Raw genomic sequence first — 113691 nt, forward strand, 5'->3', positions numbered from 1 at the left:
AGAGCCAATCCCGAAGGGCTGAAAACTTCGCTTGCGGCGCCAGACTGCGCCGTGCGCTGTCAGAACACCCGTCGCGGCAAAAAGTCAATTCCCCCTCCCGCAGCGGAGGCTCGCCGTGCCGGGCCGTTAACCCTGCTTCTTGACGCCCGATTCATGCTGCGCGGCGATTCCCCCAGATTGGTAACGTCCGGGCCACTCCGCACGGGCAGGCTCGGCGACGGTGCAGGCGATGCGCGGCGGCAGGGCCGCGCGGGAGTGACGGGTTGCGTTCGGTATCGATCACGGTGTTGGAGAAGGCACGGGTCGGGGTTGCCCGCTTGTGGGCACGGCTTGGTCGCTTGCGCACCCTCGGGCAGCGCCTTGCCCGCATCGACCTCGTCCCCGAGCTGATCGTCGGCCTCGATCGGATGGAGCTTTGCTGCCGCTTGCTGAGCCGTAGCCTGGGCCGCTGGGTGCCGCGCCGCGGGCTCCGTCTGCCGGCTGCCCTGCTATGGCGGGCGCTCGCGGCGCTTGCCGGCCTGGGCCTGACATCCGCTCTCGTCACCGGCCTGTCGGCCAAGGACGAGGAGCCGCAACTTGCGAGCCTCGCCACCGTCGCGACTTCGGACATCGCGGCGCGCCCGGCTGCGACAGGCGACGCCCGGTCCGGTGGCCTGGGCATGTCGGATTGGAGCCCGATTCCCCGGCCGATCGCGATGTTCGATCTCGACTCTCCCGAACTCGGCCGGATCGCGCCGGCCTACGAAGCCCGGCGCGCGCCCAATGGGCAGCGGGAAGACGTGCTGGTCTTTTCCGGATTTGCCGACGCGGCGCCACATCTCCTGATGCGCCTGCGCACCGGACCGCTCGACCGCCCGGCGTCCGCGTCGTTTACCGTGGACCTTGTCCGCGAGGCCGCATCCCATGCGCTCTCGGTGATCCGCAGCAGCGCACCGGCCGCGATCCAAACGCGCTTCGGCCCGATAGAGACGGCCGATGTCGTACTCGGTGACGGCAACGGCAACCGCAGCTGCCTTGCCTTCCGATCCATCGCCGCGGCGCCGGGATTTGCGATGAGCGGCTGGTGGTGCGCTGCGACCAAGCCGAGCGACCGCCGCCAGCTCGCCTGCCTCATCGACCGTCTCGATCTGGTCAATGCTGCCGGCAGCGAGACATTGCGCACGACCTTCGCGAAGACCGAGCTCGCGCGTGATCCTTCTTGCACGAAGCCGCATCTTGCCGCCGCCGGGCGCAAGGCCTCCTGGCTGGATGCCGATGGCTCGGTTCCGGCACTGCGTGCCAAGACCGCCGCGGCGGAGCACCCCAAGATCACGCCCCCGGCCAGGCCCGTCCGGGCCAAAGCCATGCGCAGAAAGCGCTGAGCAGGCGGCCCCGCGCTAACAATCTTGTTAACGGGCCTGCGCTAGCTTTCGCTGCCCAGGCAGGATGCCTACATCATCTGGGCGCCCCAGCTCGGAGATGGCCGTCATGATGTCGTTCAAGCATGTTGCCACCGCACTCGTCGTCATGCTGACGGCATCGACCGTCACGGCAAGCCTCGCCGAGGCCCAGAGCCGCCGCGGCCCCCTGCGGATCACCGTCCAGAAGCGCAGCTATCTCGACGCCGGCAACGTCGTGCCGGTCGGCTCGATGAACCGCTATGCCAGCCAGCACTTCGCCGCGGCACCGATCTATGTGAACACCGGCTCGCTTTACGGCGAAGGCACCCTGCCCGGTCGCGTCGGCAGCGGCGACAACCCGTTCGCCGGCACCTTCTCGACCCCGCGATACTGAAGATCTTCAGTGCCGGCCCTCCAGCCGGCACCACCGCCTTGCCTGCCCTCGCCGCCAGCATCGGCCGGTCGGGACACGTCCCGGCGGTGGCGAAGATGCCTTACGGCAGCGCCTTGAGATAGCGCACCGGCCGTCCCGGCGCGGCCGCATTCGCCGCATGGACGATGGCGTTCGCGTCGATGCCGAAATGCCGGTAGAGATCGGCGACCGTGCCGGTCTGGCCGAAATGCTCGACGCCGAGCGCCTTCTGCCGGTGACCATGGACGCTGCCGAGCCAGGCCAGCGTCGCCGGATGCCCGTCCAGTACCGAGACGATGCCGCAATCGCGTGACAATTCCCCCAGCAGCCGCTCGACATGGCTCGTCGCCGCGTGGTTGCCGCGCTGGCGCGCCCGCTCCGCCGCCTGCCAGCCGGCGTTGAGCCGGTCCGCCGAGGTGATCGCGAGCAGGCCGACATCGCGCCGATCCTCGGAGAGCAAGCCGACCGCCTCGATCGCCTCGGGCGCCACCGCACCGGTATAGGCGATCACCACCGAAGCGTTCGGCCCGGGCTTCCTGAGCCAATAGGCACCGTCGATGATGTCGCGCTCCAGCTCTGGCGTCATCGCCCGGCCGGGTTGCTCGACCTGCCGGGTCGAGAGACGCAGATAGACCGAGCCGCCGGTCTCGTCGCGCAGCCAGGTGCGCTCGTCGGGATCGCCCTCGCCGTCGCGCTGCATGTAGTCGAAGGACCAGCGCATCATCACTGCCAGCTCGTCGACGAAGGCCGGCTCGAAGGAACAGAGCCCATCCTGGCTCATGCCGATCAATGGCGTCGCGATCGACTGATGCGCCCCGCCTTCCGGCGCCAGCGTCACGCCCGACGGCGTCGCCACCACCATGAAGCGCGCATCCTGGTAGCAGGCGTAGTTCAGCGCATCGAGCCCGCGCGAGATGAACGGGTCGTAGAGCGTGCCGATCGGGATCAGGCGCTCGCCGAAGATCGAATGCGACAGCCCCATCGCCGAGAGGTTGATGAACAGGTTCATCTCGGCGATGCCGAGCTCGACATGCTGTCCCTTCGGCGAGAACTCCCATTTCTGCATCGAGGGGATGCGCTCGTCCTTGAAAGTGTCGGCCATCGACGCCTTGGCGAAGAGCCCGCGCCGGTTGACCCACGGCCCGAGATTGGTCGAGACAGTGACGTCCGGCGCCGTCGTGACGATGCGGTCGGCGAGCGGCCCGCCGGTCTTGGCGAGATCGTCCAGCACCTTGCCGAAGCCCATCTGCGTCGACATCACCGGCTGGATGCCGGCCTCCAGCTTCTCAGGAACCGGCAGCTTGGCGGCGGAGAGGCGCCGGCGCCCCTCGGCGAAGAACGGCACCTTGTCGAGGAAGGCGCGAACCTCGCTCTCCGGCATCGCGAGGCCTTCGAACAGATCCCATTCATGCCCGGGCCGGATGCCGCTCGCCTTGCGGAAGCCGTCGAGCTGTTCCTTGGTCATCAGCCCCGCATGGTTGTCCTTGTGCCCGGCCAGCGGCAGGCCGAAGCCCTTCACCGTATAGGCGAGGAAGCAGACCGGCCGGTCATGGTCGATCGACTCGAATGCCTCGAGGATCGACGGCAGGTCATGACCGCCGAGATTGCACATCAGCTTCGAGAGCTCGGCGTCGGAACGCTTCTCGATCAGCTTCGTCACCGGCCCCTGGTCGCCGAGATCGTCCATCAGGCGCTTGCGCCAGGCCGCGCCGCCCTGGAAGGTCAGCGCCGAATAGAGCTGGTTCGGGCAGGAATCGATCCAGGCCTTCAGCCGCTCGCCGCCTTTCTCCTTGAAGGCGGCCTGCTGCAGCGAGCCGTATTTCAGCGTGACCACGTCCCAGCCGAAATTGCGGAACATCGTCTCGAACCGGTCGTAGAGCCCTTCGCGGATGACGGCGTCGAGCGACTGGCGGTTATAGTCGATGACCCACCAGGTGTTGCGCAGGCCGTGCTTCCAGCCCTCCATCAGGGCCTCGAAGATATTGCCCTCGTCGAGCTCGGCATCGCCGATCAGCGAGACCATCCGGCCTTCCGGACGGTCCTTCGCCCAGCCATGCGCCTTCACGTAATCCTGCGTCAGCGAGGAGAACAGCGTCTGCGCGACGCCGAGGCCGACCGAGCCGGTCGAGAAATCGACGTCGTCGATATCCTTGGTGCGCGAGGGGTAGCTCTGCGCACCCTTGTAACCGCGGAAGTTTTCAAGCTTCTCTCGCGTCTGCAGGCCCATCAGATAGTTGATGGCGTGGAAGATCGGCGAGGCATGCGGCTTCACCGCGACGCGATCCTGCGGCTTCAGCGCGGCCATGTAGAGCGCCGTCATGATCGTGGCGAGCGAGGCCGAGGAGGCCTGATGCCCGCCGACCTTCATCCCATCCTCGTTCGTGCGGATATGGTTGGCGTTATGGATCGTCCAGGAGGCGAGCCAGAGGATCTTCTTTTCCAGCTCGGCGAGAAACGGCAGGCGCGGATCTGTTGTCATGGATTTTCGGCTCGAACTCCCCAGTGCGCCGATCATGCACGGAAGCCCTGGCGACACGAACCAATTTTCAGCACCTCGACGAGGCCGCGTAGCGGATTCGCCTAAAAACCGCTCTGGTATCGCAAGCAATCACCAAAGAGCGCTGTCGTCGTCCTGGCCTATCTCTCGGCCGGACGACTGTGACCGACCGGCGCAGGCTCCTCCTCCTGCTGCTGCAGGATATGGGCACGGATCAAGGTCCGTAGCGCGCCGGCGTCCCGAGCGGCGAGCGCCTCGACCATGGCGAAATGCTCGCGGTTCGACTGCTCGATCCGGCTTCGCTTCTGCCATTGCCCAGCTCCGGCCGAGGGGATCCGGCCGCGAAGCTCTTCGACCAGCAGCACTAGCTCGGGATTGCCGCATAATCCGAGCAGCCGGCCATGGAAGGCGATGTTCGCGTCATGGAGGTCGATGATCGTGCCACCGGGCAGGAGCGCGTCGAAGCGTTGGGCCAGACGCTGCATTTGCGCGACATCCTCGTCCCGGACGCGAGCCACGATGGCATCGACGGCTCCCGTCTCGAGGATCACCCGCACGTCGCGGATCTCCTGCGCCAGACGCCCGTCGGGCTTGACGACGTGATAGCCGCGATTGGGCTGATGCATGACCAGCCGCTTCTGGACCAGCCGGTCGAGGGCCCGGCGCACGTCCATGCGTTTGGCCGCGTAGCGCTGTTCGATGTCGATCTGCTTCAGCCATTCTCCCGGAGCCAGCGCGCCGGCCTGGATCGCCCCCGCCAGCGCATTGGCCAGCGCGTCGTGGCGACCTTCGCCCGATTTCGTCCTCGTGCCGCGATTGGTCTCGCCGGTCCCGCCGCCAGACATCGTTTCTCCATGCATCGCTCGGCCGGCCGCCTTGCAGCCGGCCCTGCTTGTCCGGCCACAACCCTTATGTGAAAAATTGGCGCCAATACAGATGCCCGATGCGGAGCAGGAAGCCGATGAGCAGCCAGGAAGCGAGCAACAGCAAGGAGGTCTGGCGGCGCGTCGACGACAAGTCGGCGGACTATTTCGCGCTCTCGGATCGCATCTGGCACATGCCCGAGCTCAACTATCAGGAGATCCGCTCGGCCGCCGAGCACCGCGCCATGCTGGAGCACGAAGGCTTCCGCGTCACCGACAACGTCGCCGGATTGCCGACGGCGCTGATCGGGGAAGCAGGCGAGGACGGCCCGGTCATCGCGATCATGGGCGAGTACGACGCCCTGCCCGGCCTCAGCCAGCAGGCCGGCGTTGCCGCCGAGGCTCCGGTCGAAAAGGGCGGCAACGGCCATGGCTGCGGCCACAACATGCTGGGCTCCGCCTCGCTGCTCGCGGCAGCGGCGGTGAAGGACTATCTCGCCGCCAACGGGCTGAAGGGCCGGGTGCGCTACTATGGCTGCCCAGCCGAGGAAGGAGGCTCCGCCAAGGGCTTCATGGTCCGCGCCGGCGCCTTCGACGACGTCGACATCGCCCTGTGCTGGCATCCGGCCTCGTTCACCGGCGTCAACCGCCCGTTCTCTCTCGCCTGCGTCGAGATCGAATACACCTTCACCGGCCGCGCTTCACATGCCGCGGCGGCGCCGCATCTCGGCCGCTCCGCCCTCGACGCGGTCGAGCTGATGCATATCGGCGTCAACTACATGCGCGAGCACATGCCGTCGACGGCGCGCATTCACTACGCGATCATCAATCCCGGCGGCATCGCCCCCAATGTGGTTCAGGCCACGGCGACGACGCGCCAGCTCATCCGGGCCGCCACGCTGTCCGAGATGTGGGAACTCGTGGCGCGCGTGAGGAAGATCGCGGAAGGCGCCGCGCTGATGAGCGAGACCAGCGTCTCCGTCAGGCAGCTTTCGGGCGATGCCAATCTCGTCGGCAACCGTCCGCTCGAGGAAGCGATGCATGCCAATCTCGAAGCGCTCGGTGGTCCGGGCTTCGACGCGGCCGACCACGCTTTCGCCGCCGGCTTCCAGAAGACGCTGAGCGCCGAGGACATCGCCTCATCCTATGCCCGCCTTGGCCTGGCGCCGCGTGAGGGAGAGGCGCTGAGCGACGAGATCTACCCGCTGGGCGCCGGCAGCGACACATCGGTCGGCTCGACCGATGTCGGCACGGTGAGCTGGGTCGTGCCGACCGTCCAATGCCGCACCGCCTGCTATGCGGTCGGCACGCCCGGCCATTCCTGGCAGCTCGTTGCGCAGGGCCTGGCCCCGGCGGCTCACAAGGGGCTGGCTCTGGCCGCCAAGGCGATGGCGGGCGTTGCGGTCGATGTTCTCAACGACCCCACGCTGCTTGCCGCGGCGCAGGCGGAGTTCGTGGCCTTCCGTGCTGGAAACCCCTTTGCCAATCCGATCACCGACGATGTCGAGCCGCCGCTCGACATGGCGGCTCACTGAGGCGGCTTGCCCGCCGGGCTCTGGCCGGCATCGAGGCCGGCCGGGCGCGTGGCCTTGAATTCCTCCACCGCCGCAGCAGCGAGATCCGTGACAGACGCGGGGCGCTCGCCGATCAGGCGCAGCACGATCCGCCCGAGCCGCGCCTTTGCGTCGTCCTCGAGTTCCGGATCGAGGCGATCATCGTGATCGAGCGACGCCCAGGCACGGGCATGGACCGCCTCGGCGACGAGCAATTCCTTGGAGTTCAGCACTCCGGGAAAGCGGAACGGGCGGCTCGGCATCGAACTGTCAGGCATGAATCGGTCGGGCGTGGTCACGCCGCGGATATAGGGTCGGCACCGGCGAGGGCAACCCCGCCGATGCTCAGCTCGCTCCCGGCCGAGACGCCTCCTCCGCCCGCCTTGCTGCGCGCTCGCGCAAAATCGCGGTCAGGAGTTGGGCCGGCAGCGGCAGCGCAGCGTCGATGCGGGTGGTCAGCCCGACCGGTCCCACCGTGTCGGCGGTGTCGGCGGCCAACACGGACAGCCAGCCCGTCGCGACATCCTCGGCGACGACGCCTTCGGAGATGAACCAGATTGCGTCGGTGAGCCGCAGGTAGTTGCGCGCGAAGGCGTCGGAGACGGTCTCGATCACCCCGGCGGCCGGTCGCAGCGCGTGTGTGACGAGATAGCGCTCCACCGTCGAGCTGATCACCGATCCCGGCGGCGGCAGCAGCCACTGGTGCTGTACGACTCTGGTCATCTCCAGGGGCGAGGCGGCCAGCAGCGGATGATCCGGACCGACGACCAGCGCCAGCCGCTCGGAATAGAGGTGCTCGAAGGCAAAGCCCCGCATCGTCTCCGGATCGGGCATGCGGCCGATGACCAAGTCGAGATCCCCGAGTCTGAGCTGGGACATCAGCACGTCGTTCGGGCCGGTCACGACTCGCGGACGCATCGCCCCGTAGCGTCTCGTCACCTCCGCCAGCGCCCGCGGAAGCACATGGGCGGAAACGGTCGGCAGGGCCCCGACCGAGAAGGCGACGTCCGCATCGGCGCCTTCGTCCCCGACCATGCTGACACCCTGTTTGAGCGCCGTCAGGCTCGCGCCGGCATAGCGGAAGAATATCTCTCCGGGCCCGGTCAGGACCATGGGGCGCCGATTCGGCTCGAACAGCGTCGCGCCGAGAATGTCCTCGAGTTCCTGCACGGTCTTGGAGACTGCAGGCTGGCTCAGCCCGAGCAGCGCCGCTGTCTTCACCACGCTCTTCAGGCGCGCGACTTCGAGGAACGCCACCAGATGGCGCAGCTTGATGCGCCCGTTCAGGGGATACAGCCGCGGACCTGCCATGCTCAATATAACCCCAGCGTTAATCAACGGCGCCAAATGCTGCCACAGCATATCCATTTCCGTAACAGGAAGGGAGATCGCGCGGCTGCGCTTGCGGCCGAGCCGGCTCTGCCGGCCGATGCCTGCGGCAGGCCGTCTCCTGCGGCATCATGGGCCGTTCACCGAGTTGGCCGCGGGCCGCCGAACGGCTATGTTGCGCCATCTTGCGCGACGACATCCACACCACGGGCGTTCCCGCCCTCTGCGCCTCCTGCGAGGCACGACATCGCGGCATTTGCGGTGCGCTGACGGCCGAGCAGCTCACGCAGCTCGCCAAGACATCCTCGAAACGCAGAGCGGGGGAAGGCTCCGAGCTCATCGGCGAGGCACAGAACGTTGAAAGCTACTCGAACGTGCTGTCAGGCGTCGTTAAGCTGACGAAAATGCTCTCGGACGGCCGGCAGCAGATCGTCGGACTGCAATTCGCGCCGGACTTCGTCGGCCGCCCGTTCAGGAGCGAGAGCACCCTGGCTGCCGAGGCCGCGACCGATGTCGAGCTCTGCTCGTTCCCCCGCGCCACCATCGAGCGCATGATGGCTGAGCAGCCAGACATGGAGCATCGTCTCCTGCGGCAGACGCTGAAGGAACTCGACCAGGCGCGCGAATGGATGGTCACGCTCGGGCGCAAGACCGCGGCGGAGAAGGTCGCGAGCTTTCTCCTGATGATCGCGCGCAACATCGATCCGGCAAGGTCGCCGCAGCAGCGCGCGGTCACCTTCGATCTGCCGCTCTCACGGGCCGAGATCGCCGACTTCCTGGGCCTGACGATCGAAACCGTCAGCCGGCAGTTCACGCGCCTGCGCGCCGAGGGGGTCATCCGGATCGAGCACAACCGACGCGTCATGCTCGACGACATCCACAAGCTCGCCGCCTGCTCCGGCGATTGATCGGGCGGGCCGCTCACCCCTCGCCCGGCAGGGCCGACAGAATGCAGTCCTGCTCGAAGGCGATGTGCCGGCGCATCGAATCGAAGAGTGCCCGCAGCATGTAGCCGAACGCCTCGGGGTTGGCGATCGGCCGCCCTTCTCCATAGGCGAGCAGGGCTTCGCTCAGATCCTCGGCGGCACAGCGATCCTGCACATGCTCGGCCATGAGCCGGCTCACGATCGCTGCATTGCGCGACGAGACGGCGAAAGCCGGAAAGACGAATTGCTCCTCGAAGCGATGGCAGGCCTCGACCAGCGGCGGCAGGCTGTTCGCCAGCATCAGGCAGCGCAGTCTGTCGACACGCGCGGGCAGGTCGTCCGCCAGCTTCTCCAGCATGTCGCAAGCCTCCAGCATCCTGGCGTGGCCGCGCGCCATGTCGATGACCGGAACGAAACCAGGGGGCTTCCCACCCTCGCCCCATCCGCCACCGTTGGCCGCGGGCCTTGCCATCGCCAGCGCGCTCGTCAGGGCGTCGGCAGGGCGACGGCATCGTGCGCCGGCTCCTCGCGCACCGTGCGCAGCTCGTACCAGAGCGCGTTCAGGATACCGACGGAGGCGGCGAGGCCGAGGCCGAGAATCCAGGCGAAATACCACATGGCTCGTTCACTCCTGTCCGGTTCAGTAGGCCGAATGGCCGGCATCTTCGATGCCCTTCTCGGTGACTTTGCCCCAGAGCACCCGGTACACCCAGGCGGTGTAGGCCAGGATCAGGGGCATGAAGACCACCGTCGCCAGCAGCATGTTGCGCAGCGTGTCGCGGCTGGAGGACGCGTCGAAAACCGCCAGCGAATGCGCGGGGTTGCTGCTGGATGGCAGCAGGATCGGGAACATCGCCACCCCCACCGTCGCGACGATCATCGCGACGCCGAGCTTGGAGGCGAGGAAGGTGAACCCTTCCCAGCGCGCCCGGAAGCCGATCGCGGCCAGCAGCGGCGCTGCGATGCCGAGCCCCGGAATGGCCCAGAGGGCGGGATGCGCGCGGAAATTCGCGAGCCAGGCGGCAGGATCGGCCACGACGGTCTTCAGCAGCGGATTTGACGGCCCGTCCCAGACGATCGGAGAGGTGACGCGATAGCCGCCGAGCAAACCGAGCCAGACGAGGACACCGCCTCCGGCGAAGAGCAGAGCGGTCAGGAAGGCGGCCGTCGTGCCGAAGTCGCGTGCCCGGGCAGCCACTGCGCCGTCGGCCTTGAAACTCAGCCAGGCGGCTCCGTGCATGGTCAGCATCGCGAGCGACACGAGCCCGCAATACAGCGCCGCCGGATTCAGCAGGCCGAACAGGTTGCCCTCGTAGATCGGCCGCAGGTCCGCGGTGAAGTGGAACGGCACGCCCTGCAGGGTGTTGCCGACCGCGACGCCGAAGATCAGCGCGGGCACGGCCCCGCCGATGAAAAGCGCCCAGTCCCAGCGCGCGCGCCAGTCCGGATCGGGCTTCTTGGAGCGATACTTGAAGCCGACCGGGCGCAGGATCAGGGCGCTCAGCACGAGGAACATCGCCAGGTAGAAGCCCGAGAAGCTGAGCGCATAGAGGGCCGGCCAGGCGGCGAAGATCGCACCGCCTCCGAGAATGAACCAGACCTGATTGCCCTCCCAGACCGGGCCGACCGTATTGATCGCGACCCGGCGCTCGATGTCTTCCCTGGCGACGAAGGGCAGCAGCACGCCCACACCCATGTCGAAGCCGTCCGTGACGGCGAAACCGATGAGCAGGACGCCGAGCAGCACCCACCAGATCAGCCGCAGCATTTCATAGGAAAGAAGGAATTCGATCATCGTCGTGATCCTTGGCTGGGCAGGCGGTCATTCGGCCGGATAGGGAGCAACGGCGCGCGGACCCGGCCGGACCGGCCGCAACCCTTCGACCACCGAGGCGACATCCGGCCCCTTTTGGATCGCGGCCAGCATCAGCCTGACCTCGATCACGGCGAGCGTGCCGTAGAGCAGCGTGAAGCCGGCGATGGTCAGCAGCAGGTTGTAGACGCCGAGCTCGGATGTCGCCAGGAAGGTCGGCAGCACACCTTCGATGATCCAGGGCTGCCGGCCGAATTCGGCGACGAACCAGCCGATTTCGATCGCAAGCCAGGGCAAGGGCATCGCCAGCAGCGCCATGCGGAACAGCCAGCCAGGCGCCTCCGTCTCCCGGATCGTATGCCACAGCGAGATTGCGAAGACGGCGAGCAGGAGGAAGCCGCAAAGCACCATCAGGCGAAAGCCGAAGAACAGCCACGGCACCCCCGGCACGGTCGACCATGCCGCGTCCTTGATCTGCTGTTCGCTGGCCTGCCGCGGATCGGGAACGTACTGCTTCAGCAGCAGCGCATACCCCATGTCGGCGGCGTGCTGGCTGAAGGCGGCCCGTGCGACGCCGTCGTCGCGGTTCGCCTTCATCTTCTCCAGCGCGTCATAGGCCAGCACGCCGTTGCGGATGCGCTCTTCGGCCTTGGCGACGAGCTGGTCGATGCCGGGAATCTGCTTGTCGATCGAGCGGGTCCCGATCAGGCCCATCACCCAGGGAATCTGGATGGCGAAATGCGTCTTCCGCTCCTTGATGTCGGGGATGCCGATCGCCGTGAAGGGTGCGGGCGCCGGCTCCGTCTCCCACATCGCCTCGATGGCGGCGAGCTTCATCTTCTGGTTGTCGGTGAGCGCATAGCCGCTTTCGTCGCCGAGCACGATGACCGACAGGGCCGAGGCGAGGCCGAAGGCCGAGGCGATGACGAAGGAGCGCTTGGCGAGCTGGATGTGCCGGCCGCGCAGCATGTACCAGCCCGAAACGCCGAGCACGAAGGTCGCGGCGCAGACATAGCCGGCCGAGACCGTGTGGACGAACTTCGCCTGGGCGACGGGGTTGAAGATCACCGCCGTGAAATCGGTGACCTCCATCCGCATCGTGTCCGGATTGAAGGCCGCCCCGACCGGATTCTGCATCCAGCCATTGGCCACGAGAATCCACAGCGCCGAGAAATTGGTGCCGAGCGCCATCAGCCACGTCACGATCATATGGGCGCGGGGCGAGAGCCTGTCCCATCCGAAGAAGAACAGCCCGACGAAGGTCGCCTCCAGGAAGAAGGCCATCAGACCCTCGATCGCCAGCGGAGCTCCGAAGACGTCGCCGACGTAATGCGAGTAGTAGGCCCAGTTCATGCCGAACTGGAATTCCATGGTGATGCCGGTGGCGACGCCGAGCGCGAAGTTGATGCCGAACAGCACGCCCCAGAACTTGGTCATGTCACGCCAGATCGTCCGGCGGGTCATGACGTAGACCGTCTCCATCATCGCGATCAGGATGGAGAGGCCGAGCGTCAGGGGCACGAAGAGAAAATGATAGAGGGCTGTCAGCGCAAACTGGAGGCGCGACAAATCGACGAGAAGCGGATCGACCATGGCATCATCCTTCCGGAACGCTTCCTTATAGCGCTAGCATCGTCGAGGCTGTTGATTTGAATCAAGCCGGAGCCGTCCGCGACGTGTGAAGGAAAGGACATGGCGCAATCCACCAGCCCGGACGATCGGCACGACCCGCGCGCGGATGCGGGCGAAGCCTTTGCCGCGCTGGCGCGTTCGCGCGAATGGGGCGCCCGGGATCTCCGGCAGTTGCTCGGCTGGCAGGTGCTGCGCACGGCGGCCCGCCTTGTCGCCTCCGGCCTGATGGCGTGGCTGTTCGGCCGGCTCGTCATGGGACAGGATCTCGCGCCCTGGGCGGTGGCCGCCATCGCCGCCGCGGTTCTGGTTGCGGCCTTCATGGGCCTGATGGCCGACCGCGCACAGAGCACGGCCGAGCTGCGGGTTGCCACCGCTCTGCGGGCCGCAGCCGGCACCCGGCTCCAGTCCATGCCGGCGCGGCTGCTGCAATCCCTGCCGGCCGGCGGCCTCATCGTCGGGCTTCAACGCCATCCCGAGGCGGTGGCGAGCCTCGTCATCGGGCATCGAGCCGCCAGCCTGATGATGGCTGCGGGCCCGCTGATGGCCGCGGCGATGATCGCGATCGTGTCCTGGCCGGCTGCCTTGCTGGTTCTCGTGCTGACGCCGGTGATGATCCTGTTCTTCGCGCTGGTCGGCGACGTCATTCGCAGCCGGGCCGAAGCGCAGGAAGCGGCCTACAGCCATCTCGCAGGCCAGTTCGCCGACCGGATGCGCGCGCTCCCCACCATCGTCGGCAACGATGCGCTGGCAACCGAGGAGGCCAAGCTTGCCCGCCGTCTCGATGCCTATGTCGCCCGAACGATGGGCGTCCTGCGCATCGCCTTCCTCAATGCCGGGCTCATCGACTTCTTCGCCTCGCTCTCCATCGCGATGCTCGCCGTCTTCCTCGGGCTCGGACACCTCAAGCTCGCCACCATCCCGGGCTTTTCGAACCTGGAGCTGTGGCAGAGTCTCTTCATCCTGATGATCGCGCCGGAGTATTTCGCGCCGTTCCGCCGCTTTTCCGAGCAGTACCACGCCAAGGCCGAAGGGCTCGCCGCCGCGACCGCGCTCGACCGTCTGCTCGATATGGCACCCGTCCCCGCGCCGTCCCTCCACGCGGTCGAGCAGGCATTGGCCGGCCTCGCCTTGCCGGAGCACGGGCTCGTCGTCGTCTCGGGCCCGAGCGGCGCGGGCAAATCCACCTTCCTGCGCCGGCTCGCCGGGATCGAAGCCGGGGCAACGGCGCACCCTGCGACGTTTCCCCGCGAACGCATCTGGGTCGCGACGGACAGCTTCGTCCGCGGCGGCTCCCTTGCTGAGGCGGTCGCGCAGGGGCTCGAGGAGCCGTGTCCGACCCGCCTGAGCGAATCCGTCCGCCGCGTCGGCCTTCTCGACGACCGCCTGCTGCCCGGCGGGCTGTCGGCACGGATCGCCCATGGCGGCAGCAATCTCTCGGGCGGTCAGCGGCTGCGGGTGGCGCTGGCGCGCGCCCTTGCCAGCAGACACGACGTGCTCGCCGACGAGCCGACCGCCAAGCTCGATCCGGAAACGGCAGCGGCGATCCGCCAGGCCCTCCGCGAGATGGCTCGGACACGGCTGGTCGTGGTCGCGAGCCATGATCCCGAACTGATCGCGCTCGCCGACCGGCAGATCGCGCTGGACAGCCCTGTCCTGGCCGAGGCCGCGGCATGATGGACCGGGCAGCCGAGCGCCGCGCAACCTCCCGCAGGCTCTGGAGCCATGCCGGGGCCCTCGCGGTCGCGGCCTTGTCGTGCGGTGTGCTGCTCGGCGGGCTTTCCGCCTGGTTTCTCGGCTCGGTCGCCATCGCCGGCCTTGGCGCGGCCGCCTACAGCTTCAACTTTCACATCCCCGCAGCACTGGTCCGCCTTTTTGCGGTCGGTCGTACGGCGGCACGTTACGGCGAGCGGCTCGCCGGCCACCGGGCGGCCCTCACCGACCAGACGATTCGCCGCGTCGCCCTTTTCGGCGCGATGGCGGTGGCTCCCGCCGCCCGTAGCGCCGGCTGGCAGCTCGCCGACCAGGCCCGGCTGGCGGACTATCTGGACGATGTCGAGGATCTCGATTTCGCGCGATTGCGTGCCGATTTCCCCGCCTTGCTGCTCGCGATCGGCGTCACGGCTTGCCTGATCGCGACCGCTTTCGTGGCGCCGCTCGCCCTCGTCCCGATCGCGGCATTGCTGAGCGCGCTCGCCGCGGCGGCGGCCCGGTTCGCGCACACGGGCGCCGCCACATGGGACGAGACGCGCCGGCACCGGCGCGACGGCGCCCGGCGCCTCGGCGCCGCGCTCGCCTCCGTCGTTCCCCTGCAGGCCGAAGGCGCCTGGAAAGGGCGCTGTGCCGAAGCCGTCGGGCTGCTTTCGCAGGCGGACGCCGCCGTCGGCAGGCTCCGGCTGGCGCAAGCGCGGCTGGACGCGCTCGCCGCGCTGCTTGGCCCGGTCGCCGCGGTCAGCGTCTTCGCCGCCGCCTGGCATGCGGGTGCGCGAAACGAAGCCATGCTGGTGCCCGCCTTCCTCGCTTTCGCCTGGATCGCCCTCGCCGAGACGGCTCAGGCGATCTCGCGCCTCGTCCTGGCCGCGCTGCGCCGCCGCGCCGCGAAAGCGGAGATCGATCGCTGGAGCGGGACAGCGCCTCCCGCCGCGCCGGCGGCGGCCGCAGCTTCGCCGGTCTCCCTTCAAAGCCTGGAAAGCCCGGCGCTGGTGCGGCGCGCGCCGGACGCCCGCCCGCTCGGCGATGCGGTCGCGCTGTCGCTCGAGGCGGGACGGCCGACCATCCTCACCGGCACGAGCGGCGCGGGCAAGACGAGCCTGCTCAAGCAGATCGCCGGATGGACCGGCGACGACATCCTGCACGGTGACGGGGGAGCGCTGACCGCGGCCGACCGGCGCATGCTGGCCGCCTTCTGCCCGCATGATGCCGCGATACTGGCCGATACGGTCCGCGCCAACCTCTTCGCCCCGGCCGGGCCCGACCAGGCTTTATGGCAGGCGCTCGACGCCGTCGAGCTGACCGAGCGCATCATCGCCGCCGGGGGCCTCGACGGCTGGATCACCCAGGATTCGCTCTCGCTCGGCGAGGCGCAGCGGCTGAACCTCGCTCGCGCCTGGCTTTCGGCCAAGCCGCTCGTGCTGCTCGACGAGCCGACCGAGCATCTGCGAGCCGATCAGGGACATCGCATCCTCAAGCGCCTGCTCGAAAGACTGAACGACCGCATCGTGGTGATGTCGAGCCACGGCGTCGCCGCGTGGCCCGGAGCGGTCACCATCCACCTCTGACGCGGCCTGGTCTCAGCAGAAGTCGAAGTCGACGCCCTCGTCGGCCTGCAGGACATGGTCGTCATAGAGCTTGTCGTAGCCACGCCGCGAGGTTGCGGCCGGCGCCGCCAGGGCGGCCCGCCGCGCGGCCAATTCGTCAGCGTCCACCAGCAGGTCGAGCCGCCTTTCGGAAACGCTGAGTCTGATCCGGTCTCCGTCCCGCACCAGCGCCAGTGGTCCGCCGATCGCCGCCTCCGGCGCGACATGCAGGACGATGGCGCCATAGGCGGTGCCCGACATCCGTGCATCCGAAATGCGCACCATGTCCTTGACGCCGCGGGCCGCGAGCTTGCGCGGGATCGGCAGGTAGCCGGCTTCCGGCATCGCCGCATCGCTGCGCGGCCCGGCATTCTGAAGCACCAGCACGTCATCCGGGGCGACGTCGAGGTCCGGGTCGTCGATCCGCGCCGCCAGGTCCTCGAGCGACGAGAACACGACGGCACGTCCCTCGTGCTCAAGCAGACGCTTCTCGGCCGCCGCCCGCTTCACGATCGCACCACGCGGCGCCAGCGTGCCGAACACGGCGACGAGGCCGCCATCGGGGTCGACCGGCTCGGCCCGCGCCCTGACGATGCTACGGTCGACGGTATCGACCAGCGGTGCGTCGATCAGCTCGCCCAGCGTCCTGCCTGTCACGCTGAGCGCGTCGAGATGCAGGAGATCGCGCAACTCCTGCAGTACCGCCGGCACGCCGCCACCGGCAAAGAAGTCTTCCATGTAATTGGCGCCGACGGGCTTCAGGTTGACCAGCACCGGCGTCTCGTCCGACAGCCGGTTGAGACGGTCGAGATCGACCTTGACCCCGGCACGCCGCGCGATGGCGGTGAGATGGATAACGGCGTTGGTCGAGCCGGAGATCGCCAGCAGCACCCGCCAGGCGTTCTCGATCGCCTTCTCGGTGACGATCTGGCGCGGCAATAGCCTCTGCGTCCCGATGAGCTCGACCGCCCTCCGGCCGCTCTCTTCGGCGCAACGCAGGCGGTCGGCATGAACAGCCGGAATCGCCGCCGAGCGCGGCAGCGCCAGCCCCAGCGTCTCCGCGATGCAGGCCATCGTGCTCGCCGTCCCCATCACCGCGCAGGTGCCGGACGTGGTCGCCAGTCGCCCCTCGACGGCCTCGATCTCGGCCTCGTCGATCTCGCCGGCGCGGTAGCGCGCCCAGAAGCGTCGGCAGTCGGTGCAGGCGCCCAGCCGTTCGCCGCGATGACGCCCGGTCGACATCGGCCCGGCCACCAGTTGCACGGTCGGCACATTGGCCGAGAGCGCCGCCATCAGCTGCGCAGGCACGGTCTTGTCGCAGCCGCCCATCAGCACGACCGCGTCGATCGGCTGGGCCCGGATCATCTCCTCCGTATCCATCGCCATCAGGTTGCGGAATTTCAGGCTGGTCGGGTTGAGGAAGACTTCGCCCAGCGAGATCGTCGGGAATTCGAGCGGCAGCCCGCCCGCCATCAGCACGCCGCGTTTCACCGCCTCCAGCAATTCGGGGAAATGGCGGTGGCAGTTGTTGAAGCCGCTATAGGTGTTGGCGATGCCGACGATCGGCCGCGCCAGCGCTTCGTCGGAATAGCCCATCGAGCGCGCGAAGGAGCGGCGCAGATAGGCGGCGAAGGCGGGATCGCCGTAGTTGGTGAGGCCGCCGGCGATGCCGCGTCCCTTTGCTGGCCTGTCGCTCATGGCATTCCTCCCGATGACCGCCGCTGCCATTCAAAGCGTCAGGCCGCGCTCCCGCAGTGCCGAACGCAGGTCGATCGGTTCGATGAAATGCACGGTCTGCATGCCCAGCGCGCCTGCAGCCGCGACGTTCCGGGCGCTGTCGTCGACGAAGATGCAGTCTCCGGCAGCCAGATCGTAGCGCTGCATCAGCAGCTCGAAGATGGCCGGGTCCGGCTTGATCAACCGCTCATGCGCCGAGACGATCACACCGTCGAAGGATTGCAGGAACGGAAAGCGGATCAGGCACTCCGCCCACTTCTCCCGCGAGAAGTTCGTGATCGCGTAGACCTTGTCGCCGCGCCCCTTGAGCTCCGTCAGCACCGCGACGCTATCCTCCACGATCCCGGGGATGCTCTCGTGCCAGCGCTCGTCATAGGCCCTGATCTCGCGCTCCCATTCGGGATGCTGCGACACCAGCAGCGCGACGGCGTCTGCCCAGGAGCGGCCGCGATCCTGCTCGATGTTCCAGGCCGCCGTGCAGACATTCTGCATGAACCAGTCGAGCCGCTCCGGCTCGGGGATCAACTCCCGGTACACCAGCCGCGGGTCCCAGCGGAGCAGGACATTGCCGACATCGAAAACCACCGTCGGGGAAGCTGCAGCCATGATCTCCATCCGCTCGTCCAGGCGCGTGACATCCGCGATGTCAGCAGGCGAAACGCCGGTCCGAAAGGTGGAGCGGCACCGGCTCCCGCGTCAACCGAGAGCTTGCGCGCCCGTGCTATGCCGATCTGACGGGCTCGCGCCTTCAGGCTCAGCGCTCCAGCGCCAGGAAGACCCGGGCCACCTGCTCCAGCGCCTGTTCGGCATCGGCGCAGCGCAGGGCGCCCTCGACCGTCGGCGCACCGTTGAGCAGGAAGACCGGCCGCTTGAACTGGAGCGCGAAGGCGATCTCCGAAAGGGTGCCGTAGCCGCCGCCGACCGCGACGAGACACAGCGCCGCCCGCGCGATGAGAGCGTTGCGCGCGACACCGATTCCGGTCGCCAGCGGCACGGTGACATAGGGGTTGGCGGCCTCCGGCTCCTCGTCCGGCAGCAGCCCGATCGACAAGCCGCCAGCTTCGTTGACACCGCGACAGACGGCCTCCATGACACCGGAGCGACCTCCGCAGAGCACGGTGACGCCGTGCCCCGCGAGCAGCGCCCCCATCTGGGTGGCCATCGCGGATTGCGATGCCGTCGGCGTCCGCGTCCCGATCACCGCAGCCGGGATGCGAACGGCATGGCCGCTCTCCCGCTGCAGCCAGCGCAAGGCTCCCGGGAGGGAAACAGCCACTCCCTCCGGGACGCCGGCTGCGGCGCTCCATGCACGGGCGGCAGGGTCGAAGCAGCGCCCGGCCTCATCCAGCAAACGCCCTTCGGGGCTGAGGCGCAGGCGCGTTTCCACAGCGGTCAGGCCGACTTCTCCTGGCCGAACTCGGAGATGCCGCCATGCTTGGCAGACCAGCTCGCCGGATCGTTCAGGAAGCTCTCGACCTCGGCCAGCACCTTCGGCTCGAAATGCCCGCTTTCCTTGGCCACCGCGAGCACGTCCCACCAGGTCGTGAGATAGTGCAGGTTGACGCCGATCTCGGCCATCAGCTCGCGGCTCTTCGGGAAGATGTCGTAGTAGAACAGCACGAAGCAATGCTGCACGTCGGCGCCGGCATTGCGCAGGGCCTGGCAGAAATTGACCTTGCTGCGCCCGTCGGTGGCGAGGTCCTCGACCAGCAGCGTGCGCGCGCCCTCGACGACCGAACCCTCGATCTGGGCGTTGCGGCCGAAGCCCTTCGGCTTCTTGCGGACATACTGCATCGGCAGGGCCAACCTGTCGGAGATCCAGGCCGCGAAGGGGATGCCCGCCGTCTCCCCGCCCGCGATGGTGTCGAGCGATTCGTAGCCGATATCCCGGACGATGGTGGTGGCGGCGAAATCGATCAGCGTCGAGCGCAGGCGCGGATAGGAGATGATCTTGCGGCAGTCGATATAGACCGGGCTCGCCCAACCCGAAGTGAAGAAGAAAGGCTTATCCTGATAGAAATGGACCGCCTTGATTTCAAGGAACATCTTGGCGGCTTCGCGCGCGATGACCGTGCGGTCGGTCGGGGTGAACAGATTGGCCATGGCGTCAGTTTCTCCGGTCTGAGCGCCATCGTTCGCCGCGCGCGCGGCGTGGGGACGAGGCACCTGTCGAGTTCGCAAACGGCCCCTTCTGGTCCGTCCGGAGAAGCGGGTCAATCCCTCAAAAGGGTTTTCGACAGCAAGGCTTGAGGCGAGCCGCATCGGGCCATGTCGGCCGCTGAAATCGCCGACGGCGGCGGGGCCGCCGCATCGACATTCCTCTCTGGAAAGGTCGGCCCCGAACGCGCGCGAGGCCGCCTCAACCGCCGGAAGCCAGGCTGGAAAAGCCCTTGCCCTCGGCAGCGAGGCGCCGCAGCAGCGGTGCCGGCTCCAGCGCCTTGTCGCCACTCTCGGCGGCCTGCTCCTGCAGCCGCTTGACGATCACGTCGAGCCCGACGCTATCGGCCCAGAACATCGGGCCGCCACGCCAGGCCGGCCAGTTGTAGCCATTGATCCAGACGACATCGATGTCGCCCGGCCGCGCCGCGATGCCCTCTTCCAGGATGCGGGCGCCCTCGTTGACCATCGGGTCGAGCAGCCGCGCCAGGATCTCCTCCTGGCTGAAGGCGCGCCGCGTGACGCCCTGCTCTGTCGAGATGCGCCGGATCAGCGTCTCGACTTCGGGGCAACGCTGCCCCGCGCGCGCACCCTGCGGGTAGAGATAGTAGCCGCGCCCGGTCTTCTGCCCGAACCAGCCGGCCTCGCAGATCGCGTCTGCGACGGCAGCCTTGAGGCCGCGCGCCTTGCGCGAGCGCCAGCCGATGTCGTTGCCCGCGAGATCGGCCATGGCGAAGGGCCCCATCTTGAAGCCGAAATCGACCAGGGCCTGATCGACCTCGTACGGCAGCGCGCCGGCGACCAGCAGGCGCTCGGCAGCGCGCGTGCGCTGCTCCAGCATGCGGTTGCCGACGAAGCCGAAACCGTTCCCAACCACGACCGGCACCTTGCCGAGCTTGCGCCCGAGCACGACGGCCGTGACGACCGCATCCTCCGCCACGCCTTGCGGCCGGACCACCTCCAGCAGCTTCATGACGTTGGCCGGGCTGAAGAAATGCATGCCGAGCACGTCCCGGGGGCGTTTCGTCGCCGCGGCGATGGTCGGAATGTCGAGATAGGAGGTATTGCTGGCGAGGATCGCGCCCGGCTTCGCCACCTTGTCGAGCTCGCCGAAAATCTGCTGCTTGACGCCCATCTCCTCGAAGGCCGCCTCGATCACGATGTCCGCGCCGGCTGCCGCCGCGAGCCCGACCGCCGGCTTGATCAGTGCGAGCCGCGCGGCCCGCGCCTCCGGCGTAAGCGAGCCGCGCTGGACCGAAATGTCGTAGATCGCAGCGATGCGGTTCATGCCGTTGTCGAGCGGCGCCTGCGCCGTCTCGATCAGCGTCACCGGGATGCCGGCATTGGCGAAGCACATGGCGATGCCGCCGCCCATCGTGCCCGCGCCGATCACGGCCGCGCCGGCGATGGGGCGCGGTTTCACCTGCGGCCCGATGCCCGGTACCCTGGCGACCTCGCGCTCGGCGAAGAAGACATGGCGCAGCGCTTGGGCGCGGGGATCGGCCACCAGCGCCAGGAACAGCCTGCGCTCAGCTGCCAACCCTTCTGCGAACGGCAGCAGGAACACGTTGCGCACCGCCTCGACCAGCGCCGGCACGTTCGGCGCATCACCCGCCTTGCGCAGCGCATCCTTCGCCAAGGTCTCGAAGGCGGCCCGGTCCGCCTCGGTCAGCCTGTCGGCCGCCAGGCTGGTCACGGGCCGGCGTCCTTCGGCGGCGAGCCCTTCGGCGACCCGAATGGCCGTGGCCAGCAGGTCGCTCGACACCACCTCGTCCAGCAGGCCCCATTCCAGCGCGCGGCCCGCCGGAACCGGATCGCCCGACAGCATCATCGCAAAGGCCTTCGCCGCTCCGATCAGACGCGGCAGGCGCTGCGTGCCTCCGGCGCCGGGGATGAGGCCGAGCTTGATTTCCGGCATGCCCAGCTGCGCCGTCGGCAGGCCCACACGGGCATGGCAGGCCAGCGCGACCTCGAGCCCCCCGCCCAACGCCACGCCCTGGATCGCGGCGACGACCGACTTGTCCGAGCGTTCGATCGCATCGAGCACATCGGGCAGGAAAGGCGGGACCGGCGGCTTGCCGAATTCGCTGATGTCGGCACCGGCGATGAAGGCCTTGCCCGCCGCGGCGATCACGATGGCCTCGACCGTACCATCCGCATTGGCCTCGGCGATCGCCGCGACCAGCCCCTCCCGCACGGCCGCCCCGAGGGCGTTCACCGGCGGGTTGTCGATCGTGATGACGGCAATCGCCGCATGGCGGGAGAAAGTGACCGGACTCAAGGCGGCGGCTCCTGACGCAATGCCGGAACGACCAGGCTGGCGGTTCGTCCGGAGGCATCGAGGAATAGCCCATCCTGGCAGGCGAGCAGCAGATTTTTTGCCGCAGGCACGGATGGCGGGCGGATGAGGTGCCGGGCCGTGCGCGCACGCCGCTCCAGTCATGCGGAAGCCGGAATCCTCGCGCATGGCAAGGTTGCAACGCATGGTGTCGGCCTTCGCCCCTCTTGGCTTATGGTCGTGCGCATCACGAACGGAGCTTGGACGATGGCGAAGCGGTTGGAAGAGATCTGGAGCGAGCTGGCAGCCTGTCGTGCGGCGACGAAGGACCGCCACCTGCGCGAACTCTTCGCCGAGGATCCCCAGCGCTTCGGCCGCTTCTCCGCCCGCCTCGACGATCTGCTGCTCGACTATTCCAAGACCTCGGTGACGTCCGAGGGTCTCGGCCTGCTGCTGAAGCTCGCCACGGCCGCCGGGATCGAGGCCAAGCGCGATGCCATGTTCGCCGGCACCGCGATCAACACCACGGAGAACCGCGCCGTCCTGCACACCGCGCTGCGCAACCTCTCCGAGCGCCCGATCATGGTCGACGGCACCGACGTGATGCCGGAGGTGCACGCGACGCTGGACCGGCTGTTCGCCTTCGCCGAGGGCATCCGCAACGGCAGCATCGCCGCCGCCGGTGGCGGCCGCTTCACCGATGTCGTGAACATCGGCATCGGCGGCTCCGATCTCGGGCCGGCGATGGCGACACTCGCGCTCGCGCCCTATCACGACGGCCCGCGCCTGCATTACGTTTCGAATGTCGACGGCGCCCATATCGCGGATACGCTCGCGAAGCTCGACCCGGCGCGGACGCTGGTGATCGTCGCCTCGAAGACCTTCACCACCATCGAGACCATGACCAACGCCGCGACCGCACGGGCATGGCTGGCCGGTGCGCTCGGCGAGGCGGCGGTCGCCGCTCATTTCGCCGCGGTCTCCACCGCGCTCGACAAGGTCGCTGCCTTCGGGATCGAGCCGGAGCGCGTCTTCGGCTTCTGGGATTGGGTCGGCGGCCGCTATTCCGTCTGGTCGGCGATCGGGCTGCCGGTGATGATCGCGATCGGGCCGGAGAATTTCCGCTCCTTCCTCGCCGGCGCCCATGCCGTCGACGAGCATTTTCGCACCACGCCGCTCGACCGCAACCTGCCTGTCCTCATGGGTCTGATCGGTCTCTGGCATCGCGACGTCTGCGGCTATCCGACCCGCGCCGTCCTGCCCTACGACCAGCACCTCGTCCGGCTACCCGCCTATCTCCAGCAGCTCGACATGGAATCGAACGGCAAGCGCGTCCGCAAGGACGGCACGCCGGTCGAGCGGCCGACCGGCCCCGTGGTCTGGGGCGAGCCCGGCACCAACGGCCAGCACGCCTTCTACCAGCTCATCCACCAGGGCACCGATGTCGTGCCCTGCGAATTCCTGATCGCGGCCGAGGGCCATAATCCCGAGCTCGCCCATCACCAGCGTCTGCTCATCGCCAACTGCCTCGCGCAGAGCGAGGCGCTGATGAAGGGCCGCACGCTGGAGGAAACGCGGGTACAGCTCGCCAAGAAGGGGGTCGCGCCGGCAGAGATCGCGGCTCGCGCGTCGCACATGACGTTCCCCGGCAGCCGCCCCTCGCTGACGATAGCCTATCGCAAGCTCGACCCCTTCGCGCTGGGCCGGATCATCGCGCTGTTCGAGCATCGGGTCTTCGTCGAGGCAGCGATCTGGGACATCAACGCCTTCGACCAGTGGGGCGTGGAGCTCGGCAAGGAGCTGGCGACGGCGCTCATGCCGGTGATCGAGGGCAAGGCGCCCGGCAACAGCCATGATTCCTCGACCGCGGGCCTGGCCGCCTATCTGACCGCATAGACCATCGGGTCGCTTGCTCCTGCCCCTGTCTTCGGCCAGCCTGGAACGATGATGGACCTCACGATTTCGCCCGAACTCGATGATCTGCGGCGCCGGATCGCGGCCTTCGTCGAGACGCAGATCATCCCGCGCGAGACCGATCCCGCGAGTTGGGACGCTCATGAGAACATCGCCGAGCCGGCGCTGTCGGAACTGCGGGCGAAAGCGCGTGCAGCCGGGCTCTGGTGCCTGCAGCTCAGCCCGGAGACCGGCGGGCTCGGCGTCGGGCGCGTCGGCATGGCGGTCTGCTACGAGGCGATGAACCGCTCGATCTTCGGCCCGGTCGTCTTCAACTCGGCCGCGCCCGACGACGGCAACATGATGGTGCTGGAAGCGGTGGCGACACCCGACCAGAAGCGCCGCTGGCTCGCGCCGATCGTCGCGGGCGAGGTTCGCTCCGCCTTCGCGATGACCGAACCGCATCCCGGCGGCGGCTCCGATCCGACCATGATCCGCACCCGCGCCGAAAAGCAGCCCGACGGCTCGTGGAAGCTCTACGGTCGCAAATGGTTCATCACCGGCGCGGAAGCCGCGGCCCATTTCATCGTGATCGCCCGCACCTCCGACGACGCGCGGCGCGGCTTGACGGCGTTCCTCTTTCACCGCGACCAGCCCGGCTGGAAGATCCTCCGTCGGATCGAGATCATGGGTCCGGAGGAACATGGCGGCCATTGCGAGATCGAGTTCGACGGCCTGCACATCCCCGCCGATGACGTCCTGATGGGAGAAGGCGACGGCTTCAAGGTCACGCAGATCCGGCTCGGCCCCGCACGTCTCACCCATTGCATGCGCTGGCTCGGGCTCGCCAAACGCTGCGTCGAGATCGCCCGCGCCTATGCCGCGACCCGCGAAGGCTTCGGCGTCCGCCTCGCCGATCGCGAGAGCATCCAGCTCAAGCTCGGCCGCACCGCCATGGCGATCGAGATCGGCCGCCTGCTGGTGATGAAGGCCGCCTGGGAGCTCGATCGCGGCGGGCAAGCGCGCAAGGAGGTCTCGATGGCCAAGGTGCAGGCCGCCAACACGCTGCACGAGGCCGCCGACATGGCGATCCAGATCAACGGCGCCCGCGGCTATTCGAAGGATACCGTGCTCGAATGGATCTACCGCTACGCGCGCCAGGCGCGGCTGGTCGACGGCGCCGACGAGGTGCACCAGATGGTCCTCAATCGCTTCCTCGACAAGGAAGGCGATGATTTCTGGCGCTGGCAGGTCGCCGGCGCGTGACGGCCTCTGCCGATCGAGCCGGGCCCGGCTTCGATACCGCTGCGCTCGACGCTTTCCTGCGTGGAGCGGTGGACGGCGTTTCCGGCCCGATGCGGCTGGAACAGATCGGCGGCGGACAGTCCAACCCGACCTTCTTCGTCAGCTATGACGACCGTGCGCTAGTACTGCGCAAGCAGCCGCCGGGCGAGCTCCTGCCCTCGGCCCACGCCATCGACCGCGAATACCGCGTCATCAGTGCGCTTGCTCGAACGGACGTGCCGGTGCCGCCCGCCCTGCTCTATTGCGACGACCGCACCATCCTCGGCACGCCCTTCTACCTGATGGAGAAGGTCGAGGGCCGCGTCTTCCACGACTGCACCCTGCCCGGCCTTGCGCCGGAGGAGCGCGGCGCCATGTATGCCTCGCTCGCGGAAACGCTGGCCGCGCTGCACAATGTCGATGCCGCGGCTGTCGGCCTCGGCGACTACGGCAGGCCCGGCAACTATTTTTCCCGCCAGATCGCGCGCTGGGGCCGGCAATGGGACCTGTCGCGCAGCCGCGACGACGCCCATATCGACCGGCTGCGGAACTGGCTGCCGCAGCATATCCCCGCCGACGAGACCGTCGGCCTCGTCCATGGCGACTACCGCATCGGCAATGCCATGTTCCATCCAACCGAGCCGCGCGTCGTCGCCCTGCTGGACTGGGAGCTTTCGACGCTCGGCCACCCGCTCGCCGATCTCGCCCACACCGCGATCGCCTGGCTCTCGCGCCCGGAAGAATATGGCGGCCTCGCCGGGCTCGATCTCGCGGCGCTCGGCCTGCCCGATCTCGACCGCTTTGCGGCGCTCTACGGCGCCCAGGCGCGGCACGGCCTGACCTTGCAGCCCTTCCATCTCGCCTTCGCGCTGTTCCGCTGGGCGGTGATCTTCGAGGGCATCGCGGCCCGCGCCCGTGCCGGCAACGCCTCCGCCGACAACGCGGCCGAGACCGGCCGCCTTGCCGCCGCCTTCGCCAAACGCGCCGCAGAGCTCACCTTGTGAACATGCGGCTGGACACGTCGGCGCTTTGGAGAAACGCCGACGTGTCCAGCCGCTGAAGGTTCTTTTCGATGGTGAAGAGGCGGCCCTCAGGCCGCCTTCTTGCCCGCGTCGAACGGGATTTCGATATCGACCGCCAGCGTCGAGACCTGGGCACCGCGCTCCATGCGCACGCTGACCTTCTCGTCGTCGACCTGCATGTGCTTGGAGATCGCACGCAGGATTTCGTCGCGCAGCTTGGTGACGAGGTCGGAGTCTCCGACGGCGGCCCGCTCATGCGCCAGCAGGACCTGCAATCGCTCGCGGGCCGCGGGCGCGGACGGCGTGCGGGAGAAAAGACGGAGCAGGTTCATGCCGCTTTCCTTCCGAAGAACTTGCCGAAGAAGCCGCGCTTCTCGCCCGGGACCGCGACCGGCAGCGTCTCGCCCTTGAGCCGGCGGATCGCCTCGAAATAGGCGATCGCGGGTGCGCTGCGGTCATCCGCCAGCGTGACCGGCGAGCCGAGATTGGAGGCGCGCAGCACATCCATGCTCTCCGGGATGATGCCGAGCAACGGGATCGACAGAATCTCGAGGACGTCGTCGACCTTCAGCATGTCGCCGCGCTCGGCCCGGGCGGGGTCGTAGCGGGTCAGCAGCAGATGTTTCTCGATGCGTTCGCCGTTCTCGGCCTTCAGCGTCTTCGAATCGAGCAGGCCGATGATGCGGTCGGAATCGCGCACCGACGAGACTTCCGGATTGGTCACGACGATGGCGATGTCGGCATGGCGCATGGCCAGCGTCGCGCCGCGCTCGATGCCGGCCGGGCTGTCGCAGATCACCCAGTCGAACGAGGTCTTGAGCGCGCCGATGACGGCCGCGACGCCCTCGGCCGTCAGGTTGTCCTTGTCACGCGTCTGCGAGGCCGGCAGCAGGTAGAGCGTCTCAAGTCGCTTGTCCCGGATCAGCGCCTGGGTCAGCTTGGCTTCGCCCTGGATGACGTTGACGAGGTCGTAGACGACTCGCCGCTCCGCCCCCATGACGAGGTCCAGATTGCGCAGGCCGACGTCGAAATCGACGACCACGACCTTGTCCCCGCCCTGCGCGAGCGCGGCGCCCAAGGCGGCGGAGGAGGTCGTCTTGCCGACGCCGCCCTTGCCGGATGTGACCACGATGACCTTGCCCATTGATCGCTCCTTTGAATGATGATGCCGCCGGCTCAGGCGAGCGTGCCGACCTTGAACGTTTCGCCTTCGAGCCAGATCTGCACCGCCTTGCCGCGATGCTCTGGCTCCATGTCCTCGGCGGTCTTATAGTAGCCGTCGATTGCGACGAGCTCGGCCTCGAGCTTCCGGCAGAAGATGCGCGCCTCGCCGTTGCCCATCGTGCCGGCAATCGCCCGTCCGCGCAGGGTGCCGTAGATGTGGACCGAGCCGCCCGCGACGACCTCGGCGCCGGAGGCGACCGAGCCGACCACGGTGATGTCGCCTTCGAGGAAGACCAGGGACTGCCCCGAGCGCACCGGCTGGGTGACGATCATCGAGGGCACGGCCTTCGGCGGGGACGGCAATACGGGTTCGGCCGCTTCGACGACCTCGGCCCTGGCGCTTTCTGGCGCAACCGGAGGTTCGATATCGGCGGTCGGGCGGCCATCGGCCATCGCCGGCGGCAGGTCCGAGCCGAGCAGGGCTGCAGATGCGCCCTCGATCCCCATGATTCGCACTTGGCGCGCGCCGAGCTTGCCGACGAAGTCGCGCAGCTCCGCCCGGTCGATATCGAGACCGGTGACATCGAGCACGACAGGCCGCCGCAGGAAGAAGCCGGCGGAGCGCGACGCGAGATCGTCGAGCCGGACCAGCCAGTCCTCGAACGGAAGCTCCGGGGTCAGCGTGAGCGCGAGATAGGACCGCCCCTTGAGGCGGATGGGCCGGGGTTGCGTTAACACGTCGGTTATCTTGGTAAATTTTCGGTTGCTTCGGTGTATCGAGGGAATGGTTAACAGAACGTAAATCGCGGGCACGTCGGTGCCCGGTGTTCCCTCTCGGCCACGCAGCACTGCAGTGAAACCTCAGGGCCGGGCGCCCGGGAGCCGCCGCAATGTTGGGTGTTCGTCTCGACACAGCTGCTGAGGCGGCACGGGCGCGCACCGAACCGCCGGCGCCTTGATCTGCCTCGCGGTGCGGCAACCCGTCGAACGTCGACGCCGGCCCCCGCGCGCCCCGCACCTTGTGAAAGGCAGGCCGTGGAACGCGAGCTTACGCGTTCTCCTCGTTGGCGGACCGGAACAGGGAATTGCTGTTGGCAGGCAGGAATGGCGCGTGGTTCATGCCCCAGATGGCGGCCTGCGTCCGGTTCTGGACGCGGATCTTTCGCAGGATGGCTTTGACGTGAGCCTTCACCGTCGCTTCGGTGATCTCGATCTTCCGCGCGATGAACTTGTTGGAATCGCCCTCGATCAGGCAGCGCAGAATCGCCGTCTCGCGCGGGGACAGTGCCGGCACGGCCTCGCTCTCATGCGACATGCCGGCGGACGGCCTCTCGTCTTCCTGTACGAAGGCGGCGTCCGCTCTGGCACGCCGCGGTATCTTCAACGTCAGCGCCGGAGAATGAAAGGACGGCGGGAAGATTGCCTCCCCGAGCATCAACAGCTCGATTGATTTGACGAAGGCGTCGCAGGAGACGGCATTGACAAGGTAGCCGACGGCGCCGGCCTCGAACGCCAGGCTCGGTTCGTTCAAGCCGTAGTGCTCGGCGACGACCGCGACATTCGCTTCCGGATAATGTTGCCTGACCAGCTCGATCTCGGCGACGACTCCGCTGAAGTCATCGCCGGAATGAACGATGAGAAACAGAAGCCGCGGTGCCCGCGTCCGGATCCTCAGATGGCCGGCACCGGGCTCGGACACCTGGACACGAAAGCCTTCCGCCTCCAAAACTCTGGAAACCCCCTCCCGCATCAGAGAATATCGACCGAGGATGACGATCCAGAACCCCTTGTTCTCCTTCATGAAACTCTCCTGAATATCAGGCGAACAGCAATTTTTTGTTTCCCCCCATCTGCCGCATCGATCCCCTGACGGATCGACGAAACGATCAAGCTTGGTCGGCACCTCTTCCGTTGGCCGTACAGCGCGGCAATGCCGGCCCCGCGAGCCCGGCAAGTACGGCGCCCGCCAGGCTGCACCAGCTGGGGCAAGCGCCGCCCGGCAGAAGCTCGCGGTCTTGTCGTGGATGGCCGGCCTGCGCCACGCGATCGCGTCGAACCTGCGAAATCCCGCATGGCCGACGCCGGATTCGGGCCGCGATACGCGATTGCGCACGCACCCCACAGCCGCTGATTGCTCGAAACGTTCGCCCGCACTGCAACAGCCCGCAACTCGCCCTGGCCGCGATGAAGCAACCCGGGAGCACCCACTCACGCCAATCTACATAAAATTTTCGAAATTTACAAGATGATTAGCGAATTATTAGTAAATCATCGAGCGTTGAACCGAATCAGACCGCCGGCGAAATATGAAACTCGACACAACGAACGATACCTGACGTGGCGTCATGTAAATCAAACGCGTAAGTTTTTACTAAATAAAGACGCTTGCAAGGAGCTAGTACGAGCGTAGTCGCGCGCCCTTGAACATGTAATACATACGAACTCGCTTGCTGATGGTCTGGAATGTACCCTTGGGATTCAACATCGAATCGAACGCTTTCGCTGCGATGCCCTTGTAAAGTCTCATCCGGTCGAACTCACAGCCGAGATCGCTCAGGCGTCCGATATGGTAATTCCAGAACTCTCGGTCTTTGAACTTGAACGCGCTGACGGAGAGGTATGCATAATATTCGTTCAATAGCTCTCCGATGCGCTCTTCCTTTTCGCGGCGCGTCAGATACCAGTCTCCGTATTCGCGACAATCACTGATCTCCGCCGAGACATAGGCATTGCTCTCGAGAGATGAGGTCGTCGCGCGATTGTGGTGGATGCGCTCATGCGCCAGGATCTGATGAACGAAGCCGAAATCGGCATAGCGTAGATGCTTGATGCATGCGCTGACATCCGCCTCCTGCGTCGGATTCGGGAAGAATTCGTCATCGTCGCGGATCAGGTCCGCCCGGTACATCACCGAGGTGGGGTTTCCGAGGACGCGCAGCGTGCCGAGCAGATGCGCGCGACAGATATCCCGGCCTGGAACGACCGACTGCGCATAGGACAGGCCGATGTTCCGGACATACCAGATGTCGCTCCCGCCGCTGAGCTGGTAGGCTCCGACGATGCCGACCGACGGGTTCGCCTCGGCGAGCCCCACCATCTTCTCGAGGCATTCCGGGTAGATCCAGTCGTCCGCAGAGACGACCTTGCAGTATTTGCTGTCCTCGGCGATGAGACCGAAGGCCTTGTTGTGATTGGCGATGATCGGCAACAATTCGTCATTGCTGAAGACACGGATGCGACTGTCCCGCCGACTGTATTCCTCGGCGATCTCCAGCGTTCCGTCGGCGCTGGCATTGTTCAGAATGATGTATTCCCAGTTGTCGTAGGTCTGCGCCAATACGCTTTCGATGCATTCCCTGAGGAATTTCTCGCCGTTGTAGACGGGCGTCACTACGCTCACCAGCGGACCGCTCTTCGTGTTCATCGCCGCCACCCTCTCTGCCTTAGTTGGTCTTCTTGACGTTGTCTTCCCTGTCGCCGAGGAACAGCTCGTCGAATTGCCGGGCGAGCATGTCCTGAAGATCGGCGACGTTTCGGCCGATGCGATCCCTGATCTCATCGGCGTTGGCCAGCATCCGCTCCGCCTTTGCGGTCAGATCTTCCGCCTCGCAGCGAGAGATATCGACGCAGTATTCGGACAGCCCCAGCGCTTCCATGAGATTGGTCACCTTGGGATGAGGTGCCAGCGCGATCGCCGGAACGTTCAGCAGCGAGGCGAAGACGACACCGTGAAAACGGCACGTCACATAGCAATCCACCCCCGACAGGGCCGCGAACATCTCGTCGATCGAAGACACGGCTTCCCGCGTGACGCGATCCGGCGCCAGCGCCGGATCGTTCTCGCGGATGGCCGCCTCGAGATCCGCAATCGCCTGGGAATCGAACCAGATGTCGCTGCTGAACAGCTTGATCCGATGCCCCCGCTCGATCATTCGGCAACAGAACGCCGCGAGATTGGCGATCAGATTCCGGTAGCCCTGATCGTCGTCGACCCAGTGGCGCGAGGAATCGCCATACGCCATCGGCGCGATGCCGATGACGGATTCCGCGTGCGCCTCGGCCCGCCGCTGCCTGGCCGCGGCCGGCACCCGCAGGCCCCACACCGCGTCGGCGAAGACCTTCATCTTGCCGCGAAACCCGATCTTCCGCAGCAGATCCCCCGAAGCCTGGTCTCGCAGGGAAATGTAGTCGGACATGCCCAGCGTGCGCCTGACGAACCAGCGGCTCAGCGATCCATCCAGGGGGCCGGCGCCGCTATTCAGGAAGACGCATGTGACGTTGGCGCATTTGGCGAGAAGGATCCATTTGAACAGGGTGTAGGGGAAGGCCCAGGGCCCTCCCCAGTCGAGAAGCTGTCCGCCGCCGCAAACCACGAGCATGTCGAGTTCGCAGAGCAGCATTGCGGAGCGCCCCAGGAAGACCGTCTCGCGAACGAACTGCGCAGGCCGCGTGATCAACGCATGCCGGAGCGCGTTGCCGATGCGGAAAAGCGGCCCCGACCTCTTCGCCCAGGCCTTCAGCCGATCGGTGAGCGTGCCGCGCTCGGCCGGCTGGTCGCTTGCCGACCACTCGCTTTGGAAGGGAAAGACCTGCTGGCGCATCGCAAAGCTGGGAATTCCATGCCGGCGGCGGGTATCGTCGGGGTCCATCGTCACACCGACGATGGAGACCCCGGGCGCGCGACGCCTGATATTGTCGAGCACCGACGCGATCGAAGCCTCGTCGCCGAGATTGCCCGTACCGCAATGGGCCAGCAGCGCGACCCGGCTCGCCTTGGGGCGCGCAGCGGCCGCGAGGCCGGTGCTCTCTCCCTGCCGCTCGAACCATGACAGGTCGAGCGGCGTGGCATCGCGCGGATCGATGTCGATCTTTTCGTTCATGCGGATTGGACCCGCCGCGGCCCGGACCTGGCCGCCAGGTTCGCCATCGCCGTCGCGGCGGCGGCCTCGCCGCTCTTGAAGCTCTCGTCGGTCCACATGTAGCCCCAGTCGCCGTAGCGGCCGCAGTAGGCGATGCCGAGGTCGTCGAGATAGCCATGAACCGTCGCGAGCGCGGCGGCACGATCGAGATCGAAGATGATGTTGGCGTAGCGCAGATACATCGCATTGCTGCACAGGATGCGATCGCGATCGCGCAGCAATCCGCAGCGGCGCAGATCGTTGATGACCGGCTCGATCCAGTCGCTCGGCTGCCCGCTGAACGGCCTGTACTTGTCGGAGAAATAGACCTCGGCCTGAATGCTCCCCATACCGCTCGGGGCGTTGCTGTCCGAAAGCATGTGGGGAAAGCCGAGACGCGTGAAGCAGATGTCCTCGTCGTAGAAATACGACATGTGCGCTTTGGAGATATCCGCGCGATCGATGCCGATATTCACCAGAACGCAGGACGAGCAGGCCAGCCGGCCCGCGGCCTCCAGCACGTCCCGCGGCGTGCCGTCGATCATCCGGACGAGATCGGGAAGCGGCACGGACGAGATCAGCATGTCGTAGCCGGCCTGCAGGCCGTTCGAGAACGACAGAACGCGGCTTCGCGGATCGATCGAGACCAGCTCGTGCTTCAGCCTGATGTCGCCGAGCGGGACGAACTTCTGCAGGTACGAGACGAAGCCGCCCTGCTTCGGATAGCGGAAATGGGTGATGTAGTGGATGTTCGGCGACGAGGCGGAGATCGCGCCGCGGAGCACCTCCTCCAGCGACGGACGATAGATGCGCGGCCCCAGCCAGTCGGTGCTCATGTTTTCGGCCGAGGTGAGGTGGTATTTGCGCGTATACTGTTTGGGAAACAACTCGGCGAAGGTCGAACCGAAGCTGGCGACCAGCCAGTCGTCGTAGTTGTTGATCGGCCGTTCCGGCTTCTGCCGCTCGTCCACGAAATCGGCGATCACCTTGACGACGACGTCCTCGGGCAGCCCGTTGAGGTGAAGCTGGACCGGATGTTGCGGCCAATAGCCCCGCCAGTAGTTGTTGAGGTTGATCTGGATGGTTTCGTAGAGCTGGTCGACGCTATCGGCGAACAGATCCTGAATGCGCTCGTCCTTCGTGAACGAGATATGCGGCCCGATGTCGAAGACGAAGCCGGGATCGTATCGGAACGACATCGTATGACCGCCGTAATACGCGTTCTTGTCGTACATCACCGGGGTGATGCCCTCGTCCCGGAGACGGTGCGCAGCCCCGAATCCGGCCATTCCTGTTCCAAGCACGACAGCGTTGGGCATGGGCTGGTCCCCTTAGCGACGGTTGGCTCTGCCGGCTTCAGCCGTCGGCGGCTGAGAGCAGCGGTGCGGCTGCGGCCTTCATGCGCCGCGCCGCCAAAGCATTGGTCTCGGCATCGTCCTGCAGAAGATATTCGTAGCGCTCGATCTGCCTGCGCGTGAGCGACTGGAGATCCTTCCCCGCCTGGAAGGCTTCGTACCATTCGACGATCCAGAGCAGGCTCTGGTCGAGCTGGAGAACCGGGTGCCAGTCGAGATGCGCCCGCGCCTTCGACGTATCGAGGCGCAGCAGTTGCGCCTCGGCCTGGTGCGGCGTCCCGTCCTGCGTCCAGGAGGCGCCGTCGCCCCAGGACGCCACGAGCTTGTCGGCGATCCACGACACCGGCTTGGCATCCGTCTCCGCCGGCCCGAAGTTCCAGCCGGAGGCAAAGCCGCCGCCGTCCTCCGCGAGCCGCTCGCAGAGAAGAAGATAGCCGTGGAGCGGCATCAGCACGAACTGCCAGGGCCTGATCGCCATCGGATTGCGGATGCGGCAGGGGCGCCGGTCGAGAAAGGCGCGGATCAGGTCGGGGATGAGCTGGTTCGCCGTCCAGTCGCCGCCGCCGATGGCGTTGCCCGCCCGGGCGCTTGCCAGCGCCACGCCATGCCGGGCCAGCGCATCCGGCGCGAAATAGGAATCGCGATAGGCGCCCGTCACCAGTTCGGCGCAGCCCTTCGAGTTGGAATAGGGATCGTGCCCGCCCATGGGGTCGCTCTCGCGATAGCCCCAGACCCATTCCCGGTTCTCGTAGCATTTGTCGCTGGTGACGTTGACCACCGCGCAGGGCCGGCCCGATCGGCGGACGGCCTCGAGCAGGTTCACCGTTCCCATGACGTTCGTCGCGTAGGTTTCGACCGGCTCCTCATAGCCGTAGCGGACGACCGACTGGGCCGCCATGTGGATCACCACGTCGGGCTTGCAGGCGGCAAGGGCCGCTGCCAGATGGTCGTAATCGCGCACGTCGCCACGGATCGAGCGAATGCACTCGCCCACCCTCGCCTGTTCGAACAGGTTCGGCTCCGATGGCGGGTCGAGCGCATATCCGGTCACGTCGGCGCCCAGCGCCTCCAGCCACAGCGACAGCCACGCGCCCTTGAAGCCCGTATGCCCGGTGAGGAACACCTTGCGGTTTTGCCAGAAAGATCGGTTCAGCATGGCCGGTCCAGCCTCGCAGCAGAAGGGGAGTGGTCGCTGGCCGGGTCGCAGCCCGGCCGGTAAGCCTGCCTGTTCGCGTCGTGCTCCGGCATGTCAGGACGCAGCCCCGGCCAGCATGGCCGCCGACGCAGCCTCGGCTTCGCGAAGCGGCCAGCGCCTCCGCTGCTCGCGCCAGAGCGCCTCCGCCCGGCGCCCGGCCGGCAGCGCGACATCGGCCAGGCAGACGACATCGTCCTTCTTCTTGTCGCGCAGCAGGACGCAGCCTTCGGACAGGCCGATCGGCAGCGCGTCGGCGCCGCGCGCTTCCGCCGCGTTCTCGATCAGGCCGTAGGCGCAGAACCCGCCGATACCGTCGAGGCGCTCGCCGGCCTTGAGGTCCCGCTTGGCCATCGTGACCACCTCGCAGACCGGTCCGTCGAGCGCAGCCACGGTCGGATCATGCTGGATGACGGCCCGCGCGATCGTCGAGGCGATCTGCAGATGCGGCAGATGGAACGGCGTGTAGAAAACGTAGAACGGCCCGTCGCCGAGCTTGTAATAGGCGAGCTGCGCCTGCTTCAACGGCGCCTCCTCGTGGATCACGACGAAGGCGCCGGTGTGGGGCGCAGCCCCCAGCGCGTAGTCGACCAGCCCCGTCTCGAGCATCGCCTGCGCCGGCAAGCGCTGCGCCACCTCGCGGACATCCTTGCAGGCCGGCCCGTACATGCCGCGGCGGCCTGCCCGGAAGCCCGTCGCATTGGCCAGTACCGTCGTCTCCATCGACAGCTTGGTCGCATCGGCGAAGGAGGTGACTTTGCGCGGATCCTGGTCGTTCTTCTCGGCGAAGGCCCGCTGGGTGTCGGGATTGCGGTAGTAGTCGACCATGCCCTTGATGTTGCCTGCGGCGACGGGCTTGAGGCCGAGGGTGCGCAGATAGCGCAACAGGGTCATGGCGACGCCGGGTTCGTCGCCGTCGGTGTTGGTGAGGACGACGCCCGCCTCGCGGGCCTTCTCGTTCAGGATCGGGCCGATCAGCGAGTCGAGCTCGGCATTCACCATCACCACATGCTTGCGATGGGCGATCGCGTCGAGGACCACGGCCGCTCCGGCCTCGACCGTCCCGGTGACCTCGAGGATGATGTCGATCGCCTCGCATGCGGTCAGAACGGAGGGGTCTTCGGTCAGAACCGGAATCCCGCGCGCAATCGCGCTGTCGGCCTCGCGCGCCGTGGAGGCCCGGGTCCAGCCATGGATGTTCGCTTCGCGAAAGGCGCGCTCCGCGTTGGCGAGGGTCCGGTTTGCGAGCGCGACGAGCCGCATGCCCGGCACAGGCGTGCCGAGTTGCAGCGCGATGGCGCGCCCGGTCGCTCCCGCGCCCACCATGCCCACGCGGATCTGCCGCCCCGCCGCCTCGTATTCGCGCAAAACCAAGTCGAGAGCCATGTCGCGTTTCCTCTTTCGACGCCGTCGCAGGTCGCGGTCAGGCCGACAGGCGCTGTTCCGGCACGGTGCCGGGCAGATCGCCCATGAGCGGCCAGTTGCGGTCCTGTTCGGAGATTTCGGTGATGGCCAGCGGCCAGGCGATGCCGAAGGCGGGGTCGTCGAAGCGCATGCCCTTCGCGGCCGCCGGCGTGTAGAAGGCCGAGGTCATGTAGTGCATCTCGGTGTCGGGCTGCAGGGTCTGGTAGCCATGCGCGCAGCCCTCCGGCAGATAGAGCATGCGGCCGTTGTCCCCGCTCAGCTCGACGCCGTGCCAGTTGCCATAGCTCGGCGATTCCGGCCGCAGGTCCAGCACCACGTCGAACATCGCCCCGCGCGTGCAGCGCACCAGCTTGGCTTCCCTGGCCGGCGCCTCCTGGAAATGCATGCCGCGGACCGTCCCGCGCTTCGTGCTGAAGCCCAGATTGGCCTGAACCGGATCGAAGACGATGCCGTGCTCGGCGAATTCCTTAAGGCACCAGGCCCGCATGAAGCGGCCCCGTGCATCGGCATGCGGAGCGGGATCGATGACTACCGCCCCCGGAATATTCGTCTTCGCGAAGTGCATCCCCAGCCCTCGAAAATCAGGCCCTGTACCTGATTAATGGCGGGAGCATTGCGGTGTTCCGGCGCGAAAGCTCTGCGTAGCCACGCATCTTCTTGGAGCGCCCGGAGAAGCTTTCGCTCGCTCAGACGGAGGCGGATGCTTTTGCAGCGCGGAAGAGATCGAGATACAGCGCCTTCTCGCCGGCGATGAGCAGAAGCGCCGACAGATAGGCTGCCCCGAACGAGCCGACATCCAGCAGCAATCGCAGGACCGGCGCCATCGACGGCGGGCACAGGCTGTGCACGCCGAAGCCGACGAGCGCCGCGATCGCGCACGCGGCCAGCGGGCTCATCAGCGCTCCGGCGAACTCCCGGACACGCACGCCGGTGCCGTGAAGCGCCCAGATCGTGATCGGAATCACCTTGAGCACCATCACAGACGAATAGGCCAGCGCGACGCCGTGCGGGCCATAGGGCAGTCCGATCGCGATGCCGGCGACCATGAACGAGGCGGAGAACAGCCCGATATGGACGCCGCGGCGGATCAGGCCGAGAGCATTGAGCAGCCAGCCGAGCGGGCTGGAGATCGCGAAGACCAGCATCGTCGGCGCCAAGGTCCGGAAGATCTCGATGGCGCTCGTCCATTTCGGGCCCAGCACCACCAGGATCACGTCATCGGCGAAGAGCCCGCACACGACCGTCAGCGGCAAGGTCAGCGTCACCACCAGGGAATAGCCCTTCAGGAAGTAGCGGCGCAGACGGTCGAGGTCTCCCCGCGTCCGCGACAGCGCGGCGAAGGCGACCTCGCCGATGGTGATGTTGAGATTCTCGGTGGGGAAATTGATCAGGTAGAAGGCCCGGCTATAGAGGCCGGTCGCCTCCGTTCCCCAGACGCGGCCAAGCAGAAGCTTGTCGGTGTTGATGGTGATGTAGGACAGGAAGCCGGTGAGCGTCGTGCCGCCGCCGAACCGCAGCATGGAACGCAGCCCCGGGACCATCCTCGGCCGACCCGGCATCCAGCCCGCCGACAGCCACAGGCCGACGGTCGTGGCCAACGGCAAGGTGATCGTCATCGAAACGATCGCCCAATAGCCATAGCCGGCCACCGCCATTCCGACCGAGACGGCCGTTGCGACCACCAGCGCACAGATGTCGATCTTCGCGGATGTCCCGAAGGCGAGCCTCCTCTGGAGCAGCGCCCCGTGCTGCACACCCGCCGCGGTGATCAGGAAGGTGAAGGCGATGACGTCCATGATGGCGAGGAGACGCGGCTCGCGGTAGAAGGCGCTGACCATCGGGGCGGCCACGATGGCCAGCAGCGTCAGCAGGGCACCGAAGGAGAGATTGAGCCAGAACAACGCCGAGGATTCGGCCTCGCTCAGCGAGTCCCGCTGGATCGCCGCCTGGAACAGGCCGAAACAGCCGAACATGTTCAGCACGCCGGTAAAGGCCGTCACCATGGTGACCAGCCCGTAATCCTCCGGGGTCAGCAGGCGGCCGAGCACCATCAGGGCCATGATCCGGATGGCGAAACCGAGACCGCGCGATCCGACATTGATGAGTCCGGCGCGAACGGTTCTGCTCTTGAGGTCCTGCATGGCGATCTCGACAGCCGGTCAGAGCATCAGCTTGCGGGCGTAGAACGCCTCCGCATACCCGCTCGGTGCATTGCATTCCATTCCGCGCAACCGCATCAGCGCCATGAAGGTCGCGCGGTCGAACCAGTGCTTCTGGCGCTGGGACTCGAACGCCTCGAGGATGATGTCGACCTTCCTCTGGCAAGTGTCGTTCGAGAGCGCGTTGAAGACTCCGGGCTGGCCGAGATCGCCGTCATATTTCGGAATCTCGTATTCCAGGATCAGATGGCTGCGAAAGGTGTTCCAGGTCAGCTCCGCGATCAGCCGGTGGTCCTGATGCGAATCATGCCGGTTGTGCGTGAAGATGATGTCCGGAGACACGTCCCGCTTCAGCTCCTCGAAGACGTTCTTGATCTCGGCACCGACGAAAGGCATGTATCCGTCCCGGAAGTCCTTCAGCATGAGCCGCTTCATCCGGGCGGGATCGACGAAGTGTCGGGCGGCGCTCGCCGCTTCCGCCGCACGCACGCCGTTGGCGCTGAAGACGACCCAGTGGAACACGGCATCCGGATGGTCCGCCGCGATCTGGAGCACCGTGCCGCCACAGCCGATCTCGATATCGTCGGAGTGGCAGCCCAGGCAGAGGATCTGCAGCGGGGACGAGCGGGTCCCGTCCGGCTTGAGTCGCAGCATGGTCAGGCCACCTGCGTCATCGCCGAGGCGGCTTTTGCCATCGCCGGATACGACACGCTGGCGCAGTCCTTCCACACCTTCCAGGGCGGGTTGGTGTCGTTGAGTTCTTCCAGCCGCTGCTTGTCCTTGAACGTGTCCATGCACTGCCAGAAGCCGGTGCACTTGTGCGCCAGCAGCGCCTGGCGCTCGATCAGCCGGGCAAACGGTTCCCGCACCAGCTCGTCGCCGGGGTTGATGTAGTCGAAGATCGTGTGGCGGAAGACGAAGAAGCCGCCGTTGATCCAGATGTCCGAATGGCTCAGCGCCGCGACCTCGGCGACCTTGCCGTCCGATGTCGTCCTGACCATGTCGAAGCTCGCCGTGGGCTGCACCAGCAGCAGCGAGCCGACTGCGTCGCTCCGCTCCAGCTCGCCGATCATGGTCGGCAGGTGCAGGTCGCTGAGGCCGTCGCCGTAGTTCGCGAGGAAGTACTCCTCGCCCTGCAGATAGGGCTCGACGGCCTTCAGGCGCTCGCCGATCGTCGCATGCAGGCCGGTCTCGACGAAGGTGATCGTCCAGTCGTCGCTGTCCCGGTTGATGAAGTCGATCTTGCGCCCGCCGCGAGACCAGACGAAGTCGTTCGAGATCGACTCGTCATACTTCAGGAAATAGTCCTTGATCGCGCCGCCCTTGTGGCCGAGGCACAGGATGAAGTCCTTGTGGCCGAAATGGGCGTAGTACTTCATCAGATGCCAGAGGATCGGACGCGAGCCGATCTGCACCATCGGTTTCGGGACGTCGTCGACATAGCCCCGCAGCCGCATGCCCATGCCGCCGCAAAAGAGTACGACCTTCATGATGCTCTCCCTCTGCAAATCGCCGCCTGCAGGCGAGGCGGCCTGTCTCAGAATGCCGCCAGAGCCTTCGGCTCCGCCGCGCCGTCGTCGCGATAACGTTTCATGGTCGCTTCATCGGCCATGTTGAGGATCGTCCCGACTACCTTGAACCGGGCCTGGCCCGCCGACTGGAAGGCCTGCCGGACGAGTTCCGACCGGGTCTCGCCCCATTTCGTCACCAGCACGAAGCCATCCAGCGCGTCCGCGGCGGCTCGCACCTGCGGGCCGGCGACCAGTGACGGCATGTCGACGATGACGGCGTCGTAGGAGACTTCCGCGGCGCCGAGGACGTCCTGCAGAAGCCGCCGCGGCATCAGCCGGTCGCCGCTGCCCAGGCGCTCGGCCAGGGGGAGAACGTCCAGTCCGGGCTGGATGCTCGCGATACCGTCGAGCACGTCTGCCGGCGGATGCCGTCCCGCGACCGGCGGATTCTGCGACAGGCTCGCGACCCAGCGCGAGAGGGCCGGGTTTTCCGGCACCGCGTCGACGAGCAGCACGCGCTTTCCGGCGGCCGCCACGGTCTGCGCCAGGCTGATGGCGAGTGTCGTCGCGCCCTCTCCGGGCATGGTGGACGTGACGCCGACCGCCTGGAAGCCGCCGGGAGCGACGTCCTGCATCATGGCGGCCATGCGCCGCAGCACCGGCCGCCCCGATGCGATCAGGCGACGGGCCGAAGCGTCCTCCTGCCAGGCACTGACCCCGCGGAAGCGCGGCACCGTGCCGAGGCACTCCAGACCCAGGACGTATTCCATCTGCCGCTCGCTGCGGACCGTGTCGTCGATGGCATCGAGCAGAAGAGCGAGTGCGGCGGCCGCAGCCAGCCCGGAGAGGGCTGCAGCGACGAGAACGAGCGCAGCCGGAAGGCCATCCTTCCTCACCGGCGGTTCAGCCTCCGAGATGACCTGGGCGCTGGGTCCAAGGCTCTGATAGATCTCGCGCAGCGTCGGCGCCTTGGAGGACGCGGCATCGGAAGCCCGGGCGCGCTCCTGGAGATAGGTCTGCACCACCGTGTTGACGATGCGCGCCGCCTTTTGCGGATCGACGCCCGCGAAGCTCACGGTGACCATATGGCTGGTTCCGACCTGGCGGACGCCGAGCCTGCTGCGCAAGCTTTCCAGGGCGGCGCGAAAGGCGGGGCTGTTCACGGCACCCTGTGCGGCTCCGCTCTCCCCGGCCACGGCAGGGGGCGGCGCGGCCCCCGCGAATTCGGAATCGCGTGCAAGCTTCAGCGCCTCAACGACCTTGCCCAGAACATTTCCCGATCGAAGCAGCTCGATCTGGTTCTGGACCATCGGAAGATCGGCCCGGCCGGGCAGAATCGCCTGATCCGGTCCCGTCAGGACCTGCCGGATATAGATCAACAGCTGGCTCGAGGCCGTGTAGGTCGCAGGCCGCAACTGCGTGTAGAGCGCGGCGAGCGCCAAGCCTGCCAGGGCTCCGATCGCTAGCAGCCGCTTGCGGTTGCGAAGGCTTCCCAGGCCGAAGGAGGGACGTGGCCGCACTTCGATGCGGCTCTCGAACGTGTCCGTGCCGGGAATGATCTGCGGGCGGCTTCTCGTGTCCATCATGCACTTCAATCAAAGGGGACCCCGTCGCCGGGCATCCGGTTCGGCTCGACAGACTTGCTCAAAGGGGACGCCGGGCCGCCGGAGCGGCCCTGTCGGGTTGAGACCAGATCACTGGCGCCCGCCCCCACCCGGCGGCTGGCGCCTGCAGTGGCCTTCACAGAGCAAACGCAGGGTGATCTGCCGCCGTTCCTGCGCCCGAGCTCGCGCTTGTCTCGATCGCCTCCGGGGGTCTCCGGATAAGCGACAACCCGCCGTGCCGGCAGGGATATCGGCGCCCTCGCGTCGGTGGTGGGCGGACTGGCGTCAGGCGCGTCTTCGCGCACCCTGGGGAGCCGCCATGCGCTCCCGCTCCAGCCAGGCGCAGATCGTCCCCATCACGAACCAGAAGTACCAGTTGAAGGACAGGTAGAAATGCATGTTGTCCGAATAGGACTCGAGCACATAGGCCAGCAGCAGGCAGGAGATGATCAGGATGCCGGGAGGATCGCGGCGCCATCCCCGCAGCAGCCGCCAGGCGACAGAGCCGAGCAGCCAGACCAGCGCGAGCGCGCCCGGAAGCCCCAACTCAAAGCTCATCTGCAGATAGAAGTTGTGACCGTCGATGCCTTGCGGGCCGACCAGCGCAAAGAAATGCGGTGTCGAGGGCTTGAACGACTCCAGGCCGTGGCCGAGGAGCGGTCGCTCCAGCACTTGCGGAATCGCTGATTCCCACAAAGCCTGCCGCCAGACATAGGAATTCAGCCGTGTGGTGTCGTTGAGCTGCGAGAAGCTGTCGACCTCCGTCGCCGCCGTGATGTCGGTCAACCGGTCCAGCAGGCTCGGATTCGCGACGAAGAGCAGCGGGACGAGCAGCAGGCCGGCGAGAAAGCGGCGGTCGATCCCAAACGCATAGACCAGAAACATCACCCCGCATGCGCCCCAGGCGCTGCGCGTCTTGGTGAGCAGCAGGAATGCGACCAGCAGAGGAATGTATAGCGTGACCAGCAGGCGCAGCCGCGGCGAAGCCCGAACGATGTCCGACGCCCTGACGTAGAGGGCCAGGCCCAGCACCAGCACCAGATAGAAGGCGTAGATGTTCGGATGGGAGAAGGTGCTCTGCAGCCGGAACTCCTCCAGGTCGGAAATCCCGCGCGCGATGTCGACGAAGGCATAGAGCGACGGCGGGATCGACGACGCGATCACCAGCAGGACGAGGCGGGAGACGTCGCGTGTCGAGCGCAGGATGAAGAACGGCATCGCGAAGAAGGCCCAGTAGGACAGCATGACGAAGGCGAGCCGCGCCGCCGCCTTGAAGTCCGGGGCGTAGAGCGTCGAGCTGAAGGCCATCAGCAGGAACGGCCCCAGATCGCGAGGACAGGGAATGGCGCCTTCAGCGGCGCCTGCAGGAGGAAGAAGCCGGCCACCGCTATCGCGAGCACGTTGAAGAGGGCGCCGACCCCCATCCCTCCGCCGGAATCGCCTCCCAGCGCATTGAAGACCGGATCCGCCGAAGCCCGGACCAGCAGGACGGCGAAGACGATGCCGCGCAGCACGCGCCAGATCGCCTCAACATTGGCGGCGCGAACCGAGCAGCTCGCCCGGCCGCGATCAGGGGCCGACCGCGCCATGTCGCCGGAGAGGGTATCGATCGCGTCCGACGCGAACCTCATGCTCCAAGCTCCCTTGCCGTGATCCGGGCCTCGCGAAGAGGCCTGCCCGCACCATTCGCCTCGCGGATCGGTTGCAGCCAGGGCTCGACCTCCTGGCGCCATTGCAGCGGAACCGCCCCGGCCGCCCGGGACTGGCCCAGCCGGTCCAGCAGGCGCGGCGCGGCGAGCGCGCCGGCTGCGCGCGGCAGCTCGCGCCAGCGGCCGTGCCTGAAGGCCAGCCCGGCAAAGATGGCCGCGGCCGGCAGGCGCGCGCCCGCTCGCAGCAATTGCCTCGCGAGATAGCGCTCGTGCCCCGCCTCGTCGGATGTAACGCCATGAGCGGCCGCAAGAGCCGCATAGCGCTCGGCGATGGTCAGCCTACCGGCCCGCATCGGATGGACGTTCATCGACAGCGACTGCCGGCCCAGCCGATAGGCGATCAATGGCCGGTCGACCGCGGCCAGCGGCGAATGCAGCGCCAGCCTGATCCAGAGGTCCCAATCCTCCGAGCCGCGCAGCCCCGGATCGAACCCGCCGACATCCCTCAGCACGCCGCGTTCGGCGATGACGCTGGACCCCGTCGGAATCCGATTGCTTTGCAGCAGGCGCGCCAGCACGTCCCCGCCTTCGACATGGTGATGGCCGATGATCCCCAGATCCTCGTCGACGACGGCAACGCCCGTGCAGGACCATCTTTCCGAGCCGGCGCGCATCGCGGCGAGCTGAAGCCTCAACTTGTCAGGCGCCCAGAGATCGTCATCGTCGCAGAATGCGATCCAGCGCCCACCCGCATGGGCGATGCCCGCATTCCGCGCCGCCGAGATGAAGCGGGGTTCGGCGTGACGGACCACCTTGACCCGCGTGTCAGTCGCGGCAAGGCCGGCGAGCCAGGCTTCGGTACCGTCGCTCGAGCCGTCATCGACCACCACGAGCTCGATCGCCACACCCTGTTGGCGCAGGATCGCATTGACCGCCTGCGGCAGGATCCGCCTGCGGTTGTGCGTCGGCACCACGACGGAAACATCGATCATGCGCGGCCCCTCGCCCGTATCGCCGCCAGCCCCCGCATCGTCAGTGCTTGACCCAGCCGGAATGCCCGGACCGCAGCGTGACGACCTCGCCCAGCCGCATCGCCCGTCCTCCGGCGAAGGCTGCATCATAGGCGGCGACCGGCTCAGCCAGCTCCGCATCGGGCTCGATCGTGGCCTGCATCTGACGCGAGCTCGCCGCGAACAGGCTCGCCAGCTTCCGGCACTCGCGGGCGATGTCGTGCCGTTCCAGGACATGGTCTCGCCCCGTCGCGCCCATGGCCCAGATCACGGAATCCGGCGCCTGCAGGCATTGCTTGATCGCGCTCGCCAGCCGGTCGACATCCCCGGCCGGAACGAGCCAGCCGCAATCGCGCTCCGCGACCAGCTCCGGAATGCCAGCGACATAGGTCGTGATGACGGGACGACCGAGGGCGAGTGCTTCCATCAGGACGACCGGCAGCCCCTCGGCGAAGCTCGGCAGGACCAGTGCCCTTGCCTCGCGGATGGCGGCGCGCACCTCCGCATTGCTCATCCAGCCTGCCAGTTCGACATGCTGCTCGAGGCCGAGCTCGCGGATGGCCCGTTCGAGCTGGGGCCGCATCGGGCCGTCGCCGGCAACCGTGAGCTTGAACGGCACGCCCTGCCCCGCCAGCGTCCCGAGAGCACGAAGCAGGATCAGCTGGCCCTTTTGCTCGCTGAGGCGGCCCACCGTCACGAGCCGGGCCTTCGGAATGATCTTCGAAGGCGCGGCGCTGAGGAAGTCGGCATCCAGGCCGCAGCGCACGAGCTTGATCTTCGGCCAGTCCCCGGAAGGTATCCAGCGGCAAAGCTGGCTACCTGTGAACGAGCTGATCACGCAGACGAAGGCGGCGAGCCTCACTTTGGTGGGCAGGCCAAGATATTCGGGCCGGTCGAACTCGTCGGGCCCGTGCACCGTGAAACTGTAGGGCACGCCGGTCAGAAGGTGGGTCAGCATCGCGACCTCGGCGCCGTTCGTCCCGAAATGCGCGTGGATATGCTCGACGCCTTCGTCGCCGACCCAGCCCGCCAGGACGAGCGCTTCCGCGAGATAGGCGAGGTGAAGCAGCGGCGGGCGGCTCGATCGCCGCATCATCCCGATGGCGGCCAGCGTCGCGCTCGCCAGCTTCCGTGGGCTCCGCATCAGGGCGCGCCCGAGGGCGACGGCGAACTTCGCCTTGCCGCCCTCGAGCAGGTAGCGCGTGCGGGCCTGCTCGGCGATATCGTCGGGATCGACCAGTTGCCGGTCCCGCCCCCGCAGCGAGACGCGCAGGACCGAAATCCCGTTCCGCTCGAGTTCGACGATCTCGCGCCGGATGAAGGTGTGCGAGACGGCAGGATATTCGGAGGCGAAGTAGCAGACACGCATCGGACTACCTTTCCGGTCAATAGGCGTTGATGCGCGCGCGCTTCGAGAAAGCGGTCCTGACCAGGATCTTCAGGTCGAAGAAGAACGACCAGTTGTCGACATAGTAGAGGTCGTGCTCGATGCGCTGCTGCATCTTCTCGAAGGTATCGGTTTCCCCGCGCAGGCCATTCACCTGCGCCCAGCCGGTCATGCCGGGCTTGACGTTGTGACGCCGGAACATCCTGCGGATCTGGTCGGCAAACATCTGGTTGTGGGCCAGCGCGTGCGGCCGCGGCCCGACCAGCGACATCTCCCCGCGCAGCACGTTCAAGAGCTGCGGCAGTTCGTCGATGTTCGTCCGCCGCAGGACCCGGCCCACGCGCGTCACGCGCGGATCGTCGCGGACGGCCTGGCGAAACCCGGTGCGCGCATCATCCATGCAGTGCATGCTGCGGAATTTCAGCACCTGGATCGGCTGGTTGTTGAAGCCGAGGCGCGTCTGGCGGAACAGCGCCGGCCCGCGCGACTCGAGCCGGATCAACGCCGCGACCACGACGAACAGCGGCCAGAGCGTCATCAGCAGCACCGAGGCGCCCGCGACGTCGAAGGCCCGCTTGAGGAAGCGGTCCCGCAGCGAACACGGCCCGCAGAACAGCTCGAGCACCCGCAAATGGCCGTAGGTACCGATGCGGCTGCGGCGCATGAGTTCGGCCAGTTCGATCGGCAGGAGCTGGATGCGGACCGGAAGTTCCGACAATGTCTCGACGGCATGCGAGACCACCTGCATGTTGTCGGAGCCGAACAGGATCAGCACGGCATCGATCGGGAGCGCTCGGCACTCCTGCCGGATGGCCAAAAGCTGCTGCTCGAGGGCTGCGCCTTCCGCGTCGTCCTCGGACACGGACGGGAAATCGTACCACCGCAGGATATGCTCGTAGCGCGCCGCCAGCCGGGCTCGGACATGCCCGACGCCACGCGCGCCGGGCATGACGAGCACGACCATGCTCTCGCGATGCCATTGCTCCTGCCAGCGAACGCGGTCGACGACCTGCCAGAGGCCGGCCCTGACGGCGACCTGCGCCAGCAGGGTCGAAAGCCATTGCGCGAGGAACGTCCCGCGGGAATAGCCCTGCAGGCTGTTGGCGAGATAGGCGAAGGTCAGAAGCGCGACGAAGGAAAGGGCGAGCGCAGCGACGCCGCGCGAACAGCTGTGCTCGTTCCATTGCGGACCCAGCAGGTCATACTGGTTGTCGGCAATGCACAGGGCGACGTACAGCGCCGCCACCCCGACCGATGCCAGCGCATAGTCCGCCCGGAAGAAGACCACGCCGTAAGCCACGGCCGAGTAAGCGAGAAACGCTGCATAGGCGCAGGCCGCGATGACGATCATCTCGGTCGTGGCCACGACGACCGTCCAGAAAAACTGTGTTCCACGCGTCAGGGAGACCGTGGCAAGATGTCGCTCGCGAGGGGAAATAGCATTGGTCGACATGGGCTCATCGAATGCTGTCGCGGTTGAGCGAAATGATCGATCGTGACGACAGATTAATGCTTCTCGGCAGCCTCAAGTTCTTCTCGACCTATCTATGATGCGTCCGGCAGCCTCGATCTGAAGATATTCCCCGATGAAATGCGCAACCTGTTGCGCATTTCGGCACTCCCCCGGCTAACCGAATTTGCGTCTCCGTCGTTTCAACTGATCCATGCCGCAACGGCATGGTCCACGACAACGCTCGAAAGCTCCGTCCCTCGAACAAATCAACCGCCTCGGCATTGAATTTTCAGAACGGCACGTGACCTGGCTGCGGCTCGCACCGCAACACGGCGTCTCGACCGGCATCGTCGCCTCCTGTCTCCTTGCCCGAGGGATTTTTGATGCCACCAGACACAGCACTTCCCCATACGGCTGAAGCGGCGCAGCCTGGCCGGGTCCAGATCCTGAACGGCCGGTTCGACAAACTCTCCATGGATCAGACCGTAGAAGAGCTCATCCAGGCGGTCCGCACCGGTGAACGCGGCATCCTGTCGACCGTCAACGTGGCGATCCTGATGATGATGCGCTCCAGCCCCCGGCTGCAGCGCTTCATCGATGCATCGCGCTGGACGGTGGCCGATGGCCAGCCGCTCGTGTGGGCCTCGCATCTCTGGCAGCAGCCCCTGCCTGAGCGTGTCGCGGGCATCGATCTGATCGACAGACTCTGCGCCCGCGCCGTGCAGGAAGGTATCGGAGTCTATTTTCTCGGCGCCGAGAGTGACATCGTCCGCTCGGCCGTTGGCATTCTCCAGGCCCGCCACCGCGGCCTCGACGTCCGTGGCTATGCCGACGGCTATTTCCGGCCGGACCAGGCGCCGGCACGGGCACGGGCCGTCGCCGAAAGCGGAGCCGGGTTGCTGTTCGTCGCAATGGGCGTGCCCCGGCAGGAGCACTTCATCGAGGAGCAGTGGGACAATCTCGGGGCGCAGGTCGTCGTTGGCGTCGGCGGCAGCCTCGACGTGATCACGGGCCGCCGAAAGCGGGCTCCCGCATTCGTCCAGCGCGCCGGGCTCGAATGGGCTTATCGCCTCGCCCAGGAACCGCGTCGCCTTTTCAGGCGCTACCTGGTCACGAACTCGCAGTTCCTCGGGCTGATCTCGTGGAGCGCGATCGCCCAGGTCTCGCGCGCCCGACGCGCAGCCCCGCGGCCTTGAGCGAGGTGGAAATGGCTTCCCGCAAACGCATTCTCGTCGTGATGGGCACGCGCCCCGAGGCGATCAAGCTCGCACCGCTCATCCTGAAGGCGAAGGCCGATCCCGACCGCTTCGAGGTCCTGGCGGTACGGACCAGTCAGCATCGCGAAATGCTCGATCAGGTGGTGACCTATTTCGACCTGCCGATCCTCGCCGACCTGAACGTCATGCGAAAGGATCAGGGCCTCACCCATGTGACGACCGCGGTACTTCAGGGTCTGCAGCAGGTGATCGCCAGCGTACACCCCGATGTGGTCGTCGTGCAGGGCGACACCACGACGAGTTTCGTCGGCGCCCTGGCAGCCTTCTACGAAAACGTCCCCGTGGCGCATGTCGAGGCCGGCCTCAGGACCTATGACAAGCAGGCCCCCTTCCCGGAGGAGGTCTACCGTCGGCTGACCACCGTCATCGCCGATTTTCATTTTGCGCCGACCGAGACCGCCAGGTTAAACCTGCTGAAGGAGAACGTGCCGGCTGGGACGATCTGGGTCACCGGAAACACCGCGATCGACGCCTTGCTGCTGACGCTCGCCAAGGCCACGCCGGAGCCGTCTCGCGAGAAGGCCCCGACCCTCCTCCTGACCACCCATCGCCGCGAGAATCATGGCGAGCCGATGCAGCGGATCTGCGAAGCCGTCCTGATCTTGCTGAAGGGCTTCCCGGAGCTGCGGGTCGTCTGCCCCGTCCATCTCAGCCCGCGCGTGCGCCAGGTCGTCGAACCGATGCTCGGCTCGCATCCCCGCGTCTCGCTGGTTGAGCCTCTCGGCTACGAGGATTTCGTGCTGGCGATGAACGACGCCCATATCATCCTGTCCGATTCGGGCGGAGTCCAGGAGGAGGCACCGGCGCTCGGAAAGCCGGTCCTCGTGCTGCGCGACAGCACGGAGCGCCCGGAGGCCGTCGAAGCCGGCACCGCGCGCCTGGTCGGCACCGAGGTGGCCGCCATCGTCTCGGCATGCCGGGAACTGCTGACGAACCCGGCTGCCTATCGCGCCATGGCGCAGGCCCGCAACCCGTTTGGCGACGGCCACGCCTCCGAACAGATCCTCGACGTTCTCGCCCGGTCGCTGGACAGCACCACGCGGCATGAACCGGCCGCGCCAGCAGCCACACCGGCGAGCGCCCCGCCCGTGCGGAAGCGGCCGCGCGAGCCGGCGCTGCAGGTGGCGATGGCGGCGGATGCCACGACGCGGCTCTCCTCCGCCGCGCCGAATCCCGGATCGACGTGACGACCATGACTGCGGCGGTCACCCTTGTGCTGCTCGGCGCCTGTTTCCTCGCAGCGATCCCGGTCGCCTTCCTGGCTGTACAGATTGCGGCAAGCCTTCTTCCCCGGAGGCCGCTCCCGTCGCCTGAAACGATCCGCCCACGATTCGCGGTGATCATGCCCGCCCATGACGAGGAGGCGGTCATCGCCCGCAGCATCTCGACGATCATGCCGCAGCTGGGGCCGGCCGGGCGGCTGCTGGTGGTCGCCGACAATTGTTCGGACGCCACGGCGGGGGTCGCCGCTCGGGCCGGCGCCGAGGTCACGATCCGGCAGGATCTCACGCGCATCGGGAAGGGGTATGCGCTGGCTCACGGCATCAAGGCACTTGCCTCGGATCCACCGGAGGTCGTCATCGTCATCGATGCCGATTGCGACGCGATGCCGGGCTCGCTCGCCCTTCTGGCCGGGCGCTGCCTGGCGGGCAACCGCCCTGCGCAGGCGCGTTACACCATGCTGGCCCCGGCCTGCCCCAATGCGGCCGACAAGGTTTCGCGGCTGGCCTGGACGATCAAGACCTTCGTGCGCCCTCTCGGCTCCGCCAGACTCGGCTGGCCATGCCAGTTGATGGGTTCGGGTATGGCCCTGCCCTATGCGTTCCTGGACAGGCTGGACCTCGCGACGGGTCATCTCGCGGAGGACCAGAAGCTCGGCGCCGATTTCGCCGTGGCCGGCAAGGCGCCGCAGTTCTGCCCTGATGCCGAGATCGTCAGCCGGCTGCCGCAAGGTGAAACGGGCAAGCGCCAGCAGCGCACGAGGTGGGAGCACGGCCACCTCGCGATCATCGGTGAATTCTGCTTTCCCCTGGCCGCGCGCGCGATCGCGCAGCGCAGCCCGCACCTTCTCGCCTTCATGCTTGATCTGTGCGTGCCGCCGCTGACGCTGCTGGCGATGGCCTTGCTGCTGATCGCCGTCCTCGGCTTCGCCTGGTTCGTCGGCACCGGGGCGACAGTCCCGCTCCTCGCCTCCGCGTTGCTGCTCGCCATCTTCGCGGCAACGATCGCGACCGCGTGGTGGCGCTTCGCCCGGGATGTGATCGCATGGCGCGAGCTGGCGGCAGGGCCGGCCTACTGCCTGCTCAAGCTGCCCTCCTATATCCGCTTCTTCATCCATCGCCGGATCGAGTGGGTTCGCACGGAACGATGAGGGCGGATGGCGCCAGCACGCGTCGCCGGCTCCACGTCGTTGCGACGGGCCGGTCGCGCAGGGGGCCGGCGCTCCGCGCTAGCGGGACGGTGTGGTTGCTGGCCCTGGCAGCGATCGGATACTTCACCGGCGCTCGGGCGGACGATGCCACGCCAATTGTCCCCGGCAGGGGCGTGAAGCCATTCGTTCTCGGCGATCGGCCCTTCACGGCGACCTCCTCATGGAACACGCCGATCGCTTCGAACGCCCGATTCGCACGGATCCGCTGGCCATCGCGCGCCTTGTTCGGCGTCGCCTGGAGCAGCTACTCCCCGGCTATCCATATCACCTCGGCCTTGGACCCGGTCGTCGCGGTCGACTACCCCGCGAGCTGGGGCAATCCTGCCGGCACGCTGCAGCTGCACCTCTCTGCCGATGTCGACGGCGCGCCGGGAACCGACGGCGAGGTCCTGGTGATCGATGGCGAGATCGTTCACAATTTCTGGCAGTTCAAGCGGCAAAGTACCGTCAAGGCGACGGCTCAATCCTATGCCGCAACGAATCTCCTGACGGGTGACGGCTGGGGCCGGGCCTCACCGTTTCTCGGGGCCGGCATCGTTGCGGCCGGCGCGAGCCAGCTGGCCGGCCTGCTGGTCCAGGCCGAGACCGATCGGGGCGAGATCGAGCATGCCCTGCAGATCGCGGTCGATGCGGCCTATGCCAAGCCGGGCCGCACCGGCGCGGCGATCAGCAGCGACGGCGGCAATCGGCATGGCCTGGTCCGGGAGGGTCAGCGCCTCGGTGTTCCCGCTGCCGTTCGGATGCCGCGGGGGCTGTCGCCGCTCGGGCAGAAGGTCTTTCGCGCCTATCAACGCTACGGCGCCTTCGTGATCGACGTCGCCGACGGCGTCACCAACCTGCGCGCCCAGTCCAATGCCTACGACGAAGCGACGATCGCGGCGCTGCAAGTCGATCTCGGCCGGATTTCCCGGCTGCTCCAGCGCGTCAAGAAGCCTTAGAGGCCGCCGACCGCGCCGGCCGATCACGCCCCGGCACCATCAGCCCGGCGCGTGCGACAAGCCGACTTTCCACGCCCTTTAGAACCGCGAGAACCGCGCCGGCCGAGCGGGTCGGCCGGCATCATCTGATCTCCGTCAGCGGGGCAATTCTGTCGCCGCAGGTTCCAGCGTGACTCGGCCTTTTGGCGCGAATCCACCGAATGTCCACAGAGCGATACCAAGTAATTACTTGAAATATATGGTTAATTTTTTTTCTTAACAAATTTCCTTTGGCATCACAATCCAAACACGATATCCCACCACCCTCGTTTGTGGATGGGCCTACGATTCGCCGTTTGAGATGGCGATGACCCGTCATCCGGCCGCAAGTCGCGCAGCATGCCTGGCTATTCGCTGCGTTCTCGGCGGAATGGCGACTGATACCTGCCTGGCCTACCAATCTCGCCTTCTGCCTTCCTTTCGTATAATCTAAGGAACACAGGCATATGACCTCACTCGAAACTCGGCCATTTACTGCGTCTTCGAGTTGGAATACTCAAGTAGCGAGCGATGCAACCTTCACAAAACTTGGATGGCCTGCATCAACTGGATACAACTACAGCGTTGCATGGGATAGTTATTCTCCTTCCGTTTACGTTGCATCGCCTTCCGATCCACTCGTTCAAGTAACGTACCCGCCGGGTTGGGGTTATCCTGGCGGTACCGTCAGCGTTCATATGCCCGCGGCGGCAAACGGCGCGGCCGGAACCGATGGTGAGCTGATCGTCATCGACGGCGACGTCGCCTATAACTTCTGGCAGTTCAACCGGACGAGCACGACGACGGCTTCGGCCGCTTCGTTCGGCGCTGAAAACATCGTCACCGGCGACGGCTGGGGCAGCAAGTCGCCCTTCCTGAGCGCCGGGATCACCGCCGTCGGTGCGAGCCAGCTCGGCGGGCTCCTGGTCAAGGACGAGATCAACGACGGCTCGATCGACCACGCGCTGCAGCTCGTCGTCGATTCCAAGCTGGTCCAGTCCGGAGCGGTCGGCCAGGCCATCTCCAGTGACGGCAGCAGCGGCTCGGGCATCGTCAAGGAAGGCCAGCTGCTTGCAATTCCGCCGGGTACGCCAATGCCGGCCGGGCTTTCTCCGCTGGGCCAGCAGGTGTTCAAGGCCATGCAGCAATACGGCGCCTATGTCGTCGACGTCGCCGGCGGCACGACCAATGTTCGCGCGCAGGCCAACGCCTTCGACGACGCGACGATGACCGCCCTGTGGCACGACATGGGCAGCATCACGCCCCTGCTCCAGGGCGTCAGCGGCGGCACGGCCTCCTCCGGTTCGGGAAGCACCGGCGGAACCACCGTGACGGACCCGCCGGCCACGAACCCGCCGGTCGCGACCAATCCGCCGACCACGACCGATCCGACGACGCCGACCACCCCCACGACGCCGACGACGCCGGCGACGGATACCACCAAGCCGACCTTGCAGTGGGTTGCGGCCAACGGCACCGGCCTGACCAACGGCAGCGGCACGGTCCATGCCGGCGATACGGTGAGCTTGACGCTCAAGTTCAGCGAGGCCGTCGCCGTCAGCGGCGCGCCGACTCTGTCGCTGAACGACAAGGGCACCGCCAAATACGTCAGCGGCGCCGGCACCGATACCCTGCAGTTCGAGTACACGGTTGCGGCGGGCCAGAACACCTCCGACCTGGCGATCAGCTCCTTCGGCCTGTCCGGGGTGAAGGATCTGGCCGGTAATGCCCTGAATCTCTCGGGTGCCCCGCGCCAGCCGGCCGGCACCCTCGTGGTCGACACCAGGACCACCTCGCGGGACACGACCGCCCCGAAGGTGCAGTGGATCGCTACGAGCGGGAACAACATCACCAATGGCGGTGGCACCGTCGCTGCCGGCGACACCGTCCGCCTGTCGGTCAACTTCAACGAGGTGATGACGGTCAACGGAGCGCCGACGCTGTCGCTCAACAGCAAGGGCACCGCCACCTATGTCGGCGGAGCCGGGACGAACACCCTGCAGTTCGACTACGTGGTGAAGGCCGGCGAGAGCGCCTCCGATCTCGAGGTGTCTGGTTACAAGCTGACCGGCGTCACGGATCAGGCAGGCAATGCCGTCAACGTCGCCGGCGCGCCGCACCAGCCGGGTGGGACGCTGGCCGTCGGCGGGGCCCTGTCGCAGCAGCCGGTGGTCAGCGCCGACGCGCCCGTGGTCCAGTGGGTCGCGGTATCCGGGTCGAACATCCGCAACGGGCACGGCACGGTCGGTGTGGGCGACACCGTCTGGCTCTCCGTCAACTTCGACGAGGCGATGTCGGTGAATGGCGCGCCGACGCTGTCCCTGAGCAGCGGCGGCACCGCCAACTATGTCAGCGGTGCCGGCACCAACACCTTGCAGTTCAAGTATGTGGTGGGAGCAGGCGACAACGCGCCCGATCTCGAGATCTCCGGATACAACCTGCAGGGTGTCGCCGACCGGACGGGCAACGCGGTCAACCTCGACGGCGCGCCTCATCAGCCCGGTGGCGTGCTGACCATCGCCACGGCGACGCCGGCCGTCGCCACGGCATCGAGCCAGTTGACCGCCACGCTGCTGTCTCCGGCGGCCGATCTGGTGGTGCCTGCGGCTGCCACCGCCGCTTCGCCGGCGACGTCGAGCAACTGGCTCTCCGGCCAGGGGACCGACCTGTCGTTCGGGAACCGCAAGACGGTCGGCTTCCCGGGCTCCCAGGATGCCGGCACGGCCGCGCCTTCGCAGGGGTCGGCGATGTCGAAGCTCGCACTGCTCGATCAGTACGCGGCGTCGAGTTTCGCCACCTCTGCATCGACCTCGACCGGGTCGGCTCAGGGGTGGTGGAACAACCCTGCCCAGACGCTCGCGAAGCCGCAGGCCTGAGGCCGGCGCCGGTCCGGCGGTGCGCCATATCGCGCCGCCCGGCCGCTGCACAGCCTCGAGCGTCCGACGTTCAAACTAGCCGTGCGCGTGGGGGTATCTCCACGCGCCCGTCTCCCACATCATCATTCCGGGGCCGTGACGGTTGGAAAATCCCGATAACGATACCCATCCCATCGCTGACGATGGCCTGGTCGCGCTTTTGTTCATCCTGCGCAGCCAGGGCGTCAGCGTTCTTCCAGAGCAGATCCAGCACCAGTTTCCCGGCTGCCCGATCGGGGTGTCCGAGATGGTGCGGTGCGCCAAGGGCCTGGGGCTCAAGGCCAGGGCGATCACTTCGACCTGGGAACGGCTGGCCGGCACGCCGCTGCCGGTGATCGCGGCGCTGCGCGACGGCGGCTTCCTGGTGCTCGGCCGCTGCGGCGACGATCGAATCCTCGTCCAGGCGCCCAATGCCCCGCGGCCGAGCATGATGTCGCGCGAGGAATTCGAGGCGGCCTGGGACGGCCGGCTCGTTCTGATGACCAAGCGGGCAACGCTGACCGATCTCGCCCGCCGGTTCGACATCACCTGGTTCATGGGCGCCATCCACAAGTACCGCCGGCTTCTCGGCGAAGTTCTAGTCGCGTCCTTCTTCCTCCAGCTCTTCGGGCTGGTTTCGCCGCTGTTCTTCCAGGTCGTCATCGACAAGGTGCTCGTGCATCGCAGCATGAGCACCCTGGACGTGCTGGTCATCGGGCTCGTGGCCATCGCCGTGTTCGAGGTCGTGCTGGGCGCCCTGCGGACCTATCTGTTCTCGCATACGACGAACCGGATCGACGTCGAGCTCGGGGCGCGCCTGTTCCGCCACCTGCTGGCCCTGCCGATCGGCTATTTCCAGGCTCGGCGCGTTGGTGATTCCGTCGCGCGCGTTCGCGAACTGGAGAACATACGCAACTTCCTGACCAGCTCGGGGCTGACGCTCGTCATCGATCTCTTCTTCACGGTCGTCTTTGTCGCGGCGCTGTTCTTCTACTCCCCGTTGCTGACCTGGATCGTCCTGGCCTCGCTGCCCGTCTATGTCGGGATCTCGGCGGGGGTAACGCCGCTCTTTCGCCGCTACCTCGACGACAAGTTCGCCCGCGGCGCCGAGAACCAGGCTTTTCTCGTCGAGAGCGTGACGGCGGTCGAGACGCTGAAGGCCATGGCGATCGAGCCGCAGATGCAGCAGCGCTGGGAGGAGCAGCTCGCCGCCTATGTCGCGGCCAGTTTCCGTGTCCTGAACCTGGGCAACATCGCCAGCCAGGCCGTGCAGCTCGTCAGCAAGCTGGTGACCGCGGCCATCCTGTATGTCGGCGCCAAGCTCGTGATCTCCGGCGGTCTCTCGGTCGGCGAGCTCGTTGCGTTCAACCTGCTGGCTGGCCGCGTCAGCGGTCCGGTCCTGCGGCTGGCGCAGATCTGGCAGGAGTTCCATCAGACCCGCCTGTCGATCGCGCGGCTCGGGGACATCCTCAACACCACGCCGGAGCCGTCCTACAACCCGAACCGGACGGCGCTGCCCTCGATCCGCGGCGACATCAGCTTCGAGCACGTCACCTTCCGTTACCGGATCGACGGCCCCGAGATCCTGCACAACATCAACCTGTCGATTCCCGCAGGGCAGATGATCGGCATCGTCGGTCCTTCGGGCTCCGGCAAGAGCACACTCGCCAAGCTCGCCCAGCGGCTCTACGTACCGGAGAACGGCCGCGTCCTGATCGACGGCGTCGACGTCGCCCAGATCGACCCGTCCTGGCTCCGGCGCCAGATCGGCGTCGTGCTGCAGGACAACATCCTGTTCAACCGCTCGATCCGCGACAACATCGCCCTAGCCGACCCCGCCCTGCCTGCGGACAAGGTGATCGCGGCGGCCAAGCTCGCGGGCGCGCACGACTTCATCCTCAAGCTGCCCGAGGGCTACGACACGATCGTCGGAGAGCGCGGCGGCAGCCTCTCTGGCGGGCAGCGCCAGCGGATCGCCATCGCCCGCGCGCTGGCGACTGATCCCCGCATCCTGATCTTCGACGAGGCGACGAGCGCGCTCGACTACGAGAGCGAGCACATCATCCAGCAGAACATGACGCAGATCGCCCGCTCGCGCACCGTGCTCATCATTGCGCACCGGTTGTCGACGTTGCGGATGGCGGATCGGATCGTCACCATCGAGAGCGGCCGCATCGTCGAGGACGGCACGCACGAGCAGTTGATGCGCAGGGGCGGCCGCTACGCCACGTTGCACCGGCTCCAGTCGGGCCTGCCGGAGGTCGCAGGCATGGCATCGGCTGCGGGCCAGGCGATGGCTCGCTCCGAAGCCCGGACCCTGCCTACGCTCGCCGGGCATCAGCCATCGAATCATTCACCGAGCCGCGGCCACGAGCCGCGTCGAGACGCCGTCGGATAATTGTTCGTTCCATTGTATCGGGGACAGATGTGCCGCGTTGGTTTCCTGAGAGGAAGCCCCGGCCAGTCAAGCGTCATGCAAGCGTTCACACACAACCAGTCCGGGCTTTTCGCTCTGGAGCTACTCCTGCGCCTTAGCGGCGCCACGATCACCGTCGAGGAATTGCGTCGGCATGTCGGCGAAGGCCCTGTCGGCATCGCCGAGATCCTGCGCGGCGCGCGAGCCTGCGGCTTCGCCGGCAGAGCCCAGCGGGTGCGCTGGGATAAGCTCGCCACATTGCAACTTCCCTGCATTGCGGGACTTCGCGACGGCGGTTTCCTGCTGCTGGGGAAAGCCAACGACGAGAAGGTTCTCGTCGTGTCGGCAAGCAGCCCGCGACCGGTGCTGATGACGCGGGAGGAGTTCGAGGCGGAATGGAATGGCCGCGTCATCGTCCTCGGACAGCCCGGCAAGGTGCTGGGCTTAATGCCCCGTTTCGACAACGCCATGACGGAACGCGCCCGCCAAGCCCTGTCGACGACGGCGCGCTGGAGCGCACAGAATACGCGCGCCGCGGTGACGGGCCTCGCGACGCGCTCCCAGGCGCTGCAGCAGGCGGTCATCACCCGATCCACCGATGAGAAGCGCCTGCGGGCGCTGGAGCTGGCCTTCCTGCCGGCCGCGCTTGAAATCGTGGAGACCCCGCCCTCGCCCCTGGGGCGGGTCATCGGCCTCAGCATCATCTCGATCTTCGCCGCTGCCCTTGCCTGGGCCTGCATCGGCACGGTGGACATCGTGGCCGTGGCTCCCGGCAAGATCGTTCCCAGCGACCGGACGAAGATGATCCAGCCGTTCGAAACCGGCGTTGTCCGCGCGATCAAGGTCCATGACGGCCAGAAGGTCCGGGCGGGAGACGTCCTTATCGATCTCGATACCACCGCCGTCGATGCCGAGCTCGGGCATCTGCAGGGGGACCTGATGGCCGCGCGCCTCGACATCGCCCGCCTGCAGGCGGCGATCGCCGGCAAGGACGACCCCGTCGCCGCCTTCGTGCCGCCCAAGGATGCGCCGCCCGACCTGCTCGAGGTCTATCGCGGCATGCTGGCAAGTCAGAGCAGCGAACAGAAGGCGAAGCTCGCCACAATCGATAGCCAGCTCGCGCAGAAGGTCGCCGAACGCGATACGATCCAGGCCTCGGTCGACAAGCTGAAATCCACCATCGTGCCGCTCCAGCAGCGCGTCGAGATCCGCGAGCAGCTCTACCAGAAGGAGCTCGGCTCCAAGGTCACCTATCTCGCCGAATTGCAGGACCTCGTCGGCCAGCGGCAGGACATCCTCGTCCAGGAGAAGCGCGGCAGCGAGACCAACGCCGCTGTCGCCGCGCTGACGGAGACGCGGGCGAAGACCGTCGCCGAATACGAACGCAGCCTGTTCGACGATCTGAGCAAGGCCCGGCAGAAAGCGGCTGGGCTCGAGCGCGACATCGTCAAGACCGCGCAACGCAAGAACCTGCAGAGGCTGACGGCGCCGGTCGACGGCATGGTCCAGCAGCTCGCTGTCCACACGGTCGGCGGCGTGGTGACGCCCGCGCAGACCCTCCTGTACATCGTTCCGGCGGAAGGCCGCCTGGAGATCGAAGCGATGGTCTCAAACCGCGATATCGGGTTCGTCAGCGCCGGCCAGGAAGCCGCGGTCAAGATCGACACCTTCAATTTCACCCGCTACGGCCTGCTTCGCGGGACCATCCTCAGCGTCTCGCAGGATGCGATCGCGCGCGACAAGGCTCCTGACGGCGCCGACAAGGCCGCGGGCGCGAGCAATGAAAGCAGCGAGCCGCGCGGCCGGGAGCTGCTCTATTCCGCCCGTATCTCGCTGGATCGGACCCAGCTTGCGATCGAGGACAAGCAGGTCAACCTGTCGCCGGGCATGGCGGTGACCGCCGAGATCAAGACCGGCCGGCGGCGCATCATCAGCTACCTGCTCTCCCCTCTCGCCCGCTACCAGCACGACAGCCTGCGCGAACGGTAGAAGCGTAGCCGGCTTCCCGTGCCGGCTCGCGAACTCGGGGCGCTCCGAACCGACGCAGCGTCGAACCCTCCGGGCCTTCCGCAGCGCAAGGCGCGGGAGGCTCGGAGCGGCTGGCCCAGGTGAAAGCTGAAGCGCGCGCCTTGACCAAGCCCGGCGAGGCGCGGGGCGCGAACGACTAGCGTCGCGGATTCGGGTTATGGCTGCTGACCATGACCGCGCGCGTGCGGCTGTCGAAGCCGATCTCGCTGACGCTGTCGATCGCGAGCAGCGCGGCGAGCCGCGCACGGGCGCGGTTGATCCGGCTCTTGATCGTGCCGGTCGTCGTCCGGCAAAGCATCGCGGTGTCCTCGTAGGACATTCCGGCCGCGCCCACGAGCATCAGCGCCTCGCGCTGATCGAATGGGATTTCCCTGAGAGCCCAGCAGAATTCCTTGTATTCGAGCTGGCCTTCCTGCTCCGGCGCCGCGCGCAGCGCCTCGGAATAGCAGCCGTCCGCATCCTCTACCTCATGCCGGCGCCTGCGCAGATCGGACAGATAGCAGTTGCGCAGGATCGTCGTCAGCCAGGCGCCGAGATTGGTGCCTGGGCGGAACGTGTGGATCTTGCTGATCGCCCGCAGAAGGGTCTCCTGGACGAGGTCGTCCGACCGGTCGGCACTGCGGCTGAGAGACATGGCGTAGGCACGCAATTGCGGCTCGAATTGCAGCATCTGCTGCTGGATGGAGAGCTCGCCGGCTCTCTCATCCCCCGGTTTGACGTCTCGGAAGGTCATTGTCGATCTCCCCCACTCAAATCCACCACACGAAACGGACGCTCGCTCGCAAGCGAGACAAGCCGGACGCAGCGCAGGGACGCGCCCGGCCGGCGACTACTGCTTCATCCCCGCCTGTGCCGCGATCCCGGCCTGCGTCAGGCTGGTCTGCGTGGTCAGGCTGGTCTGCTCGAGGGAACCGACGCCCAGCGAGCCGGGGAGAATGCTGCGCTGGACACGAAGCACGTCACCGGGCAGCAGCTCGGTGTGCTCGGTCGCGTCGATCGTCGACGCCTTTCCGTCCTGCATGCGCACGACGACCAGGCTGCGGGTCTCGATGGCGCCGTCGGAGACACCCACAAGGGTCGGGACCGTCACCTTGGCCTCGACCAGAAGGCTGCGGTTGGTATCGAACTTGACGCTGATGTCGTCGATGTCCATCCGGACCTTCTGCACCTCGGCGGTCAGCGTCGCATTCCGCTGGCTCTTGAGGTCGAAGATCCTCTGGTCGGCCAGCGTGATGTTCTGCCGCGAGCGCAGGATCAGGGTCTGGAAGCCCTGCTCGTTCATCTCGAGCTGCGCCTGCATCCGCTCCAGATTGGCCAGCCGGCTGATCGTCGTCAGGCCCCGCTTGACGAGTCCGCGGACTTCCGCGAGCTCCTTCTCGACGCTGGCGACCTGGACCTTGTTGGCCTCGATCTGGCGGGTGATCGCCTCGATCTCGCGCTCATACAGGTCGCGGTTCTGCTCCAGGCTGTCGATCTGCGTCTTCAGCGCATCGACATGGATGTTCAGCAGGGACCGTTCCTCGTCGATCAACTGCCTGAGTCCTGGATCGCTCTGCGAGCGTGCGATCAGCTGGGCGGGGAACTGGACGTCCGTCTTCATCACCAGCTCGGCGTTCAGCCGCGCCCGGCGTGCGGTCAGCTCGTAGTAGCGCCGCACGAGATTGCGCATCTCGCCGGTGATGGTGATGCTGTCGCGATCGAGCCGCATCAGCCCGGGATCGTTGAAGCGCAGCCAACCGCCCGCCAGGCTGACGACCTGCAGGACGGTCATTCCCGGGCGGAACTGATATTCGCCGGGCTTCTGGACGTCCCCCAGCACATAGACCGGCCGCGTCTCGAGGACCTCGACGGATGTGCCCGGCTTGTCCGAGATGCCGGCACGCACGAAGCGCTCGGATATCTGGTTGGCGATCTCCTTGGTGGAGAGGCCGTGGACAGGGATGTCTCCGATCGGCGCGATGGAAATCGTACCGTTGGCACGAACCTTATACTCGCCGCTGAGCTCCGGATACTGGAAGATCTTGATCTTGAGCTTGTCGTCCGCCCGAACGACATAGTCGGACGTCGCGCGCACGGCATTGCCGTCGAGCATGCACAGAAGCAGGGAAACTGTGCCGACAAGATTTACCCACGAACGGTTCCGCTTCATTGTAGCACCCTCACGCTTCATGCTGATCCGACAGCCGGCACGGCCGGCATTGTTCCCGCGAACAGGCGCCGTCGCTCCGCCACCGAAGCCTCCGCCTTCCAGAGAAGGTCTCCGAACTGACCGATCGTCCGCCCGTCGACCTGGTTCAGGACGGCGCCGATGAAGTCCGACGGCGCGGCACCGGCGACCGAGAACGCACGCTCGATCCGCTGCTCCGCCACCCCACGCCACTTCATTACCAGCAGCACTCCATCCAGATGCTGCGCGGCCGTCCGAAATGCGGGGCCTTGCTCGAGCGGCGGCAGACCGACCACGATGAGGTCGTAGACCGCCAGAAATTGCTGTTCGCAGCGCGTCCACCAGTTCGCGAAGCCCGGAGCATCGTCGCAGGACGCCACCGTCAGGATGTCCGGCGCGCCGTCATTGCCTTGGCGGAAATCCTCGGCGGTGTTCTCGCGCCGGGATCCAGACGCACTCTGCCCACGCGCTTCGACCAGCAGGACCTTCCTCTGGCTGCCGGCGGCTGCCTGCGCGAACTGGCGCGCCACGTTCGCTGCGCCTTCGCCCGCCGTCGGCGAAGCCACTCCCACGATACGCGCCTTGGCGGCCTCTACGGCGACAGTCATTCGAAGCAGCGTCTGGGTGAGCAAGTGTGTCGAGGAAACACCGTTCTCGGCTGCATCCCCGCGCGTGGACGAAGGAATCGCGCCGATGCACTCAATGCCGAAGCGCTCCACCTGCGCCGCCGTCCGGACCGTCTTGTCGCTGAGATCCTTCAGCAGAGCCAATCCCGATCCGATGACGAAGCCCGCGGCGGCCGCAGCCAGAATGACGAGGATCTTCCGCGGCCCGCTCGGCTTGCCCGGGACCAGGGCCGGCGTCATCACATAGACGCTGGGACCCAGACCCTGGAGCCGCTCCCGCAGCAACGGCGACCGGTCGCCCTCCTGGTCCGCGCTGACGCGCGCCTGCAGCATGATCTGGCTGATGTCCCTGGCGATGAGCGCGGATTTCTCCGGGTCGGAGGTAGTGACGTCGACCAGGATCGTATGACTCGTCCCGATCCTCCTGACCGAGAGGCGCTTCGCGAGCGCATCGATGGCGATTTCCTGGCGGCCCCGCTCTTCCACGGCGGTTGTCGGCGTCACGCCGAAGGGCCATAGAGCGGCGATCCAGGACAGGGGCCTCGCAGGGACGAATTCCGGGTCGGCCGCCAGGTCGAGGGATTGGACGACCTTTGCCAGCATGCCGCGCGAGCGGATCAGCTCGATCTCGTTCTCCACCTGCGTGAGATCGGCGCGCCCCAGCGATATGACCAGCTCGGAGCCCGGCTGAACTTCCTTGACGTAAACCAGAAACTGGGTCGAAGCGGTGTAGCTCGCGCCTCTAAGGGTCAGGAAGAGCCCGCCGGCAAGCGCTGACAGCAGCACGCACGCGACGATCAGCTTCCAGCGACGACGAAGCGAGAGGAGCCCGAACGTCTTGGATGATTGGCGATCATCAACATGGTCCGACATTGGACTTCCGATCTTGAGCCACCGATCGTTCAATGCCCGCCGCGAGCATCGCCTTCGGAAAGGCAGGTTTCAGGAGATGGTGTGCCGCGGCCGCTGAAACGCGCTCCTACTGCAGCTTGGCGGATATGACTTCGAGCGTTGGAACGGGCGCCCCCGTGGACAGCGCCAGCTCCACCCTCTCCGAGTCCACGACCCGCGCGGCCTTCATCCAGACGAACACCCTGTTCCAGATCTCCCAGTTCAAACCGTCCATGATCTGCGCATACTCATGCGGGCTGAGGCGGCGCAGGAGCAGTTCAGCGACGACGCGCGACCGATCCCCGCCAGGTGTGCCGCGCCGGTCCGCGCCCGCTCCCTGAATCTCGGGCGCGAAGAACGAGGAGGAAAACCCCTCGCGTACCGGGTGAACGTCCGAGCCCGCCCTTGCCCTTCTCTCCGAGGACGCCTGGGAATACAGGTCGTTGCGCGAGACGCGCTCGCCGTTCTCAAGGCGCTTCAGGATCGCTTCGCGAACCGTGGGAGAGGTCTTCTTGGACAGGAATACCCGCAGCGTCGACGGAACCATCAGGGCGGCAAGCTTGGCATGCGCGTCAGTGTCCGCCTCCCGCGCAAGCTTCATCAGATCCTGAGCGGTCCTTATCTTGAAGTCGCATGCCTTCTCGACCCATTTGACGAAAATGCCGTGCGGCAATTTCTCTTTGACGCGGAGCAATTCCCGACCTATCTCGATCGCATGCTCTGTCGCGGCTTGACGAAGATCCCTGATCTTCTTTGCAGCGTCTTTCAATTCCGCCGCTGACATTTGCACTTCTGATATCTGTGCGCTTGACAACACGGCGTGACCCTCATTCAACAACAACGTACGGTAGCTTACGCTGGGTTCACCCCATGATGAAGCGAGCAAAGGGGTGTCGGCCCGCACAAACGGGGTACCCCTTTTGGATCATCCCTGTTTTTGATCCGTTTTCGCCGTCGGAGCGCGAACGCCAGGCCATGATGGGCGAGAGTGACCTGCCCGGCCCTCCGAATCGCTGTCGCGGCGGGGCCGCGAGACACCGCCGAGAGCCGGGCGACATCGCCTGACTGAAGGGGTATGGAGCGAGCGGCACATCGGCCGCACGCGCCTGCGATCCGCGGCCTAAGGGCCCTGCGCGCTAGCGAGAGCGCGGATCGGCGGCGTCCCGCAGCGCGTCCCCGAGCAGGTTGAGGGCGAACACGGTCGCGAGGATCGCGAGGCTCGGGAAGACCGCCAGCCACCAGGCGTCGAGGATGTTCTCGAAGCCTTCGCGGATCATGCCGCCCCAGGTCGCCGCCGGAGGGGGCACGCCGAGCCCGATGAAGCTCAGCGAGGCCTCGGTGCGGATCGCCGAAGCGAGCCACAGCGAGCTCATCACCACGACATCGGACAGCATGTTGGGCAGGATGTGCCGCGTCATGATCCGGAACGGACCGCAGCCATAGGAGCGGCTGGCCTCGACGAAGTCGCGCTGGCGCAGCGTGATCGTCGGAGCGCGCGCGACGCGGGCGAAAGGGGCGATCTCGGTGACGGCGATCGCGACGATCAGGTTCTCGAGGCTTGCGCCGAGCATCGCCGCGATCATCAGGCCGAGCAGCAGTGTCGGAAAGGCGAGCAGCACGTCCAGCACGCCCATCACGATCTGGTCGAAGATCCCGCCGATATAGCCTGCGGCCACGCCGATCGCGGTGCCCACCAGCATGGCGATCAGGATGGCGAGGAAGCCGACGAAGAGCGAAACCCGCGCCCCGTAGATCAGCCGCGACAGCACGTCTCGGCCGAAGGAATCGGTGCCGAGCCAGAATTCGGCCGAGGGCGGCTGGAGACGAGCGACGATATCCTGCTCCAGCGGATCGCGCGGAGCGAGCCAGGGCGCGCAGAGCGCCACTCCGATGATCAGCGCGAGCAATACGAGGCCGATCCAGGCGAGCCTGTTCTGGCTGAAGGCGAGCCAGAGGCCACCCGGCCGCGCCGCAACGGTCGTGTCGGAGACGGCGCTCATGTGTACTTCACTCGCGGATCGACCAGGCCATAGGCCAGGTCCGTCAGGGTGTTCACGATGATCACGCAGATGGCGAAGATGATCATCAGCCCCTGCAGCAGCGTGTAGTCGCGCGCATTGAGTGCGCCGATGATCAACTTGCCGAGGCCGGGGCGGTTGAAGATGATCTCGGTCAGCACCGAATTGCCGATCAACGTCCCGAAATAAAGGCCAACCACCGTGATGATCGGGATCAGGCTGTTGCGCAGGGCGTGCGTCGCCACGAGCTGAGCCGGACTCACACCCTTGGCTCTCGCGGTACGGATATAGTCCTCGGTGAGGACGCCGAGCATGGCGGCCCGCGTCACGCGCATCACATAGGCAGTCATGATGATGCCGAGGTTGAGCGCTGGCAGCGCCAGCGCGCGCAGGCGCTCTCCCAGGTCACCCGCGCCGCTGGTAGTGCCCAGCACCGGGAACCAGCCGAGCTGGATGGCGAAGACGATCAGCATGAGGATGCCGGAGACGAAGGCGGGAAACGACAGCCCCACCAGCGAGACGATGCGCGCGACGTAGTCGATCCAGCCGTTGCGGCTGAGCGCGGCAACGACGCCAAGCGGCAGGCCGAAGAGGAGGCCGATCGCGATGGCCGCGACCGTCAGCTCGATCGTCGAGGGAAGGACGAGAAGGACCTCCTGGACGACGCTTCGGCCGCTGCTGAGCGACTGGCCGAGATCGCCCGTCAGGATCTTGCCGATGAAGGCCAGATATTGGACCTGGATAGGCTGGTCGAGGCCGAGCTTCTCGCGGAGTGCGGCGAGAGCGGCGGCGCTCGCCTGATCGCCGAGGATGACGGAAGCGGCGTCGCCGGGCACCAGCCGGACTAGCACGAAGATGGCCGTCAGCATGATGAACAGCGTCGGGATCGAGAGCAGCAGGCGCCTGGCGACGAACCCCGTCATGCCGCGGCCCTTTGCTGCATCAGCCGCTGTGGCGCGAAGGCCGCGATCTCGCGCCGCGTTCCACCTTCGACGACGAGATCCGACAGGATCGCACCCACCACTGGCACCAGTTGGAAACCGTGCCCGGAGAAGCCGAAGGCATGGAACAGCCCGGGGGCGCTCGGCGACGCTCCGATCACCGGCAGGCGGTCACGGGTCTGCGCCTCGATGCCGGTCCAGCAGCGGGCGATCCGGACCCCGCGGACGGCCGGGAAGAGGTCGCTGGCCGCACGCGCGCCCTTGGCGAGCTCGGCGAAGTTGACCGTGCTGCGTTCGCGGTCGAGATCGGCGGCGCCCTGCAGCCCGCCGCCGATCACCAAGGTACCCTGGCCCGCCTGCTTGAAGGACAGCGCCCGCCCGACGACGCTGACGACAGGCTCGAGCAGCGGCGCGAGACGCTCCGTCACGATCATCATCGATGCGCGGACCCCGAGCGCGATGTGGTCTCCGAACAAGGCCGCGAGCCGGCCCGCCCAGGCACCGGCGGCATTGACCACGACGGGCGCACGGAAACGGCGCGCCTCGCAGGCGAGCAGCCAGTCCTGCCCTTGGCGGTCGAGCGCCTCGACGCCGCAACGTTCGGCAATGACGACGCCGGCGGCTTCGCAGGCACGGCGAAAGGCGAGCACGGTCCGGTGCGGATCGGCCGCGCCGTCCCGCCGCGCCACCAGTGCCCCCACGCAGTGCGGACTCAGCGCGGGAACGAGGCGGCGCAGTTCTCTGGCATCGACCAGTTCCTCATGATCGTAGCCGAGAGCGCGCATCTTCGCTTCGCGCTTGATCAGGGTCGGCAGATGCTCGTCCCGTTCCGCGACGTTGATCTGGCCATGTGCCTGAAAGCCGCAATCATCGCCGACGATCTCGGCGATCCGGTGCCACATCGCCATCGCCTCGAGCGAAATCGGAACCTCCGCGATGTCCCGGTTGAGCGTGCGAACGCCCGCTGCCGTGGCGCCGGAGGCGTGACGTCCCGTCCAGCGCCGCTCGATTACGGCGACGCGCCGCCCGGCACGTGCGAGATGCAGCGCGGCCGAGAGGCCGTGCAGGCCTCCGCCGACCACAGCGACATCATAGACCTCCACGCTCATGCCGCCGGCTCCTGCGCCTCGAGGCTGGCCAGTTCGCCGAGCGTGACCGGCTTCAGCGGCGGCCGAATTCGGTAGAAGCCGACATCCCCAACCGGCCGCTGCTGAACCGCGGCGACGATGTGCGCCATGGTGTAGCCGCATTGCCGGCCCTGGCACGGTCCCATCCCCGCGCGGGTGAAGGCCTTGAGCTGGTTCGGGCCTGGCCGTCCCTGGGCGGCGCGGGCGCGCAGCTCTCCGGCCGTCACCTCCTCGCAGCGGCAGACCAGCGTCTCGTCGGCCGGGGCGAAGACCTCGGGCCGCGGCGCGTAGAGCGCATCAAGGAAAGGCCGCAGGGCGAGCGCGCGCGACAAGGCAGCCCGCTCGGTTCCGGCGGCCGCCTCCGCCACATCCTCCCGAAGCCTTCCGAGTCTCGCGGCGATCCGCAGGGCCGCCAGCCGCCCGCGCGGCTCGGCGGCCTCGGCGCCGCCGATGCCGGCGCCGTCTCCGGCCACGAAAACGTTCGCCTGCGAGGTCTCGCCCCAGCCGTCGAGCACCGGCACCTGGCAGTGCTGCCGCGCATCCCATCTGACGTGGCAGCCGAGCGCCAGCGGAGCATGGATGCTCGGCACCACGCCCTCATGCACCAGCAGCACCTCCGCGGGGACGCGCGTCTCCCGCCCGTCCTGGGTGCGATAGACCAGCTGTTCGAGCCGCCCGGCACCCTCGGCCCGCAATTCCGCGACGTGGCGGACGATCGGAAAACCGGCCCACCTCAGCGCCAGCGACCAGGACAGCCCCTTGAACAGGTCGCCCGCCCGGCCCATGGCCTGGGGCAGATGGCGCAGCGCCGCCCCGAGTCGCCCCCGTGGGGTGGTGTCGAGGAACCCGGCGATCTTGCCGCCTGCGGCGAGCAGCTGGGTCATGTAGAGCAGCGGCAACGGCCCGCAGCCGGCGATCCAGACCGGGCGGTCCGGAACGGAATCGGCCGTCTTCAGCAGGATCTGCGCCGCGCCGACCGTCAGCACGCCCGGCAGGGTCCAGCCCGGGAACGGCACGGGCCGCTCCTGTGCTCCGGTGGCGAGAATGACGGCTCCGGCCGTCACGCTGCTGGCCTTCCCCTGACGCGTCAGAAACGCGCGAAAGCCGGGCTCCATCTGCCAGAGCTGGCTTTGCGCCTCGTAAAGCGCTCCGCAGGCACGGAAGGCGGCGGCACGCTCGACGCCGGCGCGATAGGCTTCTCCCAGCCGCGTCAGCCGTGGCGTGGTCGCGACGGCCTCGACGGCGCGCCAGATCTGGCCGCCCGGCGCCGGCTGGTCGTCGAGCACCCGGACGGTGAGACCGTGACGACGGGCCGTGACTGCGGCGGCCATGCCGGCCGGGCCGGCGCCGACGATCAACAGGTCGGTATGCTGCGCGCTCATGCCGAGACGCTCCGGCATCCCTGCTGCCGGACGACGGACATGCCGTCCTGCACCGGTGTCAGGCAGGCCTGCACTGAACCCTGCCCATTGATCTCGACGAGACATTCGAAGCAGACGCCCATCATGCAGTATGGCGCGCGGGGGCTGGCCGAGATCGGCGTCGTCCGGCTCCAGCCCTCCGGTTGGCGCAGCAGCAACGCCGCGACGCTTTCTCCCGCCTCGGCGCGCACCGGCCGCCCGTCGATATGGACCGTGACGGCGGCCGCGCCCGGATCATGCAGCTTTCGGAACATCGAAACGTCTCTGGTGGAAGGGAGAAAAACTCTCGGGCAAGGTGCCGTCGGCGACAGCCTCCGCCAGCACCTCGGCATGGAAGGCCGCGAGCGTCACGCCGGAGTGGCAGAGCGCGACGAAGGCGCCCGGATGGCTCTCGGATTGAGCGTAGACCGGGTAGCTGTCGGGCGTCATGACCCGGAGGCCGGCCCATTGCCGGACGAGCCGGGCTGTGGCCAATGCGGGTATCGTTCGCACCGTCTTCGCGCTCAGCGAGGCGGCGGCCTCCGTCGTTGTCGAAACGTCGAGGCCGACCTCGTCCTTGGTCGCGCCGATCATCACCGTGCCCTCGGCAGTCTGGCGCAGGCCGCTCGCCGGAAGGGGGAGGAAGGGCGCCAGCCGTTCGGTGACGAGAATCTGGCCACGTTCGGGATGCACAGGCACGTCGAGCCCGACCTGACGGCCGAGCCGCGCCGAACCCAGCCCGGCGGCGATGACGATGCGCGGGGCTGTCAGTGCCGCGCCGTCCAGGACGAGGCGGAAATCCGATCCCGCCATCTCGATCCGCTCGACACGCGCCCGATGCCGGATGCTGCCGCCAAGCCGCAGGAGCCCGCCATGCAGGCCCGCCAGCAGCTTCAGCGGGTTGGCGTGGCCGTCGTGCCGGCCCAAGCTGGCGCCGCTGACATCGGCGCCGAGCCGGGCCTTCGGCAGCAGCCGCTCAAGTGCCGCCCGGTCGATCATCTCCCAATCGGCTTCGCCCTCGCCGCGCTGGTTGTGCAAGCGCATCAGGTCGAGGCGCCGCTTCTCGAACGCGTCTTCGCCGAGGCAGAAGGCGAGCCCGCCTTTCTGCTCGTAGCAGAGATCTCCGCCCGTCTCGGATTGGAGCTCATCGGCAAATCCGCGCCAGAGCGCGATGCTCCTGCGCGTCAAGCCCTGGTAGGCGGGCATGCCGAGCCCCTTGCCCTGCAGCCAGACGAGACCGAAATTGGCGCGGGCGGCGCGGAAGTCGCCATCCTCGCCATCAAGCAGAAGCACCTGCTGCCGTCGCCGCGCGAGCCCATAGGCGATCGCCGCCCCGACCATTCCCCCCCCGATGACGACGATGTCCGGCCGCATGCGAATTTCCCTTGCCGGCTGTGACGTTAGGAAGCCATGCTGTATTTCGTCAAAGTCGTTTTTCGCTACCTGCTATTCTCCAGGGTTATGCAATGGTCCGGCAGATCAACCTGCGTCAGGTCGAGGCGTTCAAGGCGGTGATCGAATACGGCACCGTGAGCCGCGCCGCGGAAATGATGAACATCTCCCAGCCGGCCATGAGCAAGCTCATCGCCCATCTCGAGGCCGATACCGGCCTGCAGCTCTTCGACCGGGTGAAGGGGCGCCTCGCCGCGACGCGGCGAGGCATGCGGCTCTACGAGGAGATCGACCGGATCTTCGCCGGCGTGCGCCAGGTCGAGAACGCGGTCGACGCGATTCGCCGCGACGAGCAGAGCCGGCTGCTGATCGGCGTCATGCCGGCGCTCTCGGGCTCATTCATTCAGGAGGCAACGTCGCGCTTCCTCAAGGCTCAGCCGGGCGTCTTCTGCTCGGTGCAATCGCGCAGCTCGCAATGGATTGCCGACGGGCTGGTGACGCGGAAGCTCGATGTCGGGCTGGTCATCGCTCCGATCGACAACCCCTATATTCTGGCCGAACCGCTGCTGGGCTATCCGGTGGTCTGCATCCTGCCGCTCGCACATCCGCTCGCCGCGCTCGAGGTGATCACCCCGCAGGATCTGGACAACGTGCCGTTCGTTTCCTTCGACCCCGAAAGCCATACCAGCCGGAGCATCGCCCGGGTCCTCGAGGCCCACGGCGTCTCCCCCGACGTGGTGATGGTGGCCAATGTCTCGCCGACGCTGTGCGAGTTCGTCGCCGCCGGGGTCGGAGTCTCGCTGGTGCATCCGCTGATCGTCGGCGGCCTGCGGGACAAGCTGGCCATCCGGCGCTTCGAGCCGGGAGTCCAGCTCGACTTCCAGCTCTGCCGCATCCGCGAGAGCCGCAATGCCAGGCTTGTCGATGCCTTCATCAGCGGCGCACGCGAAGCAGCCGTCGAGATCTCCCGGACGATCCTTACGCCGGGCTGAGCCTCATCGTCCCGAGCGTGTCGAGCAATGGCGCGTGCTCGCCGGCACGCAACCTGCGAAGCGCGGCCAGCAACTGCCGCCGCTGCTCCGGCGTCGCGACGAAGCGGCAGGCCTGTTCGAGCTTGGCTTCGAGATCAGCCCATGACGGCGGGTTGGACGCCTCGCCACGCGGTGCCGTAACCGGCGAGATGAAGCTTTGCCCTCCGGCGCGAATGGTCACGCGGGACAGGGTCTCCGCCGGAAACCGCGCCTCGAGTTCCGGATCGAGGCTCAGCGAGACCTTCTCCGCCAGCGCGACGACCTCCGGCCGGTTCACCGCCGTCTCCATCAGCGGCATCAGGGCGTCGGGGCCGTCGCAAGCCAGCAAGCCGAGGCAATAGGGAATCGAGAACTGGATATCCGTGAAGCCTTGCGGGCGCGGGCGGTTCGCCAGGCGCAAGGCCCCGCTGTAGGTTGCCACCTCGATCGCGTCGATGCCGCGCGGCGCGATGCCATGCTCGGCGATGAGCCGCAGCAAGGCCTCGGCCGGTGCATGGACATGCCGGCAGCAGGCGTGGAACTTGATGTAGCTGCGCGCGACGTAACCTTGCCGGCCGAGCCCGTCGACAAGTCCGTCGAGCCGGAAATGCTCGCCGTCGTCGAGCAGCCGCAACGGCCCGGTCTGTCCGGCCTCGGCCAGGAGAAGCGCGCCGACGGCCGTCGCGCCCGACCAGGGAATCCCCTCCTTGACGTCGCTGCCCTCCTGGGCGCGGAAGGCCGGGCCGGCTCCGGCATAAAGCTGGTTGGGCGCGCCGATGCCTGCGATGGAGAAGGCCTGCGCCAGAATCTCCTCGGGCGTCCGCTTCAGGAAGCCGATCGCGGCGACGACGCCATAGCCGGACCACATGCCGGTATTGGCGTAGAAGCGCCGGGCCGCACCGACCGCAACTCCGACCTCGTAGCCGACGACGATCGCCTGAAGCAGCTCCTCCGTTGTCGCGTTCACATCCTGCGCCGCGGCGAGCGCGGCGGGAATGATCGCTGCTCCGGGATGCCCGCGCGCGATCCGGTGGCCGTCGTCGAGGTCCAGCGCTGCGGCGGCCGCGGCATTGCACCAGACGGCCCCGGCGAGACCGGAGCCCTGCCCTGCAAACCAGATCGGCAACGCACCGCCCGCCATCAGAGCCGGCGCCACCCGGCGAGCCGCACGCGGGCCGGGCGCCGCGATCCCCGCTGCCGCCGCCGCCACGAGATCGAGCACGCTGCGGCAGGCGGCCTCCCGCAGTTCCGCAGTCAACGGGCCTTTGCGGGCGGCCGCGACATAGGCGGCGAGATGACGGACGATCTCCATGGCGGTTGGGTTCCGCGCCGCCGGCTTCAGCGCGGCTTCAGCGTCGTCGCCTCGGTGAGCGGGGGCGCGAGGTTCATCGCACCCTTGAGCTCGTAGCCGAAATCGAGCCGGTCGCTGCGCGCCCAGACCTGCCGCAGCTCGAAGAGGGGGATGGCGCAGACATCCTCCATGATCTTGCGCTGCGCCTCCTTCCACAGCGCCTTCTGGGCTTCGGCGTCCGGCGCCATCCGGGCCTGCTCGATCTCCTTGTCCGCGACCTTGCAATGCGAGAAATTGGTCGCTGCCGTCGGCGTATTCACCGTCGCCCGCGAGTGAAAGAACTCGCTGAGATAGGTGTCAGCGATCGGGAAGCGCGCAGCGCCGTAGAAGACGAGGCCGCTCAGGTCCTTGCGCGTCTGGCTCTGGTAGGTCGCATGGTCGACGACCTGCATCTCCAGCTTGATCCCGGCCTTGGCGAGCTGTGCCTGGATGATCTCCATGAAGGGCTGCTGCGCCGAAATATTGGAGACGATGGCCTTGATGGTGATGCCGTCCTTGTGCCCGGCCTCGGCCAGCAGCTCCTTGGCCTTGGCGAGGTCGAAGCTGTAGCGCACGCTGCAGTCCTCGCCGAGATAGCCGGGCGGGACTACGGAACATCCCTTGGGGCCGACATCCTTGCCGACATAGCGGACCAGGTCGTCGACATTGACCGCCGCGGCGATGGCGCGGCGCACCCGGATGTCGTCGAGCGGCGGCACGCTCTGGTTGATGTGGAGCAGCCGGTATTCGCCCGGCCGGAAAATTTCGACATTGAAGCCGGGACGGCGGCGAGCGGAATCGACCCAGCGCTGCTCGCGCTTGGCATACATCAGATCGATCTCGCCGGACGAGAAGGCGAGTTCGCGGGCGCTGTCCGAGGGGATGTTGCGCACCATGATGGTGTCGATCTTCGGCTTGCCGCGGAAATAGTGCGGATTGGCGGATAGCTTGACGTATTGCTGCGTGACCTGCTCGACGAAGGCAAAGGGCCCGGTCCCGACCGGGTGGGTACCGAACTTGTCGCCAAGCTCTTCAGCCGCCTTCCGGCTGACGATGTTGCCGCCGTGATAGTTCGTCACGCGGCCGAGGAAATTGACGTCGGGATATTTCAGCGTGATCCGCACGGTCAGGTCGTCGATCTTCTCGACGCGGTCGATCGCCGCGAAATCAGACGAGAAGGTCGAACGCTTCGGATCGGCCGAGCGCTGAAGCGAGTAGACGACATCGTCCGCGCTGAAGGGGCCCCAGTCGCCCTGGAACAGGACGCCCTTGCGCAGATGGAAGGTCCAGACCTTGCCGTCGGCCGACTTTTCCCAGCTCTCCGCCAGATCCGGCTCGATATCTTTGGGATCGGCGCTCCCGGGCTTGAAGCGGACGAGACCGTTATAGATCCAGCCGACGACGGTCTTGTCGCTCGTGGCGCTGGCGCGGTGCGCATCGAGCGTCGAGACATCGCCATTGCCAGCGACACGCAGGACCGTCTCCTCGGCCCGGGCCGCGGCCGGCACGCAGGCGGCGAACATCAGCGCCGCAAGCGCGATGGCAGAGTTCCTCATGATCAACCCCTCGATCTCGGTTCTTTGGGGGCAGTGTGGGCGCAGCCGTCCCAGGCTGTCCAAGTCGAAATCGGGCGGGCCGTATTCTGATTGGTTATGGCAGAAACGATTCTGCAGCGCCGGAGCCGGACGGATCAGCGTGATCTCCGGACAGCCTGTACCGGCGATTGCCGGGTGGAAGAACCCGCTATGGCGGCAGCGAAGAGCCGGCGATGAAAATCTCACCAGACCAAAAGAAGATCTATTTTTTAGGCAACCGAATGCCAATTGTATGCAAATAGCCGTCCGAGCGGCCCTGCGAGACGGCAAATCCTTCCGATTGAGAGGATCGCGGCTCGGCACGGTAACTGCATTGCCCCTCCCGGACTGAAGCGTCCGGCGCGCAGGAGCGCCGGCTATCTCGGGAGTGCAACATGGCTATCACGCGTCGCGCCGCCATTGCCGGAGGGCTTTCTGCGCCGTTTCTGATGACGGGCCGCGCCGGCGCGCAAGCGCCCAGCCGCAGCGAGACGTTGCTTCTCGTGCAGGAATACGGCCCGAACAGCCTGGACATGCAGGGCATTGGCGCCTCCCAACCCGTGAACGGCGTCGCCCTCAACTGCTACGACCGGCTGCTGCGCTTCAAGCCGGTGCCGATCCCGGGTGGCGGCGGCAGCCAGGTCTCGATGGGCGAGCTCGAAGGCGAGCTGGCCGAAAGCTGGCAAGTCGCGTCCGACGGGATGAGCTGCACCTTCAAGCTGCGCGACGCGACCTTCCATTCCGGCCGCCCCGTCACCGCCAAGGACGTGAAGTGGTCGCTCGATCGCGCCGTCACCATCGGCGGCTTCGCCACCACGCAGATGAATGCCGGCTCGCTGGAGAAACCGGAGCAGTTCGTCGTGGTCGACGACAAGACCTTCCGCATCGACTTCCTGCGCAAGGACAAGCTGACCATGCCCAATCTGGCGGTCACCATCCCCTTCGTCTTCGATTCCGAGCTGGCCATCAAGAACGGCGGCGGAGACCCCCTGGCCAAGGAATGGCTCAAGAACAACATCGCAGGCTCGGGTGCCTTCAAGGTCGAAAGCTGGAAGCCCGGCGTCGAAACGATCTACGTGCGCAACGATGCCTGGGCCTGCGGAAAGCTGCCGCAGCTCAGGCGGATCATCGCCCGCGACATTGCCTCGCCCTCGACCCGGCGCGCCCTCATCGAACGCGGCGATGCCGATGTCTCCTACGGGCTGCCGCCGAAGGACTTCAAGGACCTGCTGGACGGCGGCAAGGTCAACGTCGTCGGCGTGCCGATCCCCAATGGCGTCTGGGGCCTCTATCTCAACAGCCAGGTCGGCCCGTTCAAGGATGTCCGCCTGCGCCAGGCCGTGGCCTGGGTGATGCCCTACGACAAGATGCTGCAAGCCTCGCTGTTCGGACGTGGCGTCGACATGTCGGGCGGCCCCGAAACGCCGAAGCCGGCCTGGCCGCAGCCCTTCCCCTACAAGACCAGCATCGACAAGGCGAAGGAATTGGTGGCCGCGGCCGGAGGCGGCTTCTCGACCACGCTGCAATTCGACGCCGGCAATGCGACCGTGGCCGAGCCGATGTCCGTGCTGATCAAGGAAGCGCTCGGCGCCATCGGCATCGATGTCGAGATTACCAAGGTGCCGGGGGCGAACTTCCGCACGGAGATCGCCAAGAAGACCAATCCGATGACGCTCAATCGCTTTGCCGGCTGGCTCGACTACCCCGACTACTACCTGTTCTGGACGATGCACGGCAACAATTCGATCTTCAACATCGCCAACTACCAGAACCCGGAACTCGACAAGCTGATCGACGCGGCCCGCTTCACCACCGACAACGCGCAATACCAGAAATTCGTCGTCGACTTCGTCACGCTGGTGGAGCGCGAGGTGCCGATGATCCCCATCTCCCAGCCCACCCACGACGTGGCGATGCAGAAATCGATCGGCGGCTATCAGTTCCAGCCCTGTCGCGAGCCGGATTTCCGCTACTTCACCAAGGGCGTGTGAGGCCCTGCCCTTGCCAAGCCTCGCTGCCGTCTCGAGGCCGAGCGGAAACCGTGGCTCCATGCCCCAGCACGGGCAATGGACTTGCGGTTTCCGCCCTCCCCGCGACCGCTCCGCGATGACGGCTCGACCAGGCAAAGCCTGAAGGAGGCCCACGCCATGCTCCGCATGATCGCTGCCCGCCTGAAGACGACGATCCCTTCGTTGATCGGCGTCATCATCGTCACATTCCTGCTCACGCGCGTGCTGCCCGGCGACACGGCCGCCTATTTCGCCGGCCCTGCCGCGTCGAAGGAAGCGATCGCGGACATCCGCGGCAAGCTCGGCCTCGACCGGCCGTTGCCGGTGCAGTTCGTCTCCTATGTCACGGCGTTGGCCAAGGGGGACCTCGGGACATCGCTCACGACGGGCCAGGCCGTGACCGCCGATCTGGCCCAGCGCCTGCCGGCTTCCGCGGAACTCACCTTGTTCGGCCTCCTGATGTCGATGGCGATCGCGCTGCCGCTCGGCGTGCTGGCCGCGGTGCGGCAGGGTTCGTGGATCGACCATCTTTGCCGCATCATCGCGACGGCCGGCGTATCGCTGCCGGTGTTCTTCACCGGCCTGCTGCTGGTCTATGTCTTCTATTTCATTCTCGGCTGGGCGCCCGCCCCGCTGGGGCGGCTGGACGTCTTCTTCTCGGAGCCTCCCCGCGTCACCGGCTTCCTGCTGATCGACAGCCTGATCGCGCGCGACGCCGAGATGTTCCGGGCGGCGCTGTCGCAGATCCTGTTGCCGGCATTGACGCTGGCGATCTTCTCGCTTGCTCCGATCACCCGCATGACACGGGCCTCGATGCTCGCGGTGCTCGGCGCCGACTTCGTGCGGACCGCCCGAGCCAGTGGCCTTTCGAGCGGCAAGGTCATCGGCACCTACGCCTTCCGCAACGCCATGCTCCCCGTCGTCACCACGCTCGGCATGGTGTTCTCGTTCCTGCTCGGCGCGAATGTGCTTGTCGAGAAGGTCTTCGCCTGGCCGGGCGTCGGCTCCTACGCGGTCGAGGCCCTGCTCGCTTCCGACTACGCGCCGATTCAAGGCTTCGTGCTGACCATGGCGATCCTCTACGTCGCGCTGAACCTGCTGATCGACATTCTCTACGGCGTCATCGACCCTCGGGTCCGGCTGGAGGCCTGAGCCATGAACGAGATGAGCAAGATCGAACCGGCTCCGCTACGTTTCGAGGCACCACCCGCGACTTCGCTACTGGCGCATGCCCGCCACATCGTCGCCGAGAATCCCGTCACCGGCTTCGCCTTCGCCTTGTTCGCGCTGATCGTACTGGCGGCACTCCTTGGCCCCTCGCTCGTGCCTTATGATCCACTCGCCTCGAACACCAGCGCGGCCCTGCAGGGCCCGAGCGCGTCGCATTGGTTCGGCACCGACCAGCTCGGCAGGGACATCTTCAGCCGCGTCGTCGCCGCGACACGGCTCGATTTCTCGATCGCGGTCACCTCGGTCGCCCTCGTCTTCGTGCTTGGCGGGCTCGCGGGCGTAACGGCCGGCTTCTTCGGCGGCTGGGTCGACACGCTGGTCGGCCGCATCGCCGACACGATCATGGCCTTCCCGCTCTTCGTGCTCGCGATGGGCATCGTCGCCGCGCTGGGCAACAGCGTGACCAACATCGTCATCGCCACCGCCATCATCAACTTCCCGCTTTATGCCCGCGTCGCCCGCGCCGAGGCCAATATTCGCCGCGAGGCCGGCTTCGTTCAGGCAGCCCGCCTCTCGGGCAATTCCGAGTGGCGCCTGCTGCTGACGCAGATCGTGCCGAACATCATGCCGATCATGGCGGTCCAGATGTCCCTGACCATGGGTTATGCGATCCTGAACGCGGCGGGATTGTCGTTCATCGGCCTAGGCGTCCGGCCTCCCACCCCGGAATGGGGCATCATGGTCGCCGAAGGCGCAAGCTTCATCGTGTCCGGAGAGTGGTGGGTCGCGCTCTTCCCCGGCCTCGCCCTGATGACAGCGGTGTTCTGCTTCAATCTTCTCGGCGACGGCGTGCGCGACCTCGTCGATCCGCAGCGGAGGAACTGACGATGAGCGCACCGCCCCTGCTCGATGTAAGGAAGCTCACCGTCGAATTCGCGACCCGCCGCGGCACGGTGCAGGCGGTGAAGGCGATCGACCTCAGCGTCGGCAAAGGCGAAACCGTCGCCGTCGTCGGGGAATCCGGGTCCGGGAAGTCGGTGACGTCCTACGCCATGGTCCGCATCCTCGACCGTGCCGGCCGCATCGCTGACGGATCCATCTCGTTTTCCGGCGTCGACCTCGTTGCCGCCAGCGAGGCGCAGATGCGCGATCTGCGGGGCCGTGAGATATCGATGATCTTCCAGAACCCGCGGGCGGCGCTGAACCCGATCCGCAAGGTCGGCAGGCAGATCGAGGACGTGCTCGTCCAGCATGTCCAGGCGACGCGCGCGACGGCGCGCGAGAAGGCGATCGAGGCGCTGGAGAAGGTCCGCATCGCTCGGCCGGAGGAGCGCTATGACGCCTACCCTTTCGAGCTCTCGGGCGGCATGTGCCAGCGTGTGGTGATCGCGCTGGCGCTGGCCTGCCAGCCCCAGCTTCTCATCGCCGACGAGCCGACGACCGGGCTCGATGTCACCACCCAGAAGGCCGTGATGGACCTGATCGTCGAGCTGACGCGGGAGCGCGGCATGTCGACGATCCTGATCACCCACGACCTCGGCCTGGCCGCCGCCTATTCCGACAGGGTGGTGGTGATGGAGAAGGGCCGCGTCGTCGAGACCGCGGGCGCGCTCGATATCTTCCGCGACCCGCAACATCCCTACACGCGCAAGCTCATGAAGGCGACGCCCCGCCTCGGGATGAGCCTGCAGGACCTCCTGCCGGACGGTCGCGAGGTCCGCGAACGACCGTCTCCGGAGGGCGAGGCCGGTGCAGCCGGATCCCCCGCGCGTTCCCCGCTCGGCCCTCCGCTGCTGGTCGTCGAAAATCTCGTCAAGGAGTACCCGCGACCGCCCAAGGGCAGCCTTCTTGCCCGTCTGACCGGCAAGGCGGAACCCGAGGCACAGCCCTTCCGCGCGGTCGACGGGATCGGCTTCGAGGTCAGGCGCGGCGAGACGCTGGGTCTCGTCGGCGAATCCGGCTGCGGCAAGTCGACCACCTCGATGATGCTGAACCGCCTGCTCGATCCGACCGCCGGCCGCATTCTCTTCGACGGGCAGGACATCGGCGCGATTCCGGCGAAGGGCTTTGCGGCCTCGCCCTTCCGGCAGCGCATCCAGATGGTCTTCCAGGACCCGACGGACAGCCTGAATCCGCGCTTCACCGCCGAGCGTGCCATCGCCGACCCGATCCTGCGGATGGGGAAGATCCGCGGCCGGGCCGCACTGAGGGCTCGCTGCGAGGAACTGGCGCGAAGCGTCGGTCTTCCCACCGAGCTGATCGACCGCTTCCCGCACCAGCTGTCCGGCGGGCAGAAGGCCCGCGTCGGCATCGCACGGGCGATCGCGCTCGACCCCGACCTCGTCATCCTCGACGAGCCGACCGCCGCTCTCGATGTCTCCGTACAGGCCGTCGTGCTCAACCTGCTGGACGAGCTCAAGCAGCGGCTCGGCATGAGCTATATCTTCGTCTCGCACGATCTCAACGTCGTGCGCCTGCTCTGCGACCGGGTCGTCGTCATGCGTTCAGGACGGATCGTTGAACAGGGCACCGCCGAAGAGGTTCTCGGCGATCCCAAGGCCGCCTACACACGGGAACTGCTGTCTGCGATTCCCCATCCCCCCGCCTGAGGGCGTCGAGGGCCGCCAGCCGCCGGAGCGACAGGGTTATGAAGATCAACGATCCCGCCATCCTCGCCGAGGTCGAGGCTGCCTTTGCCGAGTACGAGCGGGCGCTGACGACCAACGATGTCGAGACACTCGACCGCCTGTTCCGGGACGCTCCCGAAACGCTTCGCTACGGCACGGCCGAGAATCTCTACGGCCATGCGGAGATCGCGGCTTTCCGGGCCGGGCGATCTCCGGCGGGGCTGATGCGGAAGCTGGAGCGCACCCGGATCACGACCTACGGCGACGATTTCGCGACGGCGAACACCCTGTTCCGGCGCGATGGCATGACTGGCAAGATCGGGCGGCAGAGCCAGAGCTGGGTCAGGTTCGCGGAAGGTTGGCGCGTTGTCGCGGCGCATGTCAGCGTGATCGCCGAACCGCTGTGACGGCATGAGCCTCCGGACAGCGCCGCCGACGCGCGCAGACAGTCTGCGCCTGCAACTCGCCGACGAGATCGTCTCGGGCGTGCTCGCACCCGGCCGGGCGCTCGACGAGCAGGAGCTGGCGCGGCGCTTCGGCGTGTCGCGCACGCCGGTTCGCGAAGCCATCCGCCAGCTCTGCGCCTCGGGCTTGGTCCAGGTCAGGCCGCATCGGGGCGCCGTCGTCGCGCTGCCGACCGCGGAACAGCTCCACGACATGTTCGAGGCGATGGCCGAGCTGGAGGCGCTGTGCGCCGGGCTTTCGGCCCGCAACATGACGGCGGCCGAGCGTCGTGCCCTCGAAGGTCTTCATCAGGAATTGCGCGGGCTCGTGCATCAGGGCGACCCGATGCGCTATCACGAGCGCAACGAGGCCTTCCACGGAGCGATCTACGCCGGCACGCACAATGGCTATCTCGCCGAGCTGACGCTGATGACACGCAAGCGCGTTGCGCCGTTCCGGCGAGCCCAGTTCCGTGCGACCGGTCGCCTCGGCGGTTCCTGGCAGGAACACGACCGGGTCGTGCAGGCGATCCTGCGGGGCGACCGGCAGGCCGCCGCCGATGCGATGCATGTCCATATCGGCTTCGTGCGCGATGCCTTCCGCGACTATGCCGGAACGCGCTGAGCTGCCTCGGCCGCGACGAAAGCCCGCCAACCGCCGAAGGCCGTAACGTCCCGCGCTCCCTGCACTCCAACCGCCTCGCAGAGAAATCCCTTCGCCCGCAGGCCGTCCGCCAGCGTCAGCGTGCCGATGCCGAGCGGCGCCGGGATGCCGGCCACGAAGCGGCCGAAGCCGTCCGGCGGCAGCGCCCAGACCTCGAGCGCAATCGCCCCGCCCCCCTCCGCCACCCGAAGCAGGCCTGGCCGAAGCGGTGGCCCGCCCGGCAGCGCATAGAGGCGGTAGTCCGGCGTGGTCGCAGTCGCCCGGACGAACCGGCCGCCAAGGGCCGTCAGCTCGCCATTGAGCGGCATCCCTGAAAGATGGGCGCCGACGACCGCAATCTCGATCTCCTCCGCTGCGGCCCGAGCCGGCCACTCCGGCGCGGGCCGCAGCGGCAGGCCGGTGGCACCGAGCGGCAGGTTGCCGGCGGCCTGGAAGGCTCGCCCGAAGCTGGCAAGCGCGGCGTCCTGCCCGGCCGGCGCGATCAGCGTGATCCCCGCCGCGGTCCCGTCCGGTGCGAGGCTGGCGGGCAGGGCGAGCGCGCAGAGATCGAGCAGGTTCACGAAGTTGGTATAGCGGCCGAGCATCGAGTTCGTCCCGATCGGGTCGGCCGCCATCTCGGCCAGGGTGGCGGGGCGCGGCGCCGTGGGCACCATCAGCGCGTCGACCGCCTTCATCGTCGACCGGGCCGCGAGGGCAAGCTCCGCGAGTTCATATCGCGCGGCGAAGGCGGCCGCCGCATCCGGCAAAGGCTTGCCGGCGATCACCCGTCGGATCACCGGCAGGATCGCCGCGGCATCGCGCTCGTAGAGATCGCGGATCGCCAGCCAGCGCTCTGCGACCCAGGGCCCGTCGTACAGCAGCCGTGCAGCCTCGTAGAAGGGTGCGAAGTCCAGCGGCACGATCTCGGCGCCGAGCGCCGCAGCGCGCTGCAGGGCCGCTTCGTAGCTCGCCTGCGCCCGGCCATCGCCGTCGAAGTCGCGATCGGCCGGGCGTGGCACGCCCAGCCGGATGACGGGCGGCGGCGCGGCCGGGCTCCCGAGCGGCAAGGGCCTGGAGAACGGATCGGCCGGATCGGCCCCTGCCACCACTTCCAGGACTGCCCAGGCATCCTCGACCGTCAGGGCGAAGACCGAGACGCAGTCGAGGGTGCGGCAGGCGGGGACGACGCCCGTGCCGGGGACCAGTCCGAGGCTCGGCTTGAGCCCCACGATGTTCTGCAATCCGGCCGGCACGCGTCCAGAACCCGCCGTATCGGTACCGAGCGCGGCAGGCACGATACCGGCTGCGACGGCGCAGGCCGAACCGGAGCTCGATCCGCCGGGCACGAGGTCGCCCCGCAATGCGTTGCGCGGCGTTCCGTAGGGCGAACGCGTGCCGTTCAGCCCGGTCGCGAATTGATCGAGATTGGTCTTGCCGATGACGATCGCACCCTCCGCCCTGAGGCGCGCCACGGCGCTCGCGTCGCATGCGGGCGTATAGGCGAAGCCCGGGCAGGCTGCCGTCGTCGGCAGGCCGGCGACGTCGATATTGTCCTTCACGGCGATCGGAACGCCCCAGAGCCGGCGGCCCCGCGGCCCTTCCTCCTGCAGCCGGTCGGCTTCCGCGGCGACCTCCGCCTCCGGACGCAGCGCGATGAACATCGCCGGGTCGCCATGTGCCCGCCAGCGTGCGTAGCAATCGCCCACGGTCTCACGCAGACGCCGCGCACCCGAGCGATGCGCGGCCAGAAGTTCGGTCAATCCCTGCACGCGATGGCCTCATTGAACGACTGCACAAGGGACAGGCAGTTTCCGGCTGCATGCATGCAAGAGTTGTGCGCAGCTGGTCGGTGATGGCTCGGTTTCGGGATTCTCGGCCTTCCCGAGCCGCTTCCAGCAGATGGTCGCGCCGGGCATGGGGTTTGCAACAGCGGCTCGCATCTCGCTGCGGGAGCCGCCATGGATCGCCTCGTCATTCCCGCTCGTCCCTCGCCGTTCGCGCTCGAACCGGCGCGCACGGCGCTCGTCATGATCGACATGCAGCGCGACTTCCTCGAGCCCGGCGGCTTCGGCGAAGCGCTCGGCAACGATGTCTCGCAGTTGCGCAAGGCGATCGCGCCTTGCCGGGCCTTGCTGGAGACGGCGCGCAAAGCCGGCCTCTTCGTCATTCACACCCGTGAAGGCCACCGAGCGGACCTGTCCGACGCGCCGCAGGCGAAGCTGGAACGCTCGCCACCGGACAGGCGGATCGGCGCCGCCGGTCCGATGGGTCGAATCCTCGTGCGGGGCGAGCCCGGCCACGACATCATCCCGGAGCTCGCGCCGCTTGCAGGCGAGCCCGTTGTCGACAAGCCCGGCAAGGGAGCGTTCTACCAGACGGACCTGGAATTGATGCTGCGCAACCGCGGCATCGTCTCGCTGATCGTCGCCGGCGTCACCACCGAGGTCTGCGTCCATACCACCCTGCGCGAGGCGAACGATCGCGGCTACCGCTGCCTCGTGCCCGCAGACGCCTGCGCGTCCTATTTCCCCGAGTTCCACGAGGTCGGTCTGCGGATGATCGCGGCCCAGGCGGGCCTTTTCGGCTGCGTCACAGGCAGCTCCGAGATCCGCAACGCCTTCGAAAGCCCGGCAAGCCGCCTGGAAGGGAGCACGACATGACGACCAAGGCACCGCCCGGAGCCTTCGATCCGGCCCGTCACCTCGAGGCGATGGCGCCCGCGCTCGGACTGACGATCAGCGAAGCCCAGAAGCCGGCCGTCCTGCAGTTCATCGCCATCGCCCATGGAATGGCGCAGCTCGTCGCCGCGGCGCCGCTGGCCGATGACAGCCTCGAGCTCGCGCCGCATTTCCGCCCGGGCCTGTCGGGAGCGGAACGGTGATGGACGTCTTCGCTCCCGCTCACGAGATCGCCCGCCGTGTCCGCGCCGGCGAGTTCGCCGCCGAGGCGGTGGTGGCGGCGGCGCTGGCGCGCATCTCCAGCCTGGATTCGCGCGTCAACGCCTTCACCGACATCACGTCGGACCGTGCCTTGGCGACGGCGCGGGCGGTCGACCTCGCCCGATCCCGCGGCGAGCCGCTCGGGCCGCTCGCGGGCGTGCCTTTCGCCGCCAAGAATCTGTTCGACATTGCCGGGCTGCCGACGCGCGCGGGCTCCAGGATCAATCGCGAGCGCCAGCCTGCCTCGCGCGACGCAACGTTGATCGAACGTCTCGGCGCAGCCGGGGCGATCCTGCTCGGCGGACTCAACATGGGCGAATACGCCTATGACTTCACCGGCGAGAACGCCCATGACGGACCGTGCCGCAATCCGCACGACCTCGCGCGGATGGCGGGCGGCTCGTCCTCGGGTTCCGGCGCGGCGACGGCCGCCGGCTTCGTGCCGATCGCGCTCGGCTCCGATACGAACGGTTCGATCCGCGTGCCGGGTTCGCTGTGCGGCGTCTTCGGCCTGAAGCCGACCTACGGACGCCTGCCGCGCACGCGCTCCTTTCCTTTCTGCGATTCACTCGACCATCTCGGCCCTCTGGCGCGGGACGTGACCGATCTTGCGCTCGGCTACGACCTGATGCAGGGCGCCGACGAAGGCGATCCGGCCTGCGCACAGCGCCCGACCGAGCCGACATTGCCGCAGTTGAAGCACGGCCTGTCCGGCCTGAGGATCGGCGTCGCCGGGGGATACTTCTCGACCGAAACCATGCCGGAAGCCGACTTTGCGACGACGGCAGTGGCGGAAGCTCTCGCGGCCAGCTCCCGCGTCGAGATCGCGGGTGCCGCCATTGGACGGGCAGCGGCCTTCCTGATCACCAATGCCGAAAGCTCCGCCTTCCATCTGCCTCGGCTCAGGGAGCGCGCGGATGATTTCGACCCGGAGACGCGCGATCGCTTCCTCGCCGGAGCCTTGCTGCCCGCCGCCTGGTACGTCCAGGCTCAGCGCGCGCGCCGCTGGTTCCACGATGAGATGATGCGACATTTCGCCGATGTCGATCTCATCGTCGCGCCGGCCACGCCCTGCCCTGCCCCGCTCATCGGCCAGAAGATCCTGGAGCTGAGGGGAGAGACGCTGCCGCTGCGCCCCAGCCTCGGGCTCTTCACGCAACCGATCTCCTGTGTCGGCCTGCCCGTCGCGGTTGTGCCCTTCGGGGGTGGCGCGCTTCCGATCGGCGTGCAGTTGATCGCTGCCCCCTGGCGCGAGGACATCTGCCTGAGGGCGGCGAAGGCGCTGCAGGAGATGGGCGTCTGCCGGGCCGACCGCCCGGCGGAACCGGCAATGCCAGGCTGATCGAAGCATGGCAGAGGCGATGCGGGAAACCCGCGCCTCTCGGGCTCGAAGGGTTTGCCGGACAGGCGAAGATGCGCGTGCCTGGCCGGTTCGATGATTTCGAGCGGTTCGGCAACGCCGTTCGCGGCAACCCGGCCATCGGCCGACATCAGCCTGGTCGGGTGCGAAGACAGGGTGAGCCCGACAGACCAGCCACGGAGCCGGACAGCCGCCCGTTCAAGCGCGTTCATTGCCTCCGAGACGCTCCCAATACGGCGGGCTGCCGAAGGCCTGACGAAGGCAATCGGCGAAGGCGCGGAGCTTGGCCGATGGCTTGCGGCCCTCGGGATGCGCGAGGTAGATCGCTTCCAGTTCCGGCTGCATGCCGATATCGACGATGTCGAGCCGGCCGCTGCTGATCTCGGCTCCGGCGATGAAAAGGGGCAGCAGGGCGATCCCCAGCCCCGCCAACGCCGCATCGCGCATCATGTCGCCGTTGTTGACCCGCAGGCTCGGTCGCCCGCGCACACTGAGCGTTCCACTCGACCCATGGAAGCGCCAGTCGCCGCTGCCCCGATTGGTGTAGAAGATGCCGTCATGCCCATCGAGTTCGGCGGCGGAAGCCGGGCTGCCGCGCCGCTCCAGATAATCCGGAGCAGCGACCAGCACCCTGCGGCTCGGAGCGAGTGTCCAGGCGACGAGGCGGGAATCCGCGATCGTCCCATGGCGCAGCACGGCATCGTAGCTGTCCGCGCCCGCCTCGACCCGCCGGTCGTCGAGATCGAGCGTCAGCGCGATCTCGGGATGCCGCGCGAGGAAGGGATAGATCGCGGGGCCGAGATGCATGCGGCCGAAGGTGACCGGTGCCGAGATCCGGAGCGGCCCGGCCAGGGTCCCGCGGCGCTCGGCCATGTCGACTGCCGCATCCTCCACCTCGCGGGTGATGCGCGTGGCGCGTTCGAGAAAGGCGGTGCCGTCCTCGGTCAGCGTCAGCCGGCGGGCGCTGCGATGCAGGAGCGTGGCGCCAAGGCTGTGCTCCAGTTCGGCCAGGCGGTCGCTCACCACCGATTTCGACAGATGCAGCCGTCGCGCCGCCTCGCTCAGCGAGCCGGCTTCCGCAATGGCGACGAAGGTCGCGATGCCGTCGAGCTTCAACATCGTTCGGATATTCCGGACCTGAATTTCGCCGATGCAACGCTAATCCGAACGAAGATCGAATGCTACCTTGCGTCATGCCAATGGGGCTGACAGAGACGGTCATCGTCGACCGCCCTCCCAATTGGCTGGAGATGGGTCATGTTGAAGATCGCCTTGACGCTCGGCGCGCTTGCCTTCGCGGCGCCCGCGGGCGCGCAGGTTCCCGACTTTCCGAGCCCGTTCAAGACGCAGGAAATCGCCACCAATGGCGCCACCATCCATGTCCGTGTCGGTGGCCAAGGCCCTGCGGTCGTCCTGCTGCACGGCTATGGCGAGACCGGCGACATGTGGGCGCCGATGGCGGCCGATCTGGTGCGGGATCACACGGTGGTGGTGCCCGATCTGCGCGGGCTCGGCCTGTCCTCGAAGCCGGCGTCGGGCTTCGACAAGAAGACCCAGGCCGGAGATGTCGCCGGCGTGCTCGACGCGCTCAAGGTCGAACGCGCCGATCTGGTGACGCATGACATCGGCAACATGGTCGGCTTCGCTTTTGCCGCGCAACATCCGCAGCGCGTCGGCCGCTTCGTGCTGATCGATGCTCCGGTGCCCGGCATCGGTCCCTGGGAGGAAATTCTGAAGAACCCGCTGCTCTGGCATTTCCGCTTCGGCGGGCCGGATATGGAACGCCTGGTGGCGGGACGCGAGCGCATCTATCTCGACCGTTTCTGGAACGAGTTTTCCGCGACGCCCGCCCGCTTCAGCGAGGCCTCGCGCGAGCACTACGCCAAGCTTTACGCCCTGCCCGGCGCGATGCATTCCGGCTTTGCCCAGTTCGCCGCCTTCGATCAGGACGCGATCGACAACCGCGCATACCTCGCGGCCGGCGGCAAGCTGGCGATGCCGATACTGGCGCTCGGCGGTGAGAAGTCCTTCGGCACGACAATGGCGGCGGTGATGCGGTCAGCCGCGACAGACGTCACCGAGGGCGTCGTTCCGGATTCCGGCCACTGGATCATGGAAGAGAACCCAACGGCTACCGTCGCCATGGTCCGGGCCTTCCTCGACAAGGGACGATAGCCGCCCCGTCCGAGGCGCCTCGGCGCGCAAGGCGTCGCTATCGTAAGCCCTGTCGGCGAGAAGGATGTTTCCCGGCTCGATCGTGTCCAGCATATCGGTGGCCGAGCCCCGTCATGGGCCTGGCCTTCAGTCAGCTTGAGGCGGATCGGGCGGCCTTCGGCGTCGACAAGGGCGTGGATCTTCGTGGTCAGGCCGCCGCGTGAGCGACCCATGCAACGGGATCGCCCGTCTTTTTTTGGCCGTTGGCGGCATGCTGGTGGACGCGGACCGACAAGGCGTCGATCATCTGGATGTCGCCATCGTAAGCGGCTGATACAGCTTGCGGAATGCGCGCCCAATGACCCGCCTTGCGCCACCGGTTGAAGCGGTTGACACAGGTCGTATGCGGGCCATAGCGCGCCGGAATGTCGGCCCGGGGCGCCCCCCCGTGGCAGGCGCCAGAAGATGCCGTTCAGAACGCGTCGGTCATCAACCTGGCCTGCTGCCGGTTCTGTGGACACCGAGATTGAGCTTGATGTCGCGGCAGCGCCTGGCGAGCGCTTCGATTGAGTTTTTCACCCGACACCCTCGATGCGCTTGAGACGGATCACCACGTCGACCTTGGAGATGGCGTAACCAGGGGGCGGCTCCGGTAGGCCGTCGACGCTGATCCGGTCTGGTGCGATGTCAATGATCCGATCCTCATCCTCGATGTAGAAATGATGATGATCGCCAGGGTCAGTGTCGTAGTAGGCCTTGCCGCTATTGACGCTGACCCTGCGGATCAGCCCGGCCTCATCGAATTGGAACAGGGTGTTGTAGACGGTCGCCAGCGAGAGCGAGATGCCCGCTTCGAGCGCTTCCAGATGCAGATGCTCAGCGGTCAGATGGCGATGGCCATCGCCGAAGATCAGGCAGCCGAGCGCGATGCGCTGCCGGGTCGGGCGCAGGCCCGCTTCCTTGAGAATGCGCGTCACCTGCGCACGCGGCATGGGGGCGACTTCGTCCTCCAATAAGAGGCGGTCTCTGGCTTCCTGAGTTAAAAACAGCATGGCATGATCATATCCGGGTGATGATCTTGGTTCACATCGACGGTCGATGCTTCTCCTTGCGCCTGATGCGCAGGACAACGTCGACTTCGACCAGCTCGTAGCCGTCGGGAGGCTCCGGCAGGTCGCAGACCGTGACCCGTCCGCCGGGCACATCGAGCAGCCGATCCTCGTCCATGGCGTAATATGGTGGTGGTCGACCTGCGTATCGAACCACGCTGTCGAACCATAGATCGGAACGCGTTTCAGCAGCCCCAGCTCGCTGAACCCCTTGAGGCTGCGATAGACACAGCTGATGGAGCCGGGCGCGCCTGATCGAACGAGCTCGCCGTGGAGACCTTCGGCCGAGACATGGCGCCCGCCGCCTCCAAACAGCAGGTCCATCAGCGCCAAGCGCTGCTGTGTCGCGCGCATGCCAGCTCCTGAAAGAACATCCCGGGCCGCTAACTCCTCCGAGAAGGCCAGCTCAGCGCGCGACACTTCGATCGACGTCATGGTCCCTTCCTCAATTTCTTATTGCAATTCAGTCGCGATATCATCGTAACGAAATCACGAGCGGCCCTGTCAATTGCTTTCGCGAATGAATCGCAACAATGACCTGACTCCCCTCGACGTCGCGCAGATTCGGCGGCGGTGGCGAACATTCCCGCAGGAGAGAATTGATGAGGCGCCTGTTATCACGCCCCCGATCGCATATGAGGGGAGCATGCGCAGCCCTTTGTCTCGGTCTTGCCCCGCTTGCAGCGCAGGCGGCCGATCCTGCGGCCCGCACCGATGCGCCGCTTACTGAGCCCGGCCTGCTGGAGCGCGAGCAACTCACGGGTGATTGGGGCGGCGCGCGTACGCGGCTGGATGAGGCTGGCCTGACCTTCGGGCTGACGACAACCGGCGACATGTCGACCAATCCGACCGGAGGCCTGCAGAGAGGGCACGGGTTTTCAGGGCTGTTGCAGTTCGGCCTGGATCTCGACCTTGAGAAGATGGCCGGCTGGAAGGGCGGTGCCTTCCACGCCGGCGCCTTCCTGATCGGTGGCCACGGCTTGTCCGGCAAGTTCCTCGGCAATCTGATGCCCATCTCGAATATCGAGTCCGATCCGGCGGGGCGTCTTGCCGAAGTCTACTTCACGCAGACGCTCTTCGACGGGAAGCTCTCCATCAGGCTCGGCCAGCTTCTCGCCGACAGCGAATTCGCCACTAGCGAGACAGCGGGGCTCTTCGTGAATTCGGCTTTCGGCTGGCCCGCTTTGCACGGCATCGTCCTGCCCGGCGGCGGCCCGGCCTATCCTGTTCCGGCTCCCGGCGTGCGCGTCGCCTTCAAGCCGGACGATGCCTGGACCGTTCAGGCCGGCGTCTACAGCGGCAATCCTCTCGGTCGGAACGACAAGAACAAGCACGGCCTGACCTTTCCGCTGAACCAGGGTGTCTTCGCCATTGCGGAAGCGGCCTATACTCACGACTACGGCGGCGGCGTCACCGGAACCTACAAGCTCGGCGGCTGGTACAATTCGCGCCGCTTTGACGATGTGCGGATTGCGACCAACGGCCTGTCCTTCGCTGACCCGAATGCCGATCCCGATCCGCTGCGCCACCGCGGCAATTTCGCCTTTTACGGTGTGATCGATCAGGTGCTCTGGAAGTCACCGGATGCGGAGACGACGGGCCGTAGCCTCGCCGCCTTCGCGCGTGTTGTGGTCGCGCCGGAGAAGAACCGCAACCATGTCGATTTCTATGCCGACGCCGGCATCACCTATACCGGGCTCCTGCCAGGGAGGAAGAACGACATCGTCGGCGTCGCCGTGGCCTACGCCCAGGTTAGCTCCAGCTTGCGTCAGCTTGACCGCGACATGATCACCTTCTCGGGCGATCCTCAGCCAGTTCGTTCCTCCGAGCTCGTGATCGAGGCCTCCTACCAGACTCAGCTTGCGCCCTGGCTCAAGGTGCAACCCTTCGCGCAGTGGATCGTTCGCCCCGGCGGCGGCGAGCCGGACCCCGACAAGCCCTGGCGCAAGATTCCCAAAGCGACGGTCTTCGGCCTGCGGAGCGTCACGGTGTTCTGAAGCGACGGGATATCCGTCGGCCGTTCACCTCATAATGCAGTTCAGTCTTGTTTGCAAAAAAAAGCAGCTTCGGGTAACGATGAAAATGCAATTGAAAGCGATTATCAATAAGGAGGCATTCATGCCGAATGGTCTGCGGCGGTCGTTCCTGGCCGGTATGATGGGGGCTGCGCTCGCCGCGGCCTTGGGTGCGGCTCCGGCTGCGGCTCAGGAGAAGTTCAAGGCCGTGACGACCTTCACCGTTATCGCCGACATGGCAAAGAACGTCGCTGGCGACACAGCGATCGTCGAGTCGATCACCAAGCCGGGCGCCGAGATTCACGAATACCAGCCGACGCCGGGCGATATTCAGCGCGCGCAGGGTGCGCAGCTCATCTTCGCGAACGGGCTCAATCTCGAGCTCTGGTTCCGGAAATTCTATCTGAACCTGAAGGATGTGCCGGAGGTCGTCGTCTCGCAGGGCGTCGAGCCGATGGGCATCACTCAGGGGCCCTATAGCGGCAAGCCCAATCCGCATGCCTGGATGTCGCCGAAGAGCGCAATCGTCTATGTCGACAATATCCGCGACGCCTTCGTCAAATATGACCCACAGAACGCCGCGGCTTACAAGGCGAATGCCGAGGCCTACAAGGCCAAGATAGAGGCCGCGATCGCGCCTATCCGGGAAACGCTCGGCAAGATTCCCGCTGACAAGCGCTGGCTGGTCACGAGCGAGGGCGCGTTCTCCTATCTGGCGCGCGATTTCGGGTTGAAGGAGCTTTACCTCTGGCCGGTCAATGCCGACCAGCAGGGCACGCCCCAGCAGGTCCGCAAAGTCGTCGACGCCGTCAGGAAGCATAAGATCCCGACGGTCTTGAGTGAGAGCACCATCTCGGACAAGCCGGCACGGCAGGTCGCCCGCGAGACCGGCGCCCACTACGGCGGCGTGCTTTATGTCGATTCCCTCAGCGAGGCGGACGGTGCGGTCCCAACCTATCTCGACCTGCTGCGGGTCACCTCCGCGACGGTGGCGAAGGGGCTCAGCGAGGGCCTGACGCAATGACCGCAGCGGTCGACGACCTTGCCCGCCCCGCATCTTCAAATGCGGGGCATGGCATTCTGGCGACGGATGCCACCGTCACCTACCGCAACGGCCACACCGCGCTGCGTGACGCCAGCTTCCGGATTCCGACCGGGACGATCACCGCGCTGGTCGGTGTCAACGGCTCCGGCAAGTCCACCCTGTTCAAGGCGATCATGGGCTTCGTGCGCCTGGCGAGGGGCGAGATCCGTGTGCTCGGCATGCCGGTCGCACAGGCCCTGCGAAAGAACCTCGTCGCCTATGTGCCGCAATCCGAGGAGGTCGACTGGAATTTTCCAGTCCTCGTGGAGGACGTGGTGATGATGGGCCGCTACGGCCATATGGGCATGATGCGCCGGCCGAAGGCCGCCGATCACGCGGCGGTCGCGGCAGCGCTGGCCCGCGTCAATATGAGCGAGTTCCGCAAGCGCCAGATCGGAGAGCTCTCCGGCGGCCAGAAGAAGCGGGTTTTCCTCGCCCGCGCGCTCGCGCAGGACGGCCGCGTCATCCTGCTCGACGAGCCCTTCACCGGCGTCGACGTCAAGACAGAGGACCAGATCATCAAGCTCTTGCGAGAATTGCGCGACGAAGGCCGCGTCATGCTGGTCTCGACGCATAATCTTGGTTCTGTGCCGGAGTTCTGCGATCGCACTGTCCTGATTAAGAGAACCGTGCTCGCTTATGGCCCGACCGTCGAGACTTTCACCCAGGACAACCTCGAGAAGGCATTCGGCGGCGTGCTGCGCCACTTCGTGTTGAACGAGGCACAGAACGGCAGGCCAACGCCGGTTGGCGTGTTCACGGACGACGAGCGGCCGCTGATCCTTCAAAGCGGTAAGACGGCTGTGCGCGATACTCGTGTTGATAGTAGGGCGCGGACATGATGCTCGAATTCCTCGAGCCCTTTACCTATGACTACATGCGAAATGCGATGTGGGTTTCGGCTCTTGTCGGCGGGGTCTGCGCGTTCCTGTCCTGCTATCTCATGCTCAAGGGCTGGTCGCTGATCGGCGACGCGCTCTCGCATGCCATCGTTCCGGGCGTCGCGGGCGCCTACATGCTCGGCCTGCCCTTCGCGATCGGGGCCTTCTTCTCCGGTGGCCTGGCGGCCGCGGCCATGCTCTTCCTTAACCAGCGCACCAAGCTGCGCGAGGACGCCATCATCGGCCTGACCTTCTCCGCCTTCTTCGCGCTCGGCCTGTTCATGGTGTCGCTTAGGCCGATGGCGGTGAACATCAAGACGGTCGTGCTCGGCAACGTTCTCGCCATCACGCCCGGTGACACGCTCCAGCTCGCAATCATCGGCTTCGTCTCGCTCGCCATCCTGCTGGTGAAATGGAAGGACTTGATGGTCACCTTCTTCGACGAAAACCACGCGCGCTCCATCGGGCTCAACCCCGCGCGGCTGAAGTTCGTGTTCTTCATGCTGCTCTCGGCCTCAACCGTTGCGGCCCTTCAGACGGTCGGTGCCTTCCTTGTGATCTGCATGGTGGTGACGCCGGGGGCGACCGCCTATCTGCTGACCGACGGCTTCCCCAGACTGCTCACGATCGCCGTCACCCTCGGCTCGCTGACGAGCTTCCTCGGCGCCTATATCAGCTATTTCCTGGACGGAGCGACCGGCGGCATCATCGTCGTGCTGCAGACGACGATCTTCCTGATCGCATTCTTCTTCGCGCCCAAGCACGGCATGCTCGCGGCCCGCAGGCGCGCGGCGAAGGCCCTGGAGGCCGCCCAATGATCGAGACCTTGCTGGCCCCTTTCCAGTTCGACTTCATGGTCAATGCGCTGATCATCTCGGTCGTGGTCGCCGTTCCGATGGCGTTGCTGTCCTGCTTCCTCGTCCTCAAGGGCTGGTCACTCATGGGCGATGCGATCAGCCACGCGGTTTTCCCTAGTGTGGTGATAGCATACATGGCCGGCATTCCCTTCGCCGTCGGCGCCTTCACCGCCGGCATGCTCTGCGCCGTCGCCACCGGCTTCCTGAAGGACAACAGCCGGATCAAGCAGGACACGGTGATGGGCGTAGTCTTTGCCGGGATGTTCGGACTCGGTCTCGTCCTCTACGTAAAGGTTCGCTCCGACGTGCATCTCGATCACATCCTGTTCGGCGACATGCTCGGCGTGTCTTGGCGGGATATCGGCGAGGCGACGGCGATTGCCGCTGCCACGGCCGGGATTATCGGCCTAAAGTGGAGGGATTTCCTGCTCCACGCATTCGACCCGGCCCAGGCGAGGGCAGTCGGCCTGTACGTCAACCTTCTGCATTATGGCCTGCTTGGCCTGATCTCGCTCACGATCGTCGGCGCCTTGCAGGCGGTCGGCCTGATCATGGCGGTCGCCATGCTGATCGCGCCCGGCGCCATCGCCTTCCTGCTGACCCGCAGGTTCAGCATGATGCTGATCCTTTCGGTCGCAATCGCGGCCGTTGGGTCGTTTCTCGGCGTCTACCTGTCGTTCTTCATCGACAGCGCGCCAGCGCCCACCATTATCCTGCTGCTCACGATCGTCTTCATCCTCGCTTTCATCCACTCCACCCGCAAGGCGGACCGGTTCGAGGTGCAGGAAGGCTAGCAAGCCGTAGCAGAAGGCGGCGGCGTTGATCTCGACGAAGGCGTATTCGATACCGGAGGGCGGCGGTCACGGGAGGCCAAAGGCAGGCGCAGCGCCTGCACAGTTTTCTCGCCGTCCACGGGCCGCGCCTGCCCATCATGGCGCAGCTCATCCTGAATTCGGCGACTTTCAGGCGGCTGATCGAGTGCCTCGATACGCTGGCGGGGATCGCGCGTGAGTGTGACCCACTGCCTCCCCGCCGGCTCCCGCTCAGGCAAGTGAGAATTCCTGCCAGATAAAGGAGACGCTCGGGCCCTGCATGCCGCCCTAGGGTCGCATGATATTCCGTTGGCGCTTCATCAACGCCTGCTCTGCAATCCACCGGCAGCCCGGCCGTCAAGAGGTGGAAGGACCCCTCGTCAGTGAAGCCTTCGCTCGGTTGGCCGTTTGTGAAATCATACGCTATTCACCTGTACTGCGACGTGTCGGTCTGCGCCTCCTTGGCTTCAGCGGCCTGACGTAGATTTCGAGCTTGTGGCTGACGATTTCGAAGCCGTGTCGGCGGGCGATCTCCTCCTGAAGCTTCTCGATCTCCTCGGAGCGGAATTCGACGACGTTTCCGCTTTCGACATCGATCAGGTGGTCGTGATGCTCTCGCTCGGCGCTTTCGAAGCGGGCACGGCCATCGGCGAAGGTGTGTCGTTCCAGGATCCCTTTTTCCTCCAGGAGGCTCAGGGTCCGGTAGATGGTCGCAATCGCTATGCCGGGATCGATCGCTGTTGCGCGCTTGTGAAGTTCGACCGCATCTGGATGATCGGCCGATTCCGACAAAACCTGCATGATGACCTGACGCGGACCTGTCAGGCGAAGACCGTGCTCACGACATACGGCTGCAATGTCACTCTTGAACTGCACGTCTCCTCCATCCGCCCACGAACGCCTGATACCAACCCGGCCAAGCCTTTGAGGCTATTTGCCGTCTGATCAGGAAAGCGGCGAGATATACGATAGGCGGCTTATAAGGTGAACAGGGCTACACAGGACCCGGCTTCGTCGAAAGCAGGATTTCCTGGCCGGAGGTGTGGAAGACCATCTCCAAGGCGGCCGCGATCGGGCCGGTTTTGGGTCGTGCGTTCAACCGACACTTTACCGCAAAGCATCCGAGCGGGCCTGCTATGGCGGCTCGCAGTATCTGATCGGTTTCCTCGACTCCAAAGGCAAACCGTTCGACGGCGCGAAGACCTGCAAGGTAGCCCTGCCCAAGGGCATCCCGGCAGCGACATTCTGGTCTTTCACGCTCTACGACAACTCGCAGCTGCCTCCATCCGAAGGATTACAGCGCGATCTCAAAAACATGGGTGATCGCATTTTTATCCTGAATGGCGCGCCCGACACGATTCGAACGTGTGACCTTTGCCTTCGGAGAGCAGTCATAGCGACTTCCTTTGACGTCAGTAACGTCTATAAGTATCTGTAAAATAAGTACTTGCCAACATACACGTCATCCCTATTTTCAACGTCTGTGTGGGACGTTGTGTGGGACAAATTGTGCAGGCCGACATTTCGACGGTGGCGAAGCGCGCCAAGCTGAAGCCTCGCAAGAACCCGTATTGGACCGCGCTGAGCGGCGGCCGTGGTGGCGTGTCGCTCGGCTATCGCCGCTCCGCCAAATCAGGCACCTGGATTGCCAAGATCGTCGTGGAGGGCAACCGCTCCGAAAACCGTCTCGGGCTCGCTGACGACGAGGCCCAGGCCGACGGAGCTCTTAGCTACCGGACAGCGGCCGAGGCGGCCTTGGAGTGGAGCCGCCAGCAATTCGCCTCGCTCGAGGCCGGAGCGTCGAAAGCAACACGGCAGCCGGCAACGGTCGAAATGGCGGTTACGGATTACATTGCAGCCCGTAAGCGGAAATCCCCATCGTCGGCCAAGAACGCGACTAGCCGACTGACGGCTTATGTCCTGGCCGATCAGGCGTTCGCGGGAACGCGCTTGGCGAAGCTTCGCGCATCGACGATCGAGACGTGGCGCGACCGGCTGCCGATGAAGACAAATGATCCCGAGAGCGAGGGGCTGGCCGCGTCATCGATCAATCGATTGCTTAACGATCTTCGCGCCGCGCTGAACGCGGCTGCGGAGAGACGCCGGCGCGAATTGCCGGCCCACCTCATGCAGGAAATTCGGATCGGAACACGTCGGCTGCAAGCGGACAGTGGCGCCACGATGATGGTGCTAACGGACAAACAGGTCCGCAGCGCAGTCGCAGCCGCAGAAAAACTAGAGCTTGAGTTCGGCCAGTTGGTCGCAGCCGCTGCCGCGACTGGCGCCCGTTTCAGCCAACTTGCCGCGGTCAAGGTCGGCGACCTTCAGGTTGCGCAGGCTCGGCTGATGATCCCCTCTTCTCGAAAGGGCAGAGCGGGCAAGCCCCGCACTCCTATCGCCTTCCCGTTGTCCTCCGACGTCGTCGCGAAGCTGGCGGCGGCAACCAACGGTAGACCGGCGAGCGCTCCGTTGTTTCGGCGCTGGGCGTATCGGCGTGGCAAGCGCCTCGAGTGGATCCGCGATCAGCTTGTGCCCTGGTCGGCCTCATCCGAGGCGCAAGCGCAGTGGGCAAACGTGGCAAAGAACGCCGAGCTGCCGGCAGGCACGACGATGTACGCACTGCGCCACAGTTCGATTGTGCGAGGGCTAAAGGCAGGGCTGCCCGTTCGGCTCGTCGCTGCACTTCACGACACCTCTATACCGATGATCGAGAAGCATTATGCCGCTTTCATCGTCGATGCGACTGAGGAGATCGCGCGTCGCGCAGCGGTTTCTCTGACGTATATCTGATGTATGCCATTTAGATATACATTCAACAATTACAAGAGACCCAGACTTAACGCCAATAACGGTTGCACTCTACGTAAGAGAGAGATATAACGTCGGGCGCCGCTCCGATTTGGTTTTCGGTTTTCAGGTCTGTTCGGGGTTTTTCGGATGCGGTGCTCCCTAACCCTTGCGCGTTGCGCAAACCCGGAGACCTTCTGTGAAACACCGTGTCATCGCGGGCGCCACGCCGTGGCGCGATCGCCCTTTCCTCACCCTTCAAGATGCCGCCGAGATCGTCGGCTGCTCAACCGCGACGCTTTACGGCGCGGCTGCCGCAGAGCGCTTGGAGCTTTGCCGGCTCGGCGGCCGAACGCTGGTCAAGACCCCCAGCCTGGTCGCTTACATTGCTACCGCGAAGCGCTGGACGCCTTCGCCGAAGACGAAACAGGCGACGGAGGCCAGGAAGAAAGCGGCCGCAGATGGTTGGCGGAGCTGAGCTTCGCCATGGCACGAGGAGAGCGCCATTACTCAGCGGGTCCGTTCGTCAAGCCGCCGGCCAAATCTGAGCTCAAACGTCTTGTCGATGCGCTCGAAAAGTCGGCAGCGGAAAGCGACCTACCGGCTACCATCGAGGATTGCGTGATCGAGTGGGCGGAAGATCTGATCCTTCGTCGACTTGTCGATAAAGGGATGCCGGCTGAGCTCGCCAGCGATCCGCCGGCATGGCTTTCGGGGCTAGTCGATTCGGAAGCGACTTTGCTCCGCGCTGAAGCTCGAGAGCAGCGCGAAAAGAAGCGAGCCAGGCGCGGAAGGCCGCCTTATCCAAACAACTTCGCGAATTCCGTCGCGATATTTGAGTGGCATCGACAGCGCTCCGCGGCGGCTCAAGATGCGAGTGCAAATGCCGTGTTTGAACGTGTTGCAAAGGCTTTGGGGCCGGGCATCACCCGGCACCATGTGCGACGCATCTACAAATTCCACGCGCGTCGATTTGCTCGGCTCAAGCGCGACGCCCCTCAAAAGCTCGAGCTCGTACTCGATATGATGCGCGTCATCGACGAGCAGGCCGAGCAGTTCCGGTTCCAAGGTGCGCGCAATTGTGGCGGCTCCGCGCGCTTTTAGCGCGCAGCAGCCGGCAGGATGATCGGGGCATCCCGATTGGAGTGCATCCCTTGGCCGACACCCCGCTAGAACGCGCTATCTCGCCCATACTGCAGCCGGATGGGTTGGTCACTGTCGCCGAGGCCGCGGCACTCTTAGGCCGCTCAACGAGCTGCATTCGCGACTGGATCACAGCAGGCGAGCTCACCCCGGCAAGCCCTAGGGGGCGTGTTCTGCTCCGCTCGTCAGACGTCCGAAATCTGCGCGATCGGTTGCCGCGCTCAAAGCCGACACTGCGGCTCGTTTGGGTCAATCCCGACCTCTAAAACAGATCGGCCGGCTGATCGCTGCAACGATCGCCGGCCAAGAGGATTTCCAATGCACAGGGTTAGTATAGAACGAGATCCAACGGCGTTCAACGGGCAGAGACCGGCGACTTTTGCGGAGTGCATCGGTGCAACGAGCGGCGCACGTGAAACTCTGTCAGCCGATTTCTCTCTGCTTGAAAGCCGAAACCTTCTTACGAAAAGCTTCCGCCTCGGCTCCGGCGGAGCAATCGAAAAGACCGGCACCGGTGCTTTTGCTCGCGGGATTGCCAGGCGCGTGGCGCTTTCGGGGAACCGCGCTGGGGATCTGTTGAGGCAGTTCGCCAAACACCTGTCGGCCCTCAATCGGCATCAGGCCATCGTAATGGTCCCTCCTCCATCCGAGAAGGATGAATGGACAGTCGTTACGACCGCTGAGATCGATCAGCACCGTGGCGCCATTGCCAGGTCGCGGAAGTTCTTCCCTGCGAAGTCGGGGCCAGCGCTTCTGATGATCGACTTCGACACGCGAGCCTACCCGCCGAGCCTGCGAGAAAAAATCGGATCGGCGGGAAACCTGTCAGCAGTACTCAAGGCCATTTTTCCTGACTTCGCGCATGCTGCATCGCTCACGCGAAATTCGACGTCGTCAGGCATTCACTGCCCGTCGACAGGCGAGACGACGAACGATAGCGGCCAGCATCGGTACTTCGTGGTCGCGGACGGGTTAGATGCCAGCGATTTCGCCACGCGTCTGCACCAGCGACTTATCTTGAAAGGCTACGGCTTCGGCATCATTCGAAAAACCGGCCATGTCGATATCTGCTCCCTGATCGACGAGGGCGCATCAGCGCCGGAGCGGATTGTCTACGAAGCCGACGCTGATTTGGGCGCAGGGCTGCAGCAGTCGCAGGCTGCCAGGACGTCGCAGATCAAGGACGGCTTTCTGCTCGACACCCGCTCCTTGCCACCTCTCAGCCCGGAGGAGACGCAGCGTTTCGTTGCGGAGTGCAATGAGATCCGCAACGCTCTTCGCGGCGAAGCAGCCGCACAGCGCGCGGTCTGGCTTGAAGAACGCGTCCGCGAGCGCGTCGCGAAAGGAGAGCCCGAAGAACGCGTAAGGCAATCGCTGACGGACGCCGTGGACCGGCGGGAGCTCTGTGGAAGCTCAATCGAAATTCAACTGGACGATGGTTCGACGGTCACGCCCAACAAAATCCTGGCTGACTTGTCTGCCTTCCACGGCAAGACGTGCGCCGATCCGCTGGAACCCGAGTACGGCGGCGGGCGGAACCTCGCGATCATTTACACGAAAGGCCACTCCCGCCCGATCATCCATTCGCATGCGCATGGAGGCATCCAATACGTCCTCACGCCCGATCCGCTTATCTGGTTCGAAGATCTTGGCGACGAGCCCTCCAGGCCGGCGTCCGATCCGTCCTGGCCGGAACCGGCCGACATCTTCGGCGATGCTGGCACGATAGGCCTCGGCGATTTCCCGCTCGACTGCCTTTCACCCCAACTCGCTGCTTGGGTCGGGTCGCAGGCGAGGCGTAAGGGCGTGCCGACCGCATTTGCAGGCGCGGGAGCCCTGACTACGATCAGCGCCGCGGTCGGAGCGTCGCTGCGCATCAGGCCGCACCAGAAAGATGACTGGGAAGAGCCGGCGGGGCTTTGGACGGTTCTCATCGCGGAACCCGGATCCGGCAAGAGCCCAACGATTTCAGCCGCCCTCGCGCCCCTTCGCGATCTCGACAACCGGCACGGTAACGAAGATCGCGCAGCCCACGCAGAATGGACGCGCCGCCAGGCGAAGCGGCACCGAAAGGACGCGCCGGATCAGCCCCTCGAGCGAGTGCCGCGCATTCGGCGATACGTCCTCGATAGCGTGACCGCCGAAAAGCTGGTCCGCATCATGGCCGACAATCCGCGTGGCATCATGCGAGCACCGGACGAGTGGGCAAGCTTCCTGGGCGAGATGGGCGCCTATAAGCGGGATGCAGGCGGTGACCGGGCAATGATGCTGCGGACGTTTGACGGCGGCAGCATCGACATCGAGCGGATGGGCAGCGGGAACACTCACGCGGCTTGCGGCCTTCAATCGATCCTGGCCGGATCTCAGCCGGATAAAATTCAGCGAGCTCTCGCAAACCTCGCTGAGGATGGCATGGCGCAACGCACGCTGTTCATATTGGACGACGATATCCGCCGTGTCTCGATCGACGAGGAGCCGGATAAAGAAGCCGAGCGGGCCTATCGTTCAACGATCCAGACGCTGGCTGCCGCCAGCTATATTTTTGACGATCCAGTGCGGCTCACGCCGGAAGGTTACGACGCGTCCAAGCGAGCACTGGAACAAATCACGCTGATTGGCCGGTTTCCAGGCTCGCCTGCAGCGTTCGCAGGGCATCTCGCGAAATGGGGCCGCCTGCTGCCTCGCGTCATCCTGGCAATCCACTCCTTCGAGGAATGTGAGGCGCTTGGATATGTCGATGCGTCGAAGCCCGTGCCGCTCGAGCGCGTCCAACGGTGCATCAGGATCGCCATGTTCCTCGTGAGGCACCAGTTTGCGTTCTACAGCCAATATCTCGTGCCGGATGAGAAGGACGCGGAAGCGCGCTGGCTCGCCGGCTTTATGCTGACGAGGCCCGGCGTGGACCGCTTCAGTCACAAGACGATCTATGACGCCAGGACCGAGTTGCGCGGCGCAGATGAGCGGGACCGCCGCAGGCGCGCAGGCATTATGGACAGGCTCGTCGATGCTGGATGGTGCCGCGTCGAGAAGCACAAGGACGGTTTGCCGGACACTTGGCTCGTCAATCCGCGAGTTTACGAGCGCTTCGCTCAACGTGCAGAGCACGAACGGACAGAACGGGCGGCGCGTCTCGTGGAGATTGAACAAGCAGCGGCTGCGCGTCGCAATCTGATCAATCAGGACAATTCGTCCAAAATGGGGGTTCAGACGTGAGCAAGCTGGCTCAATCGCGGCAATCGCGGCATGCGTACGCGAGATCCAGATTTATTTTCTTACAATCTTATATAACCACCGCCAGCGTTGCATTTGTCTATGCCTCCCATGCGCGCATGCCGCGATTGCCGCTCTCGGCCTCGGTGGTTTTGAAGGCGTCCCGACCGGACAATTTGTCTGCGCTGCTGCGTGTCGGGCTAGAAGCGACGACCCGGCGCGTGACACCTCATGCATGTCAGTTTTTGGAGCGCGCGCCGTGACGAAGCGACGACTGTTTTGGGCGCAGACGTCTGCGGGCCGCGAGCACGCGCGTCGCAATGCGCAACACTGGCAGATCCGGCGCCGCTCCGCGCCGCGGTGCAAGGCGACCGCCAAATCGACCGGCGAAAGATGCGGCCATCCCGCAATGAACGACCGAGAGGTTTGCTGCTGGCACGGCGGCTTAACTCCTCGCGGCGACCACTGGCTGCGGCCGCGATGGCCGAAGGCCGACACACCCCGCGCGGAAGCGAAACTCAATCGTAAGCTGCAGGATCTCGCCAAGGCCGCGCGCAAGCGTGAGAAGCGCGTAGCCGCAATGAGCCCCGCCGAGCTCGAGCGCTACAAGGCGTGGCGCGCTGCTCATCAGCCAGGTTCAAAAAGCAAACGCACCGCAGCTCAAGAGCAGCGCCGAAACGCTATCGCAACCGCTGAGTTCTTGAGCCGCCCTGCTGCGCCAGTTGCCACCAGTCCCGAGATTGCGGAGCTCAATCGCCTGCTCGACGAAGCCAAGCGGCGCGCCGCAGCGCTCGAGCTCGAGATCGCCAAATTCGACCAGGGAATTTTTGGATGACATCGATCGAAGATATCCAGCGGGAACTACTGCACCGCATCCAAACTGAAGGCGTGCTTGTTGCCTATGAGGCCGCGTTGGCCGTGGCCCGTGACCCGAAGGCCCCTGCCCCAGCGCGCGCAACGGCGTCGACGACTCTGTTTCGCGTCGCGGGCTATTTCGACCGGTCCGCCTCTTCGGATCGCAACGTCGAGCCGCACGAGATGACGCCCGAAGAGCTTGCGTCAGAGATCCGACATGCCCGGCGCAGCCTAGAGCAGTCCGATCCGGACATCTTCAGCTGACCGGCTCGACTTCGGTCTGCTTCTTGATTCTCGCCAGTGTGGAGCGGCTTGCGCCTGTCGTTCGCTGGACGAACGACCAAGAGTCGCCCCGCTTCAGCATCGCCGCAATATCAGCGTTGCGCGTCGTGTCCGCGGGCCGGCCGCGGTACAGCCCCTTTTCCTTTGCCCCTGCGATGCCTTGCGCCTGTCGACGACGGCGATCCTCGTAGTCCTTCCGCGCGACTGCGGCGAGCACGTCCAGCATCATGCCGTTGACGGCTTCGAAGAGCCTGGCAGTGAAGTCGTCCCGTTTCGCATCGAGCATCAGCCATGACGTTGGAAGATCGAGCGCGACAATGCGGATGCTCTTCGCGCGGATCTCGCCCTTGAGGCGTTCCCAATCCGTAGCCGTCAGGCGCGACAGGCGATCGACCTGCTCGACGAGAAGAACGTCGCCTGCGCTCGCGTCAGCGAGCAACCGAAAGAGCTCCGGTCTCGCAAGTGAAGCGCCACTCTCATTCTCGACGTAGTAGCAGGCGATCCGTTGGCCGCGTTCATCGGCAAATCGGATCAGATCGGCGCGAGCGCGATCCGCATCCTGTTCCTTGGTTGAGGCGCGGAGGTAGGCGCGAACGAACATCAATATCGCTCCAGTTCGATTTAACTGGTACGATAATTAACGGTTCGATTTGAATCGTCAAGCAGATTTATCGAACTACGTTCACCGATGGTTCGCGAAAAGCACACTCATCGCGAACCAGCCTCAGCCACCCGCTGCGCGGCGTCGGCTCGCAAGGTCCACAACCTGACAGGCCGGGTCCGTGGCGGCGGGCGACATGGATAACGCCCCAGGCTTTAGGGCAGGTGGCGCCAGATCAACGCACAGTTCTCGGCTAGCGTCCGCAATCGCCTCCAATAGCATGGCAAGCCGGCCGCCGTGCGCGAGGGCGAGCGTTTGCAGTTCGTCCGAGGCCATGGCGGCCAGTAGCTCGACATGGCGGGCGCGCAGATCGACGGGCATCATGAAGCTCTCCTCTCCGGGGGGCAGGGCTGCTCCGCGTTGACCCAGCCACCCGGCCGGGCACACCCCTGGCATCACTCCCAAACTCAGCCGTAAAACGGCGCCAGGCTCGCGATGCAAAATGCTGGCGGCTGGAAAATTGGCCGGTTGATCATAACCGACACACGCTCGCTCTGCGCGCGATTTCCAGCAAACTTGTCGTTTTTATCGCGCAGCGCGTCATAGCAAAACCGTCCGAGCGGCCGCCAAGCCGGATGAGACGAGCTATGCACGACGACTATTACGATGGGTTGCCGCCGTCCGGCTGTGAGCCGCCATCCTTCGCGGAGGAAACTCTCGCATGGAGCGTGCGTTTCGCCGTCCATTCCTTCGGCTGCGTCGAGAGCGATCGGGAAAGCGCGCACTACCACCTTTCTCACGGCTGCTTGCAGGTTCAGACGCTAGTCGCCACCATCCGAAGCGGCTTCATCGCGCCGCGCCTGCGCGACGATCTCCTACTGTCGATCTTGAGGGCGCAGTTCGTCTTTCGGGAGATCACTCCCGATCACGCAATCGGCGGCCTCCTTCGCGGCTTCGAGGGCCTGATCGTTCTCGCCAACTATCTTGCAGAGACGGACGTGCAGCGCGGCGCGCGGCACCCCGACGTCGTTCGGGATGCGCAGGCTTCCGTCCGCATCATGCGCAACTGCGCCCACAATGAAGAGCTCGCCCGCGAGATCGACGCCAGGGCGGACGCCCGCAGGCGTGCAACCGTCGACAGCTTGCTCTCGCGCGCACTCCAGGCCGCAGCATGACCATGCTGTTCCTCTCGTTCGACAACACAAATTTCGCGAAAATCAGGCTGTCGCGGGCCGTCAGCAGTCCTTCATCCAAAAGAGGCGCAAATGGCCGATCCGACCGGATACGTGCGTGACTACTCGTTCTCCGGCTTCCAGGCCAGCAACCCGCAGACGCCGCTGCCGGGGCAGAAGGTCGACAACGAGCTGGCCAACGTCGAGACCTCGATCGAGACGCTCGTCGCGTCGGTCAAGGACCTGCGGCGGTCGGACGGGGCGCTGCGCAACGGCATCGTCACGGCCGAGGCCCTCGCGCCGGGCGTCGCAACCGGCCTGAACCCGGCCGAGCAGTGGGCGCCGGGCGTGCAGTACGTTCCGAACGACACGGTGTTCTTCTCGACGGCGTTCTATCGCTGCCTGGTGTCGCATGTGTCGGGAGCGGATTTCACGGTCGACCTGGCGAACGGGAATTGGGAGCTCTACGCCGAGGTCGGCCAGATCGTGACCGATGCCGGCATCGCGCGGGACGAGGCGCTGACCGCGGCAGGCGAGGCCGCCACGTCGGCGGAAGCGGCGGCGCAGTCGGCTGAGCTCGCGGCTTCCGTCGTGACGGGCGACGTCACTCAGGCCGTGCGCTGGGACGTGGCGCAGGCCCTGACGACGCCGCAGAAGCTGCAAGCCCGGCAGAACGTCGGCGTGTCGTCGGCCGTTGACCCGGTGCTGACGGCCGCGACGACCGACCTGGCGCTGTCGGAGCTCGGCGGCGGCACGACCGGCGTGCAGGTCTTCAAGCGGGCGACGCCCGCGCTGATCCGCGGCGATCTCGCGCTGAAGTGGTCGACGATCTATGACCAGACGCTCGGGGCGAATGCCACTCAGTTCCCGGATGTCAACATCGCGGGGTATCGTTGGGTCAGAGGCGTTCTGGTGATCGTGCCGAACACCGCGGCGGCCGATTTCACCGTCGGCTTTCGATCGAGCACGGATGGACCGACGTTCCCGTCCGGCGCGTCGGACTATATCTGGCGCTATCTGTCTTCAATAGGATCGTCTGCGGGCGGCGGTGGAGCCGCGGCCAGTTTCGGCAGCCTGACCCAGGTCATCGAGAGCACAAAAACAGACTGGCTGACTACAGTTGACTTCAACTTCTGGCCTGGCGCCGCCTCGGCGCGACCGCAGATGAGGTCAACTAACTCCGGCATCAACAGCACGGGCAACGGCGAACTAAACGTTCTGACGGCGGTGCGTGATGCAGTGGGTGCGGCTGTGTCGCTGCGCATTTTGGCAAACGTTTCGAATGCGATGGCGGCCGGTTCAACCCTTGTGGTTGAGGGTTTGACATGACTCCGGAGAATAGACTTCGTCAGATCGCCCAATGTCTCGCGGTTGCAGCGAAAGGCGAGATGGTACTCGGCAATACCTTGCTCGCGTTGGACCGAGCGTTGCCGCTCTTCACGTCACCGCACACAGATTGGCGGGATGCCAACCGCGCGTTGATCTCGGGCATTGCAATCGGCGCTTACCGCGCAGCCTTGGTGCTCGTCAGGGCCTGCGGCGACCGAGTTTCCCGCAAGGAGGTCTTCCTCGGCTTCAGCGCCTTCACTCACGTCCTCGGCGATCCAGCAACACCCTATGCCAGCGACCGTGCGACCTATGCGCGGATCTTGCTCTGCCGGCTTTCCATTCTTCTCGACGAAACAGCCCTCGCCGATCGCGGACATCTGCTGACCGCCGAGGTTGACGCGCAGATCTCGGCCCAAACTGTGCCGCCTCTGTCGATTGCGCTTCATTGAGCCGGGAGCACCGCAGCAATGAGTGATCCGTGGGCTCAGTTCCGCACCGCTCCTGTCGCGCCGGCTGCTCCTGACGCCGCGCAGCCCGGCCCGCCGCAACCCACGGCGCCGGGCGCCGACATCATCTCAACGGCGTTGAGGGCCGCAGCATGAACGCGGCGCCACTCCAGGCAGGCGAGCGCTTGCGGTTCATCGCGAATGCCCTGGCGACAGCGCTACGGGACGACTTCCCGGTTCGGGGCGCCCTGCTCGCGCTCGATCGTGCCTTGCCCCTCATGGGTTGCACAGATCCATCCTGGCGCGAAGAGCACCGCGAACTCATCGCCACGATCTCCGCGAACGCGGCCCGCTTTGCCGCGCCGCTGGCCGAGACGCTTGGCGGGCAAGTCTCACGCGATGTCGTCCTTTTCGGATTGAGTGCGCTGGCCGTGCTGCTGGCAACGCCCGATGAGCCTCACGCCGCCGATCGCATTTCCTACGCCAAGATCATGCTCTGGCGGCTCTCGATCATCATCGAAGAGCAGAACCTAGCAGATCGCGGCAACGCCTTCCTCCAGTTCGTCGAGAGTCATCGCGCGCTGATTGACGCCCCCTCGCCGTCCGCGGCCACCCATTGAAGAGGTCCGACCATGGCACGACGTCCCAACACATTCGCGACAGATCCCAACCTCCGGGCTAGTCTCGACAACATCGCCAGCATGTTCGCGCCGCCCTCCGGCACCGACGCGGCGGGCTTCGCGGCGGCCGGGCTCAACAACGCCAAGCGCAAGCAGATGGAAGAGTTCTATCGGATGGCGACCGATCCGAACGCTTCGCGCGACGTGGTCGATCGCTACGGCGTGGCTTCCGGCGCATTCACGCCGACCAACTCCTACTACAAGATCGGCGTCGACAGCGCGGACATGCGGCGCGGCCAGGATGTCACGTCGGCCGCCACGCTGCGCAAGACGCAGATGGACAACGACACGACGCTGGCGACGAACAAGCTCGACAACCAAACCAAGACCATCACGTCGATGTTCGGTTCGCAGGCGCCCGGCTATGTGCGCCCGGCCGTGCCTGCCGAGGTCGCTGGCGTTGTCGGCCTCCCGGCGCTGCCCGAGGTCCAAGGGACGACGCGCCCGCAGACGCTCGACCAGTGGCAGGCGCAGGAGGCCGAGCGGCTGAAGCAGTCCGGCGGATGGACGCCCGACATGACGGTCGACGTCATTATGGGCCGGCAGTCGCCCGTCACCGTGAAGGGAAAAGACGGCCGCGCCGTTTACGCAGCACCTGGCACCGCTGCACGTCAGGGGCTGGAGGCCGCCGCGGCGCCGTCCTCGGCTGACGGCAAGCTTGTAGAAGGCACCGCCATCATTGCCGGCAAGCCGACGCAGGTGTTCCGCGCACCGAACAGTCCGGATTACCAGTCCGCGGACGGCACGCCCTTGCCGATGGGGACGCAAGTCTTCGAAAAAGCCACTCCCCAGGCGACGCAGGGCGATCTGAAGGGGACCGAGTTCAGCGATAAGAACGCCATCTTCTACAACCGTGCCGCTCCGGCGAGCGCCACCATGAAGGATCTCGCCGCGAAGGGCTACGTTCCGAGCGGGCGCGACTACGAGCTGATGCTTGGCCGGGCTGGCGAGATGATGCCTTTGTCGCTGTCCAACAATCTCGTCAGCGACCAGGGGCGGCAGTTCTACAATTCCGCGATGAATTTCATGCTGAGCGTGTTGCGCCCCGATACTGGCGCGGCGTTCGGGCGGGAAGAATTCCAGAACTACGCTCGCGTGTTCATTCCGCTGCCCGGCGACGATCCGCAGACGCTGGTGAACAAGGCTGCCGCGCGCGATACCGCCCTCGCTGCTCTGCAGGGCACGTCGAAGGGCGCCGCCGACAAGATCACGCAGCTCATGCAATCACAGGGGCTGCCGATCCCGCCGGAGATGGCGAACCGGCTCCAGGCCGCACAGGCCCATCCGCAGCAGCCACCCGCTCCGGGGCGCGAGATAACGGGGACGCCAGCCGGAGGTGACAATGCTGGCGCGCTCGCCGAAGCGCGCGACGCGATCCAGCGCGGCGCTCCGCGCGAAGCCGTGATCGAGCGGCTGCGAGGAATGGGCATCGATCCGGGAGGGCTGTGACATGGGCGCGTTCGACGATCTGATCCCGCGCAAGACCGGAGCTTTCGACGATCTCATCCCGCAGACGCCGCAGACCGCGGCGGCACCCGCAAGCAAAATCCCGGCTGCGGCGTCGAGCCCCATCGGCGATATCGCGAAGAGCGGAGCCAGCGGCGTCGGTCGCGGTCTCGTCGAGACGATCATGTTGCCTGCGACTGCCAATCGCCTGGCCAGCGGCGGCATGGATTGGCTGGTCGGCAAGGGGGACGACCTTGTGCGCAGCATCTTCGGCCTTGGCCCGGCTTCGGCCGAAACCAAGGCCCTCCAGGACCGCGCCCGCGCTGAGAACGCAGGCGCGGTCATCAGCAACACCGTCAACTCCGCCCAGGCTTCGGTTCGCAGCGGCATGGACGCCGCCTTGCACAAGCCGGAGACGACCGCAGGCGAATACGCTCGCACCGTCGGCGAATTCGCACCGTCACTGCTAGTCGGCGGCCCCGGCAGCGCAGGCGCTCGCTTCGTTGGCGACGTTCTCATTCCGGCGATCTTTTCGGAAACCGCGGGCCAGGCGACAAAAGGCACGGCCGCCGAGCCTTACGCCCGCTTCGTAGGCGGCGCGGCCGGCAACCTGGCGACGGCGACGGTTCGCGCTCGCGCGTCGGCGCCGGAGCGTGTCGTCGGCTCCGCGCTGGAGAACGTGCCGCCCGCGCAGCTCGACGAAGCCGCAGCACTCCAGGCGCGCGCAGCCGCGGCCGGGGTGCCGCTCTCCGGCCCGGAGGCCATCCAGGCCGCGACCAACGGCGCGACCAAGCTCGGCGACGTCCAGCGCGTCGTTGAGGGCTCGACGGCCGGCGGCGCCCGGACCTCGCCGTTCTATGCCGAACGCCCCCAGCAAGTTCAGGACGCCGTCGGCCGGACGCTCGATACGATCGCCCCGGCCAGCCCAAACCCGTCGACGCTCGGCCCGCGCGCATCGGAAACGGCGACGGATCTCATCCGCGGCGTTGAGCGCCAACGCACCGCGGCCGTCGATCCGATCTATGCGAGGGCGAACGCGGATACCGTTCCAGCGGACGCGGTCCACGCGATCATTGCGCAGATCGACAACATCGCACGCGGCGACCGAACCGGTATCCTATCCGGCCCGCTCGCGGAACTGCGCAACCGGATCATCGCGACGCCCGCGCAGCCGGGCAGCCCTGCGGGACGGCAGCCGGTGCATGGTCCGACTGGACAAGTTGTCCGTTACGAGATGACGCCGGCCGTAGACCCGACGCCGGCCGTACCGATCACCGACGTCGAAAATCTGGACCGGGCACGCAAGTATTTTCGCGACAGAATGGATCTGCCGCAGATCGGAGCCGACGCGATCACGAAGGAACAGAACGCGGCGGTGTCGTCGATCCTGCAGCAGCTCGACAATCTCATGGAGCAGCACAGCCGCAACTTCGTCGCAGGCAAGCAGGCCTACGCCGATCTGAGCCGCGACCTGGTTCAGCCTGTGGCGGCGGGACCGCTCGGCCAGGTCGCGGCGGCCGGCAATACCGCGGCGGCCTCTCGCGCCGTGCTGCCCCCGCGTCCCTTGGCCGGTGGCGACGCCGAGCTGATCGATACGATCACGCGCATGTCGTCGCGCGATCCCGAGCTCACAGCGGGGCTCGTGCGCCAGCGCCTGGCGGATCAATTCGATCAGAGCTCCGGCCGGCTCGTCGGTGGCGAAAACCAATATGGCGGCGCGCGCTTCGCCAAGGACATCGCGGGCACGCCGCAGCAGGAAGCCAATCTTCGCGGCGTCGTGGGGGCGCTGCCGAATGGCGCAACAGCCGAACCGGCGGTGAGCGATATGGTCGATATCCTGCGGGCAACCGGAATGCGGAAGCCGCAGGGAAGCGCGACCGAATTCAATCGGCAGATTGCCGATGACCTCGGCGCTGTGCCGGTGGCGATCGGCGGCGCCACGACAGTCGGAACGGCTCTTCCTCGCATCGCCGGCGACGCCGTTCGCCGTGCCTGGTATGGCCGCGGCGCGAACCGGCTGGCCGATCTCTTCTTAGCGCCGGACAGCGTCGACCAGATGCGCGCGATCGCGGCGCGCGGCGGGGAGACGCCGTTCATGGATGCTCTGCGCCGCCAGCTCGTCCAATCGCCAAGTCTCCAGTAGAGCGCTTATGCTAGCCTGTCAGGCTCACATGTGCTTGCACGACTGTCACATCGCTAGGCTGTGGGACACCGCACAGCTGCAAAAATGCCTCGGAAAATTGGACGTTTTTCCGATCGGCGCCCTTCGGCCACTCGTACTGATGCACGACAATATCGAGTGCTTCGACCGCCTGTCGGATAAATGGTGTGACTGGCGTGTCGATGAGCATGACAGCCTGATGATTAGCCAGTTGTGGAAATAGCTTTCGGTAAATTTCAAGCTGGCCGACGGCGGAATAGACGTCGGACAGGCAGCATCCCGTCTTGATTTCAACCAGCAAATGCGACCCTTGTTGGCGCTCCACTTCCATGTCGATCTCGTATCGACGGGCGTGGCGCCATTTACGGTACTTCACATGGTGCTTGGCCAAGACCCTCGCCAAGCACTCCCAGACCGTGCCGTGAAGTTGATCGACGACCTTGGCATCGATCGCAGGTCGAGCTGACAGTAGGTAGGATCCGCCCTTTTCGCCATCGGCCTCGAATGAAGAGCCGTTCTGCAAGCCATCTGAAGCGGCTGGCATGTCGTGAGTGAATGGGGTTCGTGCAGCCCAGCAGAGCTCAACGAATTCCGCTGTTCGCTGCCTGATGCGCGCGGGCACATCATCCAGGTTTGCGACGACGAACCATTCTCGTTCAGCAGCCTTGCCTTCACCCTGGACAGAAGCAGCAGTTAGGCCCGTGCGCGACTGGAATTCTGCTCGAATATCGGGTGCCGGGCGTCGCCCTCGCAGCCAACCTTGCCGGAGGAGATACCGACCGCCAGCTTCGTCAACGCCGATAGCCGACAGCCTATTGAAGTCGCCCGGAGCGGGCGGGGCGTTGATTTCGACAGCCCATTCCTGGCCGGTAGGGTCCAAACCAAGGCTCAGTTCCGGCCCGCCTTGCCCATCTCTTGTGACAAACCAGACGGGGTGGTCGCGCATGCGATACACACGACCGCTCGCCGGGCTTTGCTCCAGCAGAATATCTCGCCAGCGTTCAAAAGCTTCGCTTGATACGGCGGCGTCGGTCACCAACCGGAGTCCTTTCGCCAGCAATCCCAGCTCGCTGGCCACGTCGTCATAGCTGGACTGGAACCTCGCGATTTGCGCCACGCTCCAGTCCACAAGCTGCTCGAACGACATTCCAAGGCCGACTTCTTCAGACAGGATTGCGGCAATCGGGGAAGTGCCGTGATCAGGACCGCGCAAAGCCTCGTAGCGCTCCCGTTGGGGGCCGAACAGGTTCACGGTGTCGATTTTGATGCAGAATTCGCCGCCGGCATCGATGCCCACTGTGTAAGCAAGTCCAGCGGGCGCGCCGGCCCAGGGATAAATGCGAACCCAAGTGTAGGGTTTGAACTTCTGCGCTTGGTTGGTGGGCTTCGAGAGCTTCCTCACTTCGCCGCGAGGGAAGACGCGATCGCGGACAGCGCGCGCCCATTTTGCGGTTGCTTCGTATGCATCGATCAACTTGGCGTATGCTTCGTCCTGTTCCGGATTGCCAGTGACGCGCGCCGTCTCGCGCCAACGTCGCAGCAGCTCGAAGTGCTCAGGCCGAAAGCCGCTATCCATGATTTCCTCCCCCGACAAAGGCCATTTGTCAGAAGAGGGGGATCTGACGCAACCTCGCTATGCGGGACGCTCGACGCCGGCTTCCGCGGATGTCTGCGCGCGTCAACTCGGCCACGTCAGTACTCCAGCGAAAGCCTGGAAGCGAGCGATAGGCGCCAGCGATCTCCGCTTTCTGAGCATGCTTCGATGTGGCCGGCCGCGCATAGGCTTCGCAGCGCTGCTGAAACCGCGCGGCGCGGTCGATCAACCGCAAGTGCAAGCGCAGCGGTCGTTTGTTCGCCCGCCCGGCAAAGTGCGGCTGTCAGATCCAACTCAAGCGCGGTTTCGCCAGGCAGGCCCTCCCATTCCGGCTTGGCAATATGCCATCGGCCGCCGAGCAAGACTTCCTCCGGCCCCAAGGCTTCGAGATCGACCGATCCGTCTATCATCCAACTCGGAAGTGTCGCGTTCCCGGCGCCGCTGCCGTCACGCCGCCCGGACACCGCCTCCAATAGCTCCAAGGCGAACTGCGTCACCGACCCGTGTTCCGGCAGGCCTTCAGCTCGCGCTTCAGCAATCACAAGAACCACGTAAGCGTCATCGAAGCCTATCCGGCGGCAGGCCGCGGCAATCCCGACCAGCGTACGGACGCCGGAAAGAAATTGAAGCTTCCGGAAAGCGAGTGCATCATCGGGCATGCTGCAAAAGTGCACAGATTATATAAGTAATCAAACACGAAATTGGTATGAATGTTGGATTTGTCGAAAGACAATACTCGATTTGACAGACAGAAACTGTATCATTTTATTAGTATTTGGAGCCTAGAAATCTCCGTCATAGCTGCTTTTCCCTTCCGGGGTCTTCGCGCGCATGTCCAGGGCCTCGGCCTAAAGGCGCGAGGGGTCGCCTATGCCGACTTTCTAGGCCCCGGAAACCGATCGCCCTAGAAAGCGATCCCTGCCGAGGGAATGCATAGATGACAGCGGAAGTCGTGGATCTGGCCGCACGTCGCTCCGAGCGCGACGCCAAGGAGCGTGAAGCAATGGAAGGGGCGCTGTACGGCGTCGCGGATTGGGGCGCTCCGAGAGGTTGGGAGTTTTTCGCGGAGCTCAGATCAGGCCAGCGTATCACCCTCGCCGACGGCCTGCCTCCAACCGAAGCCTGGGAGCGCTTCCTCGAGGCAGTCAGAACGCGCGATGCGCGGGCGACCGCAGCCGGCTAGAACCACGCGGCGCTTCGAAGCGACCAATGCTCGGACGCTCTACTCCGCCCGTTGGCTCGCGCCGGCGGGCAATTTTCTCGGCGAACGATCGTCTTGCAGGGAACCAGGGGTGGACCTATCTCATTCTCCCTGCGGCATCCACGGATGCCTGCATGCTCCAGTCGATGCGTCGCCGTGGATGTACCGGCCGCAGCCGACAGGAGGGCAAAGCCAGTTTCCCAGCGACGGCCTGAATCGCAAAGTCTTGGCCGAAGGTCAGAGGCCCGTCGCTTCCCAAGCGGCGGGCTTTTTCCATTTCGCGCGCAATCTGCGCCAACGGACAACTAGCCCTTTTTGGCCGGCTTCGGCTTCACGCTAGGGCGCAAGTCGAGGTAAAGGCCGTTCAGAGGCGCTGAGAAGAACAGGCTCAACGCGCCGTCACGACGCACAACTTTCCCCTTTGGCGCGGCAATCTCGCGCTTCCTGTAGGTGTTCCGATCGTTTTTGACCCTGATGGCCATCAGTTGTCCCTAAGAACGCCCCTGATTTGAGTTGGCGTCATACGCGGAAGGCAGGCGGGGCGCTTGCGCCGCCGGGTGCCGTCAGTCTGAAAACTAACGAACTCCGTCGAGCCGTCCTGGTTCACTGTAAAGCGGTGCTCTTTGCCGTCTTCGACCTTACGCCAAATGCGGTTAACAGGGTCTGCAACGAATTCCCAATCCAAGCAGGTGTCGACCCGAGCCAGCGCATTCGCGACAGCGAGTGCTGACGCATATCGCTCATCCGGGTCAACCTTGAGGCAAGTCATAATGACCGTCTCGAGCCTCGCCGGAATGTGCAGCGGGAGGCCGCGCCTGTCAGGAAATTCACCGCGCTGGAGGGCCTGAGCAAGCGCAGGTCGGTCAATCCCCGCGGGGCCGACGAAGCGAGCGAACTGCCGGTTGAACTCCGCGGGTCCTACGCACATGCGGTAGAGCGTCAGGCCTATCTGGTAGATGTCGAAGGTCAATTTATAAGGCGGGCCGCTCACCGCCTCCGGCGGCGCCATTCGCATATAGAAGCCGTCAGGCTCTGCGAGCCCGAGCTTGGTCTGCTTTGCAAGCCCAAAATCCGACAACAGGGCCTCGCGCCGTAGTGACAGGAGGATGTTGTCGGGCTTGATATCGAAATGAATTAGACCCTTCGAATGGATATTATGCAGGCCGCTTAGGGTTTGGCAGCCCAGGCGGACGATCTCGCGCACGGTAAGGTGGCGCTGAGCCAGAACACCCTTGATCGATCCCGCCGTATAGAACGGCATGGCGATGAAGACATGATCATCGTCCTCGCAAGCATAGTGAAGCTGGACCACGTTCTGATGCGCGCTG

General features: G+C 66.1%; 102 protein-coding genes and 2 pseudogenes (1 of these 104 cut by a window edge). 47 read left to right on the forward strand and 57 right to left on the reverse strand.

The window, feature by feature from the left end:
- Nucleotides 1-338 precede the first annotated feature (338 nt).
- Together BGO20_RS20155 and BGO20_RS20160 are read left to right on the forward strand one after the other, a co-directional pair.
- The gene (locus BGO20_RS20155) at nucleotides 339-1361 is read left to right on the forward strand and encodes a hypothetical protein (protein WP_291659258.1); all 1023 of its coding nucleotides are present in this window, start codon (nucleotides 339-341) and stop codon (nucleotides 1359-1361) included.
- A gap of 106 nt (nucleotides 1362-1467) precedes the next feature.
- Entirely contained in the window at nucleotides 1468-1773 is a 306-nt protein-coding gene (locus tag BGO20_RS20160) for a hypothetical protein (RefSeq protein ID WP_291659259.1), read from the forward strand.
- A 100-nt stretch (nucleotides 1774-1873) separates the two neighbouring features.
- Here BGO20_RS20160 and BGO20_RS20165 read toward each other — a convergent pair whose 3' ends face one another.
- Nucleotides 1874-4270 (reverse strand): transketolase-like TK C-terminal-containing protein, encoded by a 2397-nt coding sequence (locus BGO20_RS20165; protein WP_291659260.1) that lies wholly within the window; start codon nucleotides 4268-4270, stop codon nucleotides 1874-1876.
- A 158-nt stretch (nucleotides 4271-4428) separates the two neighbouring features.
- Nucleotides 4429-5133 (reverse strand): GntR family transcriptional regulator, encoded by a 705-nt coding sequence (locus BGO20_RS20170; protein ID WP_291659261.1) that lies wholly within the window; start codon nucleotides 5131-5133, stop codon nucleotides 4429-4431.
- A 116-nt stretch (nucleotides 5134-5249) separates the two neighbouring features.
- On the opposite strand from BGO20_RS20170, the gene BGO20_RS20175 reads away from it, so the two are divergent.
- Nucleotides 5250-6686, forward strand: a complete 1437-nt coding sequence (locus BGO20_RS20175) for an amidohydrolase (RefSeq protein WP_291659262.1) — start codon at nucleotides 5250-5252, stop codon at nucleotides 6684-6686.
- On the opposite strand, the gene BGO20_RS20180 is transcribed toward BGO20_RS20175, so the two are convergent.
- Together BGO20_RS20180 and pcaQ are read right to left on the reverse strand one after the other, a co-directional pair.
- Entirely contained in the window at nucleotides 6680-6982 is a 303-nt protein-coding gene (locus BGO20_RS20180; protein WP_291659263.1) for a hypothetical protein, read from the reverse strand. The two genes, BGO20_RS20175 and BGO20_RS20180, sit on opposite strands and share 7 nt — an antisense overlap.
- A 67-nt stretch (nucleotides 6983-7049) precedes the next feature.
- The gene (pcaQ, locus tag BGO20_RS20185; protein WP_291659264.1) at nucleotides 7050-8066 is read right to left on the reverse strand and encodes a pca operon transcription factor PcaQ; all 1017 of its coding nucleotides are present in this window, start codon (nucleotides 8064-8066) and stop codon (nucleotides 7050-7052) included.
- Nucleotides 8067-8218: 152 nt separating this feature from the next.
- Here pcaQ and BGO20_RS20190 point away from each other — a divergent pair, with 152 nt between their 5' ends.
- A complete protein-coding gene (locus BGO20_RS20190) occupies nucleotides 8219-8941 on the forward strand; it encodes a Crp/Fnr family transcriptional regulator (protein WP_362890578.1) in 723 nt (240 codons plus the stop codon).
- 13 nt (nucleotides 8942-8954) lie between these two features.
- On the opposite strand, the gene BGO20_RS20195 is transcribed toward BGO20_RS20190, so the two are convergent.
- Genes BGO20_RS20195 through BGO20_RS20210 form a run of 4 tightly spaced genes read right to left on the reverse strand, consistent with a single transcriptional unit; the run spans nucleotide 8955 to nucleotide 12365 of the window.
- Nucleotides 8955-9431: a hemerythrin domain-containing protein gene (locus BGO20_RS20195; protein WP_291659266.1), complete on the reverse strand. Its 477-nt coding sequence runs from the start codon at nucleotides 9429-9431 to the stop codon at nucleotides 8955-8957.
- A gap of 14 nt (nucleotides 9432-9445) precedes the next feature.
- Nucleotides 9446-9577, reverse strand: a complete 132-nt coding sequence (gene cydX, locus BGO20_RS20200; protein WP_291659267.1) for a cytochrome bd-I oxidase subunit CydX — start codon at nucleotides 9575-9577, stop codon at nucleotides 9446-9448.
- Nucleotides 9578-9599: 22 nt separating this feature from the next.
- Complete coding sequence (cydB, locus tag BGO20_RS20205) at nucleotides 9600-10754, reverse strand: cytochrome d ubiquinol oxidase subunit II (RefSeq protein WP_291659268.1); 1155 nt, start codon at nucleotides 10752-10754, stop codon at nucleotides 9600-9602.
- A 27-nt stretch (nucleotides 10755-10781) separates the two neighbouring features.
- The gene (locus BGO20_RS20210) at nucleotides 10782-12365 is read right to left on the reverse strand and encodes a cytochrome ubiquinol oxidase subunit I (protein WP_291659269.1); all 1584 of its coding nucleotides are present in this window, start codon (nucleotides 12363-12365) and stop codon (nucleotides 10782-10784) included.
- Between the two features lie 99 nt (nucleotides 12366-12464).
- On the opposite strand from BGO20_RS20210, the gene BGO20_RS20215 reads away from it, so the two are divergent.
- Nucleotides 12465-14078, forward strand: coding sequence for an ABC transporter transmembrane domain-containing protein (locus BGO20_RS20215; RefSeq protein ID WP_291659270.1), 1614 nt, complete (start codon nucleotides 12465-12467; stop codon nucleotides 14076-14078).
- Nucleotides 14075-15679 carry an ATP-binding cassette domain-containing protein gene (locus BGO20_RS20220; RefSeq protein ID WP_291659271.1) on the forward strand — a complete coding sequence of 535 codons (1605 nt, stop codon included), beginning with the start codon at nucleotides 14075-14077 and terminating at the stop codon, nucleotides 15677-15679. The genes BGO20_RS20215 and BGO20_RS20220 overlap by 4 nt, the downstream gene beginning before the upstream one ends.
- A gap of 12 nt (nucleotides 15680-15691) precedes the next feature.
- On the opposite strand, the gene BGO20_RS20225 is transcribed toward BGO20_RS20220, so the two are convergent.
- From BGO20_RS20225 to BGO20_RS20245, 5 genes are all read right to left on the reverse strand, one after another.
- A complete protein-coding gene (locus tag BGO20_RS20225) occupies nucleotides 15692-17395 on the reverse strand; it encodes a dihydroxy-acid dehydratase (RefSeq protein ID WP_291659272.1) in 1704 nt (567 codons plus the stop codon).
- Nucleotides 17396-17425: 30 nt separating this feature from the next.
- Nucleotides 17426-18040: an HAD family hydrolase gene (locus BGO20_RS20230; RefSeq protein ID WP_291659273.1), complete on the reverse strand. Its 615-nt coding sequence runs from the start codon at nucleotides 18038-18040 to the stop codon at nucleotides 17426-17428.
- 148 nt (nucleotides 18041-18188) lie between these two features.
- Entirely contained in the window at nucleotides 18189-18710 is a 522-nt protein-coding gene (locus tag BGO20_RS20235) for a TIGR00725 family protein (protein WP_291659274.1), read from the reverse strand.
- Between the two features lie 116 nt (nucleotides 18711-18826).
- A complete protein-coding gene (locus tag BGO20_RS20240; protein WP_291659275.1) occupies nucleotides 18827-19537 on the reverse strand; it encodes an orotate phosphoribosyltransferase in 711 nt (236 codons plus the stop codon).
- A 256-nt stretch (nucleotides 19538-19793) separates the two neighbouring features.
- Nucleotides 19794-21872, reverse strand: coding sequence for a 3-hydroxyacyl-CoA dehydrogenase NAD-binding domain-containing protein (locus BGO20_RS20245; protein WP_291659276.1), 2079 nt, complete (start codon nucleotides 21870-21872; stop codon nucleotides 19794-19796).
- A gap of 264 nt (nucleotides 21873-22136) precedes the next feature.
- Between BGO20_RS20245 and pgi the strand changes: the two genes are divergently transcribed.
- Genes pgi through BGO20_RS20260 form a run of 3 tightly spaced genes read left to right on the forward strand, consistent with a single transcriptional unit; the run spans nucleotide 22137 to nucleotide 26050 of the window.
- The gene (gene pgi / locus BGO20_RS20250; protein ID WP_291659277.1) at nucleotides 22137-23765 is read left to right on the forward strand and encodes a glucose-6-phosphate isomerase; all 1629 of its coding nucleotides are present in this window, start codon (nucleotides 22137-22139) and stop codon (nucleotides 23763-23765) included.
- Between the two features lie 51 nt (nucleotides 23766-23816).
- Complete coding sequence (locus tag BGO20_RS20255) at nucleotides 23817-25028, forward strand: acyl-CoA dehydrogenase family protein (protein WP_291659278.1); 1212 nt, start codon at nucleotides 23817-23819, stop codon at nucleotides 25026-25028.
- Nucleotides 25025-26050: a phosphotransferase family protein gene (locus BGO20_RS20260; RefSeq protein ID WP_291659279.1), complete on the forward strand. Its 1026-nt coding sequence runs from the start codon at nucleotides 25025-25027 to the stop codon at nucleotides 26048-26050. Before BGO20_RS20255 ends, BGO20_RS20260 begins: the two co-directional genes overlap by 4 nt.
- A gap of 86 nt (nucleotides 26051-26136) precedes the next feature.
- Here BGO20_RS20260 and minE read toward each other — a convergent pair whose 3' ends face one another.
- The 19 genes from minE to BGO20_RS20355 all read right to left on the reverse strand — a co-directional run bounded on the left by minE (nucleotide 26137) and on the right by BGO20_RS20355 (nucleotide 46788).
- Nucleotides 26137-26400 (reverse strand): cell division topological specificity factor MinE, encoded by a 264-nt coding sequence (minE, locus tag BGO20_RS20265; protein WP_291659280.1) that lies wholly within the window; start codon nucleotides 26398-26400, stop codon nucleotides 26137-26139.
- Nucleotides 26397-27212 carry a septum site-determining protein MinD gene (minD, locus tag BGO20_RS20270; protein ID WP_291659281.1) on the reverse strand — a complete coding sequence of 272 codons (816 nt, stop codon included), beginning with the start codon at nucleotides 27210-27212 and terminating at the stop codon, nucleotides 26397-26399. Before minD ends, minE begins: the two co-directional genes overlap by 4 nt.
- Before the next feature lie 32 nt (nucleotides 27213-27244).
- On the reverse strand, nucleotides 27245-27979 hold the full coding sequence (gene minC / locus BGO20_RS20275; protein ID WP_291659928.1) for a septum site-determining protein MinC: 735 nt from the start codon (nucleotides 27977-27979) through the stop codon (nucleotides 27245-27247).
- Nucleotides 27980-28280: 301 nt separating this feature from the next.
- Nucleotides 28281-29345: a response regulator transcription factor gene (locus tag BGO20_RS20280; RefSeq protein WP_291659282.1), complete on the reverse strand. Its 1065-nt coding sequence runs from the start codon at nucleotides 29343-29345 to the stop codon at nucleotides 28281-28283.
- 282 nt (nucleotides 29346-29627) lie between these two features.
- The gene (locus tag BGO20_RS20285; protein ID WP_291659283.1) at nucleotides 29628-30656 is read right to left on the reverse strand and encodes a glycosyltransferase family 2 protein; all 1029 of its coding nucleotides are present in this window, start codon (nucleotides 30654-30656) and stop codon (nucleotides 29628-29630) included.
- Nucleotides 30657-30675: 19 nt separating this feature from the next.
- On the reverse strand, nucleotides 30676-32112 hold the full coding sequence (locus BGO20_RS20290; protein ID WP_298922769.1) for a polysaccharide pyruvyl transferase family protein: 1437 nt from the start codon (nucleotides 32110-32112) through the stop codon (nucleotides 30676-30678).
- Nucleotides 32109-33449, reverse strand: coding sequence for a protoporphyrinogen/coproporphyrinogen oxidase (locus BGO20_RS20295; protein ID WP_298922768.1), 1341 nt, complete (start codon nucleotides 33447-33449; stop codon nucleotides 32109-32111). Before BGO20_RS20295 ends, BGO20_RS20290 begins: the two co-directional genes overlap by 4 nt.
- Before the next feature lie 37 nt (nucleotides 33450-33486).
- Nucleotides 33487-34641: a CDP-glucose 4,6-dehydratase gene (rfbG, locus tag BGO20_RS20300; RefSeq protein ID WP_291659285.1), complete on the reverse strand. Its 1155-nt coding sequence runs from the start codon at nucleotides 34639-34641 to the stop codon at nucleotides 33487-33489.
- Nucleotides 34642-34734: 93 nt separating this feature from the next.
- The gene (locus BGO20_RS20305) at nucleotides 34735-36063 is read right to left on the reverse strand and encodes an NAD(P)H-dependent oxidoreductase (protein WP_291659286.1); all 1329 of its coding nucleotides are present in this window, start codon (nucleotides 36061-36063) and stop codon (nucleotides 34735-34737) included.
- Between the two features lie 37 nt (nucleotides 36064-36100).
- Entirely contained in the window at nucleotides 36101-36667 is a 567-nt protein-coding gene (rfbC, locus tag BGO20_RS20310) for a dTDP-4-dehydrorhamnose 3,5-epimerase (protein WP_291659287.1), read from the reverse strand.
- Between the two features lie 121 nt (nucleotides 36668-36788).
- Complete coding sequence (locus BGO20_RS20315; RefSeq protein WP_291659288.1) at nucleotides 36789-38243, reverse strand: lipopolysaccharide biosynthesis protein; 1455 nt, start codon at nucleotides 38241-38243, stop codon at nucleotides 36789-36791.
- 18 nt (nucleotides 38244-38261) lie between these two features.
- Nucleotides 38262-38915, reverse strand: a complete 654-nt coding sequence (locus tag BGO20_RS20320) for a PIG-L deacetylase family protein (RefSeq protein WP_291659289.1) — start codon at nucleotides 38913-38915, stop codon at nucleotides 38262-38264.
- A gap of 2 nt (nucleotides 38916-38917) precedes the next feature.
- Nucleotides 38918-39751, reverse strand: a complete 834-nt coding sequence (locus tag BGO20_RS20325; RefSeq protein WP_291659290.1) for a glycosyltransferase family protein — start codon at nucleotides 39749-39751, stop codon at nucleotides 38918-38920.
- Between the two features lie 47 nt (nucleotides 39752-39798).
- A complete protein-coding gene (locus BGO20_RS20330; protein WP_291659291.1) occupies nucleotides 39799-41358 on the reverse strand; it encodes a tyrosine-protein kinase family protein in 1560 nt (519 codons plus the stop codon).
- A 303-nt stretch (nucleotides 41359-41661) separates the two neighbouring features.
- Entirely contained in the window at nucleotides 41662-42684 is a 1023-nt protein-coding gene (locus tag BGO20_RS20335) for an O-antigen ligase family protein (RefSeq protein ID WP_291659292.1), read from the reverse strand.
- Nucleotides 42684-43007, reverse strand: a complete 324-nt coding sequence (locus tag BGO20_RS20340) for a hypothetical protein (protein ID WP_291659293.1) — start codon at nucleotides 43005-43007, stop codon at nucleotides 42684-42686. Before BGO20_RS20340 ends, BGO20_RS20335 begins: the two co-directional genes overlap by 1 nt.
- Nucleotides 43004-44017 (reverse strand): glycosyltransferase family 2 protein, encoded by a 1014-nt coding sequence (locus BGO20_RS20345; RefSeq protein WP_291659294.1) that lies wholly within the window; start codon nucleotides 44015-44017, stop codon nucleotides 43004-43006. The genes BGO20_RS20340 and BGO20_RS20345 overlap by 4 nt, the downstream gene beginning before the upstream one ends.
- A gap of 40 nt (nucleotides 44018-44057) precedes the next feature.
- Nucleotides 44058-45404 (reverse strand): glycosyltransferase family 4 protein, encoded by a 1347-nt coding sequence (locus tag BGO20_RS20350; protein WP_291659295.1) that lies wholly within the window; start codon nucleotides 45402-45404, stop codon nucleotides 44058-44060.
- A gap of 16 nt (nucleotides 45405-45420) precedes the next feature.
- The gene (locus BGO20_RS20355; RefSeq protein ID WP_291659296.1) at nucleotides 45421-46788 is read right to left on the reverse strand and encodes an exopolysaccharide biosynthesis polyprenyl glycosylphosphotransferase; all 1368 of its coding nucleotides are present in this window, start codon (nucleotides 46786-46788) and stop codon (nucleotides 45421-45423) included.
- A 560-nt stretch (nucleotides 46789-47348) separates the two neighbouring features.
- Between BGO20_RS20355 and BGO20_RS20360 the strand changes: the two genes are divergently transcribed.
- The 7 genes from BGO20_RS20360 to BGO20_RS20395 all read left to right on the forward strand — a co-directional run bounded on the left by BGO20_RS20360 (nucleotide 47349) and on the right by BGO20_RS20395 (nucleotide 58838).
- Complete coding sequence (locus BGO20_RS20360) at nucleotides 47349-48071, forward strand: WecB/TagA/CpsF family glycosyltransferase (protein ID WP_291659297.1); 723 nt, start codon at nucleotides 47349-47351, stop codon at nucleotides 48069-48071.
- 11 nt (nucleotides 48072-48082) lie between these two features.
- Nucleotides 48083-49339: a non-hydrolyzing UDP-N-acetylglucosamine 2-epimerase gene (gene wecB, locus BGO20_RS20365; protein ID WP_291659298.1), complete on the forward strand. Its 1257-nt coding sequence runs from the start codon at nucleotides 48083-48085 to the stop codon at nucleotides 49337-49339.
- 5 nt (nucleotides 49340-49344) lie between these two features.
- A complete protein-coding gene (locus tag BGO20_RS20370) occupies nucleotides 49345-50523 on the forward strand; it encodes a glycosyltransferase family 2 protein (RefSeq protein WP_291659930.1) in 1179 nt (392 codons plus the stop codon).
- Nucleotides 50524-50696: 173 nt separating this feature from the next.
- The gene (locus BGO20_RS20375; RefSeq protein ID WP_291659299.1) at nucleotides 50697-51521 is read left to right on the forward strand and encodes a hypothetical protein; all 825 of its coding nucleotides are present in this window, start codon (nucleotides 50697-50699) and stop codon (nucleotides 51519-51521) included.
- Nucleotides 51522-52237: 716 nt separating this feature from the next.
- Nucleotides 52238-54415, forward strand: a complete 2178-nt coding sequence (locus BGO20_RS20380) for a hypothetical protein (protein ID WP_291659300.1) — start codon at nucleotides 52238-52240, stop codon at nucleotides 54413-54415.
- 142 nt (nucleotides 54416-54557) lie between these two features.
- Nucleotides 54558-56831: a type I secretion system permease/ATPase gene (locus tag BGO20_RS20385; RefSeq protein WP_291659301.1), complete on the forward strand. Its 2274-nt coding sequence runs from the start codon at nucleotides 54558-54560 to the stop codon at nucleotides 56829-56831.
- Nucleotides 56832-56906: 75 nt separating this feature from the next.
- The gene (locus BGO20_RS20395) at nucleotides 56907-58838 is read left to right on the forward strand and encodes an HlyD family type I secretion periplasmic adaptor subunit (protein WP_362890600.1); all 1932 of its coding nucleotides are present in this window, start codon (nucleotides 56907-56909) and stop codon (nucleotides 58836-58838) included.
- Nucleotides 58839-59013: 175 nt separating this feature from the next.
- Here the strand turns inward: BGO20_RS20395 and BGO20_RS20400 are convergent, their stop codons facing one another.
- The 10 genes from BGO20_RS20400 to BGO20_RS20445 all read right to left on the reverse strand — a co-directional run bounded on the left by BGO20_RS20400 (nucleotide 59014) and on the right by BGO20_RS20445 (nucleotide 69421).
- A complete protein-coding gene (locus tag BGO20_RS20400; protein ID WP_291659302.1) occupies nucleotides 59014-59610 on the reverse strand; it encodes a sigma-70 family RNA polymerase sigma factor in 597 nt (198 codons plus the stop codon).
- A 96-nt stretch (nucleotides 59611-59706) separates the two neighbouring features.
- Nucleotides 59707-60969, reverse strand: coding sequence for a polysaccharide biosynthesis/export family protein (locus BGO20_RS20405; protein ID WP_291659303.1), 1263 nt, complete (start codon nucleotides 60967-60969; stop codon nucleotides 59707-59709).
- Between the two features lie 74 nt (nucleotides 60970-61043).
- Nucleotides 61044-62543: a Wzz/FepE/Etk N-terminal domain-containing protein gene (locus tag BGO20_RS20410; RefSeq protein WP_291659304.1), complete on the reverse strand. Its 1500-nt coding sequence runs from the start codon at nucleotides 62541-62543 to the stop codon at nucleotides 61044-61046.
- A 106-nt stretch (nucleotides 62544-62649) separates the two neighbouring features.
- Nucleotides 62650-63345: a DUF3102 domain-containing protein gene (locus BGO20_RS20415; protein WP_291659305.1), complete on the reverse strand. Its 696-nt coding sequence runs from the start codon at nucleotides 63343-63345 to the stop codon at nucleotides 62650-62652.
- 352 nt (nucleotides 63346-63697) lie between these two features.
- On the reverse strand, nucleotides 63698-64561 hold the full coding sequence (locus BGO20_RS20420; RefSeq protein WP_291659306.1) for an ABC transporter permease: 864 nt from the start codon (nucleotides 64559-64561) through the stop codon (nucleotides 63698-63700).
- Nucleotides 64558-65502 carry an ABC transporter permease gene (locus BGO20_RS20425; RefSeq protein ID WP_291659307.1) on the reverse strand — a complete coding sequence of 315 codons (945 nt, stop codon included), beginning with the start codon at nucleotides 65500-65502 and terminating at the stop codon, nucleotides 64558-64560. The genes BGO20_RS20420 and BGO20_RS20425 overlap by 4 nt, the downstream gene beginning before the upstream one ends.
- Nucleotides 65499-66629, reverse strand: a complete 1131-nt coding sequence (locus BGO20_RS20430; protein ID WP_291659308.1) for an NAD(P)/FAD-dependent oxidoreductase — start codon at nucleotides 66627-66629, stop codon at nucleotides 65499-65501. Before BGO20_RS20430 ends, BGO20_RS20425 begins: the two co-directional genes overlap by 4 nt.
- Nucleotides 66626-68029: an FAD/NAD(P)-dependent oxidoreductase gene (locus BGO20_RS20435; RefSeq protein WP_291659309.1), complete on the reverse strand. Its 1404-nt coding sequence runs from the start codon at nucleotides 68027-68029 to the stop codon at nucleotides 66626-66628. Before BGO20_RS20435 ends, BGO20_RS20430 begins: the two co-directional genes overlap by 4 nt.
- A complete protein-coding gene (locus BGO20_RS20440) occupies nucleotides 68026-68322 on the reverse strand; it encodes a (2Fe-2S)-binding protein (RefSeq protein WP_291659310.1) in 297 nt (98 codons plus the stop codon). Before BGO20_RS20440 ends, BGO20_RS20435 begins: the two co-directional genes overlap by 4 nt.
- Nucleotides 68303-69421 carry an NAD(P)/FAD-dependent oxidoreductase gene (locus BGO20_RS20445; protein WP_291659311.1) on the reverse strand — a complete coding sequence of 373 codons (1119 nt, stop codon included), beginning with the start codon at nucleotides 69419-69421 and terminating at the stop codon, nucleotides 68303-68305. Before BGO20_RS20445 ends, BGO20_RS20440 begins: the two co-directional genes overlap by 20 nt.
- A 92-nt stretch (nucleotides 69422-69513) precedes the next feature.
- Here BGO20_RS20445 and BGO20_RS20450 point away from each other — a divergent pair, with 92 nt between their 5' ends.
- Nucleotides 69514-70431 (forward strand): LysR substrate-binding domain-containing protein, encoded by a 918-nt coding sequence (locus tag BGO20_RS20450; protein WP_291659312.1) that lies wholly within the window; start codon nucleotides 69514-69516, stop codon nucleotides 70429-70431.
- Here the strand turns inward: BGO20_RS20450 and BGO20_RS20455 are convergent.
- Together BGO20_RS20455 and BGO20_RS20460 are read right to left on the reverse strand one after the other, a co-directional pair.
- A complete protein-coding gene (locus BGO20_RS20455; RefSeq protein WP_291659313.1) occupies nucleotides 70418-71761 on the reverse strand; it encodes an MmgE/PrpD family protein in 1344 nt (447 codons plus the stop codon). The two genes, BGO20_RS20450 and BGO20_RS20455, sit on opposite strands and share 14 nt — an antisense overlap.
- Before the next feature lie 26 nt (nucleotides 71762-71787).
- Nucleotides 71788-73335, reverse strand: coding sequence for an ABC transporter substrate-binding protein (locus BGO20_RS20460; RefSeq protein WP_291659314.1), 1548 nt, complete (start codon nucleotides 73333-73335; stop codon nucleotides 71788-71790).
- Between the two features lie 413 nt (nucleotides 73336-73748).
- Between BGO20_RS20460 and BGO20_RS20465 the strand changes: the two genes are divergently transcribed.
- From BGO20_RS20465 to BGO20_RS20490, 6 genes are all read left to right on the forward strand, one after another.
- Nucleotides 73749-75344, forward strand: coding sequence for an ABC transporter substrate-binding protein (locus tag BGO20_RS20465; RefSeq protein WP_291659315.1), 1596 nt, complete (start codon nucleotides 73749-73751; stop codon nucleotides 75342-75344).
- A gap of 156 nt (nucleotides 75345-75500) precedes the next feature.
- Nucleotides 75501-76514: an ABC transporter permease gene (locus BGO20_RS20470; RefSeq protein WP_291659316.1), complete on the forward strand. Its 1014-nt coding sequence runs from the start codon at nucleotides 75501-75503 to the stop codon at nucleotides 76512-76514.
- A 12-nt stretch (nucleotides 76515-76526) separates the two neighbouring features.
- Complete coding sequence (locus tag BGO20_RS20475) at nucleotides 76527-77417, forward strand: ABC transporter permease (protein ID WP_291659934.1); 891 nt, start codon at nucleotides 76527-76529, stop codon at nucleotides 77415-77417.
- A 2-nt stretch (nucleotides 77418-77419) separates the two neighbouring features.
- Nucleotides 77420-79141 (forward strand): dipeptide ABC transporter ATP-binding protein, encoded by a 1722-nt coding sequence (locus BGO20_RS20480; RefSeq protein ID WP_291659317.1) that lies wholly within the window; start codon nucleotides 77420-77422, stop codon nucleotides 79139-79141.
- A 38-nt stretch (nucleotides 79142-79179) separates the two neighbouring features.
- Nucleotides 79180-79566, forward strand: coding sequence for an oxalurate catabolism protein HpxZ (hpxZ, locus tag BGO20_RS20485; protein ID WP_291659318.1), 387 nt, complete (start codon nucleotides 79180-79182; stop codon nucleotides 79564-79566).
- A gap of 4 nt (nucleotides 79567-79570) precedes the next feature.
- The gene (locus BGO20_RS20490; protein ID WP_291659319.1) at nucleotides 79571-80227 is read left to right on the forward strand and encodes a GntR family transcriptional regulator; all 657 of its coding nucleotides are present in this window, start codon (nucleotides 79571-79573) and stop codon (nucleotides 80225-80227) included.
- Here the strand turns inward: BGO20_RS20490 and atzF are convergent.
- On the reverse strand, nucleotides 80209-82014 hold the full coding sequence (atzF, locus tag BGO20_RS20495) for an allophanate hydrolase (RefSeq protein ID WP_291659320.1): 1806 nt from the start codon (nucleotides 82012-82014) through the stop codon (nucleotides 80209-80211). The two genes, BGO20_RS20490 and atzF, sit on opposite strands and share 19 nt — an antisense overlap.
- A 189-nt stretch (nucleotides 82015-82203) precedes the next feature.
- Here atzF and BGO20_RS20500 point away from each other — a divergent pair, with 189 nt between their 5' ends.
- The 3 genes from BGO20_RS20500 to BGO20_RS20510 are packed head-to-tail and all read left to right on the forward strand — an operon-like array spanning nucleotide 82204 to nucleotide 84526.
- On the forward strand, nucleotides 82204-82905 hold the full coding sequence (locus BGO20_RS20500) for a cysteine hydrolase family protein (protein ID WP_291659321.1): 702 nt from the start codon (nucleotides 82204-82206) through the stop codon (nucleotides 82903-82905).
- Nucleotides 82902-83126 carry a DUF4089 domain-containing protein gene (locus tag BGO20_RS20505; protein ID WP_291659322.1) on the forward strand — a complete coding sequence of 75 codons (225 nt, stop codon included), beginning with the start codon at nucleotides 82902-82904 and terminating at the stop codon, nucleotides 83124-83126. Before BGO20_RS20500 ends, BGO20_RS20505 begins: the two co-directional genes overlap by 4 nt.
- Complete coding sequence (locus tag BGO20_RS20510; protein ID WP_291659936.1) at nucleotides 83126-84526, forward strand: AtzE family amidohydrolase; 1401 nt, start codon at nucleotides 83126-83128, stop codon at nucleotides 84524-84526. Before BGO20_RS20505 ends, BGO20_RS20510 begins: the two co-directional genes overlap by 1 nt.
- A 216-nt stretch (nucleotides 84527-84742) precedes the next feature.
- Here the strand turns inward: BGO20_RS20510 and BGO20_RS20515 are convergent, their stop codons facing one another.
- The gene (locus BGO20_RS20515) at nucleotides 84743-85663 is read right to left on the reverse strand and encodes a LysR family transcriptional regulator (RefSeq protein ID WP_291659323.1); all 921 of its coding nucleotides are present in this window, start codon (nucleotides 85661-85663) and stop codon (nucleotides 84743-84745) included.
- A gap of 138 nt (nucleotides 85664-85801) precedes the next feature.
- On the opposite strand from BGO20_RS20515, the gene BGO20_RS20520 reads away from it, so the two are divergent.
- On the forward strand, nucleotides 85802-86719 hold the full coding sequence (locus BGO20_RS20520) for an alpha/beta fold hydrolase (protein ID WP_291659324.1): 918 nt from the start codon (nucleotides 85802-85804) through the stop codon (nucleotides 86717-86719).
- Nucleotides 86720-86734: 15 nt separating this feature from the next.
- On the opposite strand, the pseudogene BGO20_RS20525 reads toward BGO20_RS20520, so the two are convergent.
- From BGO20_RS20525 to BGO20_RS23645, 3 genes and pseudogenes are all read right to left on the reverse strand, one after another.
- Nucleotides 86735-87195 (reverse strand): annotated as a pseudogene (locus BGO20_RS20525) (IS5 family transposase); the annotation flags it as partial.
- A gap of 78 nt (nucleotides 87196-87273) precedes the next feature.
- Nucleotides 87274-87690: an iron response transcriptional regulator IrrA gene (gene irrA / locus BGO20_RS20530; RefSeq protein WP_291659938.1), complete on the reverse strand. Its 417-nt coding sequence runs from the start codon at nucleotides 87688-87690 to the stop codon at nucleotides 87274-87276.
- 255 nt (nucleotides 87691-87945) lie between these two features.
- Nucleotides 87946-88242: pseudogene (locus BGO20_RS23645) on the reverse strand (Fur family transcriptional regulator); the annotation flags it as partial.
- A gap of 200 nt (nucleotides 88243-88442) precedes the next feature.
- Between BGO20_RS23645 and BGO20_RS20540 the strand changes: the two are divergent.
- The 5 genes from BGO20_RS20540 (at nucleotide 88443) to BGO20_RS20560 (ending at nucleotide 93438) form a co-directional block, all read left to right on the forward strand.
- Nucleotides 88443-89804, forward strand: coding sequence for a carbohydrate porin (locus BGO20_RS20540; protein WP_291659325.1), 1362 nt, complete (start codon nucleotides 88443-88445; stop codon nucleotides 89802-89804).
- Nucleotides 89805-89925: 121 nt separating this feature from the next.
- Nucleotides 89926-90846 carry a metal ABC transporter substrate-binding protein gene (locus BGO20_RS20545; RefSeq protein ID WP_291659326.1) on the forward strand — a complete coding sequence of 307 codons (921 nt, stop codon included), beginning with the start codon at nucleotides 89926-89928 and terminating at the stop codon, nucleotides 90844-90846.
- Nucleotides 90843-91748, forward strand: a complete 906-nt coding sequence (locus tag BGO20_RS20550; protein WP_291659327.1) for a manganese/iron ABC transporter ATP-binding protein — start codon at nucleotides 90843-90845, stop codon at nucleotides 91746-91748. The genes BGO20_RS20545 and BGO20_RS20550 overlap by 4 nt, the downstream gene beginning before the upstream one ends.
- The gene (locus tag BGO20_RS20555; protein WP_465246065.1) at nucleotides 91748-92605 is read left to right on the forward strand and encodes a metal ABC transporter permease; all 858 of its coding nucleotides are present in this window, start codon (nucleotides 91748-91750) and stop codon (nucleotides 92603-92605) included. The genes BGO20_RS20550 and BGO20_RS20555 overlap by 1 nt, the downstream gene beginning before the upstream one ends.
- Nucleotides 92602-93438 carry a metal ABC transporter permease gene (locus tag BGO20_RS20560; RefSeq protein ID WP_291659329.1) on the forward strand — a complete coding sequence of 279 codons (837 nt, stop codon included), beginning with the start codon at nucleotides 92602-92604 and terminating at the stop codon, nucleotides 93436-93438. Before BGO20_RS20555 ends, BGO20_RS20560 begins: the two co-directional genes overlap by 4 nt.
- A 441-nt stretch (nucleotides 93439-93879) precedes the next feature.
- Here the strand turns inward: BGO20_RS20560 and BGO20_RS20565 are convergent, their stop codons facing one another.
- Nucleotides 93880-94257 carry a Fur family transcriptional regulator gene (locus tag BGO20_RS20565; RefSeq protein WP_465246066.1) on the reverse strand — a complete coding sequence of 126 codons (378 nt, stop codon included), beginning with the start codon at nucleotides 94255-94257 and terminating at the stop codon, nucleotides 93880-93882.
- A gap of 241 nt (nucleotides 94258-94498) precedes the next feature.
- Between BGO20_RS20565 and BGO20_RS23680 the strand changes: the two genes are divergently transcribed.
- The 5 genes from BGO20_RS23680 (at nucleotide 94499) to BGO20_RS23655 (ending at nucleotide 97652) form a co-directional block, all read left to right on the forward strand.
- The gene (locus BGO20_RS23680) at nucleotides 94499-94894 is read left to right on the forward strand and encodes a DUF1214 domain-containing protein (protein ID WP_465246061.1); all 396 of its coding nucleotides are present in this window, start codon (nucleotides 94499-94501) and stop codon (nucleotides 94892-94894) included.
- Nucleotides 94895-94965: 71 nt separating this feature from the next.
- Nucleotides 94966-96246, forward strand: a complete 1281-nt coding sequence (locus BGO20_RS20575; RefSeq protein WP_291659331.1) for a tyrosine-type recombinase/integrase — start codon at nucleotides 94966-94968, stop codon at nucleotides 96244-96246.
- A gap of 196 nt (nucleotides 96247-96442) precedes the next feature.
- Nucleotides 96443-96721, forward strand: a complete 279-nt coding sequence (locus BGO20_RS20580) for a helix-turn-helix domain-containing protein (protein ID WP_291659332.1) — start codon at nucleotides 96443-96445, stop codon at nucleotides 96719-96721.
- The gene (locus tag BGO20_RS20585) at nucleotides 96709-97347 is read left to right on the forward strand and encodes a hypothetical protein (protein ID WP_291659333.1); all 639 of its coding nucleotides are present in this window, start codon (nucleotides 96709-96711) and stop codon (nucleotides 97345-97347) included. The genes BGO20_RS20580 and BGO20_RS20585 overlap by 13 nt, the downstream gene beginning before the upstream one ends.
- A 41-nt stretch (nucleotides 97348-97388) precedes the next feature.
- Nucleotides 97389-97652, forward strand: coding sequence for a helix-turn-helix domain-containing protein (locus tag BGO20_RS23655; protein ID WP_362890620.1), 264 nt, complete (start codon nucleotides 97389-97391; stop codon nucleotides 97650-97652).
- Between the two features lie 157 nt (nucleotides 97653-97809).
- On the opposite strand, the gene BGO20_RS20590 is transcribed toward BGO20_RS23655, so the two are convergent.
- Nucleotides 97810-98082: a hypothetical protein gene (locus BGO20_RS20590; protein ID WP_291659334.1), complete on the reverse strand. Its 273-nt coding sequence runs from the start codon at nucleotides 98080-98082 to the stop codon at nucleotides 97810-97812.
- A gap of 60 nt (nucleotides 98083-98142) precedes the next feature.
- Here BGO20_RS20590 and BGO20_RS20595 point away from each other — a divergent pair, with 60 nt between their 5' ends.
- The 3 genes from BGO20_RS20595 to BGO20_RS20605 all read left to right on the forward strand — a co-directional run bounded on the left by BGO20_RS20595 (nucleotide 98143) and on the right by BGO20_RS20605 (nucleotide 101715).
- Nucleotides 98143-100599, forward strand: a complete 2457-nt coding sequence (locus BGO20_RS20595) for a DUF3987 domain-containing protein (protein ID WP_291659335.1) — start codon at nucleotides 98143-98145, stop codon at nucleotides 100597-100599.
- 256 nt (nucleotides 100600-100855) lie between these two features.
- Entirely contained in the window at nucleotides 100856-101431 is a 576-nt protein-coding gene (locus tag BGO20_RS20600; protein WP_291659336.1) for a hypothetical protein, read from the forward strand.
- The gene (locus tag BGO20_RS20605) at nucleotides 101428-101715 is read left to right on the forward strand and encodes a hypothetical protein (RefSeq protein WP_291659337.1); all 288 of its coding nucleotides are present in this window, start codon (nucleotides 101428-101430) and stop codon (nucleotides 101713-101715) included. Before BGO20_RS20600 ends, BGO20_RS20605 begins: the two co-directional genes overlap by 4 nt.
- Here BGO20_RS20605 and BGO20_RS20610 read toward each other — a convergent pair.
- The gene (locus BGO20_RS20610) at nucleotides 101708-102334 is read right to left on the reverse strand and encodes a recombinase family protein (protein ID WP_291659338.1); all 627 of its coding nucleotides are present in this window, start codon (nucleotides 102332-102334) and stop codon (nucleotides 101708-101710) included. The genes BGO20_RS20605 and BGO20_RS20610 overlap by 8 nt on opposite strands.
- A 123-nt stretch (nucleotides 102335-102457) precedes the next feature.
- Nucleotides 102458-102718 carry a hypothetical protein gene (locus BGO20_RS20615; RefSeq protein ID WP_291659339.1) on the reverse strand — a complete coding sequence of 87 codons (261 nt, stop codon included), beginning with the start codon at nucleotides 102716-102718 and terminating at the stop codon, nucleotides 102458-102460.
- Between the two features lie 287 nt (nucleotides 102719-103005).
- Here BGO20_RS20615 and BGO20_RS20620 point away from each other — a divergent pair, with 287 nt between their 5' ends.
- From BGO20_RS20620 to BGO20_RS20645, 6 genes are all read left to right on the forward strand, one after another.
- The gene (locus BGO20_RS20620; RefSeq protein WP_291659340.1) at nucleotides 103006-103509 is read left to right on the forward strand and encodes a hypothetical protein; all 504 of its coding nucleotides are present in this window, start codon (nucleotides 103006-103008) and stop codon (nucleotides 103507-103509) included.
- Nucleotides 103510-103599: 90 nt separating this feature from the next.
- Nucleotides 103600-104835 carry a hypothetical protein gene (locus BGO20_RS20625; protein ID WP_291659341.1) on the forward strand — a complete coding sequence of 412 codons (1236 nt, stop codon included), beginning with the start codon at nucleotides 103600-103602 and terminating at the stop codon, nucleotides 104833-104835.
- On the forward strand, nucleotides 104832-105284 hold the full coding sequence (locus BGO20_RS20630) for a hypothetical protein (RefSeq protein ID WP_291659342.1): 453 nt from the start codon (nucleotides 104832-104834) through the stop codon (nucleotides 105282-105284). Before BGO20_RS20625 ends, BGO20_RS20630 begins: the two co-directional genes overlap by 4 nt.
- Before the next feature lie 149 nt (nucleotides 105285-105433).
- Nucleotides 105434-105901: a hypothetical protein gene (locus tag BGO20_RS20635; protein ID WP_291659343.1), complete on the forward strand. Its 468-nt coding sequence runs from the start codon at nucleotides 105434-105436 to the stop codon at nucleotides 105899-105901.
- Nucleotides 105902-105913: 12 nt separating this feature from the next.
- Nucleotides 105914-107410, forward strand: a complete 1497-nt coding sequence (locus BGO20_RS20640) for a hypothetical protein (protein WP_291659344.1) — start codon at nucleotides 105914-105916, stop codon at nucleotides 107408-107410.
- 1 nt (nucleotide 107411) lies between these two features.
- Nucleotides 107412-109550: a hypothetical protein gene (locus BGO20_RS20645; protein ID WP_291659345.1), complete on the forward strand. Its 2139-nt coding sequence runs from the start codon at nucleotides 107412-107414 to the stop codon at nucleotides 109548-109550.
- Nucleotides 109551-109560: 10 nt separating this feature from the next.
- On the opposite strand, the gene BGO20_RS20650 is transcribed toward BGO20_RS20645, so the two are convergent.
- Nucleotides 109561-111144 carry a hypothetical protein gene (locus tag BGO20_RS20650; protein ID WP_291659346.1) on the reverse strand — a complete coding sequence of 528 codons (1584 nt, stop codon included), beginning with the start codon at nucleotides 111142-111144 and terminating at the stop codon, nucleotides 109561-109563.
- A gap of 116 nt (nucleotides 111145-111260) precedes the next feature.
- The gene (locus tag BGO20_RS20655) at nucleotides 111261-111821 is read right to left on the reverse strand and encodes a MarR family transcriptional regulator (protein WP_291659347.1); all 561 of its coding nucleotides are present in this window, start codon (nucleotides 111819-111821) and stop codon (nucleotides 111261-111263) included.
- 278 nt (nucleotides 111822-112099) lie between these two features.
- Between BGO20_RS20655 and BGO20_RS20660 the strand changes: the two genes are divergently transcribed.
- Nucleotides 112100-112345: a hypothetical protein gene (locus BGO20_RS20660; protein ID WP_291659348.1), complete on the forward strand. Its 246-nt coding sequence runs from the start codon at nucleotides 112100-112102 to the stop codon at nucleotides 112343-112345.
- A gap of 323 nt (nucleotides 112346-112668) precedes the next feature.
- Here BGO20_RS20660 and BGO20_RS20665 read toward each other — a convergent pair whose 3' ends face one another.
- Together BGO20_RS20665 and BGO20_RS20670 are read right to left on the reverse strand one after the other, a co-directional pair.
- Nucleotides 112669-112845: a hypothetical protein gene (locus BGO20_RS20665; RefSeq protein WP_291659349.1), complete on the reverse strand. Its 177-nt coding sequence runs from the start codon at nucleotides 112843-112845 to the stop codon at nucleotides 112669-112671.
- Nucleotides 112845-113691, reverse strand: the 3' portion of a protein-coding gene (locus tag BGO20_RS20670; protein WP_291659350.1) for a serine/threonine-protein kinase. 191 nt of this gene lie beyond the right edge of the window; the window shows 847 of its 1038 coding nt (coding positions 192-1038); its start codon lies beyond the right edge, outside the window; it ends in the stop codon at nucleotides 112845-112847. The genes BGO20_RS20665 and BGO20_RS20670 overlap by 1 nt, the downstream gene beginning before the upstream one ends.

The sequence above is a fragment of the Allobosea sp. 67-29 genome (assembly GCF_001898115.1).
Classification (GTDB): domain Bacteria; phylum Pseudomonadota; class Alphaproteobacteria; order Rhizobiales; family Beijerinckiaceae; genus Allobosea.

Excerpts from the sequence above, each read along its gene's own strand:
- BGO20_RS20220 (WP_291659271.1), top strand. The coding sequence starts at position 14,075 with ATGATGGACCGGGCAGCCGAGCGCCGCGCAACCTCCCGCAGGCTCTGG.
- pcaQ (WP_291659264.1), bottom strand. The coding sequence starts at position 8,066 with ATGCTGTGGCAGCATTTGGCGCCGTTGATTAACGCTGGGGTTATATTG.
- hpxZ (WP_291659318.1), top strand. The coding sequence starts at position 79,180 with ATGAAGATCAACGATCCCGCCATCCTCGCCGAGGTCGAGGCTGCCTTT.
- rfbC (WP_291659287.1), bottom strand. The coding sequence starts at position 36,667 with ATGCACTTCGCGAAGACGAATATTCCGGGGGCGGTAGTCATCGATCCC.
- BGO20_RS20605 (WP_291659337.1), top strand. The coding sequence starts at position 101,428 with ATGACATCGATCGAAGATATCCAGCGGGAACTACTGCACCGCATCCAA.
- BGO20_RS20475 (WP_291659934.1), top strand. The coding sequence starts at position 76,527 with ATGAGCAAGATCGAACCGGCTCCGCTACGTTTCGAGGCACCACCCGCG.
- BGO20_RS20295 (WP_298922768.1), bottom strand. The coding sequence starts at position 33,449 with ATGCCCAACGCTGTCGTGCTTGGAACAGGAATGGCCGGATTCGGGGCT.
- BGO20_RS20290 (WP_298922769.1), bottom strand. The coding sequence starts at position 32,112 with ATGAACGAAAAGATCGACATCGATCCGCGCGATGCCACGCCGCTCGAC.
- cydX (WP_291659267.1), bottom strand. The coding sequence starts at position 9,577 with ATGTGGTATTTCGCCTGGATTCTCGGCCTCGGCCTCGCCGCCTCCGTC.
- BGO20_RS20410 (WP_291659304.1), bottom strand. The coding sequence starts at position 62,543 with ATGTCGGACCATGTTGATGATCGCCAATCATCCAAGACGTTCGGGCTC.
- BGO20_RS20305 (WP_291659286.1), bottom strand. The coding sequence starts at position 36,063 with ATGGCTCTCGACTTGGTTTTGCGCGAATACGAGGCGGCGGGGCGGCAG.
- BGO20_RS20400 (WP_291659302.1), bottom strand. The coding sequence starts at position 59,610 with ATGACCTTCCGAGACGTCAAACCGGGGGATGAGAGAGCCGGCGAGCTC.
- BGO20_RS20480 (WP_291659317.1), top strand. The coding sequence starts at position 77,420 with ATGAGCGCACCGCCCCTGCTCGATGTAAGGAAGCTCACCGTCGAATTC.
- BGO20_RS20415 (WP_291659305.1), bottom strand. The coding sequence starts at position 63,345 with ATGTCAGCGGCGGAATTGAAAGACGCTGCAAAGAAGATCAGGGATCTT.
- BGO20_RS20630 (WP_291659342.1), top strand. The coding sequence starts at position 104,832 with ATGACTCCGGAGAATAGACTTCGTCAGATCGCCCAATGTCTCGCGGTT.
- BGO20_RS20230 (WP_291659273.1), bottom strand. The coding sequence starts at position 18,040 with ATGGCTGCAGCTTCCCCGACGGTGGTTTTCGATGTCGGCAATGTCCTG.
- BGO20_RS20635 (WP_291659343.1), top strand. The coding sequence starts at position 105,434 with ATGAACGCGGCGCCACTCCAGGCAGGCGAGCGCTTGCGGTTCATCGCG.
- minE (WP_291659280.1), bottom strand. The coding sequence starts at position 26,400 with ATGAACCTGCTCCGTCTTTTCTCCCGCACGCCGTCCGCGCCCGCGGCC.
- BGO20_RS20325 (WP_291659290.1), bottom strand. The coding sequence starts at position 39,751 with ATGAAGGTCGTACTCTTTTGCGGCGGCATGGGCATGCGGCTGCGGGGC.
- BGO20_RS20425 (WP_291659307.1), bottom strand. The coding sequence starts at position 65,502 with ATGACGGGGTTCGTCGCCAGGCGCCTGCTGCTCTCGATCCCGACGCTG.
- BGO20_RS20195 (WP_291659266.1), bottom strand. The coding sequence starts at position 9,431 with ATGGCAAGGCCCGCGGCCAACGGTGGCGGATGGGGCGAGGGTGGGAAG.
- BGO20_RS20420 (WP_291659306.1), bottom strand. The coding sequence starts at position 64,561 with ATGAGCGCCGTCTCCGACACGACCGTTGCGGCGCGGCCGGGTGGCCTC.
- BGO20_RS20560 (WP_291659329.1), top strand. The coding sequence starts at position 92,602 with ATGATCGAGACCTTGCTGGCCCCTTTCCAGTTCGACTTCATGGTCAAT.
- BGO20_RS20625 (WP_291659341.1), top strand. The coding sequence starts at position 103,600 with ATGGCCGATCCGACCGGATACGTGCGTGACTACTCGTTCTCCGGCTTC.
- rfbG (WP_291659285.1), bottom strand. The coding sequence starts at position 34,641 with ATGCTGAACCGATCTTTCTGGCAAAACCGCAAGGTGTTCCTCACCGGG.
- BGO20_RS20555 (WP_465246065.1), top strand. The coding sequence starts at position 91,748 with ATGCTCGAATTCCTCGAGCCCTTTACCTATGACTACATGCGAAATGCG.
- BGO20_RS20405 (WP_291659303.1), bottom strand. The coding sequence starts at position 60,969 with ATGCTCGACGGCAATGCCGTGCGCGCGACGTCCGACTATGTCGTTCGG.
- BGO20_RS20505 (WP_291659322.1), top strand. The coding sequence starts at position 82,902 with ATGACGACCAAGGCACCGCCCGGAGCCTTCGATCCGGCCCGTCACCTC.
- pgi (WP_291659277.1), top strand. The coding sequence starts at position 22,137 with ATGGCGAAGCGGTTGGAAGAGATCTGGAGCGAGCTGGCAGCCTGTCGT.
- BGO20_RS20460 (WP_291659314.1), bottom strand. The coding sequence starts at position 73,335 with ATGAGGAACTCTGCCATCGCGCTTGCGGCGCTGATGTTCGCCGCCTGC.
- BGO20_RS20660 (WP_291659348.1), top strand. The coding sequence starts at position 112,100 with ATGACAGCGGAAGTCGTGGATCTGGCCGCACGTCGCTCCGAGCGCGAC.
- BGO20_RS20640 (WP_291659344.1), top strand. The coding sequence starts at position 105,914 with ATGGCACGACGTCCCAACACATTCGCGACAGATCCCAACCTCCGGGCT.
- BGO20_RS20440 (WP_291659310.1), bottom strand. The coding sequence starts at position 68,322 with ATGTTCCGAAAGCTGCATGATCCGGGCGCGGCCGCCGTCACGGTCCAT.
- BGO20_RS20470 (WP_291659316.1), top strand. The coding sequence starts at position 75,501 with ATGCTCCGCATGATCGCTGCCCGCCTGAAGACGACGATCCCTTCGTTG.
- BGO20_RS20595 (WP_291659335.1), top strand. The coding sequence starts at position 98,143 with ATGATCGACTTCGACACGCGAGCCTACCCGCCGAGCCTGCGAGAAAAA.
- BGO20_RS20565 (WP_465246066.1), bottom strand. The coding sequence starts at position 94,257 with ATGCAGGTTTTGTCGGAATCGGCCGATCATCCAGATGCGGTCGAACTT.
- BGO20_RS20345 (WP_291659294.1), bottom strand. The coding sequence starts at position 44,017 with ATGATCGATGTTTCCGTCGTGGTGCCGACGCACAACCGCAGGCGGATC.
- BGO20_RS20540 (WP_291659325.1), top strand. The coding sequence starts at position 88,443 with ATGAGGGGAGCATGCGCAGCCCTTTGTCTCGGTCTTGCCCCGCTTGCA.
- BGO20_RS20285 (WP_291659283.1), bottom strand. The coding sequence starts at position 30,656 with ATGAACACGAAGAGCGGTCCGCTGGTGAGCGTAGTGACGCCCGTCTAC.
- BGO20_RS20330 (WP_291659291.1), bottom strand. The coding sequence starts at position 41,358 with ATGATGGACACGAGAAGCCGCCCGCAGATCATTCCCGGCACGGACACG.
- BGO20_RS20655 (WP_291659347.1), bottom strand. The coding sequence starts at position 111,821 with ATGCCCGATGATGCACTCGCTTTCCGGAAGCTTCAATTTCTTTCCGGC.
- minD (WP_291659281.1), bottom strand. The coding sequence starts at position 27,212 with ATGGGCAAGGTCATCGTGGTCACATCCGGCAAGGGCGGCGTCGGCAAG.
- BGO20_RS20335 (WP_291659292.1), bottom strand. The coding sequence starts at position 42,684 with ATGGCCTTCAGCTCGACGCTCTACGCCCCGGACTTCAAGGCGGCGGCG.
- BGO20_RS20450 (WP_291659312.1), top strand. The coding sequence starts at position 69,514 with ATGGTCCGGCAGATCAACCTGCGTCAGGTCGAGGCGTTCAAGGCGGTG.
- BGO20_RS20395 (WP_362890600.1), top strand. The coding sequence starts at position 56,907 with ATGCAAGCGTTCACACACAACCAGTCCGGGCTTTTCGCTCTGGAGCTA.
- BGO20_RS20340 (WP_291659293.1), bottom strand. The coding sequence starts at position 43,007 with ATGAGGTTCGCGTCGGACGCGATCGATACCCTCTCCGGCGACATGGCG.
- BGO20_RS20255 (WP_291659278.1), top strand. The coding sequence starts at position 23,817 with ATGGACCTCACGATTTCGCCCGAACTCGATGATCTGCGGCGCCGGATC.
- BGO20_RS20210 (WP_291659269.1), bottom strand. The coding sequence starts at position 12,365 with ATGGTCGATCCGCTTCTCGTCGATTTGTCGCGCCTCCAGTTTGCGCTG.
- BGO20_RS20320 (WP_291659289.1), bottom strand. The coding sequence starts at position 38,915 with ATGCTGCGACTCAAGCCGGACGGGACCCGCTCGTCCCCGCTGCAGATC.
- BGO20_RS20445 (WP_291659311.1), bottom strand. The coding sequence starts at position 69,421 with ATGCGGCCGGACATCGTCGTCATCGGGGGGGGAATGGTCGGGGCGGCG.
- BGO20_RS20545 (WP_291659326.1), top strand. The coding sequence starts at position 89,926 with ATGCCGAATGGTCTGCGGCGGTCGTTCCTGGCCGGTATGATGGGGGCT.
- BGO20_RS20650 (WP_291659346.1), bottom strand. The coding sequence starts at position 111,144 with ATGGATAGCGGCTTTCGGCCTGAGCACTTCGAGCTGCTGCGACGTTGG.
- BGO20_RS20550 (WP_291659327.1), top strand. The coding sequence starts at position 90,843 with ATGACCGCAGCGGTCGACGACCTTGCCCGCCCCGCATCTTCAAATGCG.
- BGO20_RS20165 (WP_291659260.1), bottom strand. The coding sequence starts at position 4,270 with ATGACAACAGATCCGCGCCTGCCGTTTCTCGCCGAGCTGGAAAAGAAG.
- BGO20_RS20455 (WP_291659313.1), bottom strand. The coding sequence starts at position 71,761 with ATGGAGATCGTCCGTCATCTCGCCGCCTATGTCGCGGCCGCCCGCAAA.
- BGO20_RS20520 (WP_291659324.1), top strand. The coding sequence starts at position 85,802 with ATGTTGAAGATCGCCTTGACGCTCGGCGCGCTTGCCTTCGCGGCGCCC.
- BGO20_RS20160 (WP_291659259.1), top strand. The coding sequence starts at position 1,468 with ATGATGTCGTTCAAGCATGTTGCCACCGCACTCGTCGTCATGCTGACG.
- BGO20_RS20360 (WP_291659297.1), top strand. The coding sequence starts at position 47,349 with ATGGATCAGACCGTAGAAGAGCTCATCCAGGCGGTCCGCACCGGTGAA.
- BGO20_RS20465 (WP_291659315.1), top strand. The coding sequence starts at position 73,749 with ATGGCTATCACGCGTCGCGCCGCCATTGCCGGAGGGCTTTCTGCGCCG.
- BGO20_RS20515 (WP_291659323.1), bottom strand. The coding sequence starts at position 85,663 with ATGTTGAAGCTCGACGGCATCGCGACCTTCGTCGCCATTGCGGAAGCC.
- BGO20_RS20435 (WP_291659309.1), bottom strand. The coding sequence starts at position 68,029 with ATGAGCGCGCAGCATACCGACCTGTTGATCGTCGGCGCCGGCCCGGCC.
- BGO20_RS20215 (WP_291659270.1), top strand. The coding sequence starts at position 12,465 with ATGGCGCAATCCACCAGCCCGGACGATCGGCACGACCCGCGCGCGGAT.
- BGO20_RS20350 (WP_291659295.1), bottom strand. The coding sequence starts at position 45,404 with ATGCGTGTCTGCTACTTCGCCTCCGAATATCCTGCCGTCTCGCACACC.
- BGO20_RS20665 (WP_291659349.1), bottom strand. The coding sequence starts at position 112,845 with ATGGCCATCAGGGTCAAAAACGATCGGAACACCTACAGGAAGCGCGAG.
- irrA (WP_291659938.1), bottom strand. The coding sequence starts at position 87,690 with ATGCCGCGTGCGCAGGTGACGCGCATTCTCAAGGAAGCGGGCCTGCGC.
- cydB (WP_291659268.1), bottom strand. The coding sequence starts at position 10,754 with ATGATCGAATTCCTTCTTTCCTATGAAATGCTGCGGCTGATCTGGTGG.
- BGO20_RS20510 (WP_291659936.1), top strand. The coding sequence starts at position 83,126 with ATGGACGTCTTCGCTCCCGCTCACGAGATCGCCCGCCGTGTCCGCGCC.
- BGO20_RS20240 (WP_291659275.1), bottom strand. The coding sequence starts at position 19,537 with ATGGCCAATCTGTTCACCCCGACCGACCGCACGGTCATCGCGCGCGAA.
- BGO20_RS20430 (WP_291659308.1), bottom strand. The coding sequence starts at position 66,629 with ATGAGCGTGGAGGTCTATGATGTCGCTGTGGTCGGCGGAGGCCTGCAC.
- wecB (WP_291659298.1), top strand. The coding sequence starts at position 48,083 with ATGGCTTCCCGCAAACGCATTCTCGTCGTGATGGGCACGCGCCCCGAG.
- BGO20_RS20225 (WP_291659272.1), bottom strand. The coding sequence starts at position 17,395 with ATGAGCGACAGGCCAGCAAAGGGACGCGGCATCGCCGGCGGCCTCACC.
- BGO20_RS20380 (WP_291659300.1), top strand. The coding sequence starts at position 52,238 with ATGCCCGCGGCGGCAAACGGCGCGGCCGGAACCGATGGTGAGCTGATC.
- BGO20_RS20170 (WP_291659261.1), bottom strand. The coding sequence starts at position 5,133 with ATGTCTGGCGGCGGGACCGGCGAGACCAATCGCGGCACGAGGACGAAA.
- BGO20_RS20615 (WP_291659339.1), bottom strand. The coding sequence starts at position 102,718 with ATGATGCCCGTCGATCTGCGCGCCCGCCATGTCGAGCTACTGGCCGCC.
- BGO20_RS20175 (WP_291659262.1), top strand. The coding sequence starts at position 5,250 with ATGAGCAGCCAGGAAGCGAGCAACAGCAAGGAGGTCTGGCGGCGCGTC.
- BGO20_RS20370 (WP_291659930.1), top strand. The coding sequence starts at position 49,345 with ATGACTGCGGCGGTCACCCTTGTGCTGCTCGGCGCCTGTTTCCTCGCA.
- BGO20_RS20645 (WP_291659345.1), top strand. The coding sequence starts at position 107,412 with ATGGGCGCGTTCGACGATCTGATCCCGCGCAAGACCGGAGCTTTCGAC.
- BGO20_RS20180 (WP_291659263.1), bottom strand. The coding sequence starts at position 6,982 with ATGCCTGACAGTTCGATGCCGAGCCGCCCGTTCCGCTTTCCCGGAGTG.
- BGO20_RS20610 (WP_291659338.1), bottom strand. The coding sequence starts at position 102,334 with ATGTTCGTTCGCGCCTACCTCCGCGCCTCAACCAAGGAACAGGATGCG.
- BGO20_RS20490 (WP_291659319.1), top strand. The coding sequence starts at position 79,571 with ATGAGCCTCCGGACAGCGCCGCCGACGCGCGCAGACAGTCTGCGCCTG.
- BGO20_RS20315 (WP_291659288.1), bottom strand. The coding sequence starts at position 38,243 with ATGCAGGACCTCAAGAGCAGAACCGTTCGCGCCGGACTCATCAATGTC.
- BGO20_RS20500 (WP_291659321.1), top strand. The coding sequence starts at position 82,204 with ATGGATCGCCTCGTCATTCCCGCTCGTCCCTCGCCGTTCGCGCTCGAA.